The sequence below is a fragment of the Saccharomonospora glauca K62 genome (assembly GCF_000243395.2).
GTDB lineage: Bacteria > Actinomycetota > Actinomycetes > Mycobacteriales > Pseudonocardiaceae > Saccharomonospora > Saccharomonospora glauca.
In genome coordinates, this window is sequence record NZ_CM001484.1 from 1 (window position 1) to 111,255 (window position 111,255).

At 68.8% G+C, this 111,255-nt stretch carries 107 protein-coding genes, 4 tRNA genes and 1 pseudogene (1 of these 112 only partly in view); 56 read left to right on the forward strand and 56 right to left on the reverse strand.

Annotated elements, in window-relative coordinates; all coding sequences use genetic code 11:
• Positions 1-422 precede the first annotated feature (422 nt).
• From dnaA to SACGLDRAFT_RS00045, 9 genes are all read left to right on the forward strand, one after another.
• Positions 423-2,162, forward strand: coding sequence for a chromosomal replication initiator protein DnaA (dnaA, locus tag SACGLDRAFT_RS00005; RefSeq protein WP_005460691.1), 1,740 nt, complete (start codon positions 423-425; stop codon positions 2,160-2,162).
• An 819-nt stretch (positions 2,163-2,981) separates the two neighbouring features.
• A complete protein-coding gene (dnaN, locus tag SACGLDRAFT_RS00010) occupies positions 2,982-4,109 on the forward strand; it encodes a DNA polymerase III subunit beta (RefSeq protein ID WP_005460692.1) in 1,128 nt (375 codons plus the stop codon).
• Positions 4,110-4,141: 32 nt separating this feature from the next.
• Positions 4,142-5,038: a phosphogluconate dehydrogenase (NAD(+)-dependent, decarboxylating) gene (gnd, locus tag SACGLDRAFT_RS00015; RefSeq protein ID WP_005460693.1), complete on the forward strand. Its 897-nt coding sequence runs from the start codon at positions 4,142-4,144 to the stop codon at positions 5,036-5,038.
• The gene (recF, locus tag SACGLDRAFT_RS00020; protein ID WP_005460694.1) at positions 5,039-6,202 is read left to right on the forward strand and encodes a DNA replication/repair protein RecF; all 1,164 of its coding nucleotides are present in this window, start codon (positions 5,039-5,041) and stop codon (positions 6,200-6,202) included.
• Between the two features lie 286 nt (positions 6,203-6,488).
• Positions 6,489-7,007: a DciA family protein gene (locus SACGLDRAFT_RS22420; RefSeq protein ID WP_005460695.1), complete on the forward strand. Its 519-nt coding sequence runs from the start codon at positions 6,489-6,491 to the stop codon at positions 7,005-7,007.
• Between the two features lie 287 nt (positions 7,008-7,294).
• Complete coding sequence (gene gyrB, locus SACGLDRAFT_RS00030) at positions 7,295-9,259, forward strand: DNA topoisomerase (ATP-hydrolyzing) subunit B (protein ID WP_005460696.1); 1,965 nt, start codon at positions 7,295-7,297, stop codon at positions 9,257-9,259.
• Positions 9,260-9,324: 65 nt separating this feature from the next.
• Entirely contained in the window at positions 9,325-11,874 is a 2,550-nt protein-coding gene (gene gyrA / locus SACGLDRAFT_RS00035) for a DNA gyrase subunit A (RefSeq protein WP_005460697.1), read from the forward strand.
• 32 nt (positions 11,875-11,906) lie between these two features.
• Positions 11,907-12,623: a DUF3566 domain-containing protein gene (locus SACGLDRAFT_RS00040; protein WP_005460700.1), complete on the forward strand. Its 717-nt coding sequence runs from the start codon at positions 11,907-11,909 to the stop codon at positions 12,621-12,623.
• A gap of 50 nt (positions 12,624-12,673) precedes the next feature.
• Positions 12,674-12,747 (forward strand) — tRNA-Ile (locus tag SACGLDRAFT_RS00045).
• Positions 12,748-12,823: 76 nt separating this feature from the next.
• Here the strand turns inward: SACGLDRAFT_RS00045 and SACGLDRAFT_RS00050 are convergent.
• On the reverse strand, positions 12,824-13,588 hold the full coding sequence (locus tag SACGLDRAFT_RS00050; RefSeq protein WP_005460701.1) for a nucleotidyltransferase domain-containing protein: 765 nt from the start codon (positions 13,586-13,588) through the stop codon (positions 12,824-12,826).
• 95 nt (positions 13,589-13,683) lie between these two features.
• Between SACGLDRAFT_RS00050 and gvpU the strand changes: the two genes are divergently transcribed.
• Positions 13,684-14,100, forward strand: a complete 417-nt coding sequence (gene gvpU / locus SACGLDRAFT_RS00055) for a gas vesicle accessory protein GvpU (RefSeq protein ID WP_005460702.1) — start codon at positions 13,684-13,686, stop codon at positions 14,098-14,100.
• Between the two features lie 55 nt (positions 14,101-14,155).
• On the opposite strand, the gene SACGLDRAFT_RS00060 is transcribed toward gvpU, so the two are convergent.
• Complete coding sequence (locus tag SACGLDRAFT_RS00060) at positions 14,156-14,386, reverse strand: CsbD family protein (protein ID WP_005460703.1); 231 nt, start codon at positions 14,384-14,386, stop codon at positions 14,156-14,158.
• Between the two features lie 130 nt (positions 14,387-14,516).
• Between SACGLDRAFT_RS00060 and SACGLDRAFT_RS00065 the strand changes: the two genes are divergently transcribed.
• Both SACGLDRAFT_RS00065 and SACGLDRAFT_RS00070 read left to right on the forward strand, forming a co-directional pair.
• Entirely contained in the window at positions 14,517-14,708 is a 192-nt protein-coding gene (locus tag SACGLDRAFT_RS00065) for a DLW-39 family protein (protein ID WP_005460704.1), read from the forward strand.
• Between the two features lie 35 nt (positions 14,709-14,743).
• A tRNA-Ala gene (locus SACGLDRAFT_RS00070) sits at positions 14,744-14,819 on the forward strand.
• Positions 14,820-15,399: 580 nt separating this feature from the next.
• Here SACGLDRAFT_RS00070 and SACGLDRAFT_RS23040 read toward each other — a convergent pair.
• From SACGLDRAFT_RS23040 to arsM, 17 genes and pseudogenes are all read right to left on the reverse strand, one after another.
• Positions 15,400-16,485, reverse strand: a pseudogene (locus SACGLDRAFT_RS23040) (recombinase family protein); the annotation flags it as partial.
• 366 nt (positions 16,486-16,851) lie between these two features.
• Positions 16,852-17,439, reverse strand: a complete 588-nt coding sequence (locus SACGLDRAFT_RS00080; RefSeq protein ID WP_005460707.1) for a hypothetical protein — start codon at positions 17,437-17,439, stop codon at positions 16,852-16,854.
• 8 nt (positions 17,440-17,447) lie between these two features.
• Positions 17,448-17,978: a single stranded DNA-binding domain-containing protein gene (locus SACGLDRAFT_RS21445; protein ID WP_005460708.1), complete on the reverse strand. Its 531-nt coding sequence runs from the start codon at positions 17,976-17,978 to the stop codon at positions 17,448-17,450.
• Between the two features lie 79 nt (positions 17,979-18,057).
• Complete coding sequence (locus SACGLDRAFT_RS00090; RefSeq protein ID WP_005460709.1) at positions 18,058-19,842, reverse strand: TraM recognition domain-containing protein; 1,785 nt, start codon at positions 19,840-19,842, stop codon at positions 18,058-18,060.
• A 26-nt stretch (positions 19,843-19,868) separates the two neighbouring features.
• Entirely contained in the window at positions 19,869-20,354 is a 486-nt protein-coding gene (locus SACGLDRAFT_RS00095) for a hypothetical protein (RefSeq protein WP_005460710.1), read from the reverse strand.
• A 73-nt stretch (positions 20,355-20,427) separates the two neighbouring features.
• Entirely contained in the window at positions 20,428-21,918 is a 1,491-nt protein-coding gene (locus SACGLDRAFT_RS00100) for a TraC family protein (RefSeq protein ID WP_005460711.1), read from the reverse strand.
• Positions 21,915-22,721 carry a hypothetical protein gene (locus tag SACGLDRAFT_RS00105; protein ID WP_005460712.1) on the reverse strand — a complete coding sequence of 269 codons (807 nt, stop codon included), beginning with the start codon at positions 22,719-22,721 and terminating at the stop codon, positions 21,915-21,917. Before SACGLDRAFT_RS00105 ends, SACGLDRAFT_RS00100 begins: the two co-directional genes overlap by 4 nt.
• A 109-nt stretch (positions 22,722-22,830) precedes the next feature.
• Positions 22,831-24,297, reverse strand: coding sequence for a PrgI family protein (locus tag SACGLDRAFT_RS00110; protein WP_005460713.1), 1,467 nt, complete (start codon positions 24,295-24,297; stop codon positions 22,831-22,833).
• Between the two features lie 3 nt (positions 24,298-24,300).
• Positions 24,301-25,587, reverse strand: a complete 1,287-nt coding sequence (locus SACGLDRAFT_RS00115) for a conjugal transfer protein TrbL (RefSeq protein WP_198283519.1) — start codon at positions 25,585-25,587, stop codon at positions 24,301-24,303.
• 63 nt (positions 25,588-25,650) lie between these two features.
• Complete coding sequence (locus SACGLDRAFT_RS00120; RefSeq protein ID WP_051036155.1) at positions 25,651-25,920, reverse strand: DUF6112 family protein; 270 nt, start codon at positions 25,918-25,920, stop codon at positions 25,651-25,653.
• Between the two features lie 122 nt (positions 25,921-26,042).
• Positions 26,043-26,309 carry a DUF6112 family protein gene (locus tag SACGLDRAFT_RS00125; RefSeq protein WP_005460716.1) on the reverse strand — a complete coding sequence of 89 codons (267 nt, stop codon included), beginning with the start codon at positions 26,307-26,309 and terminating at the stop codon, positions 26,043-26,045.
• Positions 26,310-26,340: 31 nt separating this feature from the next.
• The gene (locus tag SACGLDRAFT_RS00130; RefSeq protein WP_005460717.1) at positions 26,341-27,030 is read right to left on the reverse strand and encodes a hypothetical protein; all 690 of its coding nucleotides are present in this window, start codon (positions 27,028-27,030) and stop codon (positions 26,341-26,343) included.
• A 403-nt stretch (positions 27,031-27,433) separates the two neighbouring features.
• Positions 27,434-28,405, reverse strand: coding sequence for an arsenic resistance protein (locus tag SACGLDRAFT_RS00135; protein WP_005460718.1), 972 nt, complete (start codon positions 28,403-28,405; stop codon positions 27,434-27,436).
• A complete protein-coding gene (locus SACGLDRAFT_RS00140) occupies positions 28,402-29,133 on the reverse strand; it encodes a MerR family transcriptional regulator (RefSeq protein ID WP_005460719.1) in 732 nt (243 codons plus the stop codon). Before SACGLDRAFT_RS00140 ends, SACGLDRAFT_RS00135 begins: the two co-directional genes overlap by 4 nt.
• Before the next feature lie 58 nt (positions 29,134-29,191).
• Complete coding sequence (locus SACGLDRAFT_RS00145; protein WP_005460720.1) at positions 29,192-29,599, reverse strand: arsenate reductase ArsC; 408 nt, start codon at positions 29,597-29,599, stop codon at positions 29,192-29,194.
• The gene (gene arsB, locus SACGLDRAFT_RS00150; protein WP_040919423.1) at positions 29,596-30,690 is read right to left on the reverse strand and encodes an ACR3 family arsenite efflux transporter; all 1,095 of its coding nucleotides are present in this window, start codon (positions 30,688-30,690) and stop codon (positions 29,596-29,598) included. The genes SACGLDRAFT_RS00145 and arsB overlap by 4 nt, the downstream gene beginning before the upstream one ends.
• Positions 30,691-30,758: 68 nt before the next feature.
• Positions 30,759-31,586, reverse strand: a complete 828-nt coding sequence (gene arsM, locus SACGLDRAFT_RS00155) for an arsenite methyltransferase (protein WP_005460724.1) — start codon at positions 31,584-31,586, stop codon at positions 30,759-30,761.
• Positions 31,587-31,681: 95 nt separating this feature from the next.
• Here arsM and SACGLDRAFT_RS00160 point away from each other — a divergent pair, with 95 nt between their 5' ends.
• The 3 genes from SACGLDRAFT_RS00160 (at position 31,682) to SACGLDRAFT_RS21450 (ending at position 33,411) form a co-directional block, all read left to right on the forward strand.
• Positions 31,682-32,056 carry an ArsR/SmtB family transcription factor gene (locus SACGLDRAFT_RS00160; RefSeq protein ID WP_005460725.1) on the forward strand — a complete coding sequence of 125 codons (375 nt, stop codon included), beginning with the start codon at positions 31,682-31,684 and terminating at the stop codon, positions 32,054-32,056.
• Between the two features lie 483 nt (positions 32,057-32,539).
• A complete protein-coding gene (locus tag SACGLDRAFT_RS00165; RefSeq protein ID WP_005460727.1) occupies positions 32,540-32,977 on the forward strand; it encodes a hypothetical protein in 438 nt (145 codons plus the stop codon).
• Positions 32,974-33,411, forward strand: a complete 438-nt coding sequence (locus SACGLDRAFT_RS21450) for a recombinase family protein (RefSeq protein WP_051036157.1) — start codon at positions 32,974-32,976, stop codon at positions 33,409-33,411. Before SACGLDRAFT_RS00165 ends, SACGLDRAFT_RS21450 begins: the two co-directional genes overlap by 4 nt.
• Before the next feature lie 76 nt (positions 33,412-33,487).
• Here SACGLDRAFT_RS21450 and SACGLDRAFT_RS00175 read toward each other — a convergent pair whose 3' ends face one another.
• Complete coding sequence (locus SACGLDRAFT_RS00175) at positions 33,488-33,799, reverse strand: helix-turn-helix domain-containing protein (RefSeq protein ID WP_157608736.1); 312 nt, start codon at positions 33,797-33,799, stop codon at positions 33,488-33,490.
• A gap of 321 nt (positions 33,800-34,120) precedes the next feature.
• On the opposite strand from SACGLDRAFT_RS00175, the gene SACGLDRAFT_RS00180 reads away from it, so the two are divergent.
• From SACGLDRAFT_RS00180 to SACGLDRAFT_RS00190, 3 genes are read left to right on the forward strand one after another with little or no spacing between them, the layout of a single operon-like run.
• Positions 34,121-34,330: a hypothetical protein gene (locus SACGLDRAFT_RS00180; RefSeq protein ID WP_005460730.1), complete on the forward strand. Its 210-nt coding sequence runs from the start codon at positions 34,121-34,123 to the stop codon at positions 34,328-34,330.
• Between the two features lie 5 nt (positions 34,331-34,335).
• Complete coding sequence (locus tag SACGLDRAFT_RS00185) at positions 34,336-35,499, forward strand: cupin domain-containing protein (RefSeq protein WP_232284017.1); 1,164 nt, start codon at positions 34,336-34,338, stop codon at positions 35,497-35,499.
• A complete protein-coding gene (locus SACGLDRAFT_RS00190; RefSeq protein WP_005460732.1) occupies positions 35,492-36,406 on the forward strand; it encodes a sucrase ferredoxin in 915 nt (304 codons plus the stop codon). Before SACGLDRAFT_RS00185 ends, SACGLDRAFT_RS00190 begins: the two co-directional genes overlap by 8 nt.
• Positions 36,407-36,436: 30 nt before the next feature.
• On the opposite strand, the gene SACGLDRAFT_RS00195 is transcribed toward SACGLDRAFT_RS00190, so the two are convergent.
• The 4 genes from SACGLDRAFT_RS00195 to SACGLDRAFT_RS00210 all read right to left on the reverse strand — a co-directional run bounded on the left by SACGLDRAFT_RS00195 (position 36,437) and on the right by SACGLDRAFT_RS00210 (position 40,066).
• On the reverse strand, positions 36,437-36,877 hold the full coding sequence (locus SACGLDRAFT_RS00195; protein ID WP_005460733.1) for an iron chaperone: 441 nt from the start codon (positions 36,875-36,877) through the stop codon (positions 36,437-36,439).
• Positions 36,878-36,959: 82 nt separating this feature from the next.
• Complete coding sequence (locus tag SACGLDRAFT_RS00200) at positions 36,960-38,126, reverse strand: DUF418 domain-containing protein (RefSeq protein ID WP_005460734.1); 1,167 nt, start codon at positions 38,124-38,126, stop codon at positions 36,960-36,962.
• A 90-nt stretch (positions 38,127-38,216) separates the two neighbouring features.
• The gene (locus SACGLDRAFT_RS00205) at positions 38,217-38,858 is read right to left on the reverse strand and encodes a response regulator transcription factor (RefSeq protein WP_005460735.1); all 642 of its coding nucleotides are present in this window, start codon (positions 38,856-38,858) and stop codon (positions 38,217-38,219) included.
• Positions 38,855-40,066 carry a sensor histidine kinase gene (locus SACGLDRAFT_RS00210; protein WP_232284019.1) on the reverse strand — a complete coding sequence of 404 codons (1,212 nt, stop codon included), beginning with the start codon at positions 40,064-40,066 and terminating at the stop codon, positions 38,855-38,857. The genes SACGLDRAFT_RS00205 and SACGLDRAFT_RS00210 overlap by 4 nt, the downstream gene beginning before the upstream one ends.
• Positions 40,067-40,187: 121 nt before the next feature.
• Between SACGLDRAFT_RS00210 and SACGLDRAFT_RS00215 the strand changes: the two genes are divergently transcribed.
• Both SACGLDRAFT_RS00215 and SACGLDRAFT_RS00220 read left to right on the forward strand, forming a co-directional pair.
• Entirely contained in the window at positions 40,188-40,727 is a 540-nt protein-coding gene (locus tag SACGLDRAFT_RS00215; RefSeq protein WP_005460737.1) for a DUF2020 domain-containing protein, read from the forward strand.
• Positions 40,728-40,907: 180 nt separating this feature from the next.
• Positions 40,908-41,351: a DUF6918 family protein gene (locus SACGLDRAFT_RS00220; RefSeq protein WP_005460739.1), complete on the forward strand. Its 444-nt coding sequence runs from the start codon at positions 40,908-40,910 to the stop codon at positions 41,349-41,351.
• Between the two features lie 86 nt (positions 41,352-41,437).
• Here the strand turns inward: SACGLDRAFT_RS00220 and SACGLDRAFT_RS00225 are convergent, their stop codons facing one another.
• Complete coding sequence (locus tag SACGLDRAFT_RS00225; protein WP_005460740.1) at positions 41,438-42,112, reverse strand: hypothetical protein; 675 nt, start codon at positions 42,110-42,112, stop codon at positions 41,438-41,440.
• A 91-nt stretch (positions 42,113-42,203) separates the two neighbouring features.
• Here SACGLDRAFT_RS00225 and SACGLDRAFT_RS00230 point away from each other — a divergent pair, with 91 nt between their 5' ends.
• Positions 42,204-42,761 carry a peptidylprolyl isomerase gene (locus SACGLDRAFT_RS00230; protein WP_005460741.1) on the forward strand — a complete coding sequence of 186 codons (558 nt, stop codon included), beginning with the start codon at positions 42,204-42,206 and terminating at the stop codon, positions 42,759-42,761.
• 114 nt (positions 42,762-42,875) lie between these two features.
• Complete coding sequence (locus SACGLDRAFT_RS00235; RefSeq protein ID WP_040919433.1) at positions 42,876-43,820, forward strand: rhomboid family intramembrane serine protease; 945 nt, start codon at positions 42,876-42,878, stop codon at positions 43,818-43,820.
• Here the strand turns inward: SACGLDRAFT_RS00235 and SACGLDRAFT_RS00240 are convergent.
• Both SACGLDRAFT_RS00240 and crgA read right to left on the reverse strand, forming a co-directional pair.
• Complete coding sequence (locus tag SACGLDRAFT_RS00240; protein WP_005460743.1) at positions 43,802-44,227, reverse strand: PH domain-containing protein; 426 nt, start codon at positions 44,225-44,227, stop codon at positions 43,802-43,804. The genes SACGLDRAFT_RS00235 and SACGLDRAFT_RS00240 overlap by 19 nt on opposite strands.
• Before the next feature lie 47 nt (positions 44,228-44,274).
• Positions 44,275-44,541, reverse strand: a complete 267-nt coding sequence (gene crgA / locus SACGLDRAFT_RS00245) for a cell division protein CrgA (protein WP_005460744.1) — start codon at positions 44,539-44,541, stop codon at positions 44,275-44,277.
• A gap of 536 nt (positions 44,542-45,077) precedes the next feature.
• Between crgA and SACGLDRAFT_RS00250 the strand changes: the two genes are divergently transcribed.
• The gene (locus SACGLDRAFT_RS00250) at positions 45,078-46,043 is read left to right on the forward strand and encodes a class E sortase (RefSeq protein WP_005460745.1); all 966 of its coding nucleotides are present in this window, start codon (positions 45,078-45,080) and stop codon (positions 46,041-46,043) included.
• The gene (locus tag SACGLDRAFT_RS22430; protein ID WP_005460746.1) at positions 46,043-46,201 is read left to right on the forward strand and encodes a hypothetical protein; all 159 of its coding nucleotides are present in this window, start codon (positions 46,043-46,045) and stop codon (positions 46,199-46,201) included. Before SACGLDRAFT_RS00250 ends, SACGLDRAFT_RS22430 begins: the two co-directional genes overlap by 1 nt.
• 37 nt (positions 46,202-46,238) lie before the next feature.
• Here the strand turns inward: SACGLDRAFT_RS22430 and SACGLDRAFT_RS00255 are convergent, their stop codons facing one another.
• On the reverse strand, positions 46,239-47,027 hold the full coding sequence (locus SACGLDRAFT_RS00255) for a TetR/AcrR family transcriptional regulator (protein WP_005460748.1): 789 nt from the start codon (positions 47,025-47,027) through the stop codon (positions 46,239-46,241).
• A 138-nt stretch (positions 47,028-47,165) separates the two neighbouring features.
• Between SACGLDRAFT_RS00255 and SACGLDRAFT_RS00260 the strand changes: the two genes are divergently transcribed.
• Genes SACGLDRAFT_RS00260 through SACGLDRAFT_RS00270 form a run of 3 tightly spaced genes read left to right on the forward strand, consistent with a single transcriptional unit; the run spans position 47,166 to position 49,542 of the window.
• Positions 47,166-48,095: a daunorubicin resistance protein DrrA family ABC transporter ATP-binding protein gene (locus tag SACGLDRAFT_RS00260; RefSeq protein ID WP_005460749.1), complete on the forward strand. Its 930-nt coding sequence runs from the start codon at positions 47,166-47,168 to the stop codon at positions 48,093-48,095.
• Complete coding sequence (locus SACGLDRAFT_RS00265; protein WP_005460750.1) at positions 48,092-48,877, forward strand: ABC transporter permease; 786 nt, start codon at positions 48,092-48,094, stop codon at positions 48,875-48,877. Before SACGLDRAFT_RS00260 ends, SACGLDRAFT_RS00265 begins: the two co-directional genes overlap by 4 nt.
• Positions 48,878-48,900: 23 nt before the next feature.
• Positions 48,901-49,542 (forward strand): aminodeoxychorismate/anthranilate synthase component II, encoded by a 642-nt coding sequence (locus SACGLDRAFT_RS00270; RefSeq protein ID WP_005460751.1) that lies wholly within the window; start codon positions 48,901-48,903, stop codon positions 49,540-49,542.
• Between the two features lie 115 nt (positions 49,543-49,657).
• Here the strand turns inward: SACGLDRAFT_RS00270 and pknB are convergent, their stop codons facing one another.
• From pknB to SACGLDRAFT_RS00305, 7 genes are all read right to left on the reverse strand, one after another.
• The gene (pknB, locus tag SACGLDRAFT_RS00275; protein WP_005460752.1) at positions 49,658-51,640 is read right to left on the reverse strand and encodes a Stk1 family PASTA domain-containing Ser/Thr kinase; all 1,983 of its coding nucleotides are present in this window, start codon (positions 51,638-51,640) and stop codon (positions 49,658-49,660) included.
• A gap of 88 nt (positions 51,641-51,728) precedes the next feature.
• Positions 51,729-52,964 carry a serine/threonine-protein kinase gene (locus SACGLDRAFT_RS00280; protein WP_005460753.1) on the reverse strand — a complete coding sequence of 412 codons (1,236 nt, stop codon included), beginning with the start codon at positions 52,962-52,964 and terminating at the stop codon, positions 51,729-51,731.
• Positions 52,965-52,967: 3 nt separating this feature from the next.
• A complete protein-coding gene (locus tag SACGLDRAFT_RS00285; protein ID WP_005460754.1) occupies positions 52,968-54,437 on the reverse strand; it encodes a peptidoglycan D,D-transpeptidase FtsI family protein in 1,470 nt (489 codons plus the stop codon).
• Positions 54,434-55,948, reverse strand: a complete 1,515-nt coding sequence (locus SACGLDRAFT_RS00290) for an FtsW/RodA/SpoVE family cell cycle protein (RefSeq protein WP_005460755.1) — start codon at positions 55,946-55,948, stop codon at positions 54,434-54,436. Before SACGLDRAFT_RS00290 ends, SACGLDRAFT_RS00285 begins: the two co-directional genes overlap by 4 nt.
• Positions 55,948-57,375 (reverse strand): Stp1/IreP family PP2C-type Ser/Thr phosphatase, encoded by a 1,428-nt coding sequence (locus tag SACGLDRAFT_RS00295; RefSeq protein WP_005460756.1) that lies wholly within the window; start codon positions 57,373-57,375, stop codon positions 55,948-55,950. The genes SACGLDRAFT_RS00290 and SACGLDRAFT_RS00295 overlap by 1 nt, the downstream gene beginning before the upstream one ends.
• Complete coding sequence (locus SACGLDRAFT_RS00300; RefSeq protein WP_040919438.1) at positions 57,372-57,842, reverse strand: FHA domain-containing protein FhaB/FipA; 471 nt, start codon at positions 57,840-57,842, stop codon at positions 57,372-57,374. Before SACGLDRAFT_RS00300 ends, SACGLDRAFT_RS00295 begins: the two co-directional genes overlap by 4 nt.
• A gap of 168 nt (positions 57,843-58,010) precedes the next feature.
• Positions 58,011-59,216, reverse strand: a complete 1,206-nt coding sequence (locus SACGLDRAFT_RS00305; RefSeq protein ID WP_005460758.1) for a DUF3662 and FHA domain-containing protein — start codon at positions 59,214-59,216, stop codon at positions 58,011-58,013.
• Positions 59,217-59,339: 123 nt separating this feature from the next.
• Here SACGLDRAFT_RS00305 and SACGLDRAFT_RS00310 point away from each other — a divergent pair.
• The 4 genes from SACGLDRAFT_RS00310 (at position 59,340) to SACGLDRAFT_RS00325 (ending at position 62,829) form a co-directional block, all read left to right on the forward strand.
• Positions 59,340-59,422: transfer RNA gene (locus SACGLDRAFT_RS00310), tRNA-Leu, on the forward strand.
• 67 nt (positions 59,423-59,489) lie between these two features.
• Entirely contained in the window at positions 59,490-60,551 is a 1,062-nt protein-coding gene (locus SACGLDRAFT_RS00315; protein WP_005460760.1) for a trans-sulfuration enzyme family protein, read from the forward strand.
• Positions 60,552-60,684: 133 nt separating this feature from the next.
• Entirely contained in the window at positions 60,685-61,878 is a 1,194-nt protein-coding gene (locus SACGLDRAFT_RS00320) for a thioester domain-containing protein (protein WP_005460762.1), read from the forward strand.
• A gap of 96 nt (positions 61,879-61,974) precedes the next feature.
• Positions 61,975-62,829 (forward strand): alpha/beta fold hydrolase, encoded by an 855-nt coding sequence (locus SACGLDRAFT_RS00325; RefSeq protein WP_005460764.1) that lies wholly within the window; start codon positions 61,975-61,977, stop codon positions 62,827-62,829.
• A 30-nt stretch (positions 62,830-62,859) separates the two neighbouring features.
• On the opposite strand, the gene SACGLDRAFT_RS00330 is transcribed toward SACGLDRAFT_RS00325, so the two are convergent.
• Positions 62,860-63,885 carry an LLM class flavin-dependent oxidoreductase gene (locus tag SACGLDRAFT_RS00330; protein ID WP_051036158.1) on the reverse strand — a complete coding sequence of 342 codons (1,026 nt, stop codon included), beginning with the start codon at positions 63,883-63,885 and terminating at the stop codon, positions 62,860-62,862.
• Positions 63,886-63,902: 17 nt separating this feature from the next.
• Entirely contained in the window at positions 63,903-64,772 is an 870-nt protein-coding gene (locus SACGLDRAFT_RS00335) for an HpcH/HpaI aldolase/citrate lyase family protein (RefSeq protein ID WP_005460768.1), read from the reverse strand.
• 333 nt (positions 64,773-65,105) lie between these two features.
• Here SACGLDRAFT_RS00335 and SACGLDRAFT_RS00340 point away from each other — a divergent pair, with 333 nt between their 5' ends.
• Together SACGLDRAFT_RS00340 and SACGLDRAFT_RS00345 are read left to right on the forward strand one after the other, a co-directional pair.
• Positions 65,106-65,747, forward strand: coding sequence for a hypothetical protein (locus tag SACGLDRAFT_RS00340; RefSeq protein WP_005460770.1), 642 nt, complete (start codon positions 65,106-65,108; stop codon positions 65,745-65,747).
• Between the two features lie 39 nt (positions 65,748-65,786).
• Positions 65,787-66,449, forward strand: a complete 663-nt coding sequence (locus tag SACGLDRAFT_RS00345; RefSeq protein WP_005460771.1) for an NAD(P)H-binding protein — start codon at positions 65,787-65,789, stop codon at positions 66,447-66,449.
• Between the two features lie 4 nt (positions 66,450-66,453).
• On the opposite strand, the gene SACGLDRAFT_RS00350 is transcribed toward SACGLDRAFT_RS00345, so the two are convergent.
• A complete protein-coding gene (locus SACGLDRAFT_RS00350; RefSeq protein WP_005460781.1) occupies positions 66,454-67,767 on the reverse strand; it encodes a D-arabinono-1,4-lactone oxidase in 1,314 nt (437 codons plus the stop codon).
• A 77-nt stretch (positions 67,768-67,844) separates the two neighbouring features.
• On the opposite strand from SACGLDRAFT_RS00350, the gene SACGLDRAFT_RS00355 reads away from it, so the two are divergent.
• Entirely contained in the window at positions 67,845-69,032 is a 1,188-nt protein-coding gene (locus tag SACGLDRAFT_RS00355) for an amino acid deaminase/aldolase (RefSeq protein ID WP_005460783.1), read from the forward strand.
• An 18-nt stretch (positions 69,033-69,050) separates the two neighbouring features.
• On the opposite strand, the gene SACGLDRAFT_RS00360 is transcribed toward SACGLDRAFT_RS00355, so the two are convergent.
• From SACGLDRAFT_RS00360 to SACGLDRAFT_RS21655, 3 genes are all read right to left on the reverse strand, one after another.
• Positions 69,051-69,686: a TetR/AcrR family transcriptional regulator gene (locus tag SACGLDRAFT_RS00360; RefSeq protein ID WP_005460786.1), complete on the reverse strand. Its 636-nt coding sequence runs from the start codon at positions 69,684-69,686 to the stop codon at positions 69,051-69,053.
• 347 nt (positions 69,687-70,033) lie between these two features.
• On the reverse strand, positions 70,034-70,435 hold the full coding sequence (locus SACGLDRAFT_RS00365; RefSeq protein ID WP_005460788.1) for a hypothetical protein: 402 nt from the start codon (positions 70,433-70,435) through the stop codon (positions 70,034-70,036).
• A 13-nt stretch (positions 70,436-70,448) separates the two neighbouring features.
• Positions 70,449-70,787 (reverse strand): hypothetical protein, encoded by a 339-nt coding sequence (locus SACGLDRAFT_RS21655; protein WP_083852916.1) that lies wholly within the window; start codon positions 70,785-70,787, stop codon positions 70,449-70,451.
• Between the two features lie 296 nt (positions 70,788-71,083).
• Between SACGLDRAFT_RS21655 and SACGLDRAFT_RS00375 the strand changes: the two genes are divergently transcribed.
• Complete coding sequence (locus SACGLDRAFT_RS00375) at positions 71,084-72,454, forward strand: helix-turn-helix transcriptional regulator (RefSeq protein ID WP_005460792.1); 1,371 nt, start codon at positions 71,084-71,086, stop codon at positions 72,452-72,454.
• The gene (locus SACGLDRAFT_RS00380; protein WP_005460794.1) at positions 72,451-73,377 is read left to right on the forward strand and encodes a phosphotransferase enzyme family protein; all 927 of its coding nucleotides are present in this window, start codon (positions 72,451-72,453) and stop codon (positions 73,375-73,377) included. Before SACGLDRAFT_RS00375 ends, SACGLDRAFT_RS00380 begins: the two co-directional genes overlap by 4 nt.
• A gap of 124 nt (positions 73,378-73,501) precedes the next feature.
• Here SACGLDRAFT_RS00380 and SACGLDRAFT_RS00385 read toward each other — a convergent pair whose 3' ends face one another.
• Positions 73,502-74,548, reverse strand: coding sequence for a copper resistance D family protein (locus SACGLDRAFT_RS00385; protein WP_005460797.1), 1,047 nt, complete (start codon positions 74,546-74,548; stop codon positions 73,502-73,504).
• Positions 74,549-74,650: 102 nt separating this feature from the next.
• Here SACGLDRAFT_RS00385 and SACGLDRAFT_RS00390 point away from each other — a divergent pair, with 102 nt between their 5' ends.
• Positions 74,651-76,399 carry a BCCT family transporter gene (locus SACGLDRAFT_RS00390; RefSeq protein ID WP_005460798.1) on the forward strand — a complete coding sequence of 583 codons (1,749 nt, stop codon included), beginning with the start codon at positions 74,651-74,653 and terminating at the stop codon, positions 76,397-76,399.
• Between the two features lie 53 nt (positions 76,400-76,452).
• Here SACGLDRAFT_RS00390 and SACGLDRAFT_RS00395 read toward each other — a convergent pair whose 3' ends face one another.
• Genes SACGLDRAFT_RS00395 through SACGLDRAFT_RS00405 form a run of 3 tightly spaced genes read right to left on the reverse strand, consistent with a single transcriptional unit; the run spans position 76,453 to position 78,327 of the window.
• The gene (locus tag SACGLDRAFT_RS00395; RefSeq protein WP_005460799.1) at positions 76,453-77,067 is read right to left on the reverse strand and encodes a copper resistance CopC family protein; all 615 of its coding nucleotides are present in this window, start codon (positions 77,065-77,067) and stop codon (positions 76,453-76,455) included.
• Positions 77,064-77,750, reverse strand: a complete 687-nt coding sequence (locus SACGLDRAFT_RS00400; protein WP_005460800.1) for a YcnI family copper-binding membrane protein — start codon at positions 77,748-77,750, stop codon at positions 77,064-77,066. The genes SACGLDRAFT_RS00395 and SACGLDRAFT_RS00400 overlap by 4 nt, the downstream gene beginning before the upstream one ends.
• A gap of 49 nt (positions 77,751-77,799) precedes the next feature.
• Positions 77,800-78,327: a hypothetical protein gene (locus SACGLDRAFT_RS00405; protein WP_005460802.1), complete on the reverse strand. Its 528-nt coding sequence runs from the start codon at positions 78,325-78,327 to the stop codon at positions 77,800-77,802.
• 123 nt (positions 78,328-78,450) lie between these two features.
• Between SACGLDRAFT_RS00405 and SACGLDRAFT_RS00410 the strand changes: the two genes are divergently transcribed.
• The 4 genes from SACGLDRAFT_RS00410 to SACGLDRAFT_RS00425 are packed head-to-tail and all read left to right on the forward strand — an operon-like array spanning position 78,451 to position 81,995.
• Positions 78,451-79,098 carry an ABC transporter permease gene (locus tag SACGLDRAFT_RS00410; RefSeq protein WP_040919446.1) on the forward strand — a complete coding sequence of 216 codons (648 nt, stop codon included), beginning with the start codon at positions 78,451-78,453 and terminating at the stop codon, positions 79,096-79,098.
• On the forward strand, positions 79,091-80,251 hold the full coding sequence (locus tag SACGLDRAFT_RS00415; RefSeq protein ID WP_005460807.1) for an ABC transporter ATP-binding protein: 1,161 nt from the start codon (positions 79,091-79,093) through the stop codon (positions 80,249-80,251). The genes SACGLDRAFT_RS00410 and SACGLDRAFT_RS00415 overlap by 8 nt, the downstream gene beginning before the upstream one ends.
• Entirely contained in the window at positions 80,248-81,024 is a 777-nt protein-coding gene (locus SACGLDRAFT_RS00420) for an ABC transporter permease (protein WP_005460809.1), read from the forward strand. Before SACGLDRAFT_RS00415 ends, SACGLDRAFT_RS00420 begins: the two co-directional genes overlap by 4 nt.
• Positions 81,021-81,995 (forward strand): glycine betaine ABC transporter substrate-binding protein, encoded by a 975-nt coding sequence (locus SACGLDRAFT_RS00425; protein WP_005460812.1) that lies wholly within the window; start codon positions 81,021-81,023, stop codon positions 81,993-81,995. Before SACGLDRAFT_RS00420 ends, SACGLDRAFT_RS00425 begins: the two co-directional genes overlap by 4 nt.
• A gap of 36 nt (positions 81,996-82,031) precedes the next feature.
• On the opposite strand, the gene SACGLDRAFT_RS00430 is transcribed toward SACGLDRAFT_RS00425, so the two are convergent.
• Positions 82,032-82,508, reverse strand: coding sequence for a DUF6474 family protein (locus SACGLDRAFT_RS00430; protein ID WP_005460813.1), 477 nt, complete (start codon positions 82,506-82,508; stop codon positions 82,032-82,034).
• A 120-nt stretch (positions 82,509-82,628) separates the two neighbouring features.
• Between SACGLDRAFT_RS00430 and SACGLDRAFT_RS00435 the strand changes: the two genes are divergently transcribed.
• The gene (locus SACGLDRAFT_RS00435; RefSeq protein WP_040919448.1) at positions 82,629-84,266 is read left to right on the forward strand and encodes a TM0106 family RecB-like putative nuclease; all 1,638 of its coding nucleotides are present in this window, start codon (positions 82,629-82,631) and stop codon (positions 84,264-84,266) included.
• Positions 84,267-84,272: 6 nt separating this feature from the next.
• Here the strand turns inward: SACGLDRAFT_RS00435 and SACGLDRAFT_RS00440 are convergent, their stop codons facing one another.
• Complete coding sequence (locus SACGLDRAFT_RS00440; protein ID WP_005460817.1) at positions 84,273-85,037, reverse strand: SDR family NAD(P)-dependent oxidoreductase; 765 nt, start codon at positions 85,035-85,037, stop codon at positions 84,273-84,275.
• Positions 85,038-85,179: 142 nt separating this feature from the next.
• Between SACGLDRAFT_RS00440 and SACGLDRAFT_RS00445 the strand changes: the two genes are divergently transcribed.
• Positions 85,180-86,964, forward strand: coding sequence for a gamma-glutamyltransferase family protein (locus SACGLDRAFT_RS00445; RefSeq protein ID WP_040918325.1), 1,785 nt, complete (start codon positions 85,180-85,182; stop codon positions 86,962-86,964).
• A 7-nt stretch (positions 86,965-86,971) separates the two neighbouring features.
• On the opposite strand, the gene SACGLDRAFT_RS00450 is transcribed toward SACGLDRAFT_RS00445, so the two are convergent.
• Positions 86,972-87,340 carry a nuclear transport factor 2 family protein gene (locus SACGLDRAFT_RS00450; protein ID WP_005460820.1) on the reverse strand — a complete coding sequence of 123 codons (369 nt, stop codon included), beginning with the start codon at positions 87,338-87,340 and terminating at the stop codon, positions 86,972-86,974.
• A 141-nt stretch (positions 87,341-87,481) separates the two neighbouring features.
• Between SACGLDRAFT_RS00450 and gmd the strand changes: the two genes are divergently transcribed.
• The 3 genes from gmd to SACGLDRAFT_RS00465 are packed head-to-tail and all read left to right on the forward strand — an operon-like array spanning position 87,482 to position 90,179.
• Positions 87,482-88,477, forward strand: coding sequence for a GDP-mannose 4,6-dehydratase (gene gmd / locus SACGLDRAFT_RS00455; protein WP_005460821.1), 996 nt, complete (start codon positions 87,482-87,484; stop codon positions 88,475-88,477).
• The gene (locus tag SACGLDRAFT_RS00460) at positions 88,474-89,436 is read left to right on the forward strand and encodes an FkbM family methyltransferase (protein ID WP_005460823.1); all 963 of its coding nucleotides are present in this window, start codon (positions 88,474-88,476) and stop codon (positions 89,434-89,436) included. The genes gmd and SACGLDRAFT_RS00460 overlap by 4 nt, the downstream gene beginning before the upstream one ends.
• A gap of 29 nt (positions 89,437-89,465) precedes the next feature.
• Positions 89,466-90,179, forward strand: a complete 714-nt coding sequence (locus SACGLDRAFT_RS00465) for a class I SAM-dependent methyltransferase (RefSeq protein WP_005460824.1) — start codon at positions 89,466-89,468, stop codon at positions 90,177-90,179.
• Positions 90,180-90,201: 22 nt separating this feature from the next.
• Here the strand turns inward: SACGLDRAFT_RS00465 and SACGLDRAFT_RS00470 are convergent, their stop codons facing one another.
• The 6 genes from SACGLDRAFT_RS00470 to SACGLDRAFT_RS00495 form a co-directional block, all read right to left on the reverse strand.
• On the reverse strand, positions 90,202-92,541 hold the full coding sequence (locus SACGLDRAFT_RS00470; protein WP_005460825.1) for a glycosyltransferase family 4 protein: 2,340 nt from the start codon (positions 92,539-92,541) through the stop codon (positions 90,202-90,204).
• A gap of 10 nt (positions 92,542-92,551) precedes the next feature.
• The gene (locus tag SACGLDRAFT_RS00475; RefSeq protein WP_005460826.1) at positions 92,552-93,712 is read right to left on the reverse strand and encodes a hypothetical protein; all 1,161 of its coding nucleotides are present in this window, start codon (positions 93,710-93,712) and stop codon (positions 92,552-92,554) included.
• A gap of 21 nt (positions 93,713-93,733) precedes the next feature.
• A complete protein-coding gene (locus tag SACGLDRAFT_RS00480) occupies positions 93,734-95,017 on the reverse strand; it encodes an alginate O-acetyltransferase AlgX-related protein (protein WP_005460827.1) in 1,284 nt (427 codons plus the stop codon).
• Entirely contained in the window at positions 95,014-97,764 is a 2,751-nt protein-coding gene (locus SACGLDRAFT_RS00485) for a glycosyltransferase (RefSeq protein ID WP_005460828.1), read from the reverse strand. The genes SACGLDRAFT_RS00480 and SACGLDRAFT_RS00485 overlap by 4 nt, the downstream gene beginning before the upstream one ends.
• Positions 97,757-98,977 carry a hypothetical protein gene (locus SACGLDRAFT_RS00490; protein WP_005460829.1) on the reverse strand — a complete coding sequence of 407 codons (1,221 nt, stop codon included), beginning with the start codon at positions 98,975-98,977 and terminating at the stop codon, positions 97,757-97,759. The genes SACGLDRAFT_RS00485 and SACGLDRAFT_RS00490 overlap by 8 nt, the downstream gene beginning before the upstream one ends.
• Before the next feature lie 149 nt (positions 98,978-99,126).
• A complete protein-coding gene (locus SACGLDRAFT_RS00495) occupies positions 99,127-100,260 on the reverse strand; it encodes a hypothetical protein (RefSeq protein ID WP_005460830.1) in 1,134 nt (377 codons plus the stop codon).
• Between the two features lie 81 nt (positions 100,261-100,341).
• Between SACGLDRAFT_RS00495 and msrA the strand changes: the two genes are divergently transcribed.
• Positions 100,342-101,001, forward strand: a complete 660-nt coding sequence (gene msrA / locus SACGLDRAFT_RS00500; protein WP_005460831.1) for a peptide-methionine (S)-S-oxide reductase MsrA — start codon at positions 100,342-100,344, stop codon at positions 100,999-101,001.
• Between the two features lie 98 nt (positions 101,002-101,099).
• On the opposite strand, the gene SACGLDRAFT_RS00505 is transcribed toward msrA, so the two are convergent.
• Positions 101,100-101,172, reverse strand: a tRNA-Gly gene (locus tag SACGLDRAFT_RS00505).
• 176 nt (positions 101,173-101,348) lie between these two features.
• On the opposite strand from SACGLDRAFT_RS00505, the gene SACGLDRAFT_RS21455 reads away from it, so the two are divergent.
• The 9 genes from SACGLDRAFT_RS21455 to SACGLDRAFT_RS00550 all read left to right on the forward strand — a co-directional run bounded on the left by SACGLDRAFT_RS21455 (position 101,349) and on the right by SACGLDRAFT_RS00550 (position 110,373).
• The gene (locus SACGLDRAFT_RS21455) at positions 101,349-102,920 is read left to right on the forward strand and encodes a sigma-70 family RNA polymerase sigma factor (RefSeq protein ID WP_005460833.1); all 1,572 of its coding nucleotides are present in this window, start codon (positions 101,349-101,351) and stop codon (positions 102,918-102,920) included.
• 56 nt (positions 102,921-102,976) lie between these two features.
• Positions 102,977-103,417 (forward strand): hypothetical protein, encoded by a 441-nt coding sequence (locus SACGLDRAFT_RS00515; RefSeq protein WP_005460835.1) that lies wholly within the window; start codon positions 102,977-102,979, stop codon positions 103,415-103,417.
• Between the two features lie 206 nt (positions 103,418-103,623).
• On the forward strand, positions 103,624-104,904 hold the full coding sequence (locus tag SACGLDRAFT_RS00520; protein ID WP_005460837.1) for a GAF domain-containing sensor histidine kinase: 1,281 nt from the start codon (positions 103,624-103,626) through the stop codon (positions 104,902-104,904).
• Positions 104,905-104,948: 44 nt separating this feature from the next.
• Complete coding sequence (locus tag SACGLDRAFT_RS00525) at positions 104,949-105,791, forward strand: S49 family peptidase (RefSeq protein ID WP_005460839.1); 843 nt, start codon at positions 104,949-104,951, stop codon at positions 105,789-105,791.
• A gap of 83 nt (positions 105,792-105,874) precedes the next feature.
• Positions 105,875-106,702, forward strand: a complete 828-nt coding sequence (locus SACGLDRAFT_RS00530) for a LytR/AlgR family response regulator transcription factor (protein ID WP_005460841.1) — start codon at positions 105,875-105,877, stop codon at positions 106,700-106,702.
• Between the two features lie 6 nt (positions 106,703-106,708).
• Positions 106,709-107,209: a hypothetical protein gene (locus SACGLDRAFT_RS00535; protein ID WP_005460843.1), complete on the forward strand. Its 501-nt coding sequence runs from the start codon at positions 106,709-106,711 to the stop codon at positions 107,207-107,209.
• Positions 107,210-107,242: 33 nt separating this feature from the next.
• Positions 107,243-109,000 carry a sodium/solute symporter gene (locus SACGLDRAFT_RS00540; RefSeq protein ID WP_005460844.1) on the forward strand — a complete coding sequence of 586 codons (1,758 nt, stop codon included), beginning with the start codon at positions 107,243-107,245 and terminating at the stop codon, positions 108,998-109,000.
• Positions 109,001-109,043: 43 nt separating this feature from the next.
• A complete protein-coding gene (locus SACGLDRAFT_RS00545; RefSeq protein ID WP_005460846.1) occupies positions 109,044-109,400 on the forward strand; it encodes a rhodanese-like domain-containing protein in 357 nt (118 codons plus the stop codon).
• 88 nt (positions 109,401-109,488) lie between these two features.
• On the forward strand, positions 109,489-110,373 hold the full coding sequence (locus SACGLDRAFT_RS00550; RefSeq protein ID WP_040919459.1) for a DUF4328 domain-containing protein: 885 nt from the start codon (positions 109,489-109,491) through the stop codon (positions 110,371-110,373).
• A 9-nt stretch (positions 110,374-110,382) separates the two neighbouring features.
• Here the strand turns inward: SACGLDRAFT_RS00550 and SACGLDRAFT_RS00555 are convergent, their stop codons facing one another.
• On the reverse strand, positions 110,383-111,255 hold the 3' portion of the coding sequence (locus SACGLDRAFT_RS00555) for a cytochrome P450 (protein WP_005460851.1). 294 nt of this gene lie beyond the right edge of the window; only the last 873 of its 1,167 coding nucleotides appear in the window; its start codon lies beyond the right edge, outside the window; the stop codon is at positions 110,383-110,385.

A 111,255-nucleotide genomic window follows, 5' to 3' on the forward strand; every position in this document is an offset into this window, starting at 1 on the left:
CGTGAGCGGCCATCCGGCCTGCGACACCGCCCCCTGTCTGCGGCTTCGGCGAGGTTTCGACGCGGTCGGTCGGGCACTCGCGTCACCCGTTCGCAGAACACCACTGGCGACACGCCAAGACCCGTGCTTTCCTTGCCCTCACGCCCGCCTTGTGGCATCGCGCACGGCTTGTTAGCGTGCCCCTCCTCGGACTTCGACGAACCCACCGGGGCGTGGAGTGCGGTCACAGGAGTGGGAGACTCGTTCCGGGGCGAACCATGATCCCGTGGGGTGGAGGGTCCGCGGGTCGCGCGTACATTGGTGCACAGTTGTGGATAACTATGTGGATACCTGCTGCGTACGCGGGTGGCCACGCCGACCTGCCGTGACGCTCCGCCGAGCCGTCGAGGGGAGAAAGGTCGAGGGGAGGGGAGCGGAGCAGCGTGTCTGAGCACCAGCTGAATCTGGCTGTTGTCTGGGAACAGGTTGTCGCGGAGCTCTCCGAGGGAACGTTGTCCCCGCAACAACGTGCGTGGATGCGGGTGACTCGTCCCATCGGTCTCCTGGACGGCACGGCTCTGCTGGCCGCTCCGAGCGACTTCGCCAAGGAGGCCATCGAACGCGCACTGCGCGAGCCCATCACCTCGGCGCTGTCCCGTCACCTCGGACGTGAGGTGTCCCTCGCGGTGAAAGTCGACACCACCGAGAGCGCGCCGCCTCCACCGCCCGCTCCGCCGAGCGGTCCCGCGCCGTCCGTCTCGCCCGCGCCACCCGCCGGCCACTACGGACCGGCGCCGGTCGGACCGCCTCCGGAACGGCCCCCGATGCCGTCGGGCGAGGACACCATCATCATCCCGGCTGTCCGGCCCCGTACCGAGACGGTCGAACCGCGGATTCCGGGCCTGAACCACCGGCCACCGACGATGCCGGCGGCGCATCCGCCACCTCGCCCGGCCGGGCCCCCGGCGCAGCCGCCGGCTCCTCATCCCAAGCCCTCCGCCGAAGGCGACGACGGCGACGAAGAGGTCGACGAGGAAGGCGAGGCCCTGGCGGCGGTCCACGAGATCTGGCCGACCTTCTCGGGGTCGACCCAACAACCGATCGCCGGCCAGCCCTACACCGCTCCGGCGCAGCCTCAGACGTCGAAGACCCGGCTGAACGAGAAGTACAACTTCGACACGTTCGTCATCGGGGCTTCCAACCGCTTCGCGCACGCGGCGGCCGTCGCCGTCGCGGAGGCACCGGCTCGGGCCTACAACCCGTTGTTCGTCTGGGGCGAGTCCGGACTGGGCAAGACACACCTACTGCACGCGGTCGGACACTACGCGCAACGGCTGTTCCCCGGGATGCGGGTGCGGTACGTGTCAACGGAGGAGTTCACCAACGACTTCATCAACTCCCTCCGCGACGACCGCAAGGTGGCGTTCCAACGCCGGTACCGCGACATCGACATCCTGCTGGTCGACGACATCCAGTTCCTGGAGGGCAAGGAAGGTACTCAGGAGGAGTTCTTCCACACCTTCAACACGCTGCACAACGCGAACAAGCAGATCGTCGTGTCATCCGACCGGCCACCGAAGCGGTTGGAGACGCTGGAGGAGCGGCTCCGCACACGGTTCGAGTGGGGGTTGATCACCGACATCCAGCCGCCGGAGTTGGAGACCCGCATCGCCATCCTGCGCAAGAAGGCCGCGCAGGACCGGTTGGCCGTGCCGGGTGAGGTGCTGGAGTTCATCGCGGCCCGCATCGAGGCGAACATCCGCGAGCTGGAGGGCGCGCTGATCCGTGTGACGGCGTTCGCCTCGTTGAACCAGCAGCCCGTGGACGTGGGACTCGCGGAGATCGTGCTCCGTGACCTCATTCCCGCCGATTCCCAGGCGCCCGAGATCAGTGCGTCGACGATCATGCGCGTGACGGCGGAGTTCTTCGACGTCACGGTGGAGGACCTCTGTGGCCCCGGCAAGACCAAGGCCCTGGCCACGGCCCGGCAGATCGCGATGTACCTGTGCCGGGAACTCACCGACATGTCGTTGCCTCGGATCGGGCAGGCCTTCGGGGGCCGCGACCACACCACGGTGATGCATGCGGACAAGAAGATCCGCAAGGAGATGGCGGAACGGCGTCGGATCTACGACCAGGTGCAGGAGCTGACCTCCCGCATCAAGCAGCGCGCCCGTCAGTGACGCCGTAGCGTTTCCCCCTCGGACACCGCGCCCGGACTTCGGTCGGGCGCGGTTCTTTCTGTCCGCCCCATGCGATCGGGGCACCGGCTCGCCCACTTCGGCAAAAAAAGCTCGCGTGCTGGTTTCCGAGTTATCCACAGGACTACCCGATCGAGTGTTACACATGTGGATGGGGGCGAAGACCAGGGAAAGTGATCGTTTGTCCACAGTAGTCCACAGTCTTTCCACAGATACTCCACAGGGTTGTCCCCACTTCTGTCCACATCGAGGGTTCCGTCACTCGTTCCGGTGGCGGAGCTGTGGGCGAGAGGTGGACAGCCCGGGTACAACTCGGCCCAAATCTGTGGATAGAGCTGTGGACAACTCGACCGGGGTGTGGATAGTTCGTTGTTGGCACCCGTTCATCCACACGCACCCCGAGTTGTCCACGGAGACATCCCCGGGTTGTCCACACGCCGATTTGGCTAATGACCTGCGGCAACGGGCGTTATCCACACAATCCACAGCCCTTACTACTACGGCTGAATTTTTCTTCGATGGAGAAGAAAAGAAGAAAAACAGGCTCGGCGCGAACCCGGGGACAACTCGCTGCTTCCGGCCCCCCGGAGGCCTCGGAGAACCCGTGGCCCGAGGTGAGGCCGCAAGTCAGCACGCTCTACCGTGGAAGTCCACACGTCGGTGCGCTCGATGGCTCACGGCTGTCATCCGTGGTCAACGTGATCCGTCGTCGTGCGGACCCACAAGCCTCGCCGGGAGTCATCCACCGGCGGTTGCGATCCCACGAGCTCCAACCGGCTCGGTTGTCGAAAGGATGGGCGCATGAAGATCCGCGTCGAGCGCGACGGACTGGCCGATGCCGTCGCATGGGTGGCCCGGAGTCTGCCGTCGAGGCCGCCCGTTCCCGTACTCGGTGGTGTCCTGCTCGACACGGGGGGTGGCACCGAGGCCCTGACCGTCTCGGGATTCGACTACGAGGTCTCGGCCACCGTGGGCGTGCCCGCAACCGTTTCCGACGAAGGCCGCACGCTCGTGTCGGGCCGGTTGCTCGCCGACATCACCAAGGCCCTGCCCGCCCAGCCCGTCGACATCTCCGTCGAAGGAGCTCGCGCCACCATCACGTGCGGAAGCGCTCGCTTCAGCCTGCCGACCATGCCGGTGGAGGACTACCCGCAACTCCCCGCGCAGCCCGAGCTCGCCGGCGAGGTGGCGGGCGACGCCTTCGCCCAGGCCGTCGCCCAGGTGGCGGTCGCGGCGGGCAAGGACGACACCCTGCCCATGCTCACCGGTATGCGCGTCGAGATCACCGGCACCACGCTGACCCTCGTCGCCACCGACCGGTTCCGGCTCGCCATGCGAGAGTTCGACTGGCAGCCCGCCGACGGCATCTCCGACTCCGCCGTGCTCGTCCCCGCGCGGACGCTCGCCGACGCGGCCAAGTCGTTGGGTTCGGCCGGGACCACGGTGCAGATCGGCCTGGCGGGCGGCGACGGTCTGCTCGGGCTCTCCGGCGGGGGCAAGTTCACCACCACCCGCCTGCTCGATGCGGAGTTCCCGCCCTATCGACAGCTGCTACCGTCCGAGCACTCCTCTCGGGCGATCCTGCACGTTCCCGCGCTCATCGAGGCGATCAAGCGTGTGTCACTGGTCGCCGAGCGGGGCACTCAGGTCAGGTTGGAGTTCACGGACAGCTCACTGCGGCTCTCGGCGGGTGGCGACGACGAAGGCAGCGCGGAAGAAGAGCTTCCCGTCGACTACGAGGGGGAACCGGTGATCATCGCGTTCAACCCCACCTACCTCGTCGACGGACTCGGCGCCTTGCACGCCGAGCGGGCCGAACTGACGTTCACGACGCCGAATCGACCCGCACTGATCAAACCTGCCGACGACAACGGTGACGTCGTGCCCGGATATCTCTACTTGTTGATGCCGGTGCGGCTTCCCGGCTGAGCAGCGGCACGCCTGAAAGGGGACCATGCGTAATGGCACAGCTTGGACTCGTCGGTCTGGGCAAGATGGGCTTCAACATGCGGGAGCGTCTTCGCGCGGCCGGTCACGAGGTGGTGGGCTACGACCGCAACGCCGAGGTCAGTGATGTCGCCTCGCTGCAGGAGCTGGTCTCGGCGCTCTCCGCGCCCCGGACGGTCTGGGTGATGGTGCCCGCCGGTGAGCCGACCCGGCAGACCATCGCCGAACTCGCGGAGCTGCTCGCCGAAGGCGACTTGGTGATCGACGGCGGCAACTCCCGCTACACCGACGACGCCCGCAACGCCGAACTGCTCGGCCGTCACGGGGTGAGCTACCTCGACGTCGGGGTCTCCGGCGGGGTGTGGGGCAAGGAGAACGGATACGGCCTCATGGTCGGCGGTGACAAGGCCGACGTCGAACGCGCGATGCCGTTTTTCGACGCCCTGCGTCCCGAGGGGCCGCGTGAGGAGAGCTTCGCCCACGCCGGCGGGGTCGGGGCCGGACACTACGCGAAGATGGTGCACAACGGCATCGAGTACGGGCTCATGCAGGCCTACGCCGAGGGCTTCGAACTGCTCGACGCCTCGAAGGTCGTGGAGAACGTGCCCGCCGTGATCAAGGCGTGGCAGCGGGGCACCGTGGTGCGTTCGTGGCTGCTCGAACTCCTGGTCAACGCCTTGGAGGAGGACCCCGAGCTGGCCGACCTCGAAGGTTACGTGGAGGACTCGGGCGAAGGCCGGTGGACGGTGGAGGAGGCCATCAACAACGCCGTTCCCGCGCCGGTGATCTCCGCGGCGCTGTTCGCGCGCTTCGCGTCACGACAGGAGGACTCGCCGGCGATGCGTGCCGTCGCGGCGCTTCGGGAACAGTTCGGCGGACACGCCGTCAAGACGAAGAAGGTATCCGGCTAGGTGTACCTACGGCACCTCCAGGTGACCGACTTCCGGTCGTGGGAGCACGTCGATCTTCCGCTCCGGGCGGGGCCCACCGTGTTGGTGGGTCCCAACGGGCGGGGAAAGACCAACCTGCTCGAAGCGATCGGGTACATCGCGACGCTCTCCTCACACCGGGTCGCCACGGACGCTCCGCTGGTGCGGCACGGGTGCGACCGAGCTCTGGTGCGTGCGGCCGTGGTCAACGAGGGCCGGGAACTCACCGTGGAGCTGGAGATCGCGCCGGGCCGAGCGAACCGGGCGCGGATCAACCGGGGCGCCGTCGGCAAACCGCGCGACGTACTGGGCATCTTGCGGACGGTGCTGTTCTCGCCCGAGGACCTGGCGCTCGTGCGAGGCGACCCCTCCGAACGGCGACGATTCCTCGACGAGCTGCTCGTGCAGCGTGCCCCGAGATACGCGGGAGTGCGCTCGGAGTACGACCGGGTGTTGCGCCAGCGGAACGCGCTGTTGAAGAGCCTGGGCAGGTCCCGCCGCGGTCGCGGTGAGGAAGACCCCTACGCGGCCTCGACGCTGCAGGTGTGGGACAACCACCTGGCGACGACGGGGGCCGAGCTGCTGGCCGCGCGACTCAACCTGGTGGCGGACCTGGCGCCGTTCGTGGCCTCGTCCTACGCCGAGGTCGCGCCCGACTCCCGACCGGCGCTGATCTCCTATCGATCGAGTCTCGGTGCCGCGTTGCCCGAGGGCAGCGGCACCCCGGACGGCCCGAGGGTGACGCCGGAGGAACTGGCGGAAGTGCTGCTGCGCGTCCTCGGCGAGTTGCGCGACGCCGAGCTGGAGCGGGGCGTGAGCCTGGTGGGGCCGCATCGGGACGACCTCGACCTGGTGCTGGGCCGGGCTCCGGCGAAGGGCTACGCCAGCCACGGCGAGTCGTGGTCGTTCGCCCTGGCGCTTCGACTGGCGTCGTACCAGCTCCTGCGCGACGAAGCGGGCGGGGAGCCGGTCCTGCTCCTCGACGACGTGTTCGCCGAACTCGACACCCGCCGGCGTGCTCGGTTGGCCGACGTGGCCACGAAGGCCGAACAGGTGTTGGTGACGGCCGCGGTGGAGGGTGACGTGCCCGTCGAACTCGACGGAGTGCGCTACCGGGTGTCGGAGGGTGAGGTGACCCGTGACTGATCGGGGACAGCCCACGCGACGAAATGTGACGGCCGACATGCGAGTTACCCACCGACCTGGGGATAAGTCTGTGGATAGTGTGGATAACTCAGGTAGCGCGTTACCACTCCGGGTGACCGAAGGTCCGGAGGAGGGAACGAATGGTTCTCTGGTGAACGCTGTCGATGACGAAAAGCCCGAACGTCGCACAGAGCGTAGCAACGACGTTGGGCCGAACGAGGCCGGGGGTCACCCCGCTTCGGAGGCCTCCCGGCCACGTGAGGACAGTCGTCCACAGGGGCGCGACTTGGCCAGGGCCGCGTTGCGCGCCGCCAAGGAGCGCGCCGCGGCGCGCGGGACCGAGCCGGGCTTCCGCAAGCCGGGGGCGAGGCCGGTCGGGGGCCGTGCGATGTCCGGGCTGTCGGGCCAGAACCCCCGCCGACACCGTTGGTCGGGTCCGGGGTTCGACGAGCGGGACCCGCAGCCGTTCGGTCGTCTGCTCGCGAGGATGTCGAGCCAGCTCGGCTGGAACGCCCGGCTCGCGAACGGCCGGGTCTTCGGACAGTGGCCGACGTTGGTGGGGGCGGACGTCGCCGAACACGCCCAGCCGGTGGCGTTGAACGACGGGGAGCTGACCGTGCGCGCGAGTTCCACCGCATGGGCCACTCAGTTGCGCTTGCTGCAACGGCAGCTCCTGGCAAGAATCGCAGCGGGCGTGGGAAACGGTGTGGTCACCAGGATGAAGATTCAGGGGCCGACGGCCCCGAGTTGGCGCAAGGGGCCTCGGCACATCCCCGGAAGGGGTCCTCGCGACACCTACGGTTGAGTCGCGGTACGAGCACAGCGTGCGACTTGGTCGGCACCACCTTCACCTACGCAGTCTGAAACCGCGCAGCGCGGGCCGGTGTCGGTATCACCTAGGCCGGACTCGCGCTCGACCGAAATCGCGTCTCTGTGACGCAGCCAGGGCCGTCCTTGGTGCCTGTAAGCGCGACTGGCCAAGTAAACTTGTGGAGGCAAGCCGGATTGGTGCCGGAACGAGTATCAGCTTCGGGCCCAACGTAGGACCTGAATCACAGGCGTCCGTTGGGCGAGACGAGGAGAAGTCAGCCGGTGGCAGCAAACAACAGCGAATACAGTGCGTCCTCCATCACAGTGCTTGAGGGCTTGGAGGCGGTCCGCAAGCGCCCCGGCATGTACATCGGTTCGACCGGTGAACGTGGGCTGCACCATCTCATCCAGGAAGTCGTCGACAACTCGGTCGACGAGGCCATGGCGGGATTCGCCACGCGCGTCGAGGTCACGTTGCTGGCCGACGGTGGGGTCCGCGTCGTGGACGACGGCCGGGGCATCCCCGTCGACATCCACCCCGTGCACGGCAAGCCCACCGTGGAGATCGTGCTGACCCAGTTGCACGCCGGCGGCAAGTTCGACAGCAAGTCGTACGCGGTGTCGGGCGGGTTGCACGGTGTCGGTGTCTCCGTGGTGAACGCGCTGTCCACCGCTCTCGACGTCGAGGTCCACCGCGACGGCAAGATCTGGGTGCAGCACTACGAGAGGTCGGTGCCCGGTGAGCTGCTGGAGAAGGGGCCCACCGACCGCACCGGCACCAGCGTCACGTTCTGGGCCGATCCGGAGATCTTCGAGACCACGACCTACAACGCCGAGACGGTGGCCCGGCGGCTCCAGGAGATGGCCTTCCTCAACAAGGGCCTCACCATCGTGCTGCGCGACGAGCGCGTCACCGAGGAGGAGGACGCGGACGCCACCGGCGAACGCGCCGGGATCAAGGAGCGCACCTACTACTACCCCGGTGGGCTCGAGGACTTCGTCAAGCACATCAACGCCACCAAGGAGGCCATCCACCCCAGCGTCATCTCGTTCGACCAGAAGGGCGACGGCCTGGAGGTCGAGGTGGCGATGCAGTGGAACAACGGCTTCACCCCGTCGGTGTACACCTTCGCCAACACGATCAACACGCACGAGGGTGGGGCCCACGAGGAGGGCTTCCGCGCCGCGCTGACCCGCGTGGTCAACGCGTACGCCCGTGACAAGAAGCTGCTCAAGGAGAAGGACGCCAACCTCACCGGTGACGACGTCCGTGAGGGCCTCGCGGCGATCGTCTCCGTCAAGCTCGCCGAGCCGCAGTTCGAGGGGCAGACGAAGACGAAGCTCGGTAACAGCGAGGCGCGTTCGTTCGTGCAGACCACGTGCAACGAGTGGCTGGCCGACTGGTTCGAACGTAACCCCGCCGAAGCCAAGATCATCATCAACAAGGCGGTGTCGAGCGCGCAGGCACGACTGGCCGCCCGCAAGGCGCGGGACCTCGTGCGCCGCAAGGGCGCGATGGACATCGGTGGTCTGCCCGGCAAGCTCAAGGACTGCCGTTCGCGCAACCCGGAGGAGTGCGAGCTCTACATCGTCGAGGGTGACTCGGCGGGTGGTTCGGCCAAGGAGGGCCGCGACTCACGGTTCCAGGCGATCCTGCCCATCCGAGGCAAGATCATCAACGTCGAGAAGGCCCGCATCGACAGGGTGCTGAAGAACCAGGAGGTCCAGTCGCTCATCACCGCGCTGGGCACCGGCATCCACGACGAGTTCGACATCTCGAAGCTGCGGTACCACAAGATCGTGATCATGGCCGACGCCGACGTCGACGGCCAGCACATCCGCACGCTGCTGCTGACCCTGCTGTTCCGGTTCATGCGACCGCTCATCGAGCAGGGCTACGTCTACCTCGCGCAGCCGCCGCTCTACAAGATCAAGTGGCCGCGTTCCGAGCCGGAGTACGCCTACAGCGACCGGGAGCGTGACGGGCTCCTGCGGGCCGGTGCCGAGGCGGGTCGGAAGCTGCCGAAGGACGACGGTATCCAGCGGTACAAGGGTCTCGGCGAGATGAACGCCGAGGAGCTGTGGGAGACCACCATGGACCCCGCCAACCGCGTGCTGCTCCAGGTGAGTCTCGACGACGCGGCGCAGGCCGACGAGTTGTTCTCCGTGCTGATGGGCGAGGACGTCGAGGCACGTCGTTCGTTCATCACCCGCAATGCCAAGGGCGTGCGGTTCCTGGACGTCTGATCCGGGTCACCGTCAAGTACCCGCGTGAAGCCAGACGTCCGACCGCGTGAAAGGAACTTCCAGCCGTGACAGAAACCCTGCCGCCGACCAACCACGGCCGCATCGAGCCTGTTGACCTGCAACAGGAGATGCAGAACTCGTACATCAACTACGCGATGAGCGTAATCGTGTCGCGAGCTCTGCCGGACGTGCGTGACGGCCTCAAGCCGGTGCACCGGCGCGTCCTGTACTCGATGTACGACTCGGGCTTCCGCCCCGACCGCGGGTACAACAAGTGTTCCCGCGTCGTCGGCGACGTGATGGGCAACTACCACCCGCACGGTGACTCGGCGATCTACGACGCCCTGGTCCGACTCGCCCAGCGGTGGGCGATGCGGTACCCGCTGATCGACGGTCAGGGTAACTTCGGCTCGCCCGGCAACGACCCCGCCGCCGCCATGCGGTACACCGAGTCGCGCCTCGACCCGCTGGCGATGGAGATGCTGCGGGACATCGAGGAAGAGACGGTCGACTTCTCGGACAACTACGACGGGCGCACCCAGGAGCCCGACGTGTTGCCCAGCCGTATCCCGAACCTGCTGGTCAACGGTGGTTCGGGTATCGCCGTCGGTATGGCGACCAACATCCCGCCGCACAACCTGCGCGAGGTCGCCGAAGGTGTGTTCTGGGTGCTGGACAACCCGGACGCCACCGACGAGGAGATGCTCGAAGCCCTGATGCAGCGCATCAAGGGGCCGGACTTCCCGACGAGTGGCCTGATCCTCGGTACGCAGGGCATCGCCGACGCCTACCGCACCGGCCGCGGCTCCATCCGTATGCGCGCGGTGGTGGAGGTCGAGGAGGACGCCAAGGGCCGCACCACCCTGGTGGTCACCGAGCTGCCGTACCAGGTGAACCCGGACAACCTGGTCGAGAACATCGCCACCCTGGCGCGCGACGGCAAGATCGCCGGCATCGCGGACATCGCCGACGAGTCCAACAGCCGCAGCGGCATGCGCATCGTGATCACACTGAAGCGCGACGCGGTGGCGAAGGTCGTACTGAACAACCTCTACAAGCACACGCAGCTTCAGTACAACTTCGGCGTCAACATGCTGGCGCTGGTGGACGGCGTTCCCAGGACGCTGCGCCTCGACCAGATGGTGCGGCACTACGTCAACCACCAGATCGACGTCATCGTGCGCCGGACCCGGTTCCGGCTGCGCAAGGCCGAGGAGCGCGCCCACATCCTGCGTGGTCTGGTCCGGGCCCTCGACCACCTCGACGAGGTCATCGCGTTGATCCGCCGGTCGCCGAGTGTGGACGAGGCCCGTAGCGGGTTGATGGAGCTGCTGGGCGTGGACGAGGCCCAGGCCACCGCGATCCTGGACATGCAGCTGCGTCGGCTGGCCGCCCTGGAACGGCAGAAGATCATCGACGAGCTCACCGAGATCGAGGCGAAGATCGCCGATCTGCAGGAGATCCTGGACCGCCCCGAGCGGCAGCGCGCCATCGTCCGCAGCGAGCTGGAGGAGATCGTCGAGAAGTACGGCGACGACCGCCGCACCCAGATCATCCCCTACGACGGCGACGTGTCGATCGAGGACCTGATCGCCGAGGAGGACGTCGTCGTCACGATCACGCGGACCGGCTACGCCAAGCGCACGAAGACCGACCTCTACCGCTCGCAGAAGCGTGGCGGCAAGGGTGTCCAGGGCGCGACGCTGAAGCAGGACGACATCGTCGAGCACTTCTTCGTGTGCTCCACCCACGACTGGGTGCTGTTCTTCACGAACAAGGGCCGGGTCTACCGGGCGAAGGCCTACGACCTGCCCGAGGCCAACCGCAACGCGCGTGGTCAGCACGTGGCGAACCTCCTGGCCTTCCAACCCGACGAGTACATCGCCAGCGTCATCCAGATCCCGAACTACGAGGTGGCGCCGTATTTGATCCTGGGCACCAAGAAGGGGCTGGTGAAGAAGTCGCGGCTGGCCGACTTCGACTCGCCACGCTCGGGTGGACTCATCGGCATCAACCTGCGCGAGGGCGACGAACTCGTCGGTGCCGTGCTCGCCTCCGCCGAGGACGACTTGCTGCTCGTGTCCTCGGACGGCCAGTCCATCCGCTTCCACGCTAGTGACGAGGTGCTGCGCCCGATGGGCAGGGCGACCTCCGGTGTGCTCGGGATGCGGTTCAACAACGGCGGCGAGCTGCTGAGCATCAACGTGGTCAAGCCCAATACGTTCCTGCTGGTCGCCACGGCCGGTGGGTACTCGAAGCGCACCCCGGTGGAGGACTACCCGGTGCAGGGGCGCGGTGGTAAGGGCGTGCTCACCATCCAGCACGATGAGAAACGTGGCAGGCTTGTGACGGCGCTCATTGTCGATGCCGACGACGAGTTGTACGCCATCACGGCCAGTGGTGGGGTGATCCGGACACCCGCCGCGCAGGTCCGTCAGGCCGGGCGGCAGACCAAGGGGGTCCGATTGATCAACCTCGACGAGGGGAACACCCTGCTGGCCGTGGCGCGCAACGCGGACCGGCCGTCGGACGTCCCGGAAGTGGAGGGTGCGGGGAGCACCGAAGCCGAGGGCGATGCCGTGTCGAACACGGACGCAGACACGGAGCAACAGTAGTGGCTCGCGACAGACAGAGGGACTGACCGGTTGTGACACCACCTGACAACACCGAACAGAGCGGCTCCGGTGGAACGGACACCAGTACGGAGGAGGTTCCGCCGTGGCAGCGGGTGGCCCAGGACAGCTCGACACCTTCGTCGGAGGGTGACGACCGCGCCACCCAGTGGCTACCCAGTCCGGCAAGTCAGGTGGGCACCCAGCCTCCGGCCGCCCCGCCACCCCAGCAGGGCGGTGGGGCCGCGGAGCCGGCCCTGGCTCACAGCGGTGCCTCCGGCGGCGGGCTGTTCGGCCAAGGCGCCGGGGAGCGGGCCCAGCAGTCCGGCAGTGGAGGCGAGACGTCCGGTTCGATCCGGTCGGTGAGCGCGTTCCGCAGGCCGGGGCGAGGGCCGCGAAGGGCGAACCTTCAGGTCAAGCGCGTCGACCCGTGGTCGGTGCTGAAGCTGTCGCTCGTGCTGGGCGTGGCGTTGTTCTTCGTCTGGCTGGTGGCCGTCGGTGTGTTGTACATGGTGCTGGACGGCATGGGGGTGTGGGACAACCTCAACGGCACCTACAACTCGCTGGTGGCCAACGACGGCGCCGACGACGAACTGCTCATCACGGCGGGGACGGTGTTCGGTGCCGCGGCCATCGTGGGTGCGGTGAACATCGTGCTGATCTCGGCTTTGACCACGGTGGGCGCGTTCGTCTACAACGTGTGCGCCGGGCTCACCGGCGGGCTGGAACTCACGTTGTCGGAACGGGAGTGACCCCACTGAAAGGGCGCTGATCGGCTTGAGGTAAGCTGTTCAGCGTCCAAGGGCCCATAGCTCAGGCGGTTAGAGCGCTTCGCTGATAACGAAGAGGTCGGAGGTTCAAGTCCTCCTGGGCCCACTCGAAGACCGAAGGCCGTTTCCCCTCGGGGAAGCGGCCTTCGGTGTTTTCGTGGTCGGTTTTCGGGGACTCGCCCTCACCGTCCGGCCTTGGCGGCCGCCACGGCGGCCGCGCACCGGCCTCGGACGGTTTCCACGAGATCGGCGAGGGTGTCCGGTGTGGTGGCGACCATCAGTTCGTCGATCCCGTCGAGCCCCGCTTTGGAGAGCAGGGTCTTCTCGTTGGTGACCCAGATCCCGCGAGCGGCGAGCACCGCGTGCGCGGCCTGACTCGTGGCCTGCGCAACGAGACCGAGGCACTGGGTGAGTCTGCCGTGTCGAGCGTGACCGGCCTCGGCGTAGGTGAGGGTGAAGTCGGCCATGCCCCACCAGACGTCGGGCGCGCTCTCCCGCAGCTTCTCGGGGTACTCGGGTCTGGGCAGCGTGCCATGCAACACGCGGTTGAGCGTCAGCTCGGCCACCACGAGGTAGCTGGGAATGCCCGCGAGGTGGAACATCAGCGGCTCGACGTGGAAACGACCTTCGCGGGCCTCCGCCAACTCGTGTTCCACCACCGTGAGGTCGCGGTAGTGGATGTCGACGGGCCGGTCGTCGACACGTAGCCAGGCGCCGCCGTTGAAGACACCGCCGCCCCAGGCGCCGAGGTCGCTGACCTCTCCCGGCCAGCCGAGGTCGCGTAGCCGATCGGGGTGGAACTGGCCGCGGTAGTAGATCGCGAGGTCCCAGTCGCTGTCCTCGCGGTGCTCACCGACGGCTCGGGAACCACCCAGAGACACTGCTTCGACACCCGGCAGCTCGGCCAGCCGAGGCCAGACTCGGTCGAGGAATCCGTCGTCAGTCACAGGCGTGATCCTGGCAGGGTTTCCGTTCGGGCGCGTTCCGCACGGGTAGTAGCTCCCCGAATCGGTCCGTGACTTCGGGGTGAGGAGGTGGGGCGATGGGAGCGGCCCGACCGGACTTCCTGTTGCAGGCGTTCGTGGACGCGGCGAATCAGATGGAGGACTTCGCCATGGGCGTCACACTGAGCGTTTCGGGGGGAATCATCTCGGGGGATCTCGTGACGGCACCGCGATGGATGGACGAGGTCGCCACACTCGTCGAAATGGAAGGTTCGGAAGCGGCGTATCACATCGCGAACGTGTACCGGGAACAGGCCGGCCTCTACAAGAAAAGGGCCGCGCAGAATCGCGGAGAAGTGCACGGCGAGGTGACCTATATTCACCTGCGCGACACGCAATGGCTCATGCGGGACGGTCGGCTCGGACCGGAGCCGGGAGTGCATTGGCGGGGATTGCTCACCGAGGTGTCCGGGTGGGCCCTGGGGCGGCTGCCATTGCCCGGTATGCGCTACTGAGCCGCTTCCGTTCCACGTGGAACAGCCGCGGGGCCGGGGCTTGCGACCTGCGGTTCTACTGTTGGCGACGTTCGCGCTCCTCGGCTTCCTTCGCTTCCCGCTGGGCCTGCTGGGCCTGTTCCTGCTTCTCGGCGGCCGCCTGCTGCGCGCTGCCCTTCTCCTGCTGCGCGCTGCCTTCGCGTTCCATCTCGTCATTGCCGAGGAAAGTGCCCGCGGTCTCTTTCGCGCGTCCCTTGAGGTCCTCGACCGCTCCCTTGATGCCTTCTTGCTTGTCGCCGCCGGCCATGACAATTCCTCCTATTTCGTCCGCCTTCTGTCGCCAGCTACCCGTGGGGTGGACCGCGTAAACGCGGGCGTACTGTCGTGCAGTAACATCACTGGTGCACGGTCAGCAGGTTGTCGAGGAGGGCTTCACCGTGAAGAAGCTGTTGGCACTCGCGGTTGTCGTGGGCGGCGTGTTCTTCCTGATCAAGCGCAACAGGGACGCGAAGGCCGAGGCGGACCTGTGGCGTGAAGCCACCGCGCCGACCGAGCGTCCGGCGAACGGTGTCTCCCCGAACGGCAGCGCGCCGGCGAAGGCCGGCTCGGACGCCGCGAGCAAGAACTGAAGTTTTCCCCGCGGGTGTTCTTCAGCCCGCGGTCCGGGGCTGTAGCTCAATTGGTAGAGCGCCGCTTTTGCAAGGCGGAGGTCAGGGGTTCGATTCCCCTCAGCTCCACCAAATCGGAAACGTTCGAACCTTGCCCCGTGTCATTGCGGGGCAAGGTTTTTTCGTTGCTGCGACTGGCGTTTGAGGTGAGGATCGTGGCGATAGCGGGCTTGGGCGTGGCAGTGATGTTCTCCTCGTCGTCGACGGTGATGCGGTCGAACAGTGCCCGGTTGAGCATCCTCCGCTCTGCGGGTTCGGCCTTGGCGTAGAGGTCACCGAGGTCGGTGAGGATGCCGAGGACGGAGCCGAGTCCTCCCTTAGCCTGTTCGTAGGTGGTCTCCAGGGTGTCGAGTCGGCTCTCGATCGAGGTGAGGCCGGCGTGGATGCGGTCTTGCTCGGACTTGAGCAGGTCGAGCGGGATCGCGTCGGCGTAGTGGGCTTGGAGGAGCTTGACCTTCTCGGCTTCGAGCTTCGCCTTCTGCGCGGTGAGGCTGGCGCGCTCGTCGCTGGTGGATGCGGCCAGGGCGTCGAACACCTGCCCGAGCACGGCTTGGATGCCGTCTGCGTCGTCGTCGCTGATCCCGACATGCTGGTAGGCGGTCTCGATCCGGTCCTCGATGCGGTGTGCGAGGAGCGCGCTGCGCTGGCAGGTGTTCTGCTTGTAGCGGCGGCCGGTGCAGGTGAAGTAGTCGTAGAGCACACCCTGGTGGTTGCGGGGCCGCTCGAACGCGAGCCGCTTACCGCAGGCACAGTAGATCGAGCCTTTGAGGTAGTGATCGTACTTCTGGGGCTTGTCGCCAATGATGTTGTTCTGCCGCAGGATGGTCTGCACCTGCTCGAACGTCTCGGGGGTGACCAGCGGCTCGTGCGCGCCCTCGTAGGTGACGCCGCGGAAGGAGACGATGCCCTGGTAATAGGGGTTCGTCAGCATCTTGTGCAGCAGCTTCGTGGTGACCGGCCGCTCCGGGTACGCGGGCGTGGGGCGGGTGGTGAGGCCGCGGGTTTCGAGTTCGCGGGTGAGCTTGGACAGCGACCAGTTGCCGGAGGCGTAGGCGGTGAACGCGAACCGCACATGCTCGGCCCGTTCGGGGTCGGTCTCGACGTCGCGCACCTCGCGGCCCTTCGCGTCGACGGTGCGGATGTTCAGGTAGCCCAGCGGTGCCCGGTTCGGGGTGCCGCCCATCGACGCCTTCTGCACGAGCCCCTTGGTGACCTCCTGGGCGAGGTTGAGGCTGTAGAACTCGGCGATCGAGGCCATGATGCCGTGCATGAGCATCCCCGAGGGGGTCTCATCGATGTTCTCGGTGACCGACACGAGCGTGACCCCCTTGCCGCGCAGGGTGGCGTGGATGATCGCGTCATCGAGCCTGTTCCGGGCGATCCGGTCGACCTTGTTGATGATGCAGTACCGCACGGAGTTGGCCGCGAGGTAATCCAGCATCTCTTGGAGTGCCTTGCGCTTGACGGTCTTGGCGGACTCGCCGGGCTCGATGAACTCGGCCACGATCACCGCACCGAGCTGGTCGGCCTTGCGTTCGGCGGCCTCACGCTGCGCCGGGATCGACAGGCCTTCTTCGAGCCCGTTGCGGGTGGCCTGGTCCTTGGTCGAGACCCGCAGGTAGGAGATCGCGGGAACCTTCCCGTCGGGAAGGGTGACGTCGGCGGCGGGATGGACGCCGTTCGCCAGAGAACGCAGGATCGACAGGTCGATCCCTGCGGGCAGATCAAGGAGTGTCATGGTCGTGACTCGCTTTCAGACGCTCACCCGCCCCAGGAAGGGTCGGGCGTGGGCGCCGTCTGGCTGTCACGACAGTGGTTGGGAGTGGCCTACCGAACCGCGACGGGTTCGGGCAGTGGGCTTGAAGAGCCGGTAGCGCCCATGTTGGTGGACGTACACCACGATTCTACCGTTCGGTGCTCAGGAGCTGCCGAAGGTAGGAGCCGGCCTGTCCAGCTTGGGTGCCGGTGCCGGCCTCGCGGAGCGCGACGCGCAGGAGGACTTCGGCGACCTTCTCCGCGTCGATCTGCTCACGCCGGGTGAACACGATGCGCACGTTCCGATCCGAGGTGGCGCGCTGGGTCTTGCGCTGATAGTTCCGCACCATCAGTCGTCCTCGTCGTCGGGTTCTCGTCTCTGATCGAGGCGGGCGAAGAACTCATCTTCCGCGGCCTGCCGCTTGGCGACTTCCTCGATCACGAACTGCACGAAGTCGTCGCGCCGGTGCTCGATCGGGGTGTCCTCGACCGGCGCCGCGGGCGGTTCGCCGGGCCAGGTCGTCTGCCGGGAGGGGCGGTCGCGATCCAGCCTGGTGCCGGAGGCGGCCACCCAGTCGCGCAGCCGCTGCCGGGCGGCGGCGAAGTCGCGGTGCCAGCCGAGCGGGGCGCTGCCGTTCTGCTCCGGCTCGAACGCGCTGAGCCAGTGCAGATGCAACGCGGAAAGCTCCCACTGGAGCTCCGGGTGCCGATGCCAGTACGGGGGGATCACTGACGCGGGCAGCGCATAGGTCTTGCGCAGCCACTCGACCCACCGGTTGAGGGCGAGCCATTCCTGCTCCAGCTCGTGCGCGGTCAGCAGGTTCCAGTTCACCGGGCCGACAGGCCCCGGCGTCTGCGATCCCGGCCCGGCCGGGTCGTCGTAGTCGTCGTCCTCCCACTCCTCGGACGGAATCGTGGGGTCCAGGTCGTCGCTCATGGCGGGCCTCACATCGCTCGGGCGGGCTGCTCGGCCTCGACCTGGTCGGCCTGGACCGGCTCGAACGCGGAGCTGCGGCTCTGCTCTCGGCTGGGCTGCTCACGATCCGGGGTCTCTCGGCCCTGCTGCTGCATGTCCACGAGGCGGCGCGGCGTGCCGACCTGGTAGTTCATGCGCGCCAGGTCGTGCCCGAAGCGGTTCGCGATGAACCGCTTCCGCGATGCTCCGGTGTCGGGGTGCGGCTTGTCTTCCATCCGACCGAACGCCAGGAACACGTCGCGCTTCTGCAAGTGGGTGTCGCCGTGCACGGCGGCGCCCTCGAACGCGACGATGGTGTGGAACGTGGTCGGCAGTTGGGTGCGCGATCCGTCCGGGTGGTAGTCGTAGTGAATCTGGCCGGCCCGGAAGAACAGGTACGGCTTCCCGTTCTCGTCGGAGAACTTCGGTTTGCTGGCGACGAACCCGTAGAAGCCCGCTTCCAGCTCAGGGTCGACATCGGGCTCCCGAGGCGCCTGGGTGGTGGGGTCTTGCTCGCTCATGAGAATGCTCCCTGATGGTGTCGGTCGGCCACCCGTGCGGTGGCCGTTGCATCAGCGAGGTGTTCTCGCCGACTACCGATCACTCGGCCGACGCCGACTCTGCGGACTGCGCGGCGGGCGGTTCGCCGGCTTGCAGGAGCTGTTCGATCTCGGCACGGTCTGCGGCGAGCTGCTTCCCGTCGGGGCGGGCCGGCCACCCGGTGAGGTCGGTGATGATCGGCGGCGCCGATCGCAGCAGGGTGACGGCGGTGCCGAACGGGAGCGTCCTGATCCGGTCCGGCGGCATGATCGCGACCCGGCGCACCGATCTCTGGTTGGAGCGGGAGCCGTAGTCGCCGACCGTGGTGGAGTCGGTGAGCTCGTCGCGCTCCCCGATCAGCGTGGAGAGGTCTTGCAGGTCTTTCGAGTTGGAGGCGCCGCCGAGGATGAGCTTCACGATGGAGGCATCCCAGATCGCGCCGGCCTGGTGCTCTGACCATTTATCCCGCGCCTGCGCGAGCGACTGCAGCACCGCGAGGGTCGTCACGCCGCTGCCGCCGCCCTCGGCCATGAGCGTCGGCAGGCTGGGAAGCGGCGCCAAGTTGCCGACCTCGTCCAAGGCGAGCAACAACGGCGGGTCGAGTCTCGCCCCGGTGGAGCGGGCGGCCATGCGCCGCGCGGTCTCGATGAGGTCTTCCACCAGAGCGGCAACGAGGGAGGCGCTGTTGCCGGCGCCGGCGCCGGTCGCGAGCAGGAACAGCGTGCCGCGGTCTCTGATGAACGCTTCCGGGTCGAACTCTTCGCCTTCGGCCGGGGATACGGTGTCGAGCACCCGCGGGTCGGAGAGTGCGGCGAGGGAGAGGGAGACGCCCTGCCAGATCGAGTCGCGGGTGCGCGGGTCGGAGTCGATCATCGACGCCAGCGCGTCATTCCACCCGACTGCGGCGTCGGGATGGTTGGTGAGGATCGCGACCGCCTCGGCCGCCGCGGTGGGGTCGAGGGTCCAGCGGAACAGCTCGACCGGCCTCCTACGATCCAGGGCGGCGGCATGCAGCAGGCATTGCAGCGCGACGCGGGTCTTGCCTTCCCAGAAGTCGCCGCCCTCGACGCCGCCCGAGGCGAGGCCGGTGGCCGACGCGAGACCGGCGGCGCGGATCATCGCGGTCTGCGGTGACTCGCATCCCCGGATAGGCGACCACCGCAATCCAGCGGGCAGCCCCTCGGCAAGATGTTGCGGGTCGAAGACCGCGACCGGGCCGATCCGCGCCCTCGCCCGCAGGCATGCGGTGAGGTTATCGGGGCGGGTGCTCGTGGTCACGACCGCGCCGGGCGCATCCAAGATCATCGGGATCACGACGTGGAGGCCTTTCCCGCTTCTCGGGGCTCCGAGGAGGAGGATGGAGTCTTCGACGCTGGCCCAGATCGGGCGGCGGTGCGCGGTGCCGAGCCGGTAGCCGACGTCGGCCGGTTCGGGGGTGTCGAGTGAGGGGCGCAGGTTTCCCGCCCGGCGCATGAGCGCACGGGTGGAGGCGACCTGGGCGATCTCGTGCCCGGTCGCGGTGCCCTCCTGCCGGTGCGGGTCGCGCATCGTGTGGCGGGTGTGCCGACGCAGCAGCGACCACACCCACAGCACGACGGCGATGACGACCGCGAGGAGCAGCGCGGTGACGATCCAGTACACGACCGGGCTCAGGCCGGGCACGCCGAGCTCGGCGCCGGGATTGCCGGGGTCGAAGAACACCGCGACGCCGCCGGTCAGCCCCGAGGCCGGTTGCGGGAGACCGGAGAGAAACGCGGCCACGGTGCCTGCGACGCGCAGGATCAGCGCGAGCCCGAGCGCCGCCCCGACCCCGCCGAGGAGGATGTTGGTGAGCTCGTCGCCCATTGGTGCGGGCTGGCGGCCCTGCCCGTTCACGACAGGCCCCTGATCGTGATCGTGCCGGAGACGCGGCCGACGAGGATCACCTCGCTCGCCCCGGCACCGGTGATGTGCTTCGGGTCGATGAGGGCACGCACCGTGCCGTGGTGGGAGGCGTCGGTGTGCCCGGTGATGAGCGCGACGGCGACGTCCTCGCCGGGAATGAACCCGTCGCCGCCCTCGACCAGCACCGGCGCAGCCGGGCGGCTCTTCTTGACGGGCTTCGCCGCCGCGGGCTCCGGCTCCGGGGCCGGTTTCGTGCGGGTGGTGGCGGGGAGGATATCGGTGAACGTCGAGCCGTCGCTCTCGCGCACCTCGACCCGTACCGGTATCGCCCGGTCGCCCGTCACCTGGTCGACGAGCTGCCCGAACATGGCTCGCGACCACGCCTCGACACCCGCGGGCGGGGCGACCGGGGCGAGGTCGTGGGTGGCGGTGAGGGTGCCGTCCTCGTGCACGACGAGCAGCAACAGTGGCATCGAAACGGGAACAGGAGTAGCGTCGGAATCGGCAGGTTTCATGCCTGCCAGGTGCGCCCGCGGCTTCGGGGGTTCAGGTGCGTGCGGCGGCGCGAGATGACGTGTCGAACAACGCCAGTTCATCGGGGTGCAACTGGTGCTGGATCACGAAGCTTCTCGACTTGATCTTCCACAGCCCCTGCCCGACGCCGAGCCCGGTCAGTAGTTTCCGCTCCGTACCCGACAGGCCCAGCGAGGCCCCGGTGAGGGCGAGCTGATCCGAGGACTGGCGGTAGACGATCCGGGTCTCCGCGTTCGCCAGCAACGAGTTGGCGAGGGAGCGCATCGCGCTCCCGGCGTCGCCCACGTTCTCCAAGTCGGCGATCCGATGGAAGATCAACATGTTCGCGATCCCGTAGGCGCGGGCGAGGCGCCAGTGCGCATCCATCCGCTTCAACAGGGCGGGGTGTTGCATCAGGCGCCAGGCCTCGTCGTAGATGCACCAGCGCTGCCCGCCTTGCGGGTCCAGCAGCGCCGATTCCATCCAGGCCGATGAGCAGGTCATCAGCACCGAGATCAGCGTTGAGTTCTCAGTGACGCGGCTGAGATCGAGGGAGATCATCGGCAACGTCGGATCGAACTTCTCCGTGCTCGGCCCGTCGAACAGCCCCGCGAGATCGCCGCCGACCAGACGCCGGAGCGCGTGGCCGACCATGCGGCCGTCCTCAGCCAGCTGGCCGTCCGGGTCGTTCGACGGGGCGAGGAGGTGGTGCACGACCATCGGCAGCGTCGGCACGCTGTTCTCCCGCACCGTCTGCGCCAGGGCCGTGTCGATGGCGGTGTGTTCCAGGGGGCTCATCGGGCGTTCGAGCACCGTCTCGGTGAGCGCGCCGACCAGATCGCGACGCCGCGATGCGACCGTGGCGGCCCACTGCTCGTCGTCCATCGACGCCGGCCGGTACCCCTCATCGAGCGGGTTCAGCCGCGTGGAGAGGCCGTGGCCGAGCTTGATCGCCCGGCCCCCGACCGCCTCGGCGACGGGGGTGTGCTCGCCTTTCGGGTCTCCCGGCACATACACGCGCCGCCCGAACGCCAGCGACCTCGTATACAGCGACTTCGCCAACGCGGACTTGCCCGATCCGACGATGCCGGCGAGCACGAGGTTCGGGGCGGTGATCTGGCCTTGGGCGTAGAGCACCCAGGGGTCGTAGACAAAGCTCCCGCCGGAGTAGAGATCCTGGCCGACGAACACGCCCTGAGAGCCGAGGCCGCCTTCGGCGAGGAACGGGTAGGCGCCGGCGAGCACGGCGCTGGTGTCCTGATGCCTGGGCACCCGGAACCGGCCCGGCGTCCTGAGCGAGGCCGGCCCCGGCTCCCCGGCCGAGGGCAGGTACTTGGTGGCCTTGCGCTCGGCACGCTCCGCGGCGGCCTTCTCGCGTGCTTCGGCCCGCTGGGTGCGGTGCTGTTCGGCGACGAGCTCGGCGGCCGCCATACGGCGTTGCTTGCGCAGACGTCGCCGCTCTCGGGTGGGGGTGACGAGCACGGAGGTGTGCAGCCGCTCCGCCTCCCGCTGCGGCCCGGTCATCGGATGATCCCACGGGCCTCGGCGACCTCGGAGATCGCGTCGGGCAGGAACCACGACGCCCCCTCCCGCCGCTCACGCCCCCGATGCCGACCCCGCGCCGGCTCACCCGTGACGGGCGCCTCGGCTGCCGGGGCCTCGACCTCGGCGGGGGTGTCGATGCCGAGCAGGGCCGGGTCGGGCAGGGCGTCGATCTGCCGGGTCAGCCCGACGTAGCCGAGGTCGGGGCTGTAGGTGAGCGCGTAGACGTCACGGGTGGCGACCCGATCCGCCGGGGTCTGCGGCGGGGCGTCGTAGACGTAGCCGTTCTCCAGCGCGGCATCGACCGTCTCGTCGCCTACATCCCAGCCGGCCAGGAACTCGATTGCCGCGTCCGTGCCCTGCCGGTCGATCATCTCCATCACCGGGTCGGCCTCGCCTCCCTGGAGGAACACGACGCTGATCCAGCGCTCATCGCGAGCGGGCTGCCAGGCGATCTGTCCGGCACGGTTGAAGGCCCGGTCCAGCGTCGAATCGGCCCGGTCGACCAGCGCCGAGGCCTCCTGGAGTGCGGCGGCCGCCTCGAACGCGAGCTGGGAGCCGGCGGCCGGGTCGCCGTCGTCGGTGCGGGCGCGGCCGGTGTGGTGCTGGTGGGCGCGGGCGAGCTGGTCGAGCACCTGCCCCAGCCGGCGGGTGGTCGCCAGCGTCTCCCCGATGATCGGATACAGCACCTCGGGGTCCTCGATGTGCTGGGTCGCGTGCGCGAGACCCCGGATGGCTTCTGAGGCCTCGCGTGCGTCGGCGTGCGGGTCGGAATAGGTCGGCATAGCGGGCTCCCTTGAACTGGTGGACATGGCAAGCGCCCCGACCCCGGAGGTGAGGGAGGGTCGGGGCGCTGTACCGGCCAGGTGCGCCCAGCCACGCCGGTCATGCCGCTCAGACGCGGCGTGCGAGCGGGAGGGCTGCGGCGGTGAACGCGGCCGCCTGCTGCCCGACCAGCAGCCGGGTTTCGCAGGAGGACTGGATCGCTGCCTGCTCGATCGCGGCGACCGCCGAGTCGAGCTCATCGCTCGTCGGCGCAGTGATGGCGATCAGGCCCGTGTACCTGAGCAGCCCGTGTCCGGCCGTCAAGTCGCTCTCCTGCCGGAGCACGTCCTGATACTCCGCCGACTGGCTGGCGTCCTCGATCTGCCCGATCCTCGCCCGCTGTGCCTGGTCCGAGATGTACTCGACTTTCTTCTTGCGAATGTCGCGGACGGCCTGGTCGGTGCGCATCGGCGTGCACAACAGCGAGATGGAGCGCTGGACGCCGGTGGAGAGCATCACCGGGGCGAGGAACCCCGGATAGGTCATCGCCCGCGGCCACTCCGATATCCACAGCACCGCGTGATACCCGGAGTCGGTTCTGAGCCGATCCCAGGTCTCGACCACCGCGACAGGGCCGGCGGTGGCGAGCTGTTGGCCGAGCTGCCCGTGCCGTTCCAGGGTCGGCCCGATCGCGGGATCGTAGGCGGTGCGCAGCATCACCGCGATCTCCCCGGTCGACAGCCACCCGGACGGGTCCAAATCGGCGGCGCGGAGCGCGGCGAGCAGGGTGCTCATCTCCTGGCGGAGCACGTTCGCCGCCCCCCTGATGCCGCCGCCTGCGGTTCTGATCTGCCGCCCCGCTGCCCGCATATCGAGGCTCAGCGACAGTGTGGTGGCGTGGCGTTCCCCAGCGGGGCCGGCGCGGTCGATGAGCTCGGCGTAGGTGGTCGCGACCCAGGAGCCGTCAATCGGCGACCCGTGCGCGGACCACCATTCCGCGAGCCCTTGCCCCGAGTCGGGCAGGGTGCGCTCCAGCACCTGCAAGGCGCTGACCCGACCCGAGCGGCACACCGTGGCAAGCACCCGCCCCCAGGAGGTGACGCGGCGATGCTGCTCGGCCGGATCAAGCAGCACGAACGCAGGATGAGTGACCCCGACAGCGACCGTGAGGGTTCCGCTGGTCGGGTCGTGGATCATGCCGGCGCCGGTCTCCGGGTCGACGTACTCCCGCAGCCGCGCCATATCCCCAGGGAGCGCGAGCGTGCCCTCGGGCCTGGGGGCGACGATGCGGCGCCGGTAGAGGAGCTGCCCGCCGGTGGTGCGCCACGCCCACCATGCGCAGACCGGCACCCATTCCACGAGCGGGCGCCCACCGACTCGCACCCAGGCGACGACGATCGCGAGCACCCAGATCGGTGCGGAGTATGCCAGCAGGATGCCGCCGCCCATGTAGAAGGCCAGGACGAGGGCGGCGCCGCCGATGCCGACCGCGATCATCTGCGACACCGACAATCCGAGGATCACGCCCCGGCGCGTCAATCTGCTGAACTTCACCGGCTCCAGCTCGGTGCCCGTGGTCTGTTCGGTCGAGGCCATGAGCTACCCCTTTCCGTCCGTGGGCGTCTTCGGCAGCGGCGGTGAGGGCGGAGGCGGCGCACTCCCGCCGTTCCCGCCGCCGTTGTTGCCGCCGTTGTCGGCGTTGTAGGCGGTGGCTTCGGCCTGCTCGCCGAGCTGACGGCCGGCTTTCGGCCCCGCCTCGGCGCTGTCCTTGGCGACCTTCGCGGCGGCCGTGGCGACGATCACCGGCGCAGGGCCTGGCGTGGGCCCGGTGCCGCCCGGCGCGGGTGTCTGCTCCGGCGACGGCGAGGGAGACGGGGCCGGGGGCTTGCCCTTCGGTGCTTGACCGCCGCCGTTGCCGCCGCTCTTGTCGTCGCCGCCTCCGTCGAGGACTTTCTTGGCGTCGTCGCCCTTCGGTTTCGTCGGCAGCGGCACGGGCCGGTTGAGGGCGTTCTTGGCGTCCTGCTCGGACCCGATGCTGTTGTAGAGGTCGAAGCCGACGAAGGAGATGAGGCGGTACACGAGGTAGGGGCTGAACGCGGCAATGCCCATGAGGACGATGCCGGCGATGGGTTCGGTCACGGCGGTCAGATCGGTCGTGATCGGGGTCGCGACCTGGGTCACCGCGACCAGGAAGACCACGACGAGCACGAGCTTGGAGACGCACAGGGCGACGAGGAACATGGCCCATTTGCCGATCCAGCCGCGCGTGGCATCCCAGGACGCGCCGGACAGGGCGAGCGGGGCGAGCACGACGCTCACCAGGATCAGCGCTTTGCGAATCAGCAACGTGAACCAGACGATCCCGACCGCGGCGATCATTAGACCGGCCAGGAAGATGCTGATGATCGCTCCGACGCCGGGCGCTGCGATGTTCAGGGCGGCCAAGGCGTTCGCGAGGAGGAAGAGCTTGTCACCCAGGGTTTCGGTGGTCTCGCCGGCTGCTTGGACGATGCCGATCGAGAGCTGGTCGACGGCCTCTAGCAGCAGGGTCGTCAGAGTGAGGACGACGAAGCTGCCGAGCACGGATTTGCCGGCTCCGAGCGCGGCTCGGCTGAGCGCGCCGGGGTCGCGGCGTATGAGGCCGGTGATGAGCTGAAGGCAGAAGAAGATGACGATGACGAAGATCGCGATGCCGAAGACGATGTTGTAGACCGACACGAAGCCGTCGTGGGTGAGATCGACCAGGGTCGTGGACTCGAACACGGTCCACATGGCTTCCATCAGCCAGGCCGCGGCCCCGGCCATCGAGGAGGCGAGCCAGTCGAACGGGGCGGCGATCAGGGAGGCAGTGCCTTCGCCGACCGCGTCGCACACGTTCGAGATCACGGGGATGTCGCAGACGCTCACGCCGCTACTCCTTTCCGAAACGGTGGTGGTGCCGAGTGGCGGCTAGACCTGCTGGCCCACGCCCCAGAAGAAGTTGATGAGGGCGACTGACGCGCCGCACACGACGGCGGCGCCGCAGGAGATGAGCAGGCCCGTCTTGCCGCGGCCGGCAAGGTGGGGGTTGGAGCTGTTGGAGCCGTAGGCCCAGACCACCGCCGAGATGATGAGGGCGAGGACGGCGAGCACCAGGCCCACGGTCATCACGGCGCCGACGATGGTGCGGAGCTGTTCGATGCCCGGCAAACCGCTGGAGTTGGGGTCAATGTCAATCACGGCAAGTCCTTTCACGACACGAGTGGATGGATGCCGTGAGGTGTCCTGCACGTCACGGCGCCCGTTCCGCGGGGAAGCCGGAACGGGCGCAACACGAAGGAAGAAGGCAGCGGCGGATGGGGTTAGAGCTGTTCGCCGACCGAGATGAGCCAGTTGATCCAGGCGACACCGGCGCCGGCAAGGATCGCGCCGCCGAGGGAGACGAGCACCCCCATGCGGCCTTTGGCCGCCATCTGGTAGTTGCCGTGGGCGGAGCCGACCGCCCAGGCGATGGCGGAGACGATGACCATGAGCACGGCGACCACGAGGACGAACATGAGCAGGGCGCCGGCGATCTCGCGCAGCTCGGCGATCCCGCTCAGCCCCTCGAAATCAGGGAAGACATTCATGCCGACAGGTGCTCCCCGCACTCTCGGCCGGTCAGAGGCTCCGCGCCGGCCCGTGATCCTCGTCGAGCTCCGACGCCGCGAACGGTGAGAGCTCGCGTGCCGGCCGCTCACGCAGCGATAGACCGGCAGCGTCCGGGCGCTGTTTGGCCCACTGGCGGAGCAGGGCGGCGTCGTCGTTCCATTCGTCGCCAAGGGTGTCGGCGTAGCCGCGCCGGGTCACCCATTGGCTGTGCTGGTGCGGGTCGTGCTCGCGGTGCCAGTCCTTCGCCTGCTCGAACCTTCCCTCGCGCACCCGTGCCAGCGAGGAGACGTAGCCGACCACACGGCCAGGCAGCTCGGGCCCATCACGCAGCTCACGCCAGTAACGGATGAGCTGGGTTTCGTCGCGCTCCCGCTCGTCCTGGTTCACGGTGAGCACCGTGGCGCGCACCCAGGTGGCGTCGTGCCGGTCGCCGAGCCAGGCGATCGCCTGGGCGAGCTCGACCGTGCGGCGGTCCTCGGCCGGCATCGGGTCGTCGCGGTGCTCGCGCCACAGCGCGACCGTCTCGCGCTGCAGCCGCTCATACGCCTCGCCGTCCTCGCTCAGGTCGGCGACGAGAACGGCACGGCTCCACCGTGCGTAGTCCTCGGGGCGGGTCAGGGCGAGCCAGGCCTGCGCCTGCTGAATCTCGATCAGCCGCGCCCGCCCACCGGCCGGGCTTCCGTCATCTGCGGTATCCATACCGGCAGGTGCACCCTTACGAGCGAGCCGCGCTTACATGAGATGTACGAATCGTGCATCAGATGCAATCGGTCAGAACGCCCGGTTTCCGCGCCCTACCAGGCCAGACAGCGGTGCGGCCGGGGCTATTCGGGTGGTTGGAACATCGGCTAGTTCACTGGCAGGGTCGGATGATCGAAGTGCCGGAATAGCTCTGTCGGCAAGCTCGGCGGACTGGGTGTTGCAGCGGTGCGAAGTCTCATGCCCGATAGGTGCGCCACGCGGTCGTGGCGTGCCGACGGTGCGTCTGAGCCGCGTTGCGTGATGGACGAACCTTGGTGCGGCCCCGAAGTAGCCGGGCGGCGATCTGAGAGTGGCCGGTCTGACCGGAGGCCGGTCTCGTGGCGAACCGCGTGCTGGGTGGTCAGTGCTGTGGGACCGGGTCGCGGAAGAGGATGCGCGGGACGAACCAGAGGTAGAAGACCATGCCGAACAGTTCGACCAGGGATTGCATGACGATGACGATCGCGGTGACCTCCCACCCCGCGGGCAGGGAGAACGCGAAGGGCAGCACGATGAAAGAGTTGCGGGTGCCTAGCGAGAACGCCAGCGTCCGCCCTTGACCGGCAGGAAGACGGAAGGCGAGGCTGAGGAGTTTCGCGATCACCAGGGCTGCGGCGAGGAACGCGACGGCGATGCCGACGACGATGGGCAGCAGGCGCAGGTTGTCACCGACCGCGCTGACGTGGGCGGTGGCGACCAGCAAGATCACCACGGCGAGCAACGGCACGGGCCACCAGCCGAACCGTTCCACCGTGCGCCCACGGCTCGGGCTCTTCTTCGCCCAAGCCTCGGTCAGCGCGGCCAGTCCGAGCGGGGCGAGGACGACCAGCAGCGCGGGCCAGACGTCGGCGAGAGCGAATACGGAGGCGAAGTCGATATCGGCCATCAGCCCCAGATACAGCGGCAGCAGCAGAAGCTGGAGGATCAGGGTGATCGGCGTGAGCGCGGTGGCGCGGGTGGCATCGCCGCGGCCGAGTTGGCTGAAGGTGATGAACCAGTCGGTGCAGGGCACCAGCAGCACCAGCAGCAGTCCGAGCCGCAGTGCCTCGTTCTCGGGTGCGAGCTGCACCAGAGCCCAGACCAGCAGCGGGATGATGACGAAGTTCCCGACCAAAGCAGTCGCGAGGAAGCGTCCGTCCTTGAACGCCGCCGGGATCGAGGCCAACGGCATCTGGGTGAAGGTGGCGTAGAGCAGCAGCGCGAGCACGGGCCAGACCAGGGTCTCGGTGAGATGCCCGGCGTCGGGCCAGAGGGTGCCGGTGAGGAGTCCTGCGGCGACGGCGGCGAGGTAGAACCAGACCTGGTGGCGTTCGAGGGTGTCGCGGCCGATCAACGCGGAGCGCTCTCGGTCGGGCTCGACTGTTCTGTACGACCGGGGATGAGCTCGTCCAGCATCGGCATCCCCTCCGGTGGTGCGGTGATGGTCAGCGTGAATCGCGGCCCGTTCAGGGCGATATCGAAGGAGAAGAACGGGCAGCACTCCTGCTCGGCGACCGCCAACGCGCTGACCTCGCCGAGGGCAGCGATGGGCAGGTCGACCCGGACGCCCCCGGCCACCGGGTGCAGCGGCGCATCGGCCAGCGCCTCATGCCACTGGGCAATGCGGTCCTGTTGCCCAATGCCGAGGGAGCAGGCCACCGGGGGTGGAGGCGGTGGCGCTGGTGCGGTGGCGAGGAAGGCGCAGTCCGGGCTGCACCGCTCGGAGCGGTCGGGCAGTTCATCCAGATGTTCGATCGCGGCGGCCAGGGCGTGGCGGGCCTCGGAGAGCTCACCGATCCCGGCATCGATCTGTTCGAGCTGGTCGCCCAGCAAGGGCCGCAGCCGTGCTTTGACGGTGGCGCACGGGTCGGATTCCCACACGCTCAGCAGCGAGGCGATCTGTTCCAGGGGCAGGTTCAGTTGCTTGGCGGCGTCGATGAACCGCAACCGCTCCAGGGTCTCGTCGTCGAAGAGGCGGTACCCGTTCGGGGCACGCTGTGGGCGCAGCAGGCCGAGGTCTTCGTAGTAGCGCAGCGTCGTGGGAGGCACCCCGCTGCGGGCTGCGACCTGGGATATGCGCATCGTCTCCACACCATCAACGGTAAACGTTCGAGTCGACTCGAAGGTCAAGGCCGGTCGTTCATGCCGTGAGCTCGGTGATGAGGTCGCGGACGCGAGACTCGATCTGATCGCGGATCGTGCGCACCGCCTCGAGCCCAAGCCCGGCGGGGTCGTCGAGCTGCCAGTCCTCGTAGCGTTTGCCGGGGAAGATCGGGCAGGTGTCACCGCAGCCCATCGTGATCACCACATCCGCGGCTTTGACGGCATCGGTGGTGAGCAGCTTGGGTCGTTCGGTGGTGATGTCGATGCCGACCTCGCGCATCGCCTCGACCACGGCGGGGTTGAGCTGGTCAGCGGGTTCGGAGCCCGCGGAGCGGACCTCGACCTTCCCGGCGGCGTGGTGGGCGAGGAGGCCGGCGGCCATCTGGGAGCGTCCGGCGTTGTGGACGCAGACGAACAGCACCATCGGGGCGGGTTGGGTGGTCATCGTGCCTGACTTTCTGTGTGATAGGGGTCGGTGTGGAACCAGCGTCGTGCCGTCCACAGGGAGACGTAGACGAGGCCGACCAGGACGGGCACCTCGATCAGGGGGCCGACGACCCCGGCCAGGGCTTGTCCGCTGGTGGCGCCGAAGGTGCCGATCGCGACGGCGATGGCGAGCTCGAAGTTGTTGCCCGCCGCGGTGAACGCCAGCGTCGTGGAACGGGCGTAGCCGAGGCCGAGGGCTTTTCCGAGCAGGAGGCCGGCGAACCACATGAACGCGAAGTAGACCAGCAGCGGCAGCGCGATCCGGGCCACGTCGAGCGGGTTCTGGGTGATCGCCTCGCCCTGGAGGGCGAACAGCAGCACGATCGTGAATAACAGCCCGTACAGCGCCCACGGTCCTATGCGCGGGATGAACGTCTCCTCGTACCAGGCCCGGCCACGGCGCTTCTCGCCGATCCACCGGGTCGCGAACCCGGCGATCAGGGGCACGCCGAGGAAGACGAGGACGTTGAGCGCGATCTGCCCGACCGAGACGTCCAGGCCCTGGGTGTCCAGGCCGAGCCAGCCGGGAAGGATTGTGAGGTAGAACCAGCCAAGTACGGAGAACATCACGACTTGGAAGATCGAGTTGATCGCCACCAGCACCGCGGTGGCCTCCCGGTCACCGCAGGCCAGGTCGTTCCAGATCACGACCATCGCGATGCACCGGGCTAGGCCGACGATGATCAGTCCGGTGCGGTACTCCGGCAGGTCGGGTAGCAGCAGCCAGGCGAGGGCGAACATGACCGCGGGTCCGACCAGCCAGTTGAGCACGAGTGAGGAGATGAGGAGTCGCTTGTCTCCGGTGACGGCGGCGATCTTGTCGTAGCGGACTTTCGCGAGCACCGGGTACATCATCACCAGCAGGCCCAGGCCGATGGGCACCGAGATGCCCGCGACCTCCATGCCGGTGAGCACGTCCGCCAGGGCGGGAACGAAGCGGCCGAGCAGGAGCCCGGCGATCATCGCCAGCCCGATCCAGACGGGCAGCCACTTATCCAGCGTCGACAACCGCTTCGGGGTCGCGGCCAGCGGCATCGTCGCGGTGCTCATGCGGGTGGAACTCTCGGGCGGGGGCATCGGTGTGCTCGGTCTCCTCATCGGGGGCGTGCGGGGCGGGGTCAGGCGGTGGGCTTGGTCGCGCGGATGATCGCGGCGTGCATTCCGTCGGCGGCCTCGTGGGTGAACTCCACGCTCGCGCCGGTGAACCCGGCAGCGGTCAGCCCGTCCAGGTACTCGGTCTTCGACAGTGCTCCGGCGATGCAGCCGACGTAGGAGCCGCGCTCGGCCCGCTCGGCCGGGGTGAGCCGGTCCTCGGCGACGACATCGGAGACCCCGATCCGGCCACCGGGGGCCAGGACGCGGAACATCTCGGCCAGGACGACCGGCTTGTCGGTGGAGAGGTTGATGACGCAGTTGGAGATCACCACGTCCACCGCCCCGTCGGGCAGGGGCACGTCTTCGATGGTGCCCTTGAGGAAGGCCACGTTCTCCGCGCAGGCCTCGGCCTTGTTTCTCTCGGCCAGGGCGAGCATCTCGTCGGTCATGTCCACCCCGTAGGCGAACCCCGATTTGCCGACTCTGCGGGCGGAGAGCAGCACGTCGATGCCGCCGCCGGAGCCCAGATCGAGGACGCGTTCGCCCTCGTGGAGCTCGGCGACCGCGGTGGGGTTGCCGCAGCCCAGACTCGCCTCGACCGCCTCAATCGGGAGGCCCGCGGCCGTTGCCTCGTCGTAGAGGCCGGCACCGAAGCTCCGCTCGGTAGGAGCACAGCACGACGACTGATCAGCGTCGGTCCTCTCCTCACCAGTAGACGTGCTGGCGCAACACGAGCTCGGCTGGGTTTCTTCGGCCAGGAGGTCGGCGTTGCGGGTTCCGGTGGCGACCGCGGTCGCGGCCTGGGCGTAGCGGGCGCGGACCTGCTCGCGCAGCTCGGTGTTCTCGCTCATCGTGTGCTCCATTCGGGTCGGTGGGCTTCGGGGCTACATATTGATGTTCGTCGATGTATCGACAGTTGTCAATGCGTGGCGTAGGATCAGGGGTCATGACGACTTCACTGCCGCTGATCCCCGCCGCCGACACCGCGGGTGGCTGCTGCGCGTCGGTCACGGGCGGGGTGCTCGCGGTCGAGGACGCGCAGCGGCTGGCGCGGATGTTCAAGGCCCTGGGCGATCCGACCCGTGTGCGGTTGCTGTCGATGATCGCCGCGCAGTCCGGCGGGGAGGCGTGCGTGTGCGACCTGACCGAACCGGTCGGCCTGTCACAGCCCACGGTCTCGCATCACATGAAGCAGCTCGTCGACGCTGGTCTGGTCACGCGTGAGCAGCGCGGGAAGTGGGCCTATTACGCGATCGTTCCCGAGGTCCTGACGATGCTCTCGGCAGCCCTCGACCCGGAGACGCTACAAGCTGGCGCTTGATGCAATGCATCCTTCGCAAGACCAGGTCCGAAGCGAGGCCGCACGCTAGAGTCGGGCTTGTCACACTGCCGCAGATCGGCGCGATTCCGCCCTGCAGCAAGTGCATGAATCGTGCATTAGATGGAACTTCCGACATTACTCGATGACGGAGATGTGGAGGTGGTCGTAGTGGCCCCCGGTCACGTTACCGGGGTCGTGCATGCCGCCGCCGTTGTAGTCGCGCCACCCGCTGCCGGGCGACCAGATTTCGCCTTGCCAGATCAGGTAGGCGATGCCGAGGATGTCGGTGTGCTCGATCAGCCAGTCGGTGACCTCCCAGCCGTAGTCGAGCTGTGTCGGTGTCGGGTACTGGCCGATCGCGTAAACTCAAAAGTGAAGCGGAGCCATCCCAACCACTGCTGTTCTTCGGAACTTCTCCCTTCGGGGCCCACCAACACGCCGCTTCTCGAAACCATTCGAAGCGTGTTGAAGGAGAGGCCCCTGATGTTGCTCATCATCTGGCTCGTCGTAATCTTCGTCATCCTCGTGGCGCGCCGCCCGCGCACCCGAGGCCCGATCAGCCGGCTCATGCCCACGAACCATCTGGTCGATGCCGTGCTCTACACCCGGCGAGGCGTCAAGTGGGGCATCCCGGCAATGCTCCTCGCCGCGCCCTACCTGTTCATCGCCGTGATGTGCCGCGGCTTCATCGACCAGGGCGGCCCCGGCTGGCTCAACCTCCTCGTGATCTACGGCATCTACAACGCCACCAAGATCGCCTGGATCGGCCCGATCAGTGTCATCTACCTCGCCCGCACCCGCTTCCTCGAACGCCTCGCCCGCAAGCGTGCGGAGCGCCAGGAACGGGAACAGGAGGCAGGAGAGGCGCAGAGTCAGTACGTCGCACCGCAGGACGAGCTCGCGATGACGGGAGGCGCATGATGAAGGCCATCGCCTACGTCCGCTGCGCCTCACCGAACCCTGACTACGAAGATGCGCAGAAGCGCAAGTGCGTCAAGTACGCGCAGGAACACGGGCTCGACATCATGCAGACCTACTCCGAAACGGGGATACCTCGCAGCCTGTCCGAGCGGCTGCTCGCGGCCGTGGCCGAGCATCGAGCCGAAGCCGTGATCGTGAAAGACGCAGCCCGTCTCGGCCGGAACCCCGCCGAGTACGCCCGGCTCACCGATGCGTTCCGAGCCGCGGACGTGAAGCTCTGCCTCGCAGACCTCAACCGCGCACCGGGCTTAGGGTCGTTCGAGGCCCGGCTGCTCGCCACCATTGCCGCTATCGAGGACGAACTGCTCGAAGAGACAGGAATGCTCGAAGAGGACGCCTGCTCACAGGACGACGAGCAGGACCTCACTCGCTGACCACCCCGACACAAGGAGGCCCCCGGCTCAGCCGGGGGCCTCCTTCGTGAGACGGGTCGAGCCGTCGCGGTCCGGTCTACCGTTCGCGACCGTGGCAGTCACGAAGCGTCACGCCTGCCGCGATCAGGTGGTTGCGCACCGTTCCAGCGTCGAACCCCACCTTCTCTCCAACGGTTGCCAACGACTCTCCCTGCGCGTAGCGGCTGCACATCTCGCCCACCTGCTCAGCAGAAGGGCCTTCCCGTCGAATCTTGACGCCGCGAGCACGCAGATGCCCCGCGAGCCGCTGGCGGCTGACGCCTAGGTCGCGAGCGATCACGCTCAGCGTCTCCTTCGCCTCGTAGCGACGCTCCGCTTCCAGCATCATCGCGTCCGTCAGCCGAGGCACCGGGCGCGGCTGCTTCCTACTGTGCGCGGCCGCGGTGCTCGCCTTCGGCAGCGGTCGAAGGCGGATACTGGGGTGGACGAGAACAAGCATCTGGAGGTCTGGGGCAAGGTTCGAACACTGTCGCCCCACTTCCACAGAGTTCGTTCCACGTGTTCGCACGGGGTCGTGAGTCCGGCGCGACCGTCGTGCCGGTTCCGGCGGCCCGAATCCGTGATCTATTTGTCGTCTCACCCGGCTGACCACCGCCCGTTTCAGCCTCCAATCCGGGGGTATCGGTAGGTCGTACGAAAGTACTCGGCCTGCGAAGAGCCTGGAGGCGTCATGGGAGCGGACCGTCCGTTGCGGGACGATGACATGCAGACCGTCGGGGGAGGTGGCACCGGCCCGAAGGGCGGGGACTCCGACAGCACCGTCCGTGGTGTCGACACCGATGCGAAGGACGCCGACAACGACGTCAAGGACGCCGATGCCGACGCGGTCGACGCGGACAGCGATGCGACGGACGCCGACGCGGACAGCACGGATTCGTGAGCTTCGTGAGGCCGACCGTGGCGGAGGCCCTCGAACGATGTGTCGGTGACGTCGACCGGTTCGCCCACGAGGTGTGGGGGCGACGGTTCCGGGTGCACGAGTCGCCGGGCGGCGGGTTCGACGACCTGCTGAGTCTCGACGACGTGGACGAGTTGCTGACCCGGCACTCGTTGCGCAGTCCCGCCTTCCGACTCGTGCGCGACGGCCGGACGTTGCCGCTGTCGGAATGCACGCGGACGACTCGCATCGGCGGTACGGCGGTGACGGGTGTCGCCGATCCCGCCCGGATCCTGGCCGCGATCGAGGACGGCGCCACGCTGGTGTTGCAGGGGTTGCACCGGTACTGGCCCCCGCTGGTCGACTTCTGTCGGGAGCTGGAGCTTGAGCTCGGACATCCTTGCCAGGTGAACGCCTACGTGACGCCACCCGGCGCCCAGGGGCTACGGCCGCACGTCGACACGCACGACGTCTTCGTGCTGCAGGCGTTCGGGACGAAGTCGTGGCAGGTATGGCGCACCTCGGAGGCCGGGACGGACGACGTCGAAAACGTCGAACTCCGCCCCGGAACGGCCCTCTACCTGCCCACGGGTACGCGCCACGCGGCCAGAGCGCAGCATGCCGTCTCCGGTCATCTCACCGTCGGGATACATCCCACGCGGTGGCGGGATTTGATCGAGGCCGTCGTCGCGCGGCTTCTCGACGATCCGGTGTGGGAGGCTCCGTTGCCGGTGCGCTACCACCGGAGCCGGGACACGGTGGCCGACGAGCTGGGACGCCACCTGAAGCAAGTGGGAGCCCAGCTGATGACGGCCGACCCGGCCGAGCCCGTGGAGCGGCGTGTCGAGCGCTTCCTCACGAGCCGGGCGCCGATGCTGCGCGGTGGGCTTTCCGACCGCCTGCGAGTGTCCGCCCCGGAGGACTCCGATCGGCTACGGCGACGTCCGGGGGCGGTGTGCGAGCTGCGTGCCGGCGAGGGCGGGGTCCTGCGGCTCCTCCTCGGCGACCGGGAGCTACGAGTGCCCGACCGGCTCGAACCGGTGATCCGGGAGATTCTCGCGCGCGAGACGTTCGTGGTTCGGGACCTGGCCGACCGACTCGATCGGGACAGCCGCCTGGTCCTCGTGCGGCGTCTCGTGCGAGAGGGACTGCTTGAGGTCGTGGATGCCTGAGCCTCCGGTGCGTTGTCGTGACCGCAGTGTGGAACTCCACGAGTCGCTGTACGGCACCGCGTCCACGGTGCGCAGGTGGGTGCTGTTGGAGGAACCCGGCCCGTGGGGACCCGACGCGCTACGTGACAACCGGCTTGACCAGCGCCTGATGACTCGGCTGCGTGAGGTGACGCGTTCCCTGCGGATCCGGGTGGCCCTCGTTCGCCGGGTGCATCGCCGTGGGGGCGTGACCAGGGAGCGCCGCCGGTGTCTGCTGGCCCGGACCGACCGTGAGGGCTGCTGGGTGGAGGAGGCGGTCCTCAACCGGCTCGACCAGGTGTTGGAGTTGGACTTCGAGTCGCTGGCCCTGGGCCGGTCGCCGGGGTTGCGGAGGATCACGCACCCGCTCTACCTGGTCTGTACTCACGGCTCCCACGACCCGTGTTGTGCCGAACGCGGTCGAGCGGTGGCGCGAGCGTTGGCCGACGAGCGTCCCCGACAGACGTGGGAGGTCTCGCACATCGGCGGGGACCGCTTCGCCGCCAACCTGCTGGTGCTTCCCCAGGGCCTCTACTACGGGCGGGTGCCCCCGGACGCCGCCGTCCGCCTCGCCCGCACGCACGAACGTGGAGAGGTCGAGACACGCCACTTCAGAGGACGCACCGCCTACGACTTCGGCGTGCAGGCGGCGGAATGCCTGCTGCGGGAGCGGACGGGCATTCGTGGGATCGACGACTTGCCGCTGTGGTCCGCCCGCAGTGAGGGGCACGAGACCGAAGCGGTCTTCACGGCCCCACGGGGAGGCTTCTACCGCGTACGCGTCCGCGGCACGCCTGCCTCCGTCGAGCGAGCACTCACGTGTCGTGCCGGGCGGTTGTCCACCCCACCCGAGTACGAACTCGTGGAGTGGCACCTCGAACCGGCCTGACCGCGACGACCGTGCCCGGCACGGTGTCCCTCAGCCGACCGCGCGCCGCACGAGGGCGGCGATGCGCTGTTCGACCTCCGGCGTCATGCGCGTGAGTGCGAATGAGGTGGCCCACATGTCGCCGTCGTCGAGCTTCGCCGTGTCGTTGAAGCCGAGCGTGGCGTAGCGGGCCTTGAACTTGTCGGCGTTCTGGAAGAAGCAGACGACCTTGCCGTCGAGCGCGTAGGCGGGCATCCCGTACCAGAGTTTCGGTGCCAGCGTCGGGGCGTTGGCCTTGACGATGGCGTGGACGCGCTCTGCCAGCTCGCGGTCGGAGTCGGACATCGCGGCGATCTTGTCGAGCACGTCGCGCTCGGCTTCTGCCGCCTTGTCCGCGCGTGACCTACGGCGTGCCTCCTTCTTCCGCTCCTCGGCGTGCTCCTTCATTGCGGCCCGTTCCTCGGCCGTGAACCCTTCGTAGGCGCGGCTCATGCTTCGTCCCCTTTCGTCGTGGCCTCGGAAGTCAACGCTAGGCGCGGGATGCCGTCCGTGCTTCTCGATTCCTGACCGGTTCTCACCCGTGGTGGGCGACCCGATTGGGCCGCCCCGCGTACAGGCGGTGCAGGACGAGTTCCAGCGGGCCGCGGGTGAAGCGCCGCAGCCACAGCGTGGCCAGGGCCGCCAACAGCGCGCTCACCGCGGCCCATGCCGCGACCACCCACCACGGTCGGGCGTCGGCGAGTGTCGTCGCGAGGCCGAACCCCCAGCCGTAGCAGAGCACGCTGCACACGAGGTTCTGGAGGACGTAGCACGACATCGCCGCCCGGCCCGTCGCGACGAGTCCCCGCCCGAGCGGGCCCGGCCGAGTGCGTCGCGCGAGCTCCGTGACGGCCGCGAGCAGTCCGAACGCGACGATGGGCGGCAGCACGTAGCGGTCGACGAAGAACCACTCCGGGCCCGCGAACGCGGTGACGAGGTTCAACGGCAGGCCCACGCCGAAACCGATCGTCATCATGCGGCGCCGCAGGTGGGCGCCCCGGTCGGAGTCCTCGAACACACCTGCTCGCAGGACCTCGATCCCGGCGAGGAACAGCACCGTGGACAGCGGGACGATGAGGAGCAGCTCGCTGCGGAAGTAGGCGGCCAGGTCGATGCGGGTGAGGACCTGGTCGACCCAGCTCGCCGACGCGTGGCGGTACGCGTCGGCATCGGGGTCGTCACCGCCGGAGGACAGCGCCCCGGAGTGCGCCGCCGTCGTCAACAACCCGACCAACGTCAGGTGCACGACCGCCGCGAACGTCATCCAGGCCCGCCGTACCCCGTCGCGGCGGGAGACCAGGAACGCCACGTGCACCGACACGAGCGCGTAGCCCATGAGCACGTCGAACTCGAAGATCAGCAGGTAGTGGAGCAGACCTTCGGTGAACAACAGCGTCGCCCGCAGCAGGTAGCGGCCCGGCCAGCGCCGCCCCCTGCGCAGCGCCGACCGGTACTGGAGTTCGACGCCGACGCCGAACAAAATGGACAGCAGCGCGAGGAACTTGCCGTTGGACAGGGTCAGAAGGACGGTCTCGACAACCCCGGAGTTCGCGCCGGGGTCCGTGGCCACCCAGCCGAACGCGCCCCGAGGGTCCGTGAAGATCCAGATGTTGGTGCCCAAGGTTCCGAGGATGGCCACTCCCCGCGCGAGGTCGAGAGCGTCGATGCGTTGCCCGGTGGAAGATGCGACATGGCTGTTCACAGTGCGGGCAAGGTACGGAACTTCGTGCGTGCGCGGCTCCACTCGAGGGTGGAGATCGGGATGGAGATTCGGGTGGAGGTCGGGGCCGGGTCAGTCCCGGACCAGCCCCGCCCGATAGGCGTAGCGCACCGCGTCGGCCCGATTGCGTGCGCCGATCTTGGCGAAGGCGTTGTTGATGTGGGTCTTCACGGTGGTCCGGGCGATGTGGAGCCGCCGGGCGATGTCGGTATTGGACAGACCGGTGCCGATGAGCGTCAGCACTTCCCGTTCCCGCGCCGTCAACCCCTCCGAGCTCACGCGGGGGCGGGGACGCTCGGCCAGGGCCGCCACCAGTCGGCGTGACACGTCGGCGGTGAAGGTGGACTGCCCCGCGACCACGGCCTTCAACGCGGCGTGGATCTCGGCGCGGCCGGTGTCCTTGGTCAGGTAGCCGCGTGCTCCCGCCGTCAGTGCCTCCCGGAGGGAGTCGTCGTCGGAGTAGGTCGTCAGCACGAGCACGGCCACGTCGGGATGTCTCTCGTTCACCAGCCTGGTCGTGGCGACCCCATCGAGAACCGGCATGCGCAGGTCCATGAGGACCACGTCGCAGTCCTTGCGCCCGAGGATGTCGAGCACGCCCCGGCCGTCGCCGGCCTGGCCCACCACGGTGACGTCGTCCATGAACTCCAGCAACGCGACCAGCCCCTCGCGCACGAGCTGCTGGTCGTCGGCGACGACGACGCGGATGGTCATCCGGACACGGCCTCCTTCGGGGATTCGTCGGCGAGTCGGGTGGGCACCGTCGCGGTGACCGACCAGCCGTCGGTGTCGGGTCCGGCCGTCAACGTTCCTCCGCAGAGGGCGAGCCGTTCGGCCATGCCGGTGAGCCCGAACCCGGTACCGCGCGTGACCGGGGTGTCCGTGGTGTTGTGCACCACCACGCGGACGGCCGTGTCGGTGTGGTCGAGGGTGACCGTGACGGGGGCGCCGCGCGCGTGTTTCGCGGCGTTGGTCAGTGCCTCGCGAACGGCTCCGAGCAAGGCCACCGTCGCGGCGGACGGCAACGGTCGTGCCCGCCCGGAGCGGCGGAAGGTGACGGGAACCTCGTGATCGCGCTCGAAGGCGTCGACGAGTTCGGCGATCGCCTCACCGAGCGCGGGCACGTCGCGGCGCAGAGCCGACACCGCTTCCCTCGCCTCGATGAGCCCGTCGGTGGCGAGGGCACGACACCGACGGAGGCGTCGCAGCACCGAGTCCGGGTCCTTGCTCGCCTCCAGCTCCGCCTCGGCGACCTCCAGTTGCACCCGCAGGGCTCCCAGCGAGTGCGCCAGGACGTCGTGGAGTTCCCGCGCGATGCGCGTGCGTTCGTCCAACGCCGCCGCACGGGCGTGTTCACTGCGGGCCAGCCGGGTCTGTTCGAGGAGGAGTTCCGTCTGTCGGGCGCGGAGCTGGTACTGCCTGCGGTTGATCCCGATCAACAGCACCACCACCACGACGAGGGACGTGGACACGAGCGTGGCGATGTCCGCGTCCGCGACCAGGCCGGAGACCGTCGTGAGACCGAGGTCGGCCACACCCACGGCCATGATCGTGCGCGTGGAGGGAGCGGGATGGGAGGCATACACGGCGAGTGCCATCGCCGCCACCACGAACACGGCGAACTCGCCCGCCATCTCGGCCGCCGACGCGAGCAACGAACACAGTGCCAGCGCGGTCGCCGCCGCGCGGGGACGGCGTGGGGACAGGACGACGAACGCCACCCAGCACGCGAATGCGCCGACGAGGGTGACTCCCAGCCACAACGGTGGTCCGGACACCAGGATCTCCACGAGAGCCCACCCGAAGAGCAGCAGCGTCAGCCCCTCGGCCACCCACCACGAGCGCCCGTGGTGATCGATGAAGCTCGACCGAGCCGACACACGCGCGAGGTCCACCGGACGCGGTGCCCGTGTTCGAGCCACTCGTTCTCCCATGTCGTCGGACGTTTCCGGACGCAGTATGGACCGGCCCTCTCCCGTCATCGGGCCGGAACCGACCGGTGTCCGTGGTCGAGTCGATCACGTCTGGTTCACTGTGCCACTTATGCGCACAAGCCTTGTCGTGATCGGTGCGGCCGTCGCCGCGTTGGTGTCCGGCTGCGGGGAGACCACCCAGTCGCAGTCGGGGGAGCCGTCGGAAGTCGTGGAGTCGAGCAGCACGGAATCGGCGGTGGCTCTGCCGCCGGAGCCGAAACCGGAGACCGAGCGGGAGTGTCCGTACCTCGACACCGAATTCGTGGCCCAGACCAACGGACAGCGGGTCGGCAGCGTCAAGACGTCCGCGGACGACACCAATCCGGCGTGCTTCTTCTACCGCCCCGACGGTGACGTCCAACTCACGGTGCGGGTGTATGAGGGGGAGGAGGAGGTGGCGCGTGCCCTCGTCGACGACGCGGCGCCGGTGGCGACCTCGAACCCGACCTCGCAACCGACGGGCTGGGAGGGCGGTTACGAGTCCCGTGACGACGGTGCCGTGTACGCGGTCTCCAAAGAGGGATACGCCGTCGTCGTGACCACGAATCAGCAACAGAGCGTGAAGGCTCGGACGGTGGCGATCGAAGCCATCACCAGGCTTGGGTTCTGAGAGTGACGGCAAGACACCGCTGCGTGCAGCCCAATTTGATCTTGTATTAGGGTTACGCGCACGCGCAGGCTCACCCCCAAAGGCAAGCCCCTACCGGGTTACCGGTTACTGGGTGCATGCCTACGCCGCTAGGCGGCCCTGCGACCGAATCGTGGAATCAGACTATGAAGGATGGGATCCGTGGCTGACACCCTCAAGGAAATCCTGCTCGACTCCAGCCGTCGCTCCACCGTGGTGGCTGACCTCCAGACCCTGATCGACGAGGAGGTCGCGGCCAAGAGCGGTGTCTCCGGCACCGTCATCAAGACCGGTTACGCGGCCGTCAAGAAGATCAAGCCGGGCATCATCGGCGCCGCGGTGGACAGCCTGCTGGACGACTTCGTCGCCGCCCTTGAGCCGATCTACGCCGACTTCAAGGCGAGCGGCGCGAGCGACTTCGGCTCGTACCTGCCCACCCGGTCGGACGCCGCCGATGCCCTGCTGTCGGTGACCGACGCCCGCGCCGAGAAGAGCGACCGCGAGAGCATCAAGAAGGTCTACAACAAGCTGCGCCCGAAGGGCAAGGAGAACGTCGAGGAGGCTCTGCCGCGGCTGGGCAAGCTGATCGACAAGCACGCCGCCTGATCGACGTGGCGTAGCGAGCTCGACCCCCGAAGGACATCGTGGGCTGTCCTCGGGGGTCGAGTCGTATCTCCTGCCGCACGAGCGCGTCAGCTCTTGGCCGACTTGCTGGCCTGGGCGGCCTTCGTGTTGTTCGAGGACGACTGCTGGTCGGGCGCCTTCTCCGAGTTCGGGGCCTTCGCGGAGTCGGACGACGCCGAAGTGGTGGGCGGGGTCGGAGTGTCGGTGCTGCGCGGCGGCACCGGCGCGATGGCCGGCTCCTCCCGCTGGGACCTCATCGCGTAGGCGGCGGCACCCGCCAGGGCCGCCAGGGCCAGCAGCCAGGGCCACTTGCGCTTGGGGCGCTTGCCCATGCCGTGCTTGGACATGGCCTTCGCCTCCGCGATGGCGGCCTTGAACTCCTTCTTCGCTGCCCGGAACTCGCGCTTTGCCTTACGGCGCGACTGGCCCGCCGCCTTCGCCGCCTTGATCGCGGCCTTCTTGGCCTTGCGGCTCGGGCCCCGCAACTCCTCCCGACGCTGTTCGGCGAGGGAACGTACGTCTTTTGCGCTGCGCATGGCTTCCTTCCGGGTCTGTGCGGCCCTGCGGGCGAGTTCCTTACGAGCGATCTCGGTGCCTTCGCTCAGTCGTTGTTCCGCGGCTTGTGCGGCCTGCGCCGCCACGTCGGCGCTCACCCTCCCGATCTCGCGAGCGCGTTCCCGCAACGTGCGCGTACCGTTGCCGGTGTCGTTCAGGACTTGGGTGGTTCGACCCTTCTGTCCCATCGGCCTCACCTCGTCATTCATTGGTCTGCATAGCGTGTGCCCCTGTAGCTCATCCTGCCCCGCTCCTGGCGATCGTGCCGTGGATGGCACGATGAATCGCGTGACTGACAGCAACGCAACCCCCAGTGGCGGGAAGATCAGGGCCACCCTGCACACCAACCGAGGCGACATCCGCCTGGTGTTGTTCCCGGATCACGCGCCGAAGACGGTCGCGAACTTCACCGGTCTGGCCGAAGGCACGAAGGAGTACACCCAGCCGAACGCCAAGGGTGAAAGGTCCGGTCCGTTCTACGACGGCTGCATCTTCCACCGGGTGATCGACGGCTTCATGATCCAGGGCGGTGACCCCACGGGCACCGGCCGCGGCGGGCCGGGCTACAAGTTCGGCGACGAGTTCCACCCGGAACTGCAGTTCAACCGGCCGTACCTGCTGGCGATGGCCAACGCGGGGCCGGCCACGAACGGGTCGCAATTCTTCATCACCGTGGCCCCCACGCCGCACCTGAACTTCAAGCACACGATCTTCGGCGAGGTGGCCGACCAGGAGTCGCGGAACGTCGTCGACGCCATCGCCCGTACCGCCACCGGTCCGGCCGACAAGCCACTGGAAGACGTCGTCATCGAGCGCGTCACCATCGAACGCGGCTGAAAGGTGCCCGGCACCAGGTAGGTTGGTGGTGGGCCACGCGCGCGGTCGTGGGCGCGTGGTGTGACCATGCCGTGGACGGCCGCCGGTCGTGAGCGCAGGAGTGTCGACAGCACTGTGACAGAACCCCCCAACCCCCCGCCGTACGGGCAGCCCTCACAGCAGGCGTTGCCGGGTTGCTGGTGGCACCCGGCGCGGCAGACCGCTCTGCGCTGTGTGCGCTGTGACCGGCCCGCGTGTCCCGACTGTCTGCGGGAGGCCTCGGTCGGGCACCAGTGCATCGACTGCGTGACCTCGGCGCAACAACACCACCGTGCCCAGTCGGTGGCCTACCGGAGGGCCGGCTACGGGGAGCGCACGGTGGCGGGGGCGCGGGTGCCGGGGCGACTCGTGGTCGTCCCGCTGTTGATCGCCGTCAACGTGGTGGTCTACGCGCTCACGGCCTTCCAGGCGGGCGACGTGATGAACAACTATCTCTCGCCCGTCTTCGCCGACGGTGTGTTGTGGCCGGAGGCCGTGGTCCTGATCGACGAGTGGTGGCGACTGCTCACCTCGGGGTTCTTGCACTACGGCCTTCTGCACCTGGCCATGAACATGCTGGCGCTATGGGTGCTCGGGCGGGATCTGGAGATGCTGCTCGGGCGAGTCCGGTTCCTGGCCGTCTACTTCCTGTCGATGTTCGCCGGCGCCGTCGCGGTGTTCGTGTTGGGTGAGCCGGGGACGGCCACGGCGGGGGCCTCGGGCGCCATCTACGGGCTGATGGGGGCGGTTCTCGTCGCGGTGCTGAGGTTACGGCTGAACCCGACGACGGCGATCGCGATCATCGTGTTGAACGTCTTCTTGAGCATGTCGATCCCCAACATCTCGCTGCTGGGGCATCTCGGAGGACTCGTCGCCGGTGCCGTGGCGATGGTGGCGATGGTGTACGCGCCCGAGAAGAACCGGGCCGCCTACCAGTCGGGCGCGTTGGGAATCCTGGCGGTCGCCTTCGTCGGGCTCGTCGTCTACCGCGATGCGCAGCTCGCCGAGCAGTTGTGCACGCTCTACTCGGTGTGCGCCTGACGCAGCCGTAGGAGTTCGTCGTACACGTCTTTCGGATCGGTGCCGAGTTCCACCCACCCGAACACGGTGAGCCGGTCGTCAGCCTCCAGTTCGACGGACTCGGAGTCGCGGCCGTACCGTTTCGTTCGGGTGAGGCGCACGGCGACCTCGGACCACGGTAGTGTCCGGGTCCCCGTAAGAGTGCGCAGGCGAACGCCTCGCCCGTCGGCGGCGAGTCGGGGGCGGACCACGGTCCCGTGCAGTGACAGGGCCGCGAGCGCGGTGGTCACCACGCCGAGAAGGAGGGTGCCCGGACGGTCGTCGGCGTCGACGGTCCAGGCGAGCGCGCCGGCCGCGGCCACCGTGAGAGCCCAGCCGACACCGACGAGCGCGGGCCTCGGAGCCCAGGCCCGGACCGAGTTATCCACAGGGTTATCCACAATGGGGATGAGTTACACGGCTGTGTTTCCCCTGGTCAACGCCAACGCATGGTCATCAACAGACCGGTGATCATGAGGGCGAAGCCGATCGCGAAGTTCCAGCTGCCGAGCTCGGTCATGAAGTCGATCTTGTGACCCGCCAGGTAGTTGACGACGAGCCACGCGAGACCGAGCAGCATCAACCCGAACATCACGATCTTGTAGATCGGGTGCGACGGGCCCGCCGCCCGGACCTTCACCGGGGTACGGCGATTCGGCGGCGGTGTGTACACCGTCTTCTTGCGAACCTTGGACTTGGGCATCGGAGTCCTCGCGTGCTGTCGGGCAAAATGATCGGCAGTGCGCAACTGCCACTTTCTCAACACGTTAACGTAATCGGACAGGCGCCAGAACCGGGGAGCGAGCGCCGGTCAGCAGATCGTGATCACCTTGCGCCGCTTGCGCGAGAGGAGCCCTCTTGTCGAGGTACGAGGACCCGGAGACCCGCGAGATCGCCGCGCCCTCTCAAGGCCGGCCGCCCCGAATTCCCCCCGGTGGTCCGGTGCCACAGGGGACCCGGCGTGGCCAGTTGTATCCGTCCGGTCTTCCCCAGCCACGGGAGCGGGCCCGGGGAAGGCTGCCGCAGCCCGGCACGGAGCCGGTTCGAGGGCGGCCTCCGCACCCTCCGCAGTCTCCGCGGCAACGGCCGGAGCGAAGGCCGCGGGCTCCCTACCCGGCCGAACGCCCCCAAACCGAACGCGCCAGGGGGGAAAGTCCTCGGGCCGGACATTCCCGGGGCGAACGTCCACCGGCCGAACGCCCTCCGGTCGACCGCACGCAAGCCGAACGCACACGCGCGGTGAGGTCGCTGGCCGAGGCCCCGACTCGGCCGGTGCTGCCCCCGGTCCCCCGGCGGCCCGAGCAATCCGATCCGGTACCGCCTCCCGAGCCCGACGAGGACGCGCTTCCCGAGGCGGAGACGCCGGAAGACCCGCCGGAGGAGCCTCCCGCCTCGAAGACCGCACCCGACAAGGGCGGACGAGGCCGCGCGGTCGTGCGGACCTTCGGGGAAATCCTCATCACCCTCGGCATCGTGATGCTGTTGTTCGTGGTGTACGAGCTGTGGGTCACCAACCTCATGTCCCAGGAGCTCCAGCGGAACGCCAGTGCCGACCTCGAACGGCGTTGGTCGCAGCAGCGGGAGATGCACACCGAGCCCATGCCCGGTGAGGCGTTCGCGCGCATGTACATCCCGTCCTTCGGCGTCGACTGGAACTTCACGATCCAGCAGGGCGTGGACGCCGCGACGCTGGAGATCGGGCCCGGTCACTACAAGAAGACGGCCATGCCGGGGGAGCCCGGAAACTTCGCCGTCGCCGGGCACCGGGTGGGCAAGGGCGCGCCGTTCAACGATCTCGACCTGCTCGGTTCGTGTGACGCCGTGGTGATCGAGACCATCGACAGCTTCTTCGTCTATCGCGTGCTGCCGATGAGCGACGAGGTCGAGGGCTGGGCGCAGGGCAAGGGCAAGGACCCGCGCTGCTTCGGGGTGAGGCCGCTGACCGAGATCGACCCGGCCTACAGCGAGACGGTGGGGCGGCGCATCGTGCTGCCGACGCGCGGGGACGCGGTCGCCCCCGTGCCGTATCGGCCCGACTCCACGTTGACGGAGGGACAACAGGTGGAGCTGCTGACCCTGACCACCTGCCACCCGCGGTTCTCCGACCGCGAGCGCATGATCATCCACGGGGTGCTGACGAACGTGTTCGAGAAGAAGTCGGGCGCGACCTACGAGCAACTGCTGAAGGAGATCGGGGAGGCCTGATGTACGGCTGGATCTGGCGGCACCTGCCGGGCCCGCTGGTGGTGCGCATCGGCCTGGCCGCGGTGCTGATACTCGGGGTGGTGGCCCTGCTGATGTTCGTCGTGTTCCCGTGGGTGGAGCCGCTGCTGCCGTTCAACGACGTCGCCGTCGAGGAGTAACCGGCGTGTCCGCAGCCTAGGAACGCGTGTCCGCAGCTCAGGGACGTGTGTCCGCGGTTCCCGTACGCCGCGCGATCAACGCGTCGATGCCGTCGAGCAGCAGGTCGAGGCCGAACCGGAAGTCGGTCTCCCGGTCGTACCACTCCGCGCTGCCCGCGACGAAGGCCCGACTGTCGACCGCGCGTGTCAACGCCGGGTACGACTCCTCGTCCACGAGTTCGGCCAGCAACTCCCCGTAGAGCGTCGAGCTGGCGGGGAGGTGGCTGCCGACGCTGCCGGCCGGGGCCAGCGCGGTGATCAACGATGCCTGGCTCAGCGCGTAGACGCTCAGCGTCGTGGCGATGCCGATCTTCTCGCCCTCGCTGAGTGGCGTGTCGGCCAACGCGCGAAGCAGGTGGTCGAGCCAGCGCAGCCCGCGCGGGCCCATGGGCGGCCCCATACGCGCGCCGGTGTGAGCGATCCCCAGTGCCCAGGGGCGGGCGACGAGGACGTCGGCGTTGGCCTTCGTCCAGACGTACAGGTACTCCCGGCGTGACAGGTCGCCGAGAGCCGGAGGCTCCCCCGACACCGCGTCGAGCATGGCGAGCAGCAATTCGTCCTTGCTGCCGACGTAGCGATAAAGCGACATGGGGGCCACCCCGAGGCGAGCGGCGACACTGTTCATCGACACCGCCCCGAGGCCCTCGGCATCGGCGATCTCCACGGCGGCCGCGGTGATCCGGGCCAGGTCGAGGCTGGGTTTCGGTCCCCGACGAGAGGCGGGCTCGCGTCCCCACATCCTGGCGATGACCGGAGGAAGCTCCGGTCGAGCGCGTTCGTCCGCCATGCGCCTCCTTCGCCTGTCCGTTCGTTCCCTCACCCTATGCGCCGAGCCGGAGGCTGCTTGACCGGCCTCCCAGAAACTGCGTATGGTTCATATAGTTTATGGCATACACAATAAGTCATACGCAGTTTTGGAGGGGGTATGTCACCACCGGCGATCGAGGCGCGGGGCGTCCGTAAGAGCTACCGAGACCGTCCGGTACTCGACGGGCTGGATCTCACGGTGCCCGCCGGTACCGTGTTGGCCCTGCTCGGAGCCAACGGGGCGGGTAAGACGACCACCGTCCGCATCCTCACCACGTTGCTGAGCCCGGACGGCGGAACGGCCCGCGTCGGTGGTCACGACGTGCGCACGGAGCCCGCCGCCGTCCGCCGCGCCATCGGCCTCACCTCGCAGCAGGCCAGCGTGGACGAACTCCTCACGGGGCGCGAGAACCTGGAATTGTTCGCGGGCCTGAATCACCTCGGGTGGAGGGCGTCCCGCCGGCGGGCGTCGGAACTGCTCGAACAGTTCCGGCTCACCGAGGCCGCCGAGCGCAGGGTGGGGGACTACTCCGGTGGTATGCGTCGCCGGCTCGACCTGGCCGTGAGCATGGTGGCCGCCCCGCGAATCCTGTTCCTCGACGAACCGACCACCGGGCTCGATCCGCGCAGCAGGGTCGACCTGTGGGACGTCGTGCGTGATCTCGTGCGTGCCGGGACGACGATCCTGCTGACCACGCAGTACCTGGAGGAGGCCGATCAGCTCGCCGACCGGGTGGCCGTCATCGACGGCGGCCGCATTGTGGAGGAGGACACGCCGGACGGTCTCAAGCGTCGGGTGGGCACGGAACGACTGCGTCTGGCCCTGGCCCAGCCGGGACACGCGCCGGCGGCCGTGGCGCTCCAGCCCGGTGCCCACCTCGACCCCGAGACCGGCGAGATAGTGGTCCCGCTGCGTGATCCGGACCACCTGCGGCAAGTGCTCGACGACCTGCATCGGGCCGGCTTCCCCGTGGCGTCCGTGTCGCTTTCCGCTCCCACACTCGACGACGTGTTCTTCCGACTGACGGAGAAGGAGCCGGCGGCATGACGGCCCGAACCCTCGCCCGCGACTGGGCAGACGAGCTGGTGTTGCTCACCCAGCGTGCGTTGCGTCGGGAGTTTCGGCAGGTCGACGGCCTGCTCGTCGGCATCGTGCTGCCGATCGCGATCATGGGCGCCATGGTCGGCGTCTTCGGCCGTGCCGTCGACACCGGGACGACGCTGGCCTACGTCGACTACGTGACCCCCGCCGTCATGTTGCTGTGCGCGGGATACGGCGCCGCCACGACGAGCATCGGAATCACCGAGGACCGCCTGCGGGGACTCACCCAGCGGTTCATGACGTTGCCGATCGCGGGGTGGGGACTGCCCGCCAGTCAGGTGACGGCCTCGGTGCTGCGCAACGTGTGCACCACGGGCCTCGCGGTGGTCGCCGCGCTGGTCCTGGGGTTTTCCCCGAACGCGGACTTCGGTGACTGGCTGCTCGTCCTCGCCGTCGTCGCGGGTTACGTCGTCACCGTCGCGTGGTGGTCGGTGGTGTGGGGGCTGCTGGTGAGGAACGTGCAGGCCTCGGGGGCCTTCTCGTTCGCCGTGCTGTTCCTGCCGTACGTGTCGAGCGCTTTCGTGCCCGTCGAGTCGTTGCCCGGCTTCCTGCGGGGATTCGCCGAGTACCAGCCGATCACGCCGCTCGTGGAGCTGCTGCGGGGGCTTCTGCTGGGACTGCCGGTGGCCGACGGCACGGTGTGGGCCGTGGTGGCATGGCTCGTCGGGGGGAGCGTGGTGGCCGTTCCGTTGGCTGCCGCGCTGTTCCGGCGGCGAGCCAGGAACTGAGCGACACGACGTAGGCTTGGCACATGCGTGTACTCGTCGTCGACAACTACGACAGCTTCGTCTACAACTTGGTGCAGTACCTCGCCCAACTCGGTGCGGAGTGCACGGTGTGGCGCAACGACGTCGTGGACGTCGACGACGTGGTGAAGTTCGACGGCGTACTCGTGTCGCCCGGACCGGGCACGCCGGAGAAGGCCGGCCGCAGTGTCGAGGTGGTGCGGCGGTGCGCGGCGGAGTCGGTGCCGATGCTCGGGGTCTGCCTCGGCCACCAGGCCATCGGCGTCGCGTGGGGAGCCACGGTCGCCAGAGCGCCCGAACTGCTGCACGGCAAGACCAGCGAGGTGGAGCACCGGGGCACGGGCGTGCTCGCGGGACTGCCGAATCCGTTCACCGCGACTCGTTACCACTCACTGGCCGTGGTGCCCGAGACCATCCCGGACGAATTCGAGGTCACCGGGCGTACCGCGTCCGGAGTGGTGATGGGCATGCGGCATCGGGAGCTGCCCATCGAGGGGGTGCAGTTCCACCCCGAGTCGGTGCTCACCCAGGGTGGGCACCGGATGCTGGCCAACTGGATGGCCTCGGCTGGACACCCCGTACCCGAACACCTGGTCGACGAGCTGGAGCAGGCCACTCGCGCGGTGCAGCAATCCGCCATGGTGTAGGCGTGGCGCGCGAAGCGTTCGCCGTCTCGTGCTCGTGACGGACACGGGGCGGCATCGAAAGGGCCCCCTCCTCGGCGCTTGCCCGAGAAGGGGGCCCTCTTTCGTCGTCTACGGACTACCAGGGCAGCGGATCGTCGTCCTCCGACGGCTCGGTGGAGCCGTCCTCGTCGGCTCCGATGATGAGCGTGATCTGCTGGTCCTTGGTGATGGAGCTACCGGCGGCCGGGTTGGAGCCGATCACCTTGCCTATGAGGTCGGAGTCCGGGGCCGTCTGGAACTGCTCCGAGACCGAGCCGGTCCAGCCCTTGTCCTGCAGTGCCTTGACCGCTTCCTCGGGCGTCAGGCCCTCCAGCTTCGGTACCTCGATTTTGGCCTGCGACCCGTTGGAGACGTCCAGCCTGACCTGCGTTCCTTCCTTCACGCTGCCGCCGTTGGGTTCCTGCCCCACGACGGTGCCCGCGGGCTCCTCGTGGTCGACGTCGTTGCGCACCACGACGAGACCCAGTCCTTCGAGGGTGGCCTTCGCCTCCTCGAACGACTTGCCCGTCATGTTCGGCACCTCGACCTGGTCCGGCTCCTTGCCGATCGTGATCGACACGGAATGGCCCTGCTCCACTTCCTTGCCGGCGGGCGGATCCTGCTCGATGACCCTGCCGTACATGTTCTCGTTGTCGACCTCGACCTCCTTGACCTCCGGGTCGAGGGTGAGGTTCGCGTCGGCCAGCTCCCTCTCGGCGGCGTCGCGCGTCAGGCCCGTCAGGTCGGGAACCGAGACCTTCTCGGGAGCGGCACCCACTCGCAGCAGGATGCGGGTGTCGAGCGACACCGTCCGACCCGCCGGGGGGTTGGTTTCGAGGACCTTGCCGATCTGGTCGGCGGTGCACTGCGACTCGCCGGACGGCGGGTTGTCGATGCAGACCACCGGTTCGACCTTGAGGTTCTCGAAGCCCTCGGCCTTCAGCTGCTGTTTCGCCTGTTCGACCTGGACGTCCTTGACGTCGGGTATGGCCTTCTCCTCGGGAGCGCTATTGAAGCTCCCGCTGATCCAGGCGATGAAGGCCGCCGCACCGAGGACGAGGATGGTGATCGCGGCGGCGGCGAAGGCGCGATTCCTGCGCCGCTTCCTCGCGTCCTCCTCCGGGTCGTCGTAGACGTCGGGGGTGTAGTCGTCGTCGGGCTCGGGTTGCCGCGACGCGTTCAACACCTGGGTGCGCTCTTCCTCGATCGGAGGGGCACCCGCCATGGGAGCGGACGGCCGTTGTCCCGACAGGATGCGGACGAGGTCCGAACGCAGCTCCGCCGCCGACTGGTAGCGCTCGCTGGTGCTCTTGGCCAGGGCCTTCAACACTACGGCGTCCAACTCCGGGGTGACCGCCGGGTTCGACTCCGACGGTGGGCGAGGGGCCTCCCGAACGTGCTGGTAGGCCACCGCCACCGGGGAGTCACCGGTGAACGGTGGTTCGCCCGTGACGAGTTCGTACAGCACGCACCCGGCGGAGTAGACGTCCGAGCGAGCGTCGACCGTCTCGCCGCGCGCCTGCTCCGGCGACAGGTACTGGGCGGTACCGATCACCGCGGCCGTCTGGGTCATCGCCGCCTGTCCGTCGTGCACGGCACGGGCGATGCCGAAGTCCATGACCTTCACCGCGCCACTGCGGGTGATCATCACGTTCGCGGGCTTGACGTCGCGGTGGATGATGCCGTGGCGGTGGGAGAAGTCCAGCGCGGCGGAGACGTCGGCCATGACCTCCATGGCGCGCTTCTGCGGCATCGGGCCCTCGGTCTTCACGATGTCGCGAAGCGTCCTGCCCTCGACGTACTCCATGACGATGTAGGGCAGGGGGCCGTACTCGGTGTCGGCCTCACCGGTGTCGTACACCGCCACGATGGCCGGGTGGTTCAGGGCCGCAGCGTTCTGCGCCTCCCTGCGGAAGCGCTCCTGGAACATGGGGTCTCGGGCGAGGTCGGCACGCAGGATCTTCACGGCCACCTCGCGGCCGAGTCGAATGTCGTGACCGTGGTGGACCTCGGACATCCCGCCGTAGCCGAGTGTGTCACCCAGCTCGTAGCGGTTAGAGAGCAGTCGGGGTGCGCTCATAGCTCGGTGCCGTCCCATTCACTCGGTCTTCTACTCACGTCCGACCCGTGGCCGGAGCGTGTCGCCAGTGCCCTGTGGCCAACGACATTCACCTGTGGTTCTCCATCGGGAGTGTGCTCATCATGCCTTGTCCGCTGCCGCCGTCGGACGACTCCATACCGGTGTGCGGCCAGTCGGTGGTGCCCACCGGGACCCTGGGAGGGTTCTCCGAGTCGTCGCTCCACACAGTGAAGGCGAGCACCAGCACGACGACGATCAGCAGGAGCACCGACGCCACGGCCAGTAACGTCCACGCGGGAGCACGTCGCCGGGGTTGCCCCATCGTCATGGGCGGCGGAACCGGCGACATCGACGGGCGTGAACCCGGCCCCACGGGGCCGGAGCCCGGTGCCGGCGGCACCGTCACCATCGGCGCACTCTGCGGGGGAGGTGCGTTCGGAGGCACCGGATGCGTGAGGTAACCGGCGGCGGCGAGCCCCGAGGGAGGCGGGAGCGGGTGGCCCGCCCGCACGGCCGCGACGGCGTTTGCGAACTCGCCACCGTTGGCGTAGCGCTGTCGCGGGTCCTTCACGAGGGTAGCTTCGATGACGGCTCGGATGCCCGGAGGCACGTCGGGCGGCAGCGGCGGGGCGATGTCCCGGATGTGCATCATCGCCACGCTCACGGCGTGTTCCGACAAGAACGGTCGGTGACCGGCCAAGCACTCGTAGCCGCACACGGCGAGCGAGTACACGTCGCTGGCGGGTTCGGCGTCGTGGCCGAGCGCCTGCTCGGGGGCGATGTAGTGGGCCGTGCCCATCACCATGCCGGAGCGCGTCACGGGGGCGGCGTCGACGGCCTTCGCGATGCCGAAGTCGGTGAGTTTCACCACGCCGGTGGGCGTGACCAGGATGTTCCCCGGTTTCACGTCACGGTGCACGAGGCCGCGTTCGTGTGCCGCCTGCAGCGCGCGCCCCGCCTGTTCGAGGATGTCGAGCGTGCGCTCGGGGGACAGCCGACCTTCCCTGGCGAGGATCGCGGCCAGCGGCTCCCCCTGGACGAGTTCCATGACGAGGTAGGCGATCGACCCCTCGCCGGTCTCGGTCTCGCCGTAGTCGTGGACTGCCGCGATTCCGTGGTGGTTCAGCGACGCCGTGGTGCGTGCCTCCGTACGGAACCTGTGCAGGAACTCGGCGTCACCGGACAGCTCGGCCTTGAGGATCTTCACTGCCACGGTGCGGTCGAGCCGGGTGTCACTGGCTTGCCACACCTCGCCCATCCCGCCGACCGCGATGCGGCTGTCGAGTCGGTAGCGCTGTGCGAGCAGTTGCCCGGACGACAGCATGACTCAGCCACCTCCGAGCGCGGCGGCGATGGTCCCACGTCCGATCTCGGCGGCCACCTTGCCACCCGTCGCGGCGAGTCCGTGGTCACCACCCGACTCGACGATGACGGCGACGGCGATCTTCGGGTCGTCGTAGGGGGCGAAAGCGGTGTACCAGGCGTGGGGCGGAGTGGCCTTCGGGTCGGTGCCGTGCTCGGCCGTCCCCGTCTTCGAGGCGATCTTCAGGGAGGGGTCCTTGCCACCACCGCCGGTGTTGGCCTCGGAGGCGATCATCATGTCGGTGAGGACCTCGGCGTTGGCCGCGGACAACGCAGGGTCACCGGTGAGTTCCTCCGGAGCGAACTCCTCGATCTCCGACAGGTCCGGCGCGAGGAGCTGCTTGACGAGCCGAGGCTTCATGGCCACGCCGTCGTTGGCCACCGTGGCGGCGAGCAACGCGTCCTGCAGCGGGGTCAGGCGGACGTCGCGCTGACCGATACCGCTCTGGTACAGGGCGGCCTCGCTCTCCAGCTCACCGAGGTCGGACGGCACGACGCTCATCGGGATGGTGAGGTCGGAGATGCCGATGCCGAAGTTGGCCGCGGTCTCGCGCAGCTTGTCGGCACCCAGCTCGGCGGCGATCTTGGAGAAGGCGGTGTTGCAGGAGTACGCCAACGCGTCCTTCAACGTGCCGCCCTGACAGGTGGTGCCGTTGAAGTTCTCCAACGTGGTGGACGTACCCGGCAGGGTGACCCGCGCGTCCCGGATGATCGGGGTGTCCGCCGTGGCGCCGTTCTCCAGCGCGGCGGCCGTGGTCACGATCTTGAACGTGGAGCCCGGCGGGTAGGTCTCTCTGATCGCCCGGTTCAGCATCGGGTTGTCCGGGTCGTCGTTGTAGTTCTTCCACGCCTCCTGCTGGTCGGCCGAGACGTGGGAGGCCAGCTTGTTCGGGTCGTACGACGGGGTGGAGACCATGGCCAGGATGTCGCCGGTCTTCGGGTCGAGCGCGACGACGGCGCCCTTGTACCCGCGTTCGGTCATCATCTTGTAGGCCGTCTCCTGGACCGCGGGCTTCACGGTGAGCCGGACGTTGCCGCCTCTCGGGTCGCGCCCGGTGATCATGTCGCTGAGCCGTCGCACGAGCAGGCGCGAGTCGGAGCCGTTGAGGAAGTCGTCGTAGGCCCGTTCCAGGCCGCCCGCCCCGTAGACGACGGAGTAGTACCCCGTGACCGGTGCGTACATCGGCCCGTTGGAGTAGGTGCGGCGGAAGTTGAAGATGTTGTCGGTGGGCTCGACCCCCGCGAGCACCTGACCGGCGTCGTCCGAGGTGATCTTGCCACGCTCGCGCGAGTACTCGTCGAATAGCACACGGGTGTTGCGCCCGTCGGTGCGGTAGTCCTCGGCCTTCACCACCTGGACGTACGTGGAGCTGGCGAGCAGCATGGCGATCATCACCATCATGGCGACGCCGACCTTGCGCAGCGGCGTGTTCACGGATGCCTCCCCCCTTCGTACGGCCGGGCCGGTCCGGTGGGACCCGGCTCGGCCGGCGGACGTTGCACCATCACCGTGTGCGCTTCGGCCAGCGGAGCCTTGGGCACGGGTCTGGGCTTCGCGGCCTGCTGCGGTCTCCTCGCCGCGTCGGAGATACGCAGCAGGAGCGCGACCAGTGCGTAGTTCGCCAGCAGTGACGATCCACCGGCCGAGAGGAACGGTGTGGTGACACCCGTCATCGGGATCAGCTTCGTCACACCGCCGATGATCACGAAGAGCTGCATGACGATCGCGAACGACAGGCCACCGCCGAGCAGCTTGCCGAAGGTGTCGCGGACCGCGAGCGCGCTGCGCATGCCTCGCATGGCCAGCAGCAGGTAGACGAGCAGGATCGAAGACAGCCCCACGAACCCGAGTTCCTCGCCGAGCGCGGCACTGATGAAGTCGGTGTGGGACTCGGGCACCACGTCGGGCCTGCCGAGCCCGAGACCGGTGCCGAACATCCCGCCGGTGCCGAGTCCGAAGAGCCCCTGGGCGATCTGGTAACCACCGCCGAGGTCGTCGTAGGTCTCCAGCGGGTCGATCCAGTTGGCGACTCGCTGCTGCACGTGCGTGAACAGCGAATACGCGATGACGGCGCCGACCGAGAACATGCTCAGCCCGAGCACCACCCAGATGATGCGCTCGGTGGCGACGTAGAGCATGACCAGCACGATGCCGAAGAACAGCAGCGCCGTGCCCAGGTCCTTCTCGAAGACCAGGATGCCGAGGCAGGCGATGGCCGCGATGATGATCGGTCCGAGGTCGCGAGCCCTCGGCATCTCCACGCCGAGCACTCGCTTGCCCGCGGTCATGAACAGATCTCGCTTCGACACCAGGAAGGAGGCGAAGAAGATCATCAGCAGGATCTTGGCGAACTCACCGGGCTGGATCGAAAAGCCCGGAAGCTTCAGCCAGACCTTCGCGCCGTTGACCTCGGAGAGCGAGCTCGGCAGCACGGCGGGAAGCGCGAGCGCCACGATGCCGACGAGCCCGCAGGTGTAGGCGTAGCGGGTGAGTTTCCGGTGGTCGGAGACCACGATCAGCACGCCGAGGAAGAACGCGAGGGCGACGACCGTGAAGAGGACCTGCCGGGGGGCGTTGCTCGCCGCTTCCTCGCCCCTGGCGATCGCGCGCTGGGCCGTGGCGAGGTCGATCCGGTGGATCATCACGAGCCCGAGGCCGTTGAGCAACGCCACACACGGCAGGATCAGCGGGTCCGCGTACGGCGCCCACCGTCGTACGGCCAGGTGGGCGACGCTGAAGATGGCGAGGTAGGCCAGCCCGTACCAGAGCACCGACCACGACAGCTCCTGCTCCTGGTTCGCCTGCACGAGGACGAACGCCGAGGTCACGATCAGCGCCGAGAACGCGAGCATGGCGAGTTCGGTGCCTCGCCTCTTCGGCAGCTCGCGGGGCGGGTTCGTGGTGTACTGAGCTGCCGCGCTGGGGGTACCTGCGGGCTGCGCCATCAGTTACCGCCTGAGCTGGGCGCCGGGCGGCAGTCCACGCCCGGACGCTGGCCGCCCTCGTTCCGTTCCGCGGTCGTGTCGGTCGGTTTCGTCGAGCTCGGCGCCGCGTCCTCGGAGCTGTCCTGCGACGCTCCGCCCTGCTCCACACCGCCGAGCCCGCCGCCCTGGGACTGCGCGGCTTCGTCGTCGCAGATCTCCAGGAGGTTGTTGCGGCGCAGTGTGTTGATGTACTGGCGCGACTCCTCCAGACCGTCCCGCTTCACGCCGTTGAGCACGGCGGCGCGAGCGTCCTGCTGGAGGTCTTCCAGGCGAAGCGGTTCGCACAGCGACGCCTCGGGAGGACACGAGCCCTCGGCTTTCTTCTGCAGCTCGAAACCGAGGATGCTCCCCGGCACCCCCTGGTAGACCACGACCTCGTTGTTCTCGTCCACGCCGACGTAGTACTGCCGCAGCACGAAGTACCTGGTGGCGAATGCCGCCGCGGCCAGCAGTACGAGGGCGAGCCCGAACGCCAGCAGCAGGCGGACGCGCTTACGTCGTTTGGCTTTTGGGTCGGGCCGAGTCTCCAGCTGCTCGGTCTGTTGCGGTTGTGGCGGTTGTGGCGGCGGCGCGGTGAGCGCGCGGGCCCGAGCGGCCGGCGAGTCACCGTGGGGGGCCTCGTCGGACCCGTCACCGGCGGCACCGCCCACGATGGGGGCGTCCTCACCGAAGTCGACGTCCACGACATCGGCCACGATCACCGTGACGTTGTCGGTACCGCCGCCCTTCAGCGCCAACTCGATCATCCGGTCGGCGCAGTCCTGGGGGTCGGGGATACGGAGCGCTTCGGCGAGGGTCTCGTTGCTCACCATGCCCGACAGGCCGTCGGAGCACAGCAGGTAACGGTCGCCCGCGCGGGCTTCGCGCACCGTGACGCTCGGCTCGACCTCGTGGCCGGTGAGTGCCTTCAGCAGCAGGGAGCGTTGAGGGTGAGTGGCGGCCTCCTCCTCGGTGATTCGTCCCTGCTCCAACAGCTCGTTGACGAAGCTGTCGTCACGAGTGATCTGGGAGAATTGTCCGTTTCTGAGAAGATAGGCTCGTGAGTCACCGACGTGCACCAACCCGAGCCGCGAGCCGGAGAACAGCACCGCTGTCAGGGTGGTGCCCATGCCGTCGAGCTCGGGGTCGTTGGCCACCAGTTCGGAGATGGCCTGGTTCCCCTGGTTGACGGCCTCTCGGAGTTGAGTGACCAGGTCGTCGCCAGGCTCGTCGTCATCGAGGTGTGCGAGAGAGGCGATGACGACCTTGCTGGCCACCTCACCGGCGGCGTGGCCACCCATGCCGTCGGCGAGGGCGAGCAGGCGAGGGCCGGCGTAGACGGAGTCCTGGTTGTTGGAACGGACCAGGCCCCGGTCACTGCGGGCCGCGTAGCGTAGGACGAGAGTCATGGGCGAAGCTCGATCACCGTCTTGCCTATCCGGATGGGGACGCCGATTGGGACTTTCTGGGGTGCAGTGACCTTAGCCCGGTCCAGGAAGGTGCCGTTGGTCGAGCCCAGGTCTTCGACATACCACTCACCACCCCGTAGCGACAGGCGGGCATGTCGTGTCGAGGCGTAGTCGTCGTCGAGTACCAGGGTCGAGTCGTCGGCCCGCCCGATCAGGATCGGCCTGCCGTCGAGAGCGATGCGCGTACCGGCGAGCGCTCCGTGAGTGACCACCAGTTGCCGGGGCAGTTTGTTCCTGCCCAGTAGTGGCTTCTTCTCCTGCTTGCCGCGGCGGAGGCTGGGTAGGTTGACCCTCAGCCCCGACGCCGCGTAGAGGTCCGAGCGCACCACGCGTAGCGCGGCGAACACGAACATCCAGAGCAGGACGAGGAATCCTACTCTGGTGAGTTGTACGACCAGCTCCGGCACCTGTTGTGTCAGCTCCCGCTTTCTCGCGCCCAACCTCTGGCGCCCACCGTCGTTCGACCGTCGTCGGCTCCACAGGTCCCCCGCATGGCCGCCATTATGCGGGACACGCGTGTGGTCACAGTGCGGGACGCCGAAGTTCGTCGGCCGGCGGTCGGCTGTCGGTCGGACTCAGCCCTGGGTACGGAACACCAGTGAGGAGTGGCCCACCCTGATCACGTCGCCGTCGGCGAGCTGCCAGGTCTGGACCGGGGTGCCGTTCACCGTGGTGCCGTTGGTGGAACCGATGTCGGCCAGCGTGGCGCTCTGTCCGTCCCACGTGATCTCCAGGTGCCGACGCGAGACACCGGTGTCCGGAAGCCGGAAGTCGGCGTCCTGGCCTCGACCGATCACGTTGCCGCCCTGCTTCAGCGAGTAGGTCCGGTTGGAGCCGTCGTCGAGCTGCAGGATGGCGTTGAGCTGCCGGTTGCCACCCGGAGGCATGCCACCACCGGGGTAACCGCCCTGCTGCCCGTAGGGGTCACCACCCGGCGCGGGAGCCTGCGCGGGGTAGCCACCGGGAGGGCTCGGCGGAGCCGCGTAGCCCTGGTCGTAACCCGGCTGCCCCGCGGGCGGCTGGCCGTAGCCCTGCTGGCCGTAGCCCTGGTCATAGCCGCCGGGCTGGCCGTAACCCTGGTCATAGCCTTGCTGACCGTAGCCTTGGTCGTAGCCCTGCTGGCCGTAGCCCTGGTCGTAACCGCCGGGCTGGCCGTAACCCTGGTCATAGCCTTGCTGACCGTAGCCTTGGTCGTAGCCCTGCTGGCCGTAGCCCTGGTCGTAACCGCCGGGCTGGCCGTAACCCTGGTCGTAACCGGGCTGTCCCTGTCCGTAGCCGTACTGGCCCTGCTGGCCGTACGGGTCACCCTGGTCGTATTGGCCGTAGCCGCCGGGCTGGCTCATTGGTCGGTCTCCTGCGTCGCTCATTGGTGCCGACCGCGCGAAAGTCCCGGCGTCGCTTGCTTTGACGTCCGGGTCGACGGTCGAGCGGGTCCTGAACTTTCCAGTATGCAGCGCCTCGTTGCGCTCTAGCGAAACTACGACGTCACCATAGGTGTCCCAACCGTGCTCAGCGAGGTGCTCGGAGACCGCCTCGGCGAGCATGCGGGTGACCCGCTGCCCGTCCGCGGCCATCCGGTCGTAGTCCTCGGGGCCCAACGACACGATGTAGTGGTTGGGCGCGAGCTTGCGACCACCCGCGAGGTCCCGAACGTTCTCCTCGCACTCCCGCTCCAGTTCCAACGCCACTTCTTGCGTGACGACGTTTCCACCGAAGATCCGCGCGAAGGCGTCTCCCACGAGGTTTTCGAGGCGCCGGTCGAAGCGCTGTACGCGTCCCACGAGGGACCACCTCCTTCCACGGGTCTTCGAGGCGATCGTATCGGGTTTTGCCGCCGTAATACGGGCCCCCGTGCAAGCCTCCCGATTCGCCTTGCTACGCTGTCCTCACTGTCGAAGTTGCTCGGGCGAGTGGCGGAATGGCAGACGCGCACGGTTCAGGTCCGTGTGTCCGAAAGGACGTGAGGGTTCAACTCCCTCCTCGCCCACAGATTAAGACGAGCCGCCGTCGGGGATGGTTCCCCGGCGGCGGTTTGTCATAGGGGGCCGGTTACCGTGGCCGACGTGAACGAGCAGTGGTCGGCCAGGACACGAGCGATCGTCGCGGGACGTCCGACGGGCCGGGAACAGCCCATGAACGTCCCCATCGCTCCGGCGAGCATGCTGGGGCTCGCGTACGCCCGTGAGGACGGCACGCCCACGTGGGCGGCGTTCGAGGAGGCTCTCGGCGAGCTGGAGGGTGGTACGGCCACGGCGTTCTCGTCGGGCATCGCCACCGCCTCCGCCGTGCTGGACGCCCATCGGGTCGGCGCCACGGTGGTGGTGCCGAGGGACAGCTACGCCGGCACTCGCGCCTACTTCGGGCACGAGCAGGAAACGGGCCGGGTGAAGGTCGTGTCCGTCGAGCCGACCGACACGGGCGCGTGGATCGAGGCCGCCGCGGGCGCGGACCTGCTGTGGCTGGAATCACCGACGAACCCGAGTCTGCACGTCGTCGACATCCGGAAGATCTGCGAGGCGGCTCGGAGGTTGCCCGACCGGCCGACGATTGTGGTGGACAACACCTTCGCGACCCCGTTGGGGCAGCAGCCGCTGTCGCTCGGGGCCGACATCGTGGTGCACAGCGCCACGAAGTTCATCGGCGGGCACAGTGACCTGTTGCTCGGCGTGGCGGTCGCCACCGATCCCTCGCGGGTGAAGGCGCTGCGGGACGCTCGCACGCGTATCGGCGCGACGCCGGGCGCGCTGGAGGCGTTCCTCGCGCTGCGGGGGTTGCGCACGCTGCCGGTGCGGTTCGCCGAGGCGTCGCGGACCGCGGCGATGTTGGCAAGGCGTCTCGAGGAGCACCCCGCCGTGACCCGCGTGCGTTATCCGGGTTCGGGCGCGATGGTCTCCTTCGAACTCGCCGACGCCGACCGTGCCGACAAGGTGTGCGAGGCGCTGAGGTTGGTGCGGCACGCGACGAGTCTCGGTGGGGTCGAAAGCACCGTGGAACGACGCGCAGCACGTCCGGGAGACGCGCATGTGGCTTCGGGGTTGCTTCGTTTGAGTATCGGTTTGGAAGACCCCGAGGATTTATGGGTCGATTTAAACCGAGCGTTGTGTGCAGTGAACTGACATATCCCCAGTTCTTCGCTCCTTCGAGCAGTGGGTTCACGGGGAATTGACGCCGTGTGTATGCTCCGCAACGACTGGTGTCTGATCTTCACCTGACCGGGTTTTCCCCTCCCACTGTCTTCTTAGGAGACTCATGCGCAGCAGAAGAACGTTGGCCAGGGTCGGTGCGCTCGTCGCCGGAACGGCCGCCGCCCTTTCTCTCGGTTCGGTTCCCGCGTCGGCGGACGGTGTGAAGGCCGACATCGACTCCCGTGGTGGCGAGAACGGGTACAACGTCAATCTCGGTGGCGAATCCCAGATCACCACGCTGTTCAAGCTGGACATCGAAGGCGGCAACACCCTGCGGGCCTACTGCGTCGAGATCAGCGTCAGCGTGGACCCGAAGCGCTCGCTTTTCGAAAGCCCGTGGGACGAATTCCCGAACCCCGACTCCCCCTTCCACGCCAACCGTGACCGCATCAACTGGGTGCTGCGCCACGGTTACCCGGCCACGGACCTCGACACGCTGGAGCAGACGCTCGCCGAGCAGGGCGTCGAACTCCACAATGGACTTGACAAGAAGGAGGCCATCACCGCCACACAGGCGGCCGTGTGGCACTTCAGCGACGGCAAGGACATCAACCGCAACGACCCGTCCAGCGCGCGGGACGCCGGTACCGACGCGGACGTGCTCGCCCTCTACGACTACCTCACCGGTGACTCCAATGTGGGCACCGCGGAGCCGTCTCCCTCGCTGAAGGTCTCGCCCGAGAGCGTCACCGGCAAGGCCGGTGAGCGACTGGGTCCGTTCACCGTGGCCACCACGGGCCGGATCAACGAGGTCTCCACCGAACTGCCCGAGGGCGTCAAGATCACCGACGCGGACGGCAACGAACTGGCCGCGGAGGACATCACCGACGGCACGGAGATCTACGTCGACGTCCCCGAGGAGGCCGAGGAGGGCGCCGGCGCGTTCTCCCTGAACGCGACCGCTCAACTGGCCACCGGGCGGCTCTTCGTGGCCGAGGGCTACCAGAACAAGCCCGCGCAGTCCCTGATCGTCGCCTCCTCCGAGGACACCGAGCTGTCGGCCAAGGCCAGTGTCGAGTGGACGGCCGCTCCGCAGCCGACGCAGCCCGAGGAGACCTCGGAGACTCCCGTCCCGAGCGAGACGACCACCCAGCCCGCGGCTCCGACCGAGACGACGCAGCCCCCGGCGACCGAGACCGAGACCGACAACCTGGCTCAGACCGGCGCGTCGCCGCTGGTCCCGCTGCTCATCGGCCTGGGCCTCGTCGGTGCCGGTACCGGCGCCATCCTGCTGCAGCGCCGCAGGAAAAACGCGTGACGTCTGACGGCGTCCACTGACACGATCGAGGGCCACCTTCCGTGCACCGGGCGGGGAAGGTGGCCCTTGTCGTGCCCACGGAAGTGAGGAGATCGGATGGAAGGGATCGCCCCTCCGGAACGGACCGGTGAGTGTCGACTCGCCGACGGGCGAATACTCGGGTGGGGTGAGTGGGGCCCCGTCGACGGAAGGCCGGTGTTGTTGTGTCCGGGCGCGGCCACTAGCCGAAGGCTCGGATTCGGAACCCACCTGGTGCACTCTTCGGGAATACGACTGGTGAGTGTGGACCGTCCGGGACTGGGGGTTTCGACACCGGACCCGCGACGAACGCTCGCCGATTTCGCCGTCGACATCGAACAGTTCGTCGAGTATCGGGGCTTGCCGTCGCCGGTGGTGATCGGTAATTCTCAGGGTGCTCCGTTCGCACTCGCCTGCGCGGTGGCGGGATTGGTGTCCGCTCTGTATCTCGTCTCCGCCGCCGACGAGGTCGGGTCCCCCCTTTTCGCGGACAAGCTCGGCGGTCATCTGGCGACGGTGGTGGAGCTTTGCGTCCGGAACCCGAAGGCGGCGTACGAACAATTCCTCTCCTTCGACGCCGACGCCATGCGGAACATGGTCGTGGGAAACAGCGGTGCGCGGGACAGGGCCGTGTATACGGACCCCGCCTTCGACGCCGCTTATCGCGAGGCGCTGAGGGAGGGATTCGCACAGGGGGCGGAAGGTTATGCCACCGACACCGTGCTCGCGATGAGGCCGTGGCGGCTCGATTTCGATCGCGTCTCGTGCCCGGTGGAGATCTGGTACGGCGAGGAGGACACCGCGCATTCGCCCGACAACGGTGTCACGCTGGCCTCCCGAATTCCGGGCGCGGTTCGCCGTTCGATCGAGGGGGAGGGCGGGTCGTTGCTCTGGACCCGTGGTGAGACGCTGCTGCGGGAACTGACGGCCTGAGCGACGTCGATGTCGGCGATGGGCCGTCCACTACCGCGCCAGCTCGGCGAGGCGGGCGTAGGAGTCGAGCAGGTCACCGCGGTCGTAGGTGCTCAGTGTCACGAGCACCTCGTCGGCCGTGGTGCGCTCCACGAGCGCCGCGAGGTCGTCGCGCACGGTGGAGGGAGTGCCGTGCAGCTGTCCCCGCAGCACCTCGTCGAGCAGGGCCGCCTCCCGGTCGGTGGGTTCGGGAAGCTCGTCCGGCGGTAGCAGCGGCGGGAAGACTCCGCGCGTGCGGGAGTACACGAGCGACCAGGCCTCGGGCAGCAGTAGTTTCCTCGCCCGCTCCGGAGTGTCGGCCACGGCCACGGCCGTCGACACCACGACGTAGGGCCGCTCCCACAACGGGGAGGGCCGGAACCGCTCCCGATAACGTGCGACGTGCTCCACCATTCTGTCCACACCGGACACTAGGGAGATCACGAGGGCCAGTCCGCACTCGGCCGCGGTTCGGGCACCCGCGCCGGTGGTCAGGACGAAGGTGGGCACGCGCAGTCCCTCGGCGGGCAGGGCGTGTACCCCGCGATGGGTCGGGGACGCTCCCGCGAAGTAGCCGAGCAGGTCCCGAAGCTGTTGGACGAAGTTATCCGCGTCCTTCTTGTCCGCTCCCAACGCCGCTCGCACCCCCGAGGTGAACCCCACCGAGCGGCCCAGCCCCATGTCGATACGGCCGGGGTACAAGGCCTCCAATGTGCCGAACTGTTCGGCCACCACGAGCGGACGGTGGTTGGGCAGCATGACGCCGCCCGTGCCGACGCGGATGCGCGAGGTCGAGGCCGCGATCGTGGATGCGAGCACGGTGGGCGCGGACCCGGCGACTCCGGGCACGCTGTGGTGTTCGGCCACCCAGAACCGGTGGTAGCCCAGTTCCTCGACCCGCCGGGCGAACTCCACCGTGTGGCGCACGGCACTCGCCGGGTCCTCTCCCCGGCGCACGCTCGACCTGTCGAGCACCGACAGCGGTACCGGCCACTTGCCACCCACGTCGGGCTCAACGCGTGCGGAACGCCTCCGCATTCCGCGACCGGGCTTCTTCAGTCCCGCTCGGGTCGATCCCGCACGGCCTCGGCGAGCGCCAGTACCCGCCGGGCCTGCTCCACGTGCAGGTTCTCCACCATGCGGCCGTCCACGGTGATCACGCCCCGGCCCTGCGCCACGGCCTCCTCGAAGGCCGCGACGACTCGCCGTGCGTGTTCGACCTCCGCCTCGGACGGTGCGAACACCCGGTTGCACGGTTCGAGCTGGCCGGGGTGGATCAGGCTCTTGCCGTCGAAGCCGAGCTGCCGGGCCTGTACGCACTCCGCCTCGAACCCTGCGGTGTCACGCACGTCGTTGTACACGCCGTCCAGAATGGACTTACCGGCCGCGCGTGCGGCGAGCAGACACAGCGAGAGGCTCGTCAGCAGTGGGGCCCGGCCGGGCACCGACTCGGCCCGGAGTTCCTTGGCGAGGTCGTTGGTGCCCATGACGAGCACCGTGAGCGTCGAGGAGGCGTTCGCGATCTCCTCGGCCCGCAGCACGGCCGCCGGGGTCTCGATCATCGCCCAGACGGAGGTGTGGTCCGGTGCCCCGGCCTCGGCCAGGGCGTCCTCCACCCTTCGGACGTCCTCGGCCGAACCCATCTTCGGGACCACGACCGCGTCCGGGCCGACCTCCGCCACGGCGCGCACGTCGGCGTCGTGCCACTGGGTGTCGATGCCGTTGACTCGCACCGCCACCTCCCGCCGCCCGTACGGCGCCGCGGCCACCGTCTCGCACACCCGCCGGCGGGCCGCCTCCTTGGCGTCCGGTGCCACGGCGTCCTCCAGGTCCAGCACCAGCGCGTCGGCGGCGAGGGCCTCGGCCTTCTTCAGGGCACGCTCGTTCGCTCCGGGCAGGTAGAGAACGGAACGGCGTGGTCTCACGTGGGCCTCCTCGGACGGCTCGGCGGAAGGGAGCTTCGCTCCCAACCCTATGGGGCTCCCCGCGCGGGTGATGTCGGCCGATGGGCGGGACCGATCACCGACGCCGCCGTCGAACCGGACTTCCGACCGTTCGACCCGACGTCACCCATACGGCCGCACCGCTCGACTGAAGTCGCGGAACCGCCCATCGACCGATCACCGACCGTTGGGAACCGCCGATCGCAGTGGTGCCTTCAGAGCGCAGACGGCGCCCGTTTGCGCTGGTACTCAAGTCACGTGTCGTTCTCGACGCGGCACGGCGGCACACCGGCGGACATCAGGGAGGCGGACTTCGTGGCGGTACCACCAGGGCAGATCGCGACGACGAGCGGATCGAGCAGTGTTCGGTCGATCTCCGGTCGCGTCGGTCCCACACTCGAACTTCCCGCCGACCCCGCCGACCTCGCGAGGCGGGCCGCTCCGCTGCTGGGGTGGCAGGGGACCGTGCTGCCGCAGCTCACGCTCTTCGGCAGGCGCGTGTTCGTGGTGGCTCGGCTGAGGCCGGAGGCACACGCCGAGCGCATCGCCACGGGGCTGCGCCCGGTCACCGAGAGGGCCACCGTGGCCACCTGGACGTGGCCCGAGATGTCCCGGATCGCTCCGCCCCCCGCCGTCCACATCGCGGGTGTGCTCGCCGTGGCGAGGCACTGGCGGACGGGCATGGCGGCAGCGGTGCCGTTCGCCCGTTACGGCGAGGCCGCGATGGTGTTGCCCACCTCGGCCACCATGAGTCACGACTACGTGGACAACTGCTTGCCACGAGCCCGCATGTACGGCCTCGGCGTGGTGGCGGCGGACGAGAATGCGAAGGTCGACCTGGATCTCACGTGCGGGGACGACCACCTCAACCTCGGAGAGGACGAGGTGTGGCGTTGGGTGCACGAGGTCGCCTACGAGCGCCTGCTCGCCTGCGAGGGTGCGGAGTCGATCGCCTGACCCCTGCCGCGGCCACCGAGTGCGGCTAACCTCGGCGTCATGCGAGTCGTCATCGCCGGAGGACACGGCAAGATCGCGTTGCGGTTGGAGAAGTCGCTCGCCGCGAACGGCGACACGGCCGTGGGCATCATCCGTAAGCCCGAGCAGGCCGACGAGTTGCGACAGCGCGGTGCCGAGCCGGTCGTGCTCGACCTGGAGAACGCCGACGTCGACGAGGTCGTGGACGTGCTGTCCGGCGCCGATGCGGCCGTGTTCGCCGCGGGCGCGGGGCCGGGCAGTGGGGTGGCGCGGAAGGACACGGTGGACCGGGCCGCGGCGGTGCTCTTCGCCGAGGCCGCCGAGCGAGCCGGGGTCCGCAGGTTCGTCCAGATCAGCTCGATGGGTGCGGGCGACGAGGTCACTCCCGAGGTCGAGGCCAAGGTGGGTGAGGTGTTCGCCGCCTATCTGCGGGCCAAGGCCGCCGCGGAACGGGATCTGCGTGCCAGGGATCTCGACTGGACGATTCTGCGTCCGGGCCGGCTCACCGACGAGCCGGGAACGGGCATGGTGCGGCTCGCCGACGAGGTGCCGAGGGCAGACGTTCCGAGGGACGACGTGGCCGAGGTCGTGCGCCTTTTGGTCGCAGACACCACCACGTACGGCCGCACGCTGGAGCTGACATCCGGCGACACTCCCGTGGCGGAGGCGTTGGGACGGCTGTGACGGTTCAGCCGACGGGGCCGAGCACGCGATCCAGGTAGGCGTTGCCGAACACGCCGTCGGGGTCGAGCTCGGCCCGTACCCGTCGGAAGTCGTCGAAGCGGGGGTAGAGCCCACGCAGCCGATCGGCGTCGAGCGCGTGCATCTTCCCCCAGTGCGGTCGCCCGCCCACCGAGTCCGCGATCTCGGCGAAGGCGGCGAAGTACTCCTCGTACGGCATGCCGACGTACTGGTGCACGGCGACGTAGGCGGAATCTCGGCCGTACGCGGTGGAGAGCCAGATGTCGTCGGCGGCGGCGACCCTGACCTCGACGGGGAAGGCCACGGGGTGCCGTAGTCGCGGCACGAGCAGTCGCAGTCGTTCGAGTACGTCGAGTACGGACTCGCGCGGCACGGCGTACTCCGACTCCACGAACCTCACCGACCGTTGGGTCGAGAAGACGCGGTGGGAGGCGTCGCTGTAGCGGCGGGTGGACAGTGCCGACGACGCCAGCGCACCGAGCTTCGGTACCAGCCGGGGGACGGCCCTGCCGGTGCGGCACAGCGCGCCGAACGCCGCGTTCTCCATGACGGTGTAGTCGAGAAAACGTCGGGCGGCCGACAACGGGCGGGCCGGTGTTCCCGGCGGCCGCCTGGTGTTGCGTTTGACTAAGGCGTTTCGACCGTAGGGAAACCAGTAGAACTCGAAGTGGTCCTCGGTGTCGGCGAGCCGGTGGAAGTCGGCCAGCACCCGGTCGAGGGGCTGGGGGCCTTCGTGTGCTTCGAGCACGAAGGCGGGTTCGCAACGCAGGGTCACGGTGGTGATGACCCCGAGGGCCCCGAGTCCCACGCGAGCGGCGTCGAACAACGTCGGGCGTTCGTCGGGGGAGCACCTGACGACCGAGCCGTCGGCCGTGACCAGTTCCAACGCCGCCACCTGGGTGGCTAGTCCGCCGAAGCGTGCTCCGGTTCCGTGGGTGCCCGTCGAGATGGCTCCGGCGACGGTCTGCGCATCGATGTCGCCGAGGTTAGTCATCGCGAGCCCCAGCGCGTCGAGCAGAGCGTTGAGGTGGCGCAGTGTGGTCCCCGCTCGCACGGTGACGAGTCCGGTCTCCACGTCCGCCGAGACGAGGCCGCTGAGTCGGGAGAGGTCGAGGACGTCACAGCCCGGGTCGGTCGCGGCGATGGGGCTGAAGGAGTGCCCGCTGCCGACCGGACGTACTCGCCCGCCGTGCTCGGCGACGTCGGTGACGATCTCGCTGACCTCGTCGGTGCTCGACGGGTGATGGACCCGGCGTGGGTGCGTCAGCGCGGTTGCCGCCCAGTTCGTCCACGGTGCCACCCGGACCTCCTCAACGTTGTCGTCACGATAGGTGAATCAGATTCGCGTTTACAAGTTCTCTGTCGTACCGTCGGCACGTGAGTTCCGCATCCGCCGTCCCGTACGACCTGGCGACCCGCGATCTCGACCCACCGCTGGCCGTGGTGGACCTCGACGCCTTCGACGCCAACGCCGACGATCTCGTACGGCGTGCCGGCGGGCTGCCCATCCGCGTCGCGAGCAAGTCGGTGCGCTGCCGCTTCCTGTTGGAACGGGTGCTGGCGCGGCCGGGTTTCTCGGGGCTGCTGTGCTACACGCTCGCCGAGGCACTGTGGCTGTTCGGCGAGGGCACGAGCGACGATCTCGTCGTGGCGTACCCGACCGCGGACCGCGGGGCGCTGCGGGCACTCGCCGCCGATGCAGCGGCCCGGAAGTCGATCACGGTGATGGTCGACTCGCCGCGACAACTCGACTTCATCGACGCGACCCTCGGCGCCGGGCACCCGGAACTGCGGGTCTGCCTGGAGTTCGACGCCTCGTGGCGACCGATCCCCGGAGTCCACGTCGGCACCCGCCGCTCCCCGGTCTTCACGCCGAGGCAGGCCGCGCGTCTCGCCCGGCACATCGCCGAGCGGCCGGGTTTCCGGCTGGTGGGCGTGATGGGGTACGAGGGGCAGATCGCCGGACTGCCCGACGGTGACGCGGGGCTCGTCGGAGCCCTCGTGCGGTGGATGCAGCGCCGCTCGGCGGCTGAACTCGCCCCGAGGCGGGCCGCCGTGGTGAACGCGGTGCGGGCGGTGACCCGCCCGGAGTTCGTCAACGGCGGTGGAACGGGCAGCCTGGAGTACACCCGCCGGGAAGCCGCCGTCAGCGAGGTGACGGCCGGTTCCGGGCTCATGGGGCCCGCTCTGTTCTCCAGGTATCGGCGCTTCTCGCCTCGCCCCGCCGCGCTCTTCGCGCTCCCCGTCGTGCGTCGGCCCGGACGAAGGACGGCGACCCTCGCCGCGGGCGGGTACGTGGCCTCCGGACAGGCGGGAGCGTCGCGGCTGCCCACGCCCTACCTGCCGCCGGGGTTGCGACTGCTCACGGTGGAGGGCGCGGGTGAGGTGCAGACCCCGGTCGTCGGACGGGCCGCGCGGCGGCTCGCACCGGGCGATCGTGTGTGGTTCCGTCACGCCAAGGCGGGTGAGCTCGCCGAGCACTTCCCGAGCTACCACCTGGTGAGCGGGGGAAAGCTCGTGCGCACCGTGCCGACCTACCGGGGCGAAGGCCGCTTCTTCGGGTGAGGTGTCGCCCTCCAGCGGTCACTCACCGAACTTGCTCGCCAGGTACCCCTTGATCAGGGCCTTGGTCTCGTCGATGACGGCCGCGTCGCCGTCGGGGTCGATGCGGAAGGCGTAGTTCAACAACGCGTCCGCCGCCTCCACGGCGATCGAGATGGGCAGGATCACCTCGTCCTGCGGCACCTTGACGTGGGCGGTGAGCAGGCCCGCGAGCGCGTCGACGACGACCCGGTTGTTGGTGCGCCGGTCGTCGAGCAACCGCAGGTCGATCACGTCACCGAAGTGCACTTTGGAGAAGCCGGGAACCTCTCGGTGCATGGTGAGGTAGATGTCCAGCAGCGAGTCGACCACGTCCCACCAGTGACGCGGGTCCAGCGTTTCGAGACGTTCGTTGACGGCGGCGATGAAACGGTCGAGGTTCCGTTGGGTGAGAGCCTGCACCACGGCCCGTTTGTCGGGGAAGAACTGGTACAGCGATCCCACGGCCACCCCCGCCCGTTTGGCGATGAGGGTGGTGGTCAATCCTTCGTAGCCGACCTCGTCGAGCAGTTCGGCGCTCGCGTCGAGCATTCGCTCGACCCGTCTCGCACTGCGCTGCTGGACCGGCTGTCGGCGCAGTGGCGTCGACGCCTGCGTCACCGTGTGGTTCTGGGACACGTCGTGCTCCTTGCTGTGCAGGTCAGCGACTTTATCGTGTCCGGATCGGCGTTCACGGTCGAGTGAATGCCTTACGGCATAAGGGAAACCGAGTGAAGGCCGCAGGCCGGTGCCGGTCGGGGGGAGGGGGAGTGTAACGGCACCGGCCCACGGGGTATCGGGGCCACACCGCGGGCGGGGACTCGCGGCGTGTGATGTGGAGTTGTGGCGGTCGGACGGTACGGCTCAGCTGCCGTGGAGACCGATCGCCGAAGAACCGGCGGCCGAGCCCGTGGCGCTCGGGGGTACGCACGACCCGGCCGCCGGCGACAGTGTCCGCCGGAAGGCGGAAAACGGTGGGGAGGAGATCATCGGCCCGTGTCCCCCACGAGGGCGTGACGGCCGGTCGACGCGGGCGCGCGCCGGTTCTGCGCCGGGGGTGCCGCGGCGGTGGATCCGCGCAGGCGCCGCGCTCGGCGGGAGTCGTGGAAGTGCGCCAAACCGCCCGCGACCAGGTGGTCATGAGCCACCTGCCACACGGAACACGGTGCTTTGCAACGGTGCCAACGGGTGGAACAGGTCGGGCAGTCGCCTCGCTCGTCGGGCTCGTGGGCCGAGAGCATCGCCCGCCATCCCTCGGTCAGGCGGGGCAGCTCGGAACGGGCTGCCGAGACCAGTGCCGGTGAGTCCGCCTCCTTGGCGAGGTCGGCGAGCATGTCGAGTCGCTCCCACACGGCATTGCGGAGTACCTGCCCGAGTATCTGGTCCACTTGGCCCTCACCGTCACCTTCCCGCCAGTTCGGCGGCTTCGTTCAGTGCGGCCCGGAGTTGCCCGAGCTGGCCGACCGACAGTCGTGCCGTCTCTCCGGGCGGTCCGACGAGGACCACCTCGTCGTCGTCCACATACACCGTCACACAGCGTTCGCGGCTGATCAGATCGCCGCACTGCACGCGCCAGACCACCTGTCCACCTTCGTACCGTCGTCCCGAGTCGTGGTAGGGCGGAGTTGTTCTGCTCGGCGGTGTGATGGTCCGGCGCGTGGGCCGTTCGGAACCGCGAGAGCCGGCGGACACCGTGTCGGTCCCAGCAGAGCCTGCTGCGATCGAATGCACGTCCACCACGTCCTTCGTCGGTTCCCAGTCGTTCTCGGTTGTCGGGGTTCTTCACCCCCGCGGAGCCTCGGTGACTGCGGATCGTGCTCGACCGGCCACGCATCTCCTGCCCATACCTTGCGGGGAAAAGAACGGCGTGAGAAGTCTCGGTGCCGCCCCCAGCGGCGACCGGCCCGAGGAGAACGCCGAACGGTCGCGGAAGTTCGGCCCGACCGATCAAAACCCCAACTTGAGCCTTCGCGCGGTTGAATAGGCGTTGCTTACGCTGCACAACGACGCCCGACGGGACTGTGGAGGGGCGGAACATGGACGCCAACGAGGATGCCAAGCAGGGCCGCATCGATCCCCAGGTGTGGGAGGCCCGCGAAATGCGCGACGCGCTGGCGAACCGCAACATCAGCGAGGTCTACCGGAGACTCCGGATGCACGGGATCTCGCAGCGCCAGATCGCCGCGATGACCGGTCAGTCACAGTCCGAGGTGTCGGAAATCCTCAAGGGCCGCCAGGTGATGGCCTACGACGTGCTCTCCCGCATCGCCAAGGGCCTCGGCATCCCGAGGGGATACATGGGCCTCGCCTACGACGAGGCCACGAAGAACCAGGTCGTCGGCGACGGCGACGAGCAGCAAGCTGAGGAGGACGAGTCCGTGAAACGACGGAAGTTCCTCGCGCACGCGGCCCAGGTCACGACGGGGGCCGCGGTGTTCGGCCCAGCCTCGGCGGCATGGGCTTCGAGCCCCGGAAAGACCCCCGCACCGGGGCGTATCGGGATGACCGACGTCCGCCAGGTGGAGGCGGCGACCAGGGCTTTGAGAGCGTTGGACTACCAGTACGGCGGCGGTTTCTGTCGCGACGCGGTGGTGGCGCAGTTGTCGTGGGGCCAGCAGATGCTCCAGGCGAGTGGGTCGGAGAAGGTCAAGTCCCGGTTGTACGTCGCGCTCGCCGACCTGCACAGCCTCGCGGGCTGGACCTCCTTCGACATCGACCTCGTCGACTCGGCGCGCAACCACTTCGCGCAGGCGTTGGAACTCGCGAAGCAAGGGGAGAACCACCCGCTCGTCGCCAACATCCTCTACCGCATGGGCAGGGTGTATCTGCACCAGGACGCGCCCAACGACGCGTTGAAGCTGTTCCAGCTCGGACAGCTCGCGGCGCAGGAGTCCGGTTCGGAGCTCGCGGTGGCGGTGTTGTGCGCCAACGAGGCGTGGGCGTACGCGATGATGGGCAACGTCGAGCAGTCGATGAAGCTGCTCGGTCGGACGAGGGACGAGTTCCAGCGCGCCGACCTCGCCAACGCGGAGTCGTGGGTGAAGTTCTTCGACGAGACCGACGTCTACGCGATGATCGGCACCGTCCACACGACGTTGGCGCAGACCGCCGACCCGTCGCACACGCGCTACGCCATCCCCGCGTTGCGCAAGGCCACGGAGGCCTACGGCGACGACATGGCGCGCAGCAAGACGTTCAGCCTCAGCATGCTGGCCACCAACCACATGCTGGAGGGCGACATCGACCACGGCGCGAAGATCGGTGGCAAGGCGCTCGACTGTGCGGAAGGGCTCAAGTCGGCGCGGGTCAAGAAGCGTATGGAACCGCTGAGGCAGGAGGCGCTACGGCGGAGCAACAACAGCGACGCACGCGAACTGGCCGAGCGGATGGCCGAGTTCTTCGCCTGAGCGCGTCGAGCACCAGGCAAGGGGGCGCCACGGCGTCGGACGGGCGTTTCACCAGGTCGAAGCTGGACGAGGTGCTGCGCGAGACCTGTGTCCTCCTGGGGTTGGAGCATCGCGGTGCCACGCTGCTGCGGTTCACGAACAACGCCGTGTACTCCCTGGCCCGTGACCCGGTGGTGGTGCGGATAGTGGGGTCGCGGGCGCTTCGGCACCGGGCCTACAAGGTGGTGCGGGTGGCGGAGTACCTGGCCGCGCACGACGTCCCCGCGGTCCGGCTCTTCGGCGACGTACCGCAACCGCTGGTGGTGGGGGACCACGTGGTGACGGTGTGGCACCGGGTCCCCACCACCGGGCGGGAGGCGACGTCGGCGGAGCTCGCCGGGCTGCTGAAGTCGTTGCACGCGCTGCCGCCCCCGGACGGCATCGCCCACTGGGCGCCGCTGGACGACGTGCGGGCGCGGGTCGCCGACGCGGAGGAACTGTCGGCCGGCGACCGGCGGTTCCTGCTGGAGCGGTGCGAGTTCCTGGAGCGGCGGTTGCGGGAGCTGAAGTTCGCGCTTCCCGCGTCGTTGGTGCACGGGGATGCCCATCCCGGCAACGTCATCGTCGGCGAGGAGGGGCCGGTGTTGTGCGACTTCGACTCGTCGTGCGTGGGGCCCGCGGAGTGGGACCTCGTGCCCCTGGCCGTCGGGTACGAGCGGTTCCGCGACCCCCCGCACCGGTACACGCAGCTCGCGCGTCATTACGGCTTCGACGTCAGGTCGTGGGAAGGTTTTCCCGTGTTGCGCGCGGTCCGGGAGCTGAAACTGACGACGAGCGTGCTGCCGATCGCCCGCAGCCATCCCGCGGTGCGGGAGGAGTTGGCGCGCCGACTCGCGGACCTGCGGCACGGTCGCGGGGGTTCGCAATGGTTTCGGTACCGCTGAAAGGCCGCATTTTCACGCATTCGCCGACTGTTGGCGGCCGCTCGTCGCTTTGACCGAAAACGGTCGCGAGGGCGTCGATCCAGCGGCGAGTTCGGCGCGACCGAAGCCGAACATGTGTTGGGTGTCACACGAGTGGGGTTCGGGACAGGACCGCGGCGAAGCCGTAGGCGAGGCCCATCGTGGCGAGTTCCACCACGGCGAACGTGGCGAGCGCGGTGCGGCGGTGACGGACGACGCCGGGCATCAGCTTCCACCTCGTGTAGCCCCCGAGAGCGGCGGCTCCCGCGAGGAGGACGACCTTGGCGATCAGGAGTTGTCCGTACGACGTGGTGAACAGCCCCGGCCACAGGTCCACGGTGGGGTGCTGCACGAACTCGGCCACCGCGTTGATCACCCCGGTGCCCGCGGCCACGGCCAAGCACACGGTGGCGAGACGGGAGAAGCGGGGCAGCGTGGTGGCCAGCAGGCCCCGATGCCCCGCCGCGAGCACCACCGTGGCCGCCAGCCCGCCGGTCCAGGCGACCACGCTCACGATGTGCAGTTCGAGCAGCAGCATCGCGTACTCGGCGAAGTGCGAGTCGCCCGCGTGCCCCGTGACGGGCAGGGGCAGTAGGGCGAACAGGCCGCATCCGACGACGAGCTCCGGCGGCACCTTGCGGCCGAACCGCGTCGCCGCCAACCCGAACAGTGCCTGAAGCAGCGCGAAACCGGCCACCACGAGCAGGGCCTTGCCCGCGGCGACCGTGTCGACATACGAGCGCAGGTCGTCGAACGAGAGCGCCGTGTTGCCCGGACGGTACTCGGCGGCCTGCAACACGAGGCTCGCCAGCGCCGCTGTCACCCACACGAGAGCGGAGACCACGACGCCGAGCCGAGCCTTGTCGAACACCGGGGCGGTCGAGGCGGGGACATGGTCACCCGTGAGCAGGGGAAGCAACGCGAATCCGACGGCCGCGACGGCGGCGAGGTCGAGCGCGCTTCTGGCGATCGGCAGGCCCACGCGCACCGCCGTGTCGACCTGCGCGATACCCGCGACCGGGGTCGTGGTCGTGAGGGCGAGCCCGACGAGAACTCCCGCCAGGGCAGCCGTGACCACCGCTACTAGGGGGCCGAGACGAGGCGACGAGGTGGACGCGGTGGCTGGCCTGCTCACTCCGCTGAGCCTACGCATCGGCCTCGCGCATGTCCCGTATCTCGATCCGCCTCGGGGTCGAGAGGGGGTTAGCGGGCCCCCGAACGGGCAACCTCAGCCGAGCATGGAGGCAAGCCACACATGGGTGATCAATCGGACGAAGTCGGCAAGTCGCAGCGAGATGACCCGCAGCGGGCCGGTCCGGACCACGCACCCGAGTACACGAGCTCCGGCGACGAGCAGCATGACTCGGGGGCGACGGCTGCCGCGGTCGATCGTCCCGCGAGAACCGACCGCGTGGTGTTCGGGGTGGCGGCCGCGATCGCGGTCGCCATAGTGGCGTGGGGCATCGCCTCGCCGAGCAGCCTCGCTACGGTGGCGGACACGGTGCTCAACGACGCCGTCATTCCCTACGGCGGGTGGGCCTTCGTGCTGACCGCGAGTGGGTTCGTGGTCTTCGCGGTGTGCGTGGCCATCAGCCGGTACGGACGGATTCCGCTGGGCAAGGACGACGAGCGACCGGAGTTCCGCACGTCCTCCTGGATCGCGATGATGTTCAGCGCGGGCATGGGCATCGGGCTCATGTTCTTCGGCGTCTACGAGCCGGTGGCGCATCTGGCCAGTCCGCCGCCCGACACGGCGGTGCCCAACTCGGACGAGGCCGTCCACCTCGCGATGGCGACCACGTTGTTCCACTGGACGCTGCATCCGTGGGCCATCTACGCGGTGGTGGGGCTGGCCATCGCCTACAGCGCTTTCCGCAAGGGGCGAAGCCAGCTCATCTCGGCCGTGTTCGCGCCGTTGATCGGCACGCGGCGCAGCGAAGGTCCGCTGGGCAAGGCCATCGACATCATGGCCATCTTCGCGACGTTGTTCGGGTCGGCCGCGTCGCTCGGCCTGGGGGCGTTGCAGGTCGGCGGCGGCCTCGCGTCGGTCGGGTGGCTCGACAACCCCGGCACGGGGCTCCTGGTGTTGATCATCGCGGTTCTGACGGTGGCGTTCGTCGCCTCCGCGGTGTCGGGGGTCGCACGAGGCATCCAGTGGCTGTCGAACATCAACATGGTGCTCGCTGCCGTGCTCGCGGTGTTCGTCCTGGTCGTCGGGCCGACGGTGCTCATCCTGAACTTCGTGCCCGGTGCCATCGGGGACTACTTTCGGGAGCTGCCCGCGATGTCCGGACGGACCGGCGTCACCGGTGGCGAGGAGATGCGTGACTGGCTCGCGAGCTGGACCGTCTTCTACTGGGCGTGGTGGATCTCGTGGGCGCCCTTCGTCGGGATGTTCATCGCCCGCATCTCGCGGGGGCGGACGATCCGCGAGTTCGTCATCGGGGTCATCGCCGTGCCCAGCGTGGTGAGCCTGGTCTGGTTCTCGATCTTCGGTGGTGCGGCGATCAGTCGGCAGCGAGCCGGGATCGACATCGCGGGCGCGGGCGGCGAGGAAGCCGCGACGTTCGAGCTGTTGGAGACGTTGCCGCTGTTCGTCCCCATCGCCGTCATCGTGATGCTCCTGGTGTCGATCTTCTTCGTCTCCGGGGCGGACGCGGCATCGGTGGTGATGGGGACGCTGTCGCAACGCGGCACCGTCGGACCGCACCGTCGGGTCGTGATGTTCTGGGGCGTGGTGATGGGGGCCGTGGCGGCCGTGATGCTGTTGGTCGGCGGTGACGACGCGCTCAACGGTCTGCAGAACCTCACGATCCTGGTGGCCGTGCCGTTCGTGCTCGTCATGATCGCGTTGTGCGTTTCCCTGTATCGGGACCTGCGGCGCGACCCGCTGGTGATCAGCGAGGACGAGGTGATGCGTTCGCTGCGGAAACTGCACGAGGAGCGCAAGGCCGAACGTGCGAAGGACCGCAGGCAACGGCGCCGACGCAACAAGACGCACTGAGGAGATCGGTGCGACCCGGCCGGGCCCGCGAGCCCGGCCGGGGAACGCCGGTCCTAGTCCTGCGACCGGCCCATTCGCAGCGCCACCACGAGCCCGACGACGAGCAGTACCGCGGCACCGGCGAGCCAGACCCACACCGGCACGCCCTCCGAGTCCGCGTCGTTCGCGGCCTCGGCGTTCCGGTCGGCTTCGTCCGACTGCTCGGACTGCGCCCGGTCGCCCCCGGTGGCCTCGCCCCGTTCACCCTGCTCGGATACCGCCGAGTCGGGGGCACCGCTGGCCTCACCGGGGCCGGGGGAGGTGAGGGTGAAGCGGATCTCGTCCGACACGGGGTGTCCGTCGGCGGAGAGCACCCGGTAACCGATGACGTACTCGCCGGCGGGGCCGAGCGGCCGCAGCGGCGCGGTCACGGTCGCTCCGTCGACCTCCACGACGCCTTCGGCCCACTGGTCGCCGTGGGGTCCGATGACGGCGACCTCGTTGACGTCGGCTTCCTCGACTGGTTGGTCGAAGGTGAGCACGACCTCGGTGGGAGCGGTGTCCAGCTCGTCGCCCTCGGCGGGGTTCGACGAGATGAGCACGTTGTGAGCCGACGCGGGCAGTGCGGCTCCGAGCATCGCGAGCAGCGCCACCGCGAGGGTGGTGACGAACGCGAGCGGCTTTCTCATGACCTTCCCGCCTTCCTGGCGCGCAGCGTGGCGCCGACTCCGAATCCGAGGCCGAGGGCGCCGAGGACGAGTCCGGCCCCGCCCAGCAACCGCGCGGTGTCGTCGGTCTCGGCCGCGGCGGCCGGTTGCTCCGAACTCGTGCCGTGGCCGTGACCGTGGCCGGACGACTCGGCGAGCTCGACCACCGGCGCGGGCCGCTCGGGCTCGGAGTCGTCGGCCGGTGGCTCGTCCCACTTCACGACCGTGCCGTCGGAGTAGGTCTGGGAGGTGGGCAGCACCAGGGTGTCCACGTCCTCGGGCAGAGCGCCGAGGACGATCTCGAACTCCTCGTACGACGTGGTGCCCGCCGCGATCTCGTGGCCGTCCTCGGCCTTCCACGTGATCCGGGTGACGACGTCGTCGGTCTCGGTGACCTCGGCGGTCCAGCCGGGGACGGGTTTGGTGCGGGCCGAGGTGATGCCGTACTCGGCGGGGATGGTCACCTCCACCTCAGTGGTGCCGACCTTCTCCTCTTCGTTCGGGACCCGCAGCACGATGGCGCCGTAACCGCCCTTCTCGGGGGTGTCCCCGTAGACGTTGGCGGTCACGTGGGCGGAGGCGATGCCGCCCGCGAGCAGCAGGCTCGTCGCGGTCGCCGCGCACAGCACGGCACCGCGAGCTATCCGTCGATTTGTCGACAACAACGGTGTCTCTCCTGATCCTTCGCTTCGTCGGGTACGGATTTCGCGCTGGTCAGGAGGCTGTCGGCGGCCCACGCCTCGGCTGCGTGCGGCGAAGCTGGACGGAGAGCGCGGGGAGGCCCTCGGCCGTCGGCACGACGGTGCCGGACGGCGGTTCGACGGCGGGTAGTGGGCCGAGTACCACCAGCAGGCCGCGTAGCGCCGACACCACACTGACGGCGACGGCCAGCATCGCTTCGGCGTGCGCGAACAGCACGGCGGTGGCGACGGTGGCCCCGGCGTGCCCCGCGAGCATCGCCGGACCTCCCACCGAATGTCCCGACAGCTCGCCGAGCACCACGTGGGTGGCCACCTGGGCGCTGCCCAGGACGAGTACGACCCCACCGGGGCCGCGAGTCTGTTCCGCGACCGCGGTGGAGACCCACCCGAGCAGCACGGTGATCGCGGCGGTGGTCAGCAGGTGCGGGAGATGTCCCCCACCCACGAGGTGAGCCGTCACGCTGAGCGTGGCCGAGCACCCCGCGAGCAGTGCGCCCCGGACCGCGTGTCCCGCGCGGTCGGACCCGGTTCGCCTGCTCATACCGCCAAGCCTATGGGATCACGTGGTTGAGACGAATCTCCTTCGAAGGTTGCCGTTTCCGCGAGGATCATGAATCGTATTTGCGCCACTGACATATGCCGAGTGACGCGAGCGGGTGGTCCGTTGAATCTGTTCGAATATGTGGTCGACCGGTGGGAGCGGCTGTCACTACAGGCATTGCTGCACGTCAGCGAGGTCGTCCAGTCGACGATCATCGCCACCGTGATCGGTGTCCTGATCGGGATCGCGGTCTACCGCAGCCCGATCGGCTCCGCCGTCGCGACCGCGTTGGCGAGCACCATCCTCACCATTCCGTCGTTTGCGTTGCTCGGATTGCTGATTCCCGTGGTGGGGCTGGGCGCGACCCCGACGGTGATCGCGTTGGTGCTGTACGCCCTGCTTCCGATCACTCGCAACACCATCGTGGGACTCGCGAGTGTCGATCCGGCGGTCACCGAGGCGGCCAAGGGCATCGGAATGAGCCGCTTCGGGGTGCTGACCAGGGTGGAGCTGCGGCTCGCCTGGCCGGCCATCCTCGCCGGGATGCGGGTCGCGACGCAGATGTTGATGGGTATCGCGGTGATCGCCGCCTACGCCAAGGGTCCGGGCCTCGGCAGCGAGGTGTTCTCGGGCCTGATACGGGCGGGCAGCGCCAACGCGACCAACCAGGCGCTGGCGGGAACGCTCGGCGTCGTCATCCTCGCCCTGCTGCTGGAGGGCGTGTACTTCCTGATCGCTCGCCTCACTGTTTCGAGGGGTATTCGTGGCTGACAAACCCAGTGGTGCCGAGATCCAGTTGGAGCACGTCACCAAGCGCTATCCGGGGAGTTCGGAGCCTGCCGTCGCGGACGTCACCATGACGATCCCGGCCGGCAAGATCGTGATCTTGGTGGGGCCCTCCGGCTGTGGGAAGACCACCACCATGCGCATGATCAACCGGCTGATCGAGCCCACCTCCGGCCGGATCACCATCGGCGGCGAGGACGTGCTGGCGTTCAACGGCGACGCGCTGCGGCGCAAGATCGGTTACGCGATCCAGCAGGCCGGGCTGTTCCCGCACTTCACGGTGGCGCAGAACATCGGCGTGGTGCCGGGGCTGCTGAAGTGGAGCCGCAAGCGCATCAACGAGCGCGTCGACGAGCTGATGGACCTCGTCGGGCTCGACCCGGCCGAGTTCCGTGACCGGTATCCCCGGCAGCTCTCCGGTGGTCAGCAGCAGCGGGTGGGGGTGGCCAGGGCGCTCGCCGCCGACCCGCCGGTGCTGCTCATGGACGAGCCGTTCGGCGCGGTCGACCCCATCACGCGGGGCAACCTCCAGGACGAGTTGCTTCGGCTCCAGGAGAATCTGCGCAAGACCATCGTCTTCGTCACCCACGACTTCGACGAGGCCGTCAAGCTCGGGGACAAGATCGCGGTGCTCGGGGAGAAGTCGTCGATCCAGCAGTACGACACCCCCGAGGCGATACTCGCCAACCCGGCCAACGACATGGTGGCGGGTTTCGTGGGGGCCGGAGCCTCGCTCAAGCAACTCACGCTGCTGCGGGTCCGCGACGTCGACTACAGCGACGGCACCGTGGCCGTGCCGGTGGACACCCCGCCCGACGAGCTGCGCAAGAAGCTGGCCGAGAAGGGCGAGACGTACGCGCTGCTGCTGGACTCGCGGCGGCGGCCGCTGCGTTGGGTGCACGTCCGGGAGCTGTCGTCGGTGACGTCGCTCGCCACGGTCGGAAGGCCGGTGGACGACCTCGTGAGCCTGCAGTCCACGCTCCAGGACGCGCTGGAGGCCATCCTCGCCGAGGGCGGTAACGCCGTGGTCACCGGTTCCCGAGGCGAGTACGTCGGGACGATCGACATCACCACGGTCACCGACACCATCCAGCAGTTGCGCAATGAACACACCGACAAGGGAAGTGGCGAGTCATGACCTCCACGGAGCTGTCGGGTTTCTCCACGGAGTCGGGGTCGAGGCTGGGCGACCGGATTCGCCTGCTGGCACAGCCCGCCGTGGTGATCATGGTCGTCGGTGCCGTCCTGGCGTGGGCCCTGACCAGGGACAACGACGTCATCGAGGCCGAGTCGCTCAACGCCCCGTACCTGTTGGACAAGACGGGGGAGCACCTGCTGCTGACGGCGGTGGTCACCGCCATCGTGGTGGTGCTCGCGTTGCCGCTCGGCGTGGTGCTCACACGTTCGTGGGCCCGGCCGGCGGCGCCGCTGTTCATCGGCATCGCCAACATCGGTCAGGCCGCGCCCTCGCTCGGCGTGCTCGTGCTGTTCTTCCTGTGGACCGAGTGGGAGGGACTGTGGGCGGCGGTGCTGCCCATCGCCTTCTACTCGTTGCTCCCGGTGTTGCGGAACACCATCGTGGGGATCGAGTCCGTCGATCCCACCCTGGTGGACGCCGGACGCGGCATCGGCATGTCGTCGGCGTCGGTGCTGTTCCGTATCGAGCTGCCCCTGGCGCTTCCCCTCGTGCTCGCGGGGTTGCGCACGTCGTTGGTGCTCGCCGTGGGCACGGCGACCCTGGCGTTCTTCGTCAACGGCGGCGGACTGGGTGAGTTGATCGACGCGGGTTACAAGCTCAACCGGACCTCGGTGTTGGTGGTCGGTGCCGTCCTGGCCGTGGGCGTGGCCTTGCTGGTCGACTGGCTCGGCGCGGTGCTGGAGAAGTACTTCGGACCGAAGGGACTCTCATGAGGCGTCAGGCGAGTCGCACCGTGTGCGCGCTCCTGGCCGCGATGTCGTTGCTGGTGAGCGGCTGCGGCCTCAACGTCAACGCGGCACTGCCGTACGACGTGCGACCGGGGTCGATCCGCCACGTGCCCGAACTGGACGGCGTGGAGATCGTGGTGGGTTCCAAGGACTTCACCGAGAACGTCGTCCTGGCCTACATCACGCAGCTCGCCTTGAAGGCGGCGGGGGCGAACCCCATCGACTTCACCAACATCACCGGGTCGAACGGTGCGCGGGCCGCGCTGGAGAACGGTCAGATCGACCTGATGTGGGAGTACACCGGCACCGGATGGCTGTCCTACCTCGGCGAGGACGAGCCGCTGTCGTCCGAGCGGGAACAGTACGAGGCGGTGCGGAAGGCCGACCTGGAGCGCAACGGCATCGTGTGGCTGCCGTACAGCGAGGTCAACAACACCTACGGGTTCGCCACCACGGAGGCCTACGCGGAGAAGCACGGGCTGCACACGATGAGCGACGTCACGGCTTTCCTCGAAAGCAGTCCTCAGGAGGCCGTGTTCTGCGTGGACACCGAGTTCGCCAACCGACCGGACGGCATGCCGGGGGTGCAGGAGGCGTACGGGTTCCCGACCACCGACACGAAGACGTTCGGCTCGGGGGCGATCTACGCCGCGGTGGCCAACGGCACCTGCAACTTCGGCGAGATCTTCACCACCGACGGTCGCATTCCGGGGCTGAACCTGCGGGTGATGGAGGACGACAAGCGGTTCTTCCCGCAGTACAACGCCTCGTTGACGCTGCGCCGGGACTTCAACGAGAAGTATCCGCAGATCGCCGAGGTCATGGCTCCCGTAGTGGAGGCGCTGGACAACGACGAGATCAGCGAACTCAACAAGCAGGTCGACGTCGACGGTCGGGACGCCGCGGAGGTCGCGCGTGACTGGCTGGAGTCCAAGGGCTTCATCACGATCCCCTGAACTCGTGGCCGTGTTCGATGTAGCCGAGGTCGCGGTTCAGTTCGCCGCGCCGGGGACACCGAGACGGCGCAGCACCTCGGTCTCGATGGCGTCCAGTTCCCCGGCGACGGCTCGGTGCGCGGCCTTCCGCCGAGGAGCGGGCATGTGCTCGGACGCGCGTACGGCCGCGGTGAGCTGCTCCAGGGTCGACCGGCTGCGCGAGACGAACTCGCGGTCCTCGTCCGTCGCCCGCTCGGAGTCGGCGAGCTGGGACAACGCCTCCGCCGCCCCGGCGAGCCGGGCCAGCAGCGCGCCACCGCGCCCGCTGTATTCGGGCAGTTGGGAGACGTCGATGCCCAGGCGGCGGGCCTGGCTCCGGTCGTACACCTCCCGGACCGTGCCGATGACGCGCAGCACCAGCGGTGCGAGTGCCGGCACGGCGGCGGGAATGACGACTTTCGCCACACGCACGGCGTTCTTCGCGCGCTTCGGTGTCAACCCGCTGTCGTCCTCGGTCGCCTTCCTGCGGCCCATCGCCCCAGACCCCTTCGTCGCTGTCGGGAGTTCGTGCACTGGTTTCCCCGTGAACTTACTGTTCGCCCCAGCCACGGGCACGTCGGCTCCATGTCGGGGGGCTCTCATACAGTGAGTGGCATGGCTGTCGAGGTGTTGTTGGACGCGGGGGTCGTCACGCGGTGTCGCCGTCGCGTGCACCTCGACCACGATCCGACCATGCGGGACGTCGAGCTGGCGCCTCCCGATCCTGCCGCTGAGCAGCGCATTGCCGACGCGCGGGCGCACCGGGCGCGGATCGCCGAGTGGATTCGGTCCGAGACCGAGAGCAGCTGGGTCGCCGTTCCTGCCGAGCTGAGCGCGTCGAAGCGCGCCGAGCTGACCCTGTCGGCCCTGGAGCAGGGCGTGGCGCTGATCTGGGGCGCCACGTTTCCCGCGGACCCCGCGGCGGGCAGGCGCGGTGGAATCAACCTGCTCGTGCGCACCCCCGGTGGGTACGCGCCGGTGCTCGTGGTGCGGCACCGCATCACCGACCCCGGCAGTGGCGCACGCACCACGGCGTTGCCGGACGTCGACCCCGACCACGCGGAGGTCGACCCCAAACGCAAGGTGCGTTCGCACGCGCGCGATCAACTGAGGCTCGCCCACGCGCGCCGGTTGCTGGAGGCGGTCGGGTACGCCGAGCCGGACAGGGCGGTGGGCGGTGTCGTCGGCCTCGACGCCGACGTCGTCGTCTGGCACGACCTCACGGCGCCCACCTGGCCGGGAAACCGCAGTGCGTTGGACGAGTACGACGCCAGGTTCGCCGATCGTCTCGCGGTGGCCCGTGCCGCGGCCTCACGCGGGGAGGCGCTCGCGGAGCCCTCGCGCATCCTGGAGTGCAAGCGGTGTCCCTGGTGGCCGGTGTGCGAGGAGCACCTGAGCCGGGTGCGCGACGTCAGTCTCGTGGTGCGGGGCGAGGACGCCGCCGAGCTGCGGAACGTGGGTGTGTCCACTGTGGATAAGCTGGCGGCGCTCGATCCCGCGGGGGAGTCGCCGATCCAGTGGACCGGCACCACGTTCGACGACGCCGTGGCGATGGCGAGGGCGTGGCTGGCGGGCCTCACGGTGGTGCGCAGGGTCGAGAAGGTCCACGTCCCGCGCGCCGACGTCGAGGTGGACGTCGACATGGAGAGCTTCGGAGACTCCGGCGCCTACCTGTGGGGTTGCCTGCTCAGCGGGGCCGACATCGGTGTCGAGCAGGGCTACCGGGCGTTCGTGACGTGGGAGCCGCTGCCCACCGACGACGAGGCACGTTCGTTCGCCCGGTTCTGGGCCTGGCTCTCGGACGTCCGCGCCAGGGCAGCGGAGCGAGGGCTGACGTTCCGCGCCTACTGCTACAACGCTCTGGCGGAGAACCGGTGGCTCTACGCCTCGGTCGAGCGGTTCGCGGGTGAGCCGGGGGTGCCGACGCGGGAGGAGATGCGGCGGTTCGTCGAGTCCGACGAATGGGTCGACCTCTTCCGCAGTGTCTCCGACCAGTTCCTGTGCTCGCGGGGCAAGGGGCTCAAGGTGGTGGCGCCGGTCGCGGGGTTCGCGTGGCGGGACCCGGAGGCGAGCGGCGAGGCCTCGATGCGCTGGTACCGCGACGCGGTGGGCATGGACGGCGGTCGCCCCGATCCCGAGCAGCGCGAAAGGTTGTTGCGGTACAACGAGGACGACGTGCGGGCCACGCGGGCGCTGCGGGCGTGGATGACCGACGAGGCCGCACACGCCGTCCCGTTCATGGGCGAGCTGTAGTGAGGCTTACCGCGGCGCCATGCGCAGCGCTCCGTCGAGACGGATCACCTCGCCGTTGAGGTAGTCGTGCTCCACGATGTTCACGGCCAACTGGGCGTACTCGTCGGGGCGGCCGAGGCGTTTGGGGAACGGCACCGACGCGGCGAGACCGGCCCGGAACTCCTCGGTGACCCCGGCCATCATGGGGGTGTCGATGATGCCGGGAGCAATCGTCATCACGCGGATGCCGTGGGAGGCGAGGTCACGAGCGGCGGGAATGGTCATGCCCGCGACGCCGCCCTTGGAGGCGGAGTAGGCGATCTGCCCGATCTGGCCCTCGAAGGCGGCCACGGAGGCGGTGTTGATCACCACGCCTCGCTGGCCGTTGTCGTCGACCGGTTCCGTGGCGGCCATCGCCTGCGCGGCCAGCGTCATGACGTTGAAGGTGCCGATCAGGTTGACCTCCACGACCTTGCGGAACAGGCCGAGGTCGTGCGGGCCCTTCTTCGACAGGATCCGCGACGAGTTGCCGATGCCCGCGCAGTTGACGACAACCCGGAGGGGAGCAGCCCCGGAGCCGGTGGCGGTGTCGACGGCACGCTGGACCTGCTCGCCGTCGGTGACGTCCGCTTCCACGAAGGTGACACCGTCGGTGGGTTCTGCCTTGGCGATGGACGGTCCGAGATCGACGGCGAACACCCGTGCTCCCTTGGCGGCCAGTGCCTTCGCTGTCGCGGCTCCGAGGCCGGAGGCGCCGCCGGTGACGATGGCCGCAGTGTCGGCGATCTGCATGTTCGCGTCCTTTCTGTGGTCGGGACTGTCGAGGGTTGTCGCCACGGTGACAGTGGCCCTAGGTTAACGGGCGTTCGCGTGATGCGGGGAGATGCACGAGAGGTGACTGTCAGTTAGTTGTACTAACGAATTGGTCACCCGTATGGTCTACACCGTGTTTACGTCCAGACCAGAACTCGCCGGAACTCACGGCATGGTCGCCACCACGCACTGGCTCGCCTCGGCAACGGGTATGGCGGTGTTGGAGGACGGCGGAAACGCCTTCGACGCCGCCGTGGCCGCCGGATTCGTGCTCCAGGTGGCGGAGCCGCACCTCAACGGCCCGGCAGGGCAGGTCCCCGCGATCTTCGTGACGGCGGAGGACCGCACGCCTCGGGTGTTGTGCGGGCAGGGCCCCTCGCCCGCCGCGGCCACCCCCGCGCACTTCCGCGACCTCGGTCTCGACCTGATCCCCGGTAGCGGGCTGCTCGCCGCCACCGTGCCCGGTGCGTGGGACGCGTGGTTGCTGCTCCTGCGCGATCACGGCACCAAGAGCCTTCGTGACGTCCTCAAGTACGCGATCTCCTACGCCTGGAAGGGAGTGCCGGTCGTCGGGCGGATCACCGACACCATCGACGCCGTCTCCGAACTGTTCGTCAACCACTGGCCCACCTCGGCCCAGCTCTGGCTGCCGGACGGGGAACCGCCCACCCCCGGCTCGTTGCATCGCAACCGAACCCTGGCGCGGACGTGGCAGCGTCTGCTCGGCCAGGCCGAGGTCCACGCGGGCCGGGAAGCACAGATCGACGCCGCGCGCCGCGCCTGGTCGCAGGGGTTCGTGGCCGAGGCCATCGACGAGTTCAGCCGTAAGGCGTTCCGTGACGACTCCGGTCGCGACCACGCCGGCCTGCTCACCGGCGACGACCTCGCGAGGTGGGAGGCCACGTACGAGGACGCGGTGATCACCGACTTCGGTGAGTGGTCGCTCGTCAAGTGCGGGGCGTGGACGCAGGGACCGGTGCTCGCACAGCAGTTGCGGCTCCTGGAGGGCTTCCGTGACCAGCTCCGCTTCGTCGACGGCAAGCCCGACGCGCGCACCGTGCACCTCGCCACGGAGTGCGCGAAGCTCGCGTTCGCCGACCGCGAGGCGTACTACGGCGACACCGACGTCGATCTCGACACGCTGCTGTCGTGGGAGTACGCCGAGAGCAGGCGGGCGCTGGTGGGCGACGAGGCCAGCGGGGAACTGCGGCCGGGAGGCCCGAACCCGAAGTTGCCCGCCGTGCTCGAACGCACGCGCGGGGAGGCCGCGGGCAGGGGCGCGCTCGGTGAGCCGACCGTGGACCCCGCCGGGCGTACGCGCGGGGACACCGTGCACATCGACGTGGTGGACTCCGAGGGCAACATGATCTCGGCGACGCCGTCGGGCGGCTGGCTCCAGTCGTCGCCGACCATTCCCGAGCTGGGCTTCTGCCTCGACTCCCGCGCGCAGATGTTCTGGTTGGAAGAAGGGCTGCCCAACTCGCTGGCACCCCGCAAGCGGCCCCGGATCACGCTGTCGCCGTCGATGGCGCTGCGCCACGGCGAACCCACGCTCGCGTTCGGCACGCCCGGCGGTGACCAGCAGGACCAGTGGCAACTCTGCTTCTGGCTGGCCCACACCGTGGGTGGACTGAACCTCCAGGAGTCGATCGACGCGCCCGCGTGGCACACGACGGCGTTCCCGAGCTCGTTCTACCCGCGCTCGTGGCGGCCGAAGGAACTCGTGGTCGAGTCGCGCCTGGGCGAGGACACGATCCGGGAACTTCGGGAGCGCGGCCACGACGTGGTGGACGCGGGTCCGTGGGCGCTGGGCAGGCTGTCGGCGGTCTCGCGCGACGCGGCCTCGGGCATTCTGAGGGCGGCGGCGAACCCGAGGGGCATGCAGGGCTACGCCGTCGGTCGCTGACCGCCGCTCAGATGGTGGGATCCTCGGCGATCACCCAGTACTCGGCGAACCGGTCGCCGTCGACGCGCAGCAGGTCGTGACCGTGGAAGGTCACCGGCTCCCCGCGGAGCCGTCCCCTGCCTCGCCAGCGGGCGGCGACCAAGTTCGTCCCGGACACGGGCCCCACCACGATCTCGAACACGCTGTCCGGGATCATTCGCCTGCCTCGACGGACGATCCCGGCGAGTTGCTCGGGGCCCCGAACGAGTTCCGGCTGTCTCGGCCAGTGCCCCACGAAGTCGTCGGTCACCAGGGACCGGGCGGCTTCCTCCAACCGGTCCGGCTCGCCGTTCCAAAGCTCGTCCAGCCAGCGGCGGTAGAGACTCGTCGCGTCCATCTCCCCATCCTGCTGCCGGCCCCCGCGATCCCGCACGGTCGGACTTGCGTGGGGGCCGCCGTCGGGAGTGCGTCGTCTCGGTGCCGTACTTTCCCGCCCGACACCGACCGGCGTCGTGGGACGCTCGGCTATTCTCACCGTGTGCGACGTGCGTTGATCACCGGAATCACCGGGCAGGACGGCCAGTATCTCGCGGAGCTGCTGCGGAGCGAGAACTACGAGGTGTTCGGGCTGATCAAAGGTCAGAACAACCCGAAGATCGAAGCGCTGCAGACGGAACTGCCCTTCGTGGAACTCATCTCCGGCGATCTGCAGGACCTGCCCAGCCTGGTCGCCGCGCTCGAACAAGCACAGCCCGACGAGGTCTACAACCTGGGGGCCATCTCGTTCGTCGCGCTCAGCTTCAAGCAGGCCGAACTCACCGCCAACGTGACCGGACTCGGCGTGTTGCGGCTGCTGGAGGCCATCCGCATGGTGGGCGGCAGCCAGAACAACCCGATCCGCTTCTACCAGGCGTCCTCCTCGGAGATGTTCGGCAAGGTCCGGGAGTCGCCGCAGGTGGAGACGACCCCGTTTTACCCGCGTTCGCCGTACGGGTGCGCCAAGGTCTTCGGACACGACATCACGGTGAACTACCGCGACAGCTACGGCCTCTTCGCCTGCTCCGGCATCCTGTTCAACCACGAAAGCCCCCGGCGCGGCATCGAGTTCGTCACCAGGAAGGTGACCAACGCGGTGGCCCGGATCAGGCTCGGCCTGCAGGACAAGCTGGTGCTCGGGGACCTCGAACCACGCCGTGACTGGGGCTTCGCGGGCGACTACGTGAAGGCCATGTGGATGATGCTCCAGCAGGACGAGCCCGACGACTACGTGGTCGCGACCGGAGAGACGCACAGCGTCCGGGAGTTCGTGGACGCCGCGTTCCGGCACGTCGGTCTGGACGACTGGGAGCGCTACGTCACCCAGGACGAGCGGTTCTTCCGCCCGGCCGAGGTCGATCTCTTGGTCGGTGACGCCACCAAGGCTCGCACCAAGCTGGGGTGGAAGCCCGAGGTCGACTTCCACTCGTTGGTCGCGATGATGGTGGACCACGACCTCAAGCTGGAAGCGAAGAAGGCGGGAATCCGGTATCCATGATCTCCTACGCGCAGAACGCGGAGGACGTCGTTCTCGCCCGGCTGTTCCGGACGCAGTCCGAGGGTCGCTACGTCGACGTGGGAGCCGGTGATCCGGTCGAGGACTCGGTGACCAAGCACTTCTACGAGAAGGGCTGGTCGGGGATCAACATCGAGCCGGTGCCGGAACTCGCCGACCGGCTGCGGAAGGCCCGGCCGAGGGACGTGACCCTGCAGCTCGCGCTGGGAGCCACGAAGGGAAAGGCGACGCTGCACGTCGTTCCCGACGCCTGGGGCCGGGCCACGCTCGACGAGCGGCTGGCGCAGCGGTACCGGGAACGCGAGCGGTGGCGGGTGGAGGACGTCGAGACCGAGATCACCACGCTGGCCGCCGTGCTCGACGAACATCCCGGCGACGTCGACTTCCTGAAGGTCGACGTCGAGGGGGCCGAGCGAGAGGTGTTCGAGGGCGCGGACTGGACCCGGCACCGCCCCAGGGTCCTGTTGGTGGAGGCGACCGAGCCGGGTTCCCCCACTCCCGCGCACGAACAGTGGGAACCGATCCTGCTCGACGCCGGGTACCGGTGCGCGCTCTTCGACGGTCTCAACCGGTTCTACGCTCAGGCCGACGACGAGGAAGCGCTGGCGTGCCTGTCCGTGCCCGCGAACGTCTTCGACGAGTTCGAGCGCCACGAGGTGGCGCGCATGCGGGAGCAGGCCGAGAAGACCGCCGTGGCGCGAGCCGGGGAGAGCGGTTACATCCGGCGGTTGGAGCAGCGGCTGCAGCAGGAGCAAAAGGAGCGGGAACGCGACGCCGCCTACCTCGCGACCTTGGAGAAGGCCGTCGAGGCCGAACGGCGGCATGCGGCCAAAGCCGCCCGGTACTTCTCCGCGCTGGAGAAGCGCATCGCCGAACTGGAGGCGGCGGCGAGGACGTCGGCGCAGTACATCGCGATGCTCGAGAACAAACTGAACCAGTAGGCAACGACTCACACGACAGGATCTCCGCGATGACGATCTCAAGCCCCAACCCCGACACGGTCGACCTCGACGAGGCCAGACAGCTCGTCGAGCGGGTCAACGGCCAGGGGGGCACCTATCACCGGCTCGACTTCGGCGACGGCCTCGTCATCGAGGGCGACTACGACATGTCGAAGTACCTGGCCTACTACCACCTCCCCGAACGGCTCGACGGCAAGACCGTGCTCGACGTGGGCACGGCCTCCGGTTTCTTCGCCATCGAGGCCGAACGGCGGGGGGCCAAGGTCACCGCGATCGACATCTGGGACGAGACCGCTCTGCCCGCGGAACTCGCGCGCACGTTCAAGCTCGGCCTCAACTACGTCCAGAAGGACCTCTACGACCTCGACGCCTCCTTCGGCCAGTTCGACCTGGTCATCTGCGGGTCGCTGCTGCTTCACCTGCCCGATCCGGTGGGGGCCTTGCGTGCGCTGCGGAGCGTGACGAAGGAACGCTTGATCGTCTCCTCGGCGGCCACCGCGGACAGCGCCACCACCGACCAGCCGGTGTGTCACTTCACCGGAGCCCGAGCCAGCGAGAGCGACTACTGGAGCTACTGGGCGTTCAGCGCCTGCGCTCTGGAGCGGATGTTGCTGGCCGCCGACTTCTCCCGCATCGCCGACGTCGAGCACTTCGACTTGAAGTCCGAGCCCGGTCGCATGGAGTTCTCCACGCCCCACGTGAGCATGTCCGCCTACGTCTGACCGGGACTTCCGGCCTTCGGGGTCAGAGGCCGATCTCGCGCAGTCGCTCGGCCATCGCGGCGCCGACCGCTTCCGGACCGCAGACGGCGCGAACGGCTTCTGCCCCACGCGCCCCCATCGTGCGTCGCAGCGTTGGGCTCTCGGCGAGTCGGCGCAGCCAGCGGGCGGCCTGGTCGACGTCCGGTTCCGCCCAGAGCTGGCCCGGTCGGTACCAGTACCCGAAGTCCGCGCCGAAGCGGTGGTCGTCCTCGGTGATGGGGCGGACGTCGTAGCCCACGACGGCCGCCGCTCCCGGCGGCATGAAGTCGACGTTGCCGCCGTAGCCCGTGGCGATCACCGGCTTGCCCATCGCCATCGCCTCGGCCATGCCGAGTCCGAAACCCTCCGAGCGGTGCAGCGAGACGTAGACGTCGCAGGTGGCCAGAAGGCAGTCCATGTCCTCCCTGGTGAGGTCCCGCCCGATCAACGTGCCGTTGACACTCGCCACCGCCTGCGCCAGCTCCGCGGACAGCTCGGGGAAACGGTGGAGGTCCACCGCCTTGATGACCAGGTGCGCCGAGGTTCCCCACTCGTCCGGTCGGAACGCCCGCCGGAAGGCCTCGATCACCGCCCACGGATTCTTGCGGGCGTCGCTGGACGAGGCGCTGAAGGTGAAGAGCACGACGAGTCCGTCGTCGGGAAGACCGAACTTCGCGCGATCGCCCCGGACGTCCGGGCGCTGCGGCACCACGTTGGGGATCACGGTGATGGGTACGTCGATCGCGGTTCGGAAGGCGTCGGCGACGAACGAGGACACGACCCACAGTTCGTCCACACGCGACAGCTGATCCGACACGAAGGTCGGGGCCTCGGGAAGCTCCCACGCCCACAGCGCGATCGTGTACCGGTCGAGGGCGTGCTCGGGCACCAGGTGGAACTCGTTCACGTTGACCAGCCACAGGTCCACCGGGTGGTCCTTGCCCCGACGAAGCTCGGTGAGCTCGCGCGGTGGGGTCAGTGAGCGGTTGGGCGCCCTGGTGTTGAACTCGGTGAACGTCACGTCGACACCGGCGGCCACCAGCGCCAGCGTGTGTCGTCGGGCCGCCTCGGCCAGCCCCGTGGTGGCTCGGGGGTCGGCGAACACGTTGACGCCCGGCCGCGGCGGGACCACGGCGGGAGCCTTGTCCAGCTCCGCGCCGATGGCTTCGAGGGCCTTTCGGTACGCCTCGGCGACCACCGGCCACGACGCGTTTTCCCGGACGTAGTCACGTGCCTTGCGACCGGCCTCGCGGGCTTCCTCCGGCCAGCACATGACCCGTTCCAGCAGGGTGGAGAGGGTTTCGGCTTCCTCGGCGGGGTCGGTGGGCACGAGCCAGCAGAACTCGGGGTCGAAATGCCGGTGCTGCGGGAGGTCGCTGGTGATGACGACCTTGCCCGCACCGAACGCCCGCATCATCACCGCGCTGGTCTCACCGGCCGTCGGCCAGCGCAGGTTGAGCACGACGTCGGTGGCGGTGATCAGCTCCTCGAACTCGTCCTTGTTCGGAGCCAACGAGAAGTGCACCGAATCGGAAAGCCCGCGCTCCTCGATCAGCTGTCGGACCTCGGCCACGACGTCCGAGGCGTCGCCGTGTCCCGCGATCAGCAGCCGGGCCTGGGGCCACCGACTCCTGATGTCGGCGAAGGCCAGCACCGCCACGGTCGTCCGCTTGATGCGGTTGAACCCGCCGAATATGCCGAACACGACGTGCTCGTCGTTCCAGCCGAGCCGCTCGCGGGTCTCGGCCCGGCCGGTGTCCTCCCGGATGGGCGCACCGGACGGCACGGTGTGGACCGGGAGACCGGGGTAGCGGTCGCGCAGCCAGTTCGCGGCGTACGGGTCGTGGACGAGCACGCCCCGGCTGGCCGACACCAGTCGCCGCTCCATGGTCATCGTGCGGTCGAGATGCTTGACGCCGTCCACTTCCAGGGCGGGCCAGCCGTTCAACAGCGCCGGGTCCTGCGGATCTCCCCAGATCGGGCCGTGCGCGTATCGGAGTTCCTCACGAAACTCCTCGGTTTCGAGCCCGCCGAAGTAGCCGATGTGGAAGTCGAGGAGCGAGGTGTCGTGCAGCACCACCACACCGGGCGTGGTGAGTGCTCTGCGGTAGAGCCACGAGTGGCCCCCGGCGTGGTTGCCCATGTGGTAGGTGTGCAGGACACCGTCCGGGGCCTCGTCGTCCGGACCTACCACGGCAACGCCGGGTGGCACCTGGGCTTTCTCCGGGTCCCTGCCGACCGCCGTCACGTCGACGATGCGCGACAGCTCTTCGAGCAACTCGTAGCTGTAGTCGGCGATGCCGCTGCGTTCGGGCGGAAGTGGGGTCCACATCCGGTGCTTCATGGTCTGTCGCTCACCGCCACGCGATCATCGTGTAACGGCCGGTCTGCGCCGACATCGGGTCCGCCTTTCGGAGTTCCGACCGCGCGAAGCCCGCCGCCTCGACGAGGAACCGCAGGAAGTCGGCGTGTACCGGGCGTACGGCGAACGGGTCGAGGTGGAAGTCGGACGCGTCCTCGCCGTCCCCCGCCGACGTCTCGACGATCAGGACGCCACCGGGTTGCAAGGCGGTCGCGGCGAGCTCCACGAACCGAGCCAGCACCGTCGGCTGGACGCGCTCGGCGTACCGGAACGCCGTGACCGCACCCAGCGTGCGCGGGGCGGTGTTCGCGAGCGCGTCGAGGGCGTCACCCTCCTCGACCGCGAGCCCCAGCCGTTCGAGGTGGTCGCGGAGCGCGCGGTTGTCGGACGCGGCCCGGTAGGGCAGTTCGGCGTCGCGGACGACCATCAGCCACTCGCCCCGCGCGGGCGCCATGTCGAACACGGGGCCCGTGGCTCCCGCGTCCCCGGCCGAGGTGAGCACGGGGAGGTATTCCCGCCTGGCGGCCCGGACCCGGTCGACGGGACCGTCGAGCAGTTCGGCCACGGCGAGTTCGAGGAACGACTCCCGGCCCGGAACCCGGTCGGTGACCTCGGGAGCCGGTGGTTTCGGCAGCGCCGCGCGGACCTCGTCGAGGAACAACTCGAACCGCGCATTCCGCACCCGGTCGTGCCGCGCGGCCTCGGTGAGAGCCTCCACCTGCTGTTCCAACGCCTTCAGGCGCTGTTCGACGCCATCGTTTCGCTCGGCCGACTCGGCGAGCCGCAACTGCAGGTCGCCGAGCTGGGACTGCACCCTCCCCACCGAGGAGTACAGCCGCTGGTTCAGTCCGGCCATGATGTTCTGGTCCTGCTGGTGGAGCGTCGCCACCTCGTGCCGTAACTGGTCGGTGGTCACCAGGTCACCGCGTTCGGTCAACCGGTCGAGTTCGGACCGGAAGGACCGGTCCGTCTCGGCCAGACCTTCGAGCGCCTCCCGCACGGCGAGGTTGGTCTCGATCTGCCACTTGACCTGGCGCCGCCACAAGAAACGCATGACCAGCCTGCCCAGCAGGTCGGTTCGGCGCAGCGGCAGGTGCAGTTCCTGGTGTCGGGTGAGACGGGCCAGCGCTTGCGCTATCCGTGTGTCAGGCATCGTTCTTCCATCGGTTTCGGCTCATCCCGACAGCTTGTCGAGGATGTTGGACAGGGCCGGATCGTTGATCAGCGCGGTTCCGCCCCGGACCAGTGAGCGTTCGGCGATCTCCACCACGACGACGTCCTTGTCGGCGAGCATGTCGGCCACGGCGGCGCCACCGTCGTCGGCCGCGGTCCCGTGGTGCAACACGGTCATGTTTCCGAACGTCGCCGCCAGGTACGGCAGGGCCCGGATGGTGAAGGAGTCGCCGAGCAGTCCGACGCTGAGCCCGTAGGTGCCGGGGCCCGAAGCGGTGTTCAGCTTCAGCGGCGTCCGATACTCCGTGGGCGGCTCCCACGTCTGGTCGGTCTCCCCGTCCGGCGCGATGGCGTAGTCGCGGCCCACGGTCTTGCCGCTTCGGCCGAGCAGCGGCGGAATGTCGGCCGGAACGCTCCAGCTCGGGCCGGGGGTGATCCGCCAGGTCTCGGAGATGCCGGGGCGCAGGTACTCGGCCACCGTCCGGGCCATGAGCACGCCGCCCTCGTCGGACCAGTGGGCGTCCTGCGGGCCGTAGACCGGCTCGCCGAGTTGCTGCCCCCAGGCTCGCAGCCCGTCCCGGAGGTCGATGACGTAGTCCTCACCGGCCATGAGCCGCCAGAACTCGTCCACCATCCGCTGGTGGCATTCCTTGCCCACGTACCGGTCGGGCAGGTGTTCGGGCACGACCGTCGCCTTGTCGGGAGCGACGACCACGACGAACTTGCGTCCGGTCGCCTCCACCCCGGCGCGGAACTTGCGGAGCTGGGTCACGGTCTCGGTGAGGGACTGCACCTGCTCGCAGTGGCTGGCGATCTCCTCGCCGAGGTAGAGCCAGCCGTCCTTGCCCTCGATCGCCGTGGGGTACTGGACCTCGGTGGGCTGCGACGGTCCCGACTGTATGGGAACGCCGCCCTGACGGTTGGCCCCGAAGGGTGCGGGCTCCCCGAACAGGGTGCGACTCACCGCGTCGGCAGCGTGGATCGCCTCCTCGCGGAGCACCAGGTGGTCCGTCGCCCACGAGGCTAGGTCGGTGAAGAAGGCCCACCCGTCCCCGAGACTCGGGAACGGTGCCAGCGCACGGTTCTCGAACTCGGTCGGCCGTGCCCCGAGTGTGAAGGCGATCAGGGGCGTCGTGAAGAACACCACCGCGCACACGAGCGCGACCGTCTGGCGTCGAGCGTGGCGGGGGCGGTGCAGTGAGTGCTCACGCGGAAGCCAGGCCTCGTGGACGGCCGGGAGCCGGGACTGCTGTCGCGGGTTCGGCGGTCGGTCGTACGGTCTCATCGTGCCCACTCGTCCGGGTCGGTACGTCGCTTGCGTTCCAGCGCGTCGATCCGAGCCTCCAGCCGTGCGACACGGCGGTTCCACTTCGCCTCCACCGCGTCGAGGCGATGCTCGTGCGCCTCGGAATCCCGGTCGATCCGACGGGCAAGGGCCGCCAGCGTCTCCCTGGTGCCGTCGGTGATCCTTCCGAGGATCTTGCGCTGATGCTCGTCGTGGTGGTCCAGAGCGCGGTTGACGAGTTTGCGCAAGGCCGGGGCGAACGGCAGCCGGTGAGGCGCGGCCGGGTCGGGCTTCCAGTGCAGGGCCTCTCGTGCCTCGTCCAGGGGCGCGAGGGCGGTGGGCGTACCCTCCGCGTCGGTACCGTGGCGCCGCCGTGCTCGCCAGGTGTCGTAGGCGGCCCGCAACTCGGTACGCATCCACTCCGTGGCCGCCGCCATCGACCGGGTACGCAGGATGTGTTCCCGTGCGGCCTTGCCCCGGCGACGTGCCTCGGCGGGATCGTCGGCGACCGCCCGCATGGCCGCCGCGGCGGCGTCGAGGTCGGGATCGGCCCAGACACCGTCCTTCTGGTATGGCTCCCAGCCCGGTCCGACCTCCGTCCGCCCGTAGGGGATCGGCCAGCCGACGGTCGCGTCGAAGAACTCGGTGGTGCCCCCGTAGTCGGTGGCGATGACCGGCATGCCCCGCACCATCGCCTCGGCGACGGTCAGTCCGAACCCTTCGCTGCGGTGGAGCGAGACGTAGGCGTCGCTGTTCGCGTAGAGCGCGTCGAGCTCGGCGACGCTGAGATAGCGGTCGAGCAGTTCGATCCGAGGATCGTCGCCGATGACGTGGCGCAGGCGTTCCTCGGCCGAGGTGTGCAGGTGCCCGTTCGTGGCCTTGATCGTCAGCCGCACGTCGTCGCGATCGCCGAACGCGCGCCGGAATGCCTCCACCACTCCCCAGGGGTTCTTGCGCTGCCCGGTGCTGTTGAAGTCGAAGGCGAACAGGAACCGGACGGCCTCGCCGGGACGGCGGTCGGGCCGGGGCTTCTCGCCGGGGTCGAGCACCGGCACGGGAATCACCTTCACCGGCACCGGGGAGTGCGGCGCGATGGCCCGCGCGCAGAACTCGCTGACCGTCCATACCTCGTCGACGAGGGCGAATCCCTCGTGCAGATGGTCGGGGAAGTCCTCCAGCTCCCAGGCCCACAGGCCGATCCGGTACCGCTCGTGCCCGACCTCGGGGTGGGTGTCGAGCAGCAGTTCGGTGTAGTCGGCGTTCACGGCCAGGATGCTCACCGGGAACCGTGGCGTGCCCACCGTGTCCGGCTCGTCCAGGGCGGTACGCACCGTCCGGGAGAGGGAGTGCTCCTCGACCACGGAGACGACCGGTACGCCCGACTCCTGCACGGCACGGTGGATGACCCTGCCCATCTCACCGAGCCCCAACTCGGCCGTGAGGTATCCGGCGACGTTGACGCCGAACTCGTCGACCGGTGGCGAGGGGGCCGCCGGCTCGCGCGGCAGCGCCCACTCCGGCAGCAGGCCCTCGTCGAGGCCGTGGGTGCGACACCACTGTCGGAACGCCGCGCCGTGCGTGTGGTAGGGGCGCGGGAACACGGCCTGCAGGTCCACCCGGTCGGCCCAGACCCGCATCGCCAGCCGGTTCAGACCGGCGGCGCGTTCCAGCGGGGAGTCCGGGGAGGCCAGCCAGCGCCGGAACTCGGCGCCGTGGTCGTCGCCGAACGGGTGCGGCGGGATTTCCTTCGGTGGACGGCCGAGCGGGTCGTCGGCGAGTTCGGGGGCAGTGGCGTCGAGCCACGAGGTGTGGAACAACCGGCGCATCGGCTCGGTGAGCGGCGAGCCGTCGGGCAGCTCGGCGAATCCGTATTCGGTGTCGGCCACCGCGTCCTCGGGCGTTTCGCGGTAGCCCGCCTCCAACAGCTTGCCCCGGTGGGCCTCGCACAGCTCGCGCAGCGTGCTCTCCCGCGAAAGCCGCACCCGTGGCCGCCGGCAGTGAGTGGTGAACAGCCAGGGCTGCTCGGGGCGGTAGCCGGTGAAGTGCACGAGTCGCAGCGGGGTGTCCGCGGCGGTGAGCGTGCCGTCGTCGCGGCGGCTCAGCGGTCGTTCGTGCAGGTTCCAGTACCCGACGCCGAGGCCGGGGTCCCGCAGCACCGTGTGCGGGAACAACGCCGGGACCAGGTCCGGCACCGGTGTCCGTTCGTCGGACGCGTCGCGCACGGCTCGGTCGAACCAGAAGTCGAGGAAGGAGCGGCCGGAACGCCCGACCGCGAGACAACCACTGTCGAAAGTAGACGCCAGGGTGTCGGGTTCCCGGCCGTCGCGAGGAAGAGGCTCCAGCAGCCGGGGGACGAGGACGACGCCGTGCTCGGCACCGAGTCGTACGACGTCGGTCAGCGGGGCCAGTACCTCGGCTTCGGAGGCCAGGTACACCGCCACCTCGACGTCCGCCAGCAGTCGCCGCAGGAGCAGCGGGACGACCACGTCGACGAGTTCGGACTCCGGAAAGCACGTGGCCAGCCGCAGGTACTCGTCCTCGTCGACGTCGAGTTCCCGGTACCCGACGAGACGGTAGCCGTCCAGTGCCTCGGTGACCTCGGCTCGGTCCGCGACGAGGACGACGAAGTCCCGGCCGGGATGGTGCTCGACGTACGACCGCGCCAGCACGCGTGCCGTCGGAAGATGTCGCTGCGTGACGACCGTGCACGCGGCTGCCTGCGGCAACCGGGTACGGGCATCAGTCATCGGCCGGCAGCGCTTGCAGCTGTGTGGCGACGATCTCCTCGAAGCTCGGACCGACTTCGGAGAGTTGCGGCGCCGAGACCTGAACTCGCACGACCGTCTTGCCGTGCGCGTAGTGCGCGCGTGCCGCGGCCGGGTAGTTCTTGGTCTTGTCGATCTGGGTGCCCTGGACGCCGTCCGGAAGCGTTCCGTCGTACGGGTCCATGCCGTTCTTCTCCTGCAGCGCGACGAGTTCGTCGACCGCGGTCTTGGCGGCTCCCGTCGACGAGGTCTCCATGGTCAGGACCACGGCCTCCGCCCCGGAGGGGAGCTTGGCGACGACCATCCGCGCCTTGCCCGCGCCTGCCTCCTCGTAGGCCTTGTTCTCGTCGTCGGTGAGCAGCTTGTTGGCCACCACGTCGTCGAACGTGGTGATGTCCGTGCGCTCGGTGGCCGTACCGGGAAGCTGCGCGATCTCCAGGTCGTCCTTGGGACGGGTCGGTGAAGGGGGTGCGGCGGACGTCTGCGAGGGCTGCGGCTGGTTCCCCCCGTCGTCGGAGCCGTTGAAGAACAACAGCCAACTGCCGACGCCGATCGCGGCGATCAGCACCACGACGGCGACGATGACGAACACCTTCTTGCCCCCGCCGGAGGCCGTGTCGAACGTCTCCGGACCCTGGCCGGCCCCGTCCTGGTGCGCGGTGGAAGGCAGCGGCGGAAGTTCCGAACCACCCCACGGCGGGCTCTGGTCGGCCTCGGGGGCGTTCCAGGGCTGCGCCGGCTGCGGCATGCCGCCCGCCGGCGAGACGGGACCCTGCTGCGGGAATCCGCCCGCGGGCGAGGCCATGCCGGGCTGCGGGAATCCGCCCGCCGGCGAGGCCATGCCGGGCTGCTGCGGGTACTGCTGCTGCGGCGGCTGTTGTTGCTGCCCCTGCCAGGGCGAGACCACCTGGGTGGCCTCGGCGCCGGCGAGGTTGGTCTGACCACCCTGCTGCGGTGTGCCCTGCGGCGGGCTGAGCGGCGCGATGACCTGGGTGGAGTTGGCGTCCGCGTTCTGCCCCTGCTGCTGGTTCTGCTGCGGTTGCTGAGCCTGTTCCTGCGGTGCTGCGGCGGGGTTGTCGCCGTGGTTCACCGCCGACGACAGCACCTGGTCACGGCGAACCCGGTAGTCGTCTGCGGAGAGTCGACCGGACGCCAGTTCTTCGTCCAGCTTGCGCAACTCTTCCTGCCAGGACACCGTGGGGCCCCCCTAACCTCGAAACGGACTCCGACACGTGCCGGTCAGCAACGGCGACGCTCGAACTGGACCTATTCTCCACGTCACAGACCGGATACGGTGGTGAGGGTCGAATCGTGATCCGACTGCGATCTCCTAAAACCGGGGTCTCAGCGGACGGGCAAAACCTTCTTCACCGGCTCCATCGCGCGCCGCAGTCGGTCGGGGAGTGTGCCGTCCCGGCCTTCGGGAGGTTGCGTGACCACGAGGGCCACCGCGTACTCGTTCGAGGAGTACCAGGCTCCGCTCACCTCGATGTCCTCGAACATCCCGCTCGCCGTGCGTATCGGGCCCTCGCTGTGCTCGGTCTTCGTGGCCAACGTGGTCTGGTAGAGGTGGTCGGCCACGGCCTCCGCCTCCTCCGGGCTTCCGGCTCGTAGGACCAGCAGCAGGTAGCTGGTGGAGCCGTCCAGGGAGCCCCTGACGATGACCTCCGTGACGCCGTGCGCGGTGAAGTACTCGGCCGTCTCGCCGGAGTACAGCTTGAGTTTCTCGCCGTGGGCGACCGACATCGTGGAGTTGTTGGGGCTCTGCTCTCCGGGCAGGGCGGGAAGTCGGTCGGCGAGTTGAGGCGGCGTGGGCGCCATGTTGTCGGCGGCCACACCCGCGACCGCCGACGCGGGCTCCGAACGATCCTGGCCCAGCCACCAGGCACCACCGATCACGCCGCCGAGCGCGAGGAACACCGCGCCGGAGATCGCGACCCAGGTCAGTGCCGTCCGCCGCGGGGGCTCGTCGTCCGACGTGCCCTCCGGGGCGCCCACGGGTGTGGGGCGGGAGCGTCCGGGGAAGTGGATCAGCTCCGTCGGTCGTTCGTCGGCGGGGCTGGGGGCCGTGGTGGGTTTGGTGGTGGCCAGCAGCGCCGCCGCGCTCGGCCTCGGCCGTGACGTCGCCGACGACGCGGCCGACGTGGTCGAGGAGGAAGCGGAAGCGGCCTCGGTGTTCGGGGTGTCCGACGCCTGCGCGGGGTTGGTGGTCCGCCAGCCGGACTCCTCGCCGCTCGGCTCGGTGCCGTGGTCGGTGGAGCCCGTCGTGGGGTTCTCCGGGGCCGGCTTCTCGGATGCCTTCCCGGCTGCCGAGGTGGTCGAATCGGGCGCGGATGCGGCGGGCGAGAACGACGACACCAGAGGCGCCCCGGACACCTCGGCGAGGATGTCCTCACGGCGGCGGCGGTGCTCGCTGCTGCTGATGGTGCCCGCTGCCAGCTCGGCGTCGAGGCGACGCAGTTCTTCCTGCCAAGACATCGGCAACCCCCTAGCCTCTGCGGCTGCTACACCTTAATTCGCCACCCGTTCGCGTGACATTCTGGCGGTAGAATCGACGGCATGGTGCTGTTCGGTCGAGACAAGACGCGGTTGGTGTCCCCGGAGGAGGCCCTGCCGGGGCGGGCGGAGGCGCTCGCGACGCCCGATTTCCACGCGGTGTTCCCCGAACGGCGCATCAAACCGCCGTTTCCCGAGGGCATGAGCACGGCGGTCTTCGGCCTCGGTTGCTTCTGGGGCGCCGAACGGCTGTTCTGGCAGACGTCGGGCGTGTACTCCACGGCCGTCGGGTACGCGGGTGGTTACACGCCCAACCCGACCTACGAGGAGGTCTGCACGGGCCGTACCGGACACGCCGAAGTGGTGTTGGTCGTGTTCGACCCCGCGCAGGTGTCGTACGAGTCGTTGCTGAAGGTGTTCTGGGAGGGGCACGACCCCACGCAGGGCATGCGGCAGGGCAACGACATCGGGACGCAGTACCGGTCGGCCGTCTACTACGTCGACGATCGGCAGCGGGAGCTCGCCGAGGCGTCGCGCGAGTCGTTCCAGAAGGCGTTGAAGGCGGCGGGCCACGGCGAGATCACCACGGAGTTCGCCCCGCTGCGCGAGTTCTACTACGCCGAGGACTACCACCAGCAGTACCTGTACAAGGTGCCCAACGGCTACTGCGGTCTGGGCGGTACGGGCGTGTCCTGCCCGGTGGGAGTCGTCTCGGCCGAGTAATTCGGTGAGGGCGCCCCGGCCGTCGGGTCGGCGGCGCCGGTTTGCCAACACGCGAAAAGGGCGGGGCCTTGTCGGCCACCGCCCTTTTCGCGTGTCGGAGCGGACGACGGGACTCGAACCCGCGACCCTCACCTTGGCAAGGTGATGCGCTACCAACTGCGCTACGTCCGCGTGCTCCGGGCTTTCCAACCCGTGCGAACAACAGTGTATACCCACCCGTTTCGTCATCTGACAGCGGGTCGTTCGGTCACGCTCTGAAAAACGACGGATGCAGGGGGCCGCGTGACTCCGTATGGTGTTCAAAGTTCAACCGAAAGGGCTACGGCCCGGAGGGGGGTGCCTGGTTGATGTCGAACGATTCGGTCCCCGAGTCCGATCAGCCGGGCCTCGTCGAGCGCATCCGGCGCGGGGACGACGCCGCCTTCAGCGAGCTCTTCCAGGAGCACGAGACCGCCGTACGCGGGTTGGCGCGCCGGTTGGTGGCTGATCCTTCCGACGCCGAGGACGTCACGGCCGAGACGTTCTTCCGTGTCTTCCAGGCCATCCGCAGGGGGAGCGGCCCGAGGGAGAACGTGCGGGCCTACCTGTTGACCGTGGCGCGGCGGGTGTCGTGGGAATGGCAGGCGGCGCGTCGCGAGGTTCCCGTGACGGACGAGGAGCTCATGGCGCGGACGGGGACGCACGGTGATTCGCAGAACCGCACGGCCGAGTCGGCCCTGATCACGCGCGCGTTCACCAGCCTGCCCGAGCGGTGGCGGACGGTGTTGTGGCACACGGAGGTGGAGGGGGAGCAGCCCGCCGTCATCGCCCCGTACTTCGGGCTCAGCGCGAACGCCACCGCCGCGTTGGCCCGCCGCGCGAGGATCGGGTTGCGGGCTGCGTACCTGCAGGCCCACCTGGCCACCGATCGGTCCTCGTCGGGGTGCCGACGGGTGGTGCGCAAGCTCGGCGGTTACACGGCGGGCAGCGTGACGGGAGTCGAGGCGCGCAGGATCAGGAACCATCTGAGCGCGTGTTCGTCGTGCCGGTCGACGCACGACGAGTTGCTGCGGGTCTCGTCGTCGTTGCGAGCGCACGCGAGCGTGCTTCTCGTCCTGGTGCCGCTCTCGGGGCTCGCCCTGGTCGGTTCCAAGGTGTACGCCGGGGCGGGAGTGGCCGCCGCCGCGGGTGGCTCGGCCACCATGAGCGGTGTCGCGGCGGGCGGCGGAGCGGGGGCCGGGGTGGCGACCGCCACGGCCCTCACCGGGAGCAAGCTCGGACTCACCTTCGCGTCGGCGGCGGCGGTCATGGGAATGTCCAGCGCTCCGATGCTCGACGACCTGGCCGGCCGACACGCGGAGGCCTACCTGTCCGGGGACGGTGCGGTGATGTTGTCGAGCACCGCGGCCACCGCGCGGTCGTTCGACGGTTCCGCGGCGGCCGTCGACCACGTCGCGGAGGGCCGGGACGACACCGACTCGGCCACCTCGGGCGCCGAGACCGAGGACGATCTGCCCGGCCCCACCGAATTCACCCTTCCGGCCGAGACGTTCGGGGCCGAGAGTTCCTCGGTCCTTCCCGTGGAGTCGGCCGAGGGCGGCACGGTGTCGTTGCCGCCCTCCCCCTCGCGTGGTTCCGAGTCCGGGGACGAGACGCGAGACAGTTCCAATGGCAGACCTCGCGACGACACGGGTTCCCGGCCGACGGAGAGTGCCGGGACGGGTTCTCGGCCGATCGAGGGTTCGACGACCAAGTCGCCCTCGAAAACGGAGTCACGCCCGAACGACGGGGCGGACTCGCGGTCGGACCTCACGGGGCCGCCGCCGTGGGCCGGGCCGAGGAGCGACTCCTCACCGCTCGCCGATGCCGAGGACGAGCGAGCCGGGACTTGGGGAGCGGTGAGCCCATTCGGGGAGGACACGGACTTCCCGAGTTCGTGACGATCACGGTAACGTTGCGGTGACGATCTGCATGGACCGGGCTAGCGGAGGAAACGATGAACCGGCTTGTCCAGGGGTCTGACGGCCGGGACTGGGTCATCCGTGCGCACATGGAGTGGCGCAAACCCGCCACCGCCGACGACTTCGAGCACGACGTCGCCGCCAACCCCGCTCCCGGCATCGCGTTGATGGGCGTGGCGGTCGCGCTGGGGGTCGTCCTGCTCGTGTGGATGCCCGAGGATGTCGTGGTGCCCGAGTGGGTGCCGCTCGCACTGTTGTTGGTGGCCCTGTTCTTCCCGCTTCGGTGGGTACTGCGCAGGCCGTGGACCGTGGTGGCCGAGACGGAGGGCGACGCCACGGGGGAGAAACCGTCCGAACGATGGGTCGGCACGGTCGTCGGCATCTTCAACGTCAGGGGCGAGGTCGCGCGGATCGCCAAGTCCATCCACAAACACGACCTGCCCGACTTCGACGGGCCACTGCATCCGGTCGAGTAACGGCGTTCGAGCATCCCGAGGCCGGGAGCGCGCGTCCTTTCCTCGGGCGGTGGCGAGCCACGCGCGGACCGCCGGCTGTCCCGCTGGTTGAAGTAACCGTTTCGCGCAGGGGCGTGACTCTTAGTGTTCACGATGAGCAGTGGGTAGCTGATCGAGAACGGAAGGTACTCGGTCAGATCTTGCACGTCACCGTGTGAACGCAGAGCATGGACGCTGTGTCAAGTGTGTTGACCACGCAAACCGTCGTGGCCTTCGGACTGGGGGCTTGTCTCGTCGGGCTGGTCGCCGTTCTCATCGCCGTCATCAGACGCCGCAATGCGGGCGGAGCCGTCGACGAGGCCGTCCTCGACGCCGTTCGGTTCATGTCGGATTCGCAAGTCGAACTGCGGCGGGGCCTGGACCAGGACGCCGCGGACAAGATCACCTCTCGGCTGCTGCGGCTGTTGAGGTGTGTCGCGATCGGGATCACCGACCGCGAGGGTGCGTTGTTGTCGTGGGACGGGGAGGCCAACGACCACTACGTCGACCTGGTCGACCCCATCGGCGTGGCGATCCGGAAGAAGCGGAACGAGATCGTCTCGCACAACAAGGTCCCGTGCAACCACAAGGGCACGTGCCGGATGCGTACCGCCGTGATCGTGCCGCTCCTCGTCGAGGAGGAGGTCGAGGCCGTCCTCATCGTCGTGGGCCGCACGCGCGGCAGGCACATCGTGAAGATGGCGGACGTGGCCGCGAGGATCGTCACGAACCCCTTGGAGGCCGCGCGCCTGGAGAAGGCTCGCCACGAACTCCAGCAAGCGGAGATCAAGGCACTACGGGCGCAAATCTCCCCGCACTTCGTCTACAACGCGCTCAACACCATCTCGTCGCTGATCCGGACCGATCCGGAGGAGGCGCGGGAGTTGTTGCAGGATTTCGCCGACTTCACGCGCTACTGCTTCCGGGTGGAGGGCACCTACACCACGCTGTCGGACGAGCTGCGCAACATCGACCGCTACCTGACCATCGAGGGGGCGCGCTACGGCAGCCGACTCAACGTCCGGCTCAAGATCGCCCCCGAGGTGCAGTCGGTGGTGGTGCCGTTCCTGCTGATCCAGCCGTTGGTCGAGAACGCCGTGAAGCACGGCATCTCGAAAAAGCCGAGCGGCGGCACGATCACGGTGGTGGCTCAGGACATCGGCAACGAGGCCGAGATCAGTGTCGAGGACGACGGCGTGGGCATGGACCCCGCGCTGTTGGAGGACATGCGCAACTCCCGAGGCAGTGCGCACATCGGTCTCGCCGGCATCAACCACCGGATGAAGCAGGTGTACCAGGACCGGTACTCGCTCATGGTGGAGACGGCGGTCGGCGCGGGCATGAAGGTCACCATGCGGGTGCCGAAATTCGTCAAGGCCGTGCGCCCCGACATGCCGGGGTACGGGGAGTCCGCTCCCACCCGTCGGGCCTCCTCCTCGTCGCGATCCGGGGCCGCGCTCGGCTCCTGATCGACTGTCTGCCGCGGCCGTCCCGCATCAGTACGCTGGACTTCATGAGCCGCAAGGACACCCTGGTCTCCCGCATTCCCAAGCTCGGCGAACGGGTCGAGCGCAAGGACGTCGTCTCCGTCGTCAAGCTCCACGGCGTGATCACGCCGCAGGCCTCTCCGCTGGCCGCGCGAGGGGTCATCAACCTCTCCTCGGTGGAGTCGGCGTTGAAGCGGGCGTTCGCCCCCGAGCGGCTGAAGGCCGTCGCGTTGCAGATCAACTCGCCGGGAGGGGCGCCGACACAGTCGGGGCTCGTGGCCGAACGCATTCGGAAGCTGGCCGACACCAGGGGCGTGCCGGTGATCGCGTTCGCGGAGGACGTGGCGGCGTCCGGCGGGTACTGGTTGGCGTGCGCGGCCGACGAGATCTACGCCCACCGGACCTCGATGGTGGGTTCCATCGGCGTGCTCACGGGGTCGTTCGGCTTCGCTGGGCTGCTCGAACGCTTCGGCATCGAGCGCAGGCTCTACACGGCGGGGGAGAACAAGGCGCGGCTCGACCCGTTCAGCCCGGAGAAGCCCGAGGACGTGGCGTGGCTGCGCAAGTTGCACGCCCAGCTCCACGACATGTTCGTGGAGTGGGTGAGGCAACGGCGCGGCGACCGGCTCAGCGAGTCGGAGGATTTGTTCTCCGGTGACATGTGGTTGGGAGCCAAGGCGCTGGAGCTCGGTCTGGTCGACGGTCTCGGCAACCTTCGTGAGGTGATCGAGGAGCGTTATCCCGGAGCCGAGATCACGGTGGCCGAGCCGAAGAAGCCGCTGCTCGCCAGGCTGGGGATGAGCTCCCCCGCCGCCGCGGTGCTGGAGGCGGTACAGCACCGAGCGATGTGGTCCCGCTTCGGTCTGTGATCGAAGCCCTCTACTCTGAGGGGAGCGGGTGGCGTTCGATTCGCCCGGCAGCGTAGTGGACATCGACCCTTGCAAGCGGCAGGATGCGTTTCACTGTGAGTGCTCCCCACGACACACCGAAGCTGCTCGTCTTGGCCGTTGACGACGAGCCCCCCGGTCTTGCCCAGTTGAAGCACTGTCTCGAAGCGAACGCGCACGTCGGCCGGGTGCTCCCCGCCGTCGACGCGTCCGAGGCGCTCCGACTACTCGGTTCGGACGACGAGTACATCCGCGCGCGTAAGCAGCGTGGACTGCCGCCGGTGGACGCGGTGTTCGCCGACATCAACATGCCCGGTCTTTCCGGCATGGAGATGTCACGCGTGTTCGCCTCGTTGAACCCGGCCCCCGTGCTGGTGTTCGTCACCGGGCATTCCGAGGAGGCGGTGGAGGCGTTCGACCTCGGCGCGGTCGACTACGTGCTCAAGCCGGCGCGGCAGGAACGCATCGACAAGGCGGTGTCACGGGTCGTCGAGAAGATCGAGGCCGCTTCGGGACGCCGCAGGCCGTCGGACTCCGACCGCGGTCGGGACGACGAGGTGATCCCGGTCGAGCTCGCGGGTACCACGAAGCTCATCCCGCGCTCGTCGGTGCGCTGGGTGGAGGCGCAGGGTGACTACGCCAGGCTGTTCACCACCGAGGGCAGCCACCTGGTGCGCATCCCGCTGGCCCAGTTGGAGGAACGGTGGGCCAAGGCCGGCTTCGTGCGTATCCACCGGTCGTTCCTCGTGTCGCTGCCGCTCATCACCGAACTGCGCATGGGCCAGGGCGGCTACCAGGTCGTGATCGGCAACGAGGAGAAGGTTCTGCCGGTCAGTCGCAGGCACACGCGAGCGCTCAAGGACAAGCTGGTCGGCTCCTCCCGGTTGGGATAGCCATCCATGACGGGCGACGACGTCTACCGCAGCATCCGCGGCATCCGGGAGCCGGACCCGACGCTGGGGAAGAAACCTCGGCCGTCGGAGATCGTGCGGCCCACCGTGTCGTTGTCGTCGGGACCGCAGTCCGCGGAGGGAAACGCCAAGCCCCGCAGGAAGCGGGTCGTGCTCGCCGAGCCTCGGCGGATGTCGAGTGCGTCGATGCGGGCACGGGTGGAACTCGCCGAGCAGACGAGCTGGGGAAAGCTGCTGGTCAAGGACCTCGTCAGGGCTCAGATGCGGGCCGGGCTGTCGCTGTTCGGTCTCGTCGTGGTGGTGCTGGCCGCGTTGCCGGTGCTGTTCCACTTCGTGCCGGAGCTCGCGACGTGGCGGGTGATCGGGATACCCGTATCGTGGATCTTGCTGGCCATCCTGCCCTTTCCACTGCTTTTGGGCGTCGGCCTGTGGTACAACCGGCTGGCGGAGCGACATGAGCGGGACTTCGTCGCGATGATCGAAAACTGACGCCGTCGGCACGAGGTAGCGAGGGAACAGTCCGTGCAGCTGAACCCATGGGCCCTCGCCAGCGTCGCGCTGGTCATGGTCGCGACCTCCTATCTCGGCCGCCGAACGTCGCAGTCGGCCAGGGAGACCGACGACTTCCTGGTGGCCCGGCGCATGGTGCGATCGCGGCGGAACGCGTCGGCGATCTCCGGCGAGTACCTCTGCGTCGCGTCCTTTCTCGGCGTCGCGGGAATGGTTCTGAAAGACGGCGCCGACGCGTTGTGGTACCCCATCGGATTCACCGTCGGCTTCCTCGCGCTCTGCATCTTCGTGGCGGCGCCGCTGCGCCGGTCGGGCGCGTACACGATTCCGGACTTCGTGGAGGCCCGGCTCGGCTCCGCGGGACTGCGCCGGTTGTCGACGGGCTTCGTGGCGATCCTGGCGCTGATCTACCTGGTACCGCAGTTGCAGGGCGTCGGCCTCGCCTTGAGCGCGATCATGCCCGAGCCCTGGGTCCTGTGGGCCGTGGTGATCGTGGTCGTTCTGGCCGCGGCCAACGTGGTGACGGGTGGGCTGCGTTCGGCCACGTTGGTGCAGGCGTTCCAGCACTGGATCAAACTGTTCGCGCTGGCCATCCCGGCGTTCGTGCTGTGTTCCGTGTTCCTGGGCAGCGGGGGCATGGGCTCCGCGGGCGGCCTCGGGGACGAGGCGCCGCCCGAGTTTACCGAGGAGACCACGGTGACCGTGGGCGTCGACACCGTCCTGCGGGTCGAGGAACCCACGCTGGTGCACGAACTGGACGCGGAGCCGCCGGGACCGCGGATGTGGGTTCCGGGCATCGACTACTCGGTTCGGGAGGGCGACCGGCTGCTGTTCCCCGCCTCCTCGTCGGTTCCCACGGTGCGTGACACCGAGGGGGACAACGCGAGTTGGCTCCGGCCCTCCGGGGACGCCGACGAGGTGTGGTGGACGTACTCGGTGCTCGTGGCGACGTTCTTCGGCACGATGGGGCTGCCGCACGTGCTGGCCCGCTTCTACACGAACCCCGACGGCAGGGCCGCTCGCCGCACCACGGTGCAGGTGTTGTTGCTGCTCGGACTGTTCTATCTCTTCCCCGTGCTGTTGGGCGTGCTGTCGCGGTTGTACGTGCCGGAGCTGCTCGTGACGGGGGCGTCCGACGCCGCCGTGCTGCTGGTGCCGACGGCCATGCTGCCGGGTGTGGTCGGGCAGCTCGTCGTCGCGGTGCTGGCGGCGGGTGTGTTCGCCGCGTTCGTGTCGACGTCGTCGGGGTTGCTGGTCAGCGCGGCCGGGATGGTTGCCACCGACCTGATGTGGAACAAGCGCAGGGACTTCGTCGTCGCGGTGGTGGTGATCTCGGGTGCGGCCCTCGGGATCGCGGTGGCGCTGCCGTTCGACGACCTCATCCACACGGTGGGGCTGGCGTTCGCGCTCGCGGCGTCGACGTTCTGCCCGCTGCTCCTGCTGGGTATCTGGTGGCGACGGTTGACCTGGGTCGGCGCGGTGGTGGGGATGCTCGTCGGCGGAGCCGGGGTGCTCACCGCCGTCGGTTTCCACATCGCGAGCCGGGTGAACGGGGAGAGCGTGCCGTGGTTCGTCTCGCAACCGGCGCTGCTGACGGTACCGGTCGCGCTGCTCACCACCGTGATCGCGAGTTTGGCGACCGCTCGCCGCATTCCCGAGGACGTCGACGTGGTGATGCTCCAGCTGCACGCGCCCGACCGACTGGGGTTCATGCGGGACCCGAGCGGCGCCGGCACGACGCACGTGAGTGGCCGCCCTCGCAGGCCGTGAAGGTTCACGGGCATCGCACGACGGTACGTGCGACGATGGGCCCGTGAACCACTCCGGTGATGTACCCACGGTCTCGGTCGAGGAGCTTCCCTCCGGGGAGGACTACGTGTTGCTTGACGTGAGGGAACCCGACGAGTGGGCGGCCGGGCACGCTCCCTCCGCCGTTCACATCCCGTTGGGCGATCTGCCTTCGCGCGCGGGCGAGTTGAGCGAACTCGCCGACGACCGTCCCGTTCACGTCATCTGCCGTACCGGTGGCCGGTCGGCGCGAGCCGTGGCCTGGTTGAACGCCGCGGGCGTCGTCGACGCCGTGAACGTCGCGGGTGGCATGAAGACGTGGCAGGCCCTGGGAAGGCCCCTGGTCTCCGACCACGCCGACACGTCTCCCGAGGTGCTGTGAGGACGGCGAGGGCGGTCGGGTGAATCGGGCGGCGTCCGGTTGGGAGTCCGCTCCGGGACACCGGGGCGGGCGGGGTGCGCATGTCTCGGTGAGATGGGTCGCGTTGGTGCCCGAGGGCGCGAGGGCCGGGCGAGGTGACGGCCGACGGCGACGCGGTCCGTATCTCGGCCCGCCCTCCTACGACGTCATGCCCCGCTGGGGGTTTCCCCACGTGGTGTGGCGGTGGCCGACGGCGGTGCAGGGTACGAGCGCTGCCACGCCGGTGCCGTCGCAGCGACTGTTGCTCATCGCCCGTAACGCGGTGGCCGTGCTGTGGACGTTGGCGGCACTCGCGACGGTGGCCGCGGGCGCGGAGATCTGGCGCTACGTCCTGCTCGTGCTGAGCCGAGATCGCGCGTTGTCCCCCGCCGTCGTGGGGGCCTCGGACGCGCTGGTGCTGACGTTCTCCCTGCTGACGTTCGTGATGACGGTGTTCGCGTTCGCCGCGGCCGCGTGGTGGCTGCTCGTGGCCCGGAAGGCGGCGGCGGACGAGTCCGGACAGCGTCCGCCCCGGCAGACGTGGCAGGTGCTCTTCGGGCTGCTCGTGCCCGGCCCGAACCTGGCGATGGCCGGTTCGATCCTCGCCGAACTCGAACACGCCGCCATCCGCAGGCCCGCCAACCGCCGACCGACGCCGTCGCGGCTGGTGCTGGCGTGGTGGGTGGCGTGGGTCGCGAACGCGTTGTTGCTGACCCTCACGGTGGTGTGGCGCGCTCGGGACGGTGTGCAGGCGCAGGTCGACGCCGTGCTGCTCACCGCGTTCACCGACCTTTCGGCCGTGCTGCTGGCCGTGCTCACGGTGTTGGTCGTCCGCCGGTTCACCAAGCTGCTCGCGCCGATGGACGAGCAGCTCGTCCGTCCGCTGCGCGTGCTGCGTGTGGAGAACGCGCCGGAGCCGCCGAGGCGGCCCCGGCCGAGGACGGCGGCGCGCTGACCCGCACCGTCACCTGGTCACGGGCAGTGTGCTGAAGCCACGGATCACGAACTCTCCACGCCGGGTGGGCTCCTCGGCCTCCCGTAGGTCGGGCAGTCGCCGAGCCAGCGCGCCGAGTGCCGCCGCGATCTCGATTCGCGCCAGCGGGGCTCCCAGGCAGTAGTGCACCCCACCGCCGAACCCGAGATGCGGGTTGGGTGTGCGACCGATGTCGAGGGTGTCGGGGTTCTCGAAGACCTCGGGGTCCCTGGCCGCCGCCCCGAGCAACGCGGCGATCTTCTCGCCCTCGGCGACGCGGTACCCGGCGATCTCGACGTCGGTGGTGGCGGTGCGTTCGAAGAGCTGCAGCGGCGAGTCGTAACGGATCAGCTCCTCGGTGGCGGTGGGAGCGAGCGAGGGATCGGCCACCAGCCGGTCCCACTGGTCCCGGTGGGTCAGCAACGCGTGGACGCCGTTGCCGATCACGTTGACCGTGGCCTCGTGTCCCGCCATGAGCAGCAGTACCGCCGTGGCCACGACCTCGTCCCCGGTGAGGTCGCTCGCGATGAGGTGGCTCAGCAGGTCGTCGCCGGGGTGAGCGGCTCGCTCGGCCGCCAGCGCGCGGAGGTAGTCGGCGAACTCGGTGGCCGCCGCCTCGGCCTGCCGACGCCGGGGTTCGGGCAACCCGTACTCGTACATCTTCACGATGGCGTTGCTCCAGCCGACCAGCATCGGGCCGTCGGCGGTGGGAACGCCCAGCAGTTCGGCGATCACGGCGACGGGCAGGGGCTGGGCGAGGTGCTCCAGGAGATCGGCGCGGCCGTCGGCGGCGATGTGCTCGGCCAGGTCCGCCACCATGCGATCGGCCAGGGTCTCCACCGAGGGACGCAGGCGCTCCACGTG

Excerpts from the sequence above, each read along its gene's own strand:
- SACGLDRAFT_RS00345 (WP_005460771.1), top strand. The coding sequence starts at position 65,787 with ATGCGAGTCGTCATCGCCGGAGGACACGGCAAGATCGCGTTGCGGTTG.
- SACGLDRAFT_RS00080 (WP_005460707.1), bottom strand. The coding sequence starts at position 17,439 with ATGAGCGACGACCTGGACCCCACGATTCCGTCCGAGGAGTGGGAGGAC.
- SACGLDRAFT_RS00090 (WP_005460709.1), bottom strand. The coding sequence starts at position 19,842 with ATGGGCGACGAGCTCACCAACATCCTCCTCGGCGGGGTCGGGGCGGCG.
- SACGLDRAFT_RS00140 (WP_005460719.1), bottom strand. The coding sequence starts at position 29,133 with ATGCGCATATCCCAGGTCGCAGCCCGCAGCGGGGTGCCTCCCACGACG.
- SACGLDRAFT_RS00130 (WP_005460717.1), bottom strand. The coding sequence starts at position 27,030 with ATGGATACCGCAGATGACGGAAGCCCGGCCGGTGGGCGGGCGCGGCTG.
- SACGLDRAFT_RS00385 (WP_005460797.1), bottom strand. The coding sequence starts at position 74,548 with ATGCGTAGGCTCAGCGGAGTGAGCAGGCCAGCCACCGCGTCCACCTCG.
- SACGLDRAFT_RS00435 (WP_040919448.1), top strand. The coding sequence starts at position 82,629 with ATGGCTGTCGAGGTGTTGTTGGACGCGGGGGTCGTCACGCGGTGTCGC.
- SACGLDRAFT_RS00100 (WP_005460711.1), bottom strand. The coding sequence starts at position 21,918 with ATGACCGGGCCGCAGCGGGAGGCGGAGCGGCTGCACACCTCCGTGCTC.
- SACGLDRAFT_RS00145 (WP_005460720.1), bottom strand. The coding sequence starts at position 29,599 with ATGACCACCCAACCCGCCCCGATGGTGCTGTTCGTCTGCGTCCACAAC.
- SACGLDRAFT_RS00230 (WP_005460741.1), top strand. The coding sequence starts at position 42,204 with ATGAATCGCGTGACTGACAGCAACGCAACCCCCAGTGGCGGGAAGATC.
- SACGLDRAFT_RS00290 (WP_005460755.1), bottom strand. The coding sequence starts at position 55,948 with ATGGCGCAGCCCGCAGGTACCCCCAGCGCGGCAGCTCAGTACACCACG.
- SACGLDRAFT_RS00320 (WP_005460762.1), top strand. The coding sequence starts at position 60,685 with ATGCGCAGCAGAAGAACGTTGGCCAGGGTCGGTGCGCTCGTCGCCGGA.
- gnd (WP_005460693.1), top strand. The coding sequence starts at position 4,142 with ATGGCACAGCTTGGACTCGTCGGTCTGGGCAAGATGGGCTTCAACATG.
- SACGLDRAFT_RS00180 (WP_005460730.1), top strand. The coding sequence starts at position 34,121 with ATGGGAGCGGACCGTCCGTTGCGGGACGATGACATGCAGACCGTCGGG.
- SACGLDRAFT_RS00280 (WP_005460753.1), bottom strand. The coding sequence starts at position 52,964 with ATGCTGTCGTCCGGGCAACTGCTCGCACAGCGCTACCGACTCGACAGC.
- SACGLDRAFT_RS00420 (WP_005460809.1), top strand. The coding sequence starts at position 80,248 with ATGACCTCCACGGAGCTGTCGGGTTTCTCCACGGAGTCGGGGTCGAGG.
- SACGLDRAFT_RS00105 (WP_005460712.1), bottom strand. The coding sequence starts at position 22,721 with ATGCCGACCTATTCCGACCCGCACGCCGACGCACGCGAGGCCTCAGAA.
- SACGLDRAFT_RS00190 (WP_005460732.1), top strand. The coding sequence starts at position 35,492 with ATGCCTGAGCCTCCGGTGCGTTGTCGTGACCGCAGTGTGGAACTCCAC.
- pknB (WP_005460752.1), bottom strand. The coding sequence starts at position 51,640 with ATGAGCGCACCCCGACTGCTCTCTAACCGCTACGAGCTGGGTGACACA.
- SACGLDRAFT_RS00535 (WP_005460843.1), top strand. The coding sequence starts at position 106,709 with ATGACGGGCGACGACGTCTACCGCAGCATCCGCGGCATCCGGGAGCCG.
- SACGLDRAFT_RS21445 (WP_005460708.1), bottom strand. The coding sequence starts at position 17,978 with ATGAGCGAGCAAGACCCCACCACCCAGGCGCCTCGGGAGCCCGATGTC.
- SACGLDRAFT_RS22430 (WP_005460746.1), top strand. The coding sequence starts at position 46,043 with ATGTACGGCTGGATCTGGCGGCACCTGCCGGGCCCGCTGGTGGTGCGC.
- SACGLDRAFT_RS00450 (WP_005460820.1), bottom strand. The coding sequence starts at position 87,340 with ATGGACGCGACGAGTCTCTACCGCCGCTGGCTGGACGAGCTTTGGAAC.
- SACGLDRAFT_RS00205 (WP_005460735.1), bottom strand. The coding sequence starts at position 38,858 with ATGACCATCCGCGTCGTCGTCGCCGACGACCAGCAGCTCGTGCGCGAG.
- SACGLDRAFT_RS00405 (WP_005460802.1), bottom strand. The coding sequence starts at position 78,327 with ATGAGCAGGCGAACCGGGTCCGACCGCGCGGGACACGCGGTCCGGGGC.
- SACGLDRAFT_RS00475 (WP_005460826.1), bottom strand. The coding sequence starts at position 93,712 with ATGCCTGACACACGGATAGCGCAAGCGCTGGCCCGTCTCACCCGACAC.
- SACGLDRAFT_RS00195 (WP_005460733.1), bottom strand. The coding sequence starts at position 36,877 with ATGAGCCGCGCCTACGAAGGGTTCACGGCCGAGGAACGGGCCGCAATG.
- SACGLDRAFT_RS00165 (WP_005460727.1), top strand. The coding sequence starts at position 32,540 with ATGTTGCTCATCATCTGGCTCGTCGTAATCTTCGTCATCCTCGTGGCG.
- SACGLDRAFT_RS00485 (WP_005460828.1), bottom strand. The coding sequence starts at position 97,764 with ATGACTGATGCCCGTACCCGGTTGCCGCAGGCAGCCGCGTGCACGGTC.
- SACGLDRAFT_RS00265 (WP_005460750.1), top strand. The coding sequence starts at position 48,092 with ATGACGGCCCGAACCCTCGCCCGCGACTGGGCAGACGAGCTGGTGTTG.
- SACGLDRAFT_RS00225 (WP_005460740.1), bottom strand. The coding sequence starts at position 42,112 with ATGGGACAGAAGGGTCGAACCACCCAAGTCCTGAACGACACCGGCAAC.
- SACGLDRAFT_RS00160 (WP_005460725.1), top strand. The coding sequence starts at position 31,682 with ATGACGACTTCACTGCCGCTGATCCCCGCCGCCGACACCGCGGGTGGC.
- SACGLDRAFT_RS00395 (WP_005460799.1), bottom strand. The coding sequence starts at position 77,067 with ATGAGAAAGCCGCTCGCGTTCGTCACCACCCTCGCGGTGGCGCTGCTC.
- SACGLDRAFT_RS00095 (WP_005460710.1), bottom strand. The coding sequence starts at position 20,354 with ATGCCACTGTTGCTGCTCGTCGTGCACGAGGACGGCACCCTCACCGCC.
- gvpU (WP_005460702.1), top strand. The coding sequence starts at position 13,684 with ATGGGAGCGGCCCGACCGGACTTCCTGTTGCAGGCGTTCGTGGACGCG.
- SACGLDRAFT_RS00520 (WP_005460837.1), top strand. The coding sequence starts at position 103,624 with ATGGACGCTGTGTCAAGTGTGTTGACCACGCAAACCGTCGTGGCCTTC.
- SACGLDRAFT_RS00255 (WP_005460748.1), bottom strand. The coding sequence starts at position 47,027 with ATGGCGGACGAACGCGCTCGACCGGAGCTTCCTCCGGTCATCGCCAGG.
- SACGLDRAFT_RS00390 (WP_005460798.1), top strand. The coding sequence starts at position 74,651 with ATGGGTGATCAATCGGACGAAGTCGGCAAGTCGCAGCGAGATGACCCG.
- SACGLDRAFT_RS00425 (WP_005460812.1), top strand. The coding sequence starts at position 81,021 with ATGAGGCGTCAGGCGAGTCGCACCGTGTGCGCGCTCCTGGCCGCGATG.
- SACGLDRAFT_RS21450 (WP_051036157.1), top strand. The coding sequence starts at position 32,974 with ATGATGAAGGCCATCGCCTACGTCCGCTGCGCCTCACCGAACCCTGAC.
- SACGLDRAFT_RS00125 (WP_005460716.1), bottom strand. The coding sequence starts at position 26,309 with ATGAATGTCTTCCCTGATTTCGAGGGGCTGAGCGGGATCGCCGAGCTG.
- arsB (WP_040919423.1), bottom strand. The coding sequence starts at position 30,690 with ATGAGCACCGCGACGATGCCGCTGGCCGCGACCCCGAAGCGGTTGTCG.
- SACGLDRAFT_RS00110 (WP_005460713.1), bottom strand. The coding sequence starts at position 24,297 with ATGGCCTCGACCGAACAGACCACGGGCACCGAGCTGGAGCCGGTGAAG.
- SACGLDRAFT_RS00445 (WP_040918325.1), top strand. The coding sequence starts at position 85,180 with ATGGTCTACACCGTGTTTACGTCCAGACCAGAACTCGCCGGAACTCAC.
- SACGLDRAFT_RS00515 (WP_005460835.1), top strand. The coding sequence starts at position 102,977 with ATGAACCGGCTTGTCCAGGGGTCTGACGGCCGGGACTGGGTCATCCGT.
- SACGLDRAFT_RS00260 (WP_005460749.1), top strand. The coding sequence starts at position 47,166 with ATGTCACCACCGGCGATCGAGGCGCGGGGCGTCCGTAAGAGCTACCGA.
- SACGLDRAFT_RS00325 (WP_005460764.1), top strand. The coding sequence starts at position 61,975 with ATGGAAGGGATCGCCCCTCCGGAACGGACCGGTGAGTGTCGACTCGCC.
- SACGLDRAFT_RS00060 (WP_005460703.1), bottom strand. The coding sequence starts at position 14,386 with ATGGCCGGCGGCGACAAGCAAGAAGGCATCAAGGGAGCGGTCGAGGAC.
- SACGLDRAFT_RS00330 (WP_051036158.1), bottom strand. The coding sequence starts at position 63,885 with ATGCGGAGGCGTTCCGCACGCGTTGAGCCCGACGTGGGTGGCAAGTGG.
- SACGLDRAFT_RS00440 (WP_005460817.1), bottom strand. The coding sequence starts at position 85,037 with ATGCAGATCGCCGACACTGCGGCCATCGTCACCGGCGGCGCCTCCGGC.
- SACGLDRAFT_RS00480 (WP_005460827.1), bottom strand. The coding sequence starts at position 95,017 with ATGAGACCGTACGACCGACCGCCGAACCCGCGACAGCAGTCCCGGCTC.
- crgA (WP_005460744.1), bottom strand. The coding sequence starts at position 44,541 with ATGCCCAAGTCCAAGGTTCGCAAGAAGACGGTGTACACACCGCCGCCG.
- SACGLDRAFT_RS00465 (WP_005460824.1), top strand. The coding sequence starts at position 89,466 with ATGACGATCTCAAGCCCCAACCCCGACACGGTCGACCTCGACGAGGCC.
- SACGLDRAFT_RS21455 (WP_005460833.1), top strand. The coding sequence starts at position 101,349 with ATGTCGAACGATTCGGTCCCCGAGTCCGATCAGCCGGGCCTCGTCGAG.
- SACGLDRAFT_RS00295 (WP_005460756.1), bottom strand. The coding sequence starts at position 57,375 with ATGACTCTCGTCCTACGCTACGCGGCCCGCAGTGACCGGGGCCTGGTC.
- SACGLDRAFT_RS00525 (WP_005460839.1), top strand. The coding sequence starts at position 104,949 with ATGAGCCGCAAGGACACCCTGGTCTCCCGCATTCCCAAGCTCGGCGAA.
- SACGLDRAFT_RS00430 (WP_005460813.1), bottom strand. The coding sequence starts at position 82,508 with ATGGGCCGCAGGAAGGCGACCGAGGACGACAGCGGGTTGACACCGAAG.
- arsM (WP_005460724.1), bottom strand. The coding sequence starts at position 31,586 with ATGAGCGAGAACACCGAGCTGCGCGAGCAGGTCCGCGCCCGCTACGCC.
- SACGLDRAFT_RS00470 (WP_005460825.1), bottom strand. The coding sequence starts at position 92,541 with ATGAAGCACCGGATGTGGACCCCACTTCCGCCCGAACGCAGCGGCATC.
- msrA (WP_005460831.1), top strand. The coding sequence starts at position 100,342 with ATGGTGCTGTTCGGTCGAGACAAGACGCGGTTGGTGTCCCCGGAGGAG.
- SACGLDRAFT_RS00375 (WP_005460792.1), top strand. The coding sequence starts at position 71,084 with ATGGACGCCAACGAGGATGCCAAGCAGGGCCGCATCGATCCCCAGGTG.
- dnaN (WP_005460692.1), top strand. The coding sequence starts at position 2,982 with ATGAAGATCCGCGTCGAGCGCGACGGACTGGCCGATGCCGTCGCATGG.
- SACGLDRAFT_RS00270 (WP_005460751.1), top strand. The coding sequence starts at position 48,901 with ATGCGTGTACTCGTCGTCGACAACTACGACAGCTTCGTCTACAACTTG.
- SACGLDRAFT_RS00460 (WP_005460823.1), top strand. The coding sequence starts at position 88,474 with ATGATCTCCTACGCGCAGAACGCGGAGGACGTCGTTCTCGCCCGGCTG.
- SACGLDRAFT_RS00495 (WP_005460830.1), bottom strand. The coding sequence starts at position 100,260 with ATGTCTTGGCAGGAAGAACTGCGTCGCCTCGACGCCGAGCTGGCAGCG.
- SACGLDRAFT_RS00215 (WP_005460737.1), top strand. The coding sequence starts at position 40,188 with ATGCGCACAAGCCTTGTCGTGATCGGTGCGGCCGTCGCCGCGTTGGTG.
- SACGLDRAFT_RS00530 (WP_005460841.1), top strand. The coding sequence starts at position 105,875 with ATGCGTTTCACTGTGAGTGCTCCCCACGACACACCGAAGCTGCTCGTC.